Source organism: Pseudomonas chlororaphis (assembly GCF_001921865.1).
GTDB classification, from domain to species: domain Bacteria; phylum Pseudomonadota; class Gammaproteobacteria; order Pseudomonadales; family Pseudomonadaceae; genus Aquipseudomonas; species Aquipseudomonas chlororaphis_D.
In genome coordinates this window covers 1-113,654 of sequence record NZ_MSCT01000016.1, presented here as the reverse complement: position 1 = coordinate 113,654, position 113,654 = coordinate 1, and the positions used below count along the sequence as shown (strand labels likewise).

The 113,654-nt window shown below is 63.5% G+C and carries 100 protein-coding genes and 1 tRNA gene (1 of these 101 running past the window's edge); 59 read left to right on the top strand and 42 right to left on the bottom strand.

The window, feature by feature from the left end:
• From BTN82_RS18475 to BTN82_RS18425, 11 genes are all read right to left on the bottom strand, one after another.
• On the bottom strand, positions 1–62 hold the start of the coding sequence (locus BTN82_RS18475) for a NuoB/complex I 20 kDa subunit family protein (RefSeq protein ID WP_075120551.1). 613 nt of this gene lie to the left of the window's left edge; 62 of the gene's 675 nt are visible here — the first part of the coding sequence; its start codon is at positions 60–62; the stop codon falls past the left edge of the window.
• A gap of 10 nt (positions 63–72) precedes the next feature.
• Positions 73–486, bottom strand: a complete 414-nt coding sequence (locus BTN82_RS18470) for an NADH-quinone oxidoreductase subunit A (protein ID WP_007929187.1) — start codon at positions 484–486, stop codon at positions 73–75.
• 621 nt (positions 487–1,107) lie between these two features.
• Positions 1,108–2,433, bottom strand: coding sequence for an isocitrate lyase (aceA, locus tag BTN82_RS18465; protein WP_075120550.1), 1,326 nt, complete (start codon positions 2,431–2,433; stop codon positions 1,108–1,110).
• Positions 2,434–2,946: 513 nt separating this feature from the next.
• Positions 2,947–3,702 (bottom strand): secretin N-terminal domain-containing protein, encoded by a 756-nt coding sequence (locus BTN82_RS18460; protein ID WP_075120549.1) that lies wholly within the window; start codon positions 3,700–3,702, stop codon positions 2,947–2,949.
• Positions 3,703–3,946: 244 nt separating this feature from the next.
• Positions 3,947–4,375 carry a GNAT family N-acetyltransferase gene (locus BTN82_RS18455; protein WP_075120548.1) on the bottom strand — a complete coding sequence of 143 codons (429 nt, stop codon included), beginning with the start codon at positions 4,373–4,375 and terminating at the stop codon, positions 3,947–3,949.
• Entirely contained in the window at positions 4,368–5,534 is a 1,167-nt protein-coding gene (locus tag BTN82_RS18450) for a cupin domain-containing protein (protein WP_075120547.1), read from the bottom strand. Before BTN82_RS18450 ends, BTN82_RS18455 begins: the two co-directional genes overlap by 8 nt.
• A gap of 82 nt (positions 5,535–5,616) precedes the next feature.
• A complete protein-coding gene (gene purB / locus BTN82_RS18445) occupies positions 5,617–6,987 on the bottom strand; it encodes an adenylosuccinate lyase (protein WP_075120546.1) in 1,371 nt (456 codons plus the stop codon).
• Between the two features lie 126 nt (positions 6,988–7,113).
• On the bottom strand, positions 7,114–7,737 hold the full coding sequence (hflD, locus tag BTN82_RS18440; protein ID WP_075120545.1) for a high frequency lysogenization protein HflD: 624 nt from the start codon (positions 7,735–7,737) through the stop codon (positions 7,114–7,116).
• Complete coding sequence (mnmA, locus tag BTN82_RS18435) at positions 7,734–8,858, bottom strand: tRNA 2-thiouridine(34) synthase MnmA (protein ID WP_075120544.1); 1,125 nt, start codon at positions 8,856–8,858, stop codon at positions 7,734–7,736. Before mnmA ends, hflD begins: the two co-directional genes overlap by 4 nt.
• Before the next feature lie 71 nt (positions 8,859–8,929).
• Positions 8,930–9,376, bottom strand: a complete 447-nt coding sequence (locus tag BTN82_RS18430; protein ID WP_075120543.1) for an NUDIX hydrolase — start codon at positions 9,374–9,376, stop codon at positions 8,930–8,932.
• Positions 9,377–9,597: 221 nt separating this feature from the next.
• Positions 9,598–11,823, bottom strand: coding sequence for an NADP-dependent isocitrate dehydrogenase (locus tag BTN82_RS18425; protein WP_075120542.1), 2,226 nt, complete (start codon positions 11,821–11,823; stop codon positions 9,598–9,600).
• 505 nt (positions 11,824–12,328) lie between these two features.
• Between BTN82_RS18425 and icd the strand changes: the two genes are divergently transcribed.
• Positions 12,329–13,585, top strand: coding sequence for an NADP-dependent isocitrate dehydrogenase (icd, locus tag BTN82_RS18415; protein WP_044463918.1), 1,257 nt, complete (start codon positions 12,329–12,331; stop codon positions 13,583–13,585).
• An 87-nt stretch (positions 13,586–13,672) separates the two neighbouring features.
• Here the strand turns inward: icd and cspD are convergent, their stop codons facing one another.
• On the bottom strand, positions 13,673–13,930 hold the full coding sequence (gene cspD / locus BTN82_RS18410; protein ID WP_075120575.1) for a cold shock domain-containing protein CspD: 258 nt from the start codon (positions 13,928–13,930) through the stop codon (positions 13,673–13,675).
• A gap of 226 nt (positions 13,931–14,156) precedes the next feature.
• On the opposite strand from cspD, the gene clpS reads away from it, so the two are divergent.
• Together clpS and clpA are read left to right on the top strand one after the other, a co-directional pair.
• Positions 14,157–14,519: an ATP-dependent Clp protease adapter ClpS gene (gene clpS / locus BTN82_RS18405; protein ID WP_009044582.1), complete on the top strand. Its 363-nt coding sequence runs from the start codon at positions 14,157–14,159 to the stop codon at positions 14,517–14,519.
• 29 nt (positions 14,520–14,548) lie between these two features.
• On the top strand, positions 14,549–16,819 hold the full coding sequence (clpA, locus tag BTN82_RS18400) for an ATP-dependent Clp protease ATP-binding subunit ClpA (RefSeq protein ID WP_075120541.1): 2,271 nt from the start codon (positions 14,549–14,551) through the stop codon (positions 16,817–16,819).
• Between the two features lie 114 nt (positions 16,820–16,933).
• On the opposite strand, the gene infA is transcribed toward clpA, so the two are convergent.
• From infA to trxB, 4 genes are all read right to left on the bottom strand, one after another.
• A complete protein-coding gene (gene infA / locus BTN82_RS18395) occupies positions 16,934–17,152 on the bottom strand; it encodes a translation initiation factor IF-1 (protein WP_002553999.1) in 219 nt (72 codons plus the stop codon).
• A 100-nt stretch (positions 17,153–17,252) separates the two neighbouring features.
• Positions 17,253–17,960 carry an arginyltransferase gene (locus BTN82_RS18390; RefSeq protein WP_075120540.1) on the bottom strand — a complete coding sequence of 236 codons (708 nt, stop codon included), beginning with the start codon at positions 17,958–17,960 and terminating at the stop codon, positions 17,253–17,255.
• Between the two features lie 57 nt (positions 17,961–18,017).
• Positions 18,018–18,698, bottom strand: a complete 681-nt coding sequence (gene aat / locus BTN82_RS18385) for a leucyl/phenylalanyl-tRNA--protein transferase (RefSeq protein ID WP_075120539.1) — start codon at positions 18,696–18,698, stop codon at positions 18,018–18,020.
• A 71-nt stretch (positions 18,699–18,769) separates the two neighbouring features.
• Positions 18,770–19,720, bottom strand: a complete 951-nt coding sequence (trxB, locus tag BTN82_RS18380; RefSeq protein ID WP_075120538.1) for a thioredoxin-disulfide reductase — start codon at positions 19,718–19,720, stop codon at positions 18,770–18,772.
• Between the two features lie 328 nt (positions 19,721–20,048).
• Here trxB and ftsK point away from each other — a divergent pair, with 328 nt between their 5' ends.
• From ftsK to cysG, 6 genes are all read left to right on the top strand, one after another.
• A complete protein-coding gene (gene ftsK / locus BTN82_RS18375; protein ID WP_075120537.1) occupies positions 20,049–22,457 on the top strand; it encodes a DNA translocase FtsK in 2,409 nt (802 codons plus the stop codon).
• 70 nt (positions 22,458–22,527) lie between these two features.
• Complete coding sequence (gene lolA, locus BTN82_RS18370; protein ID WP_075120536.1) at positions 22,528–23,151, top strand: outer membrane lipoprotein chaperone LolA; 624 nt, start codon at positions 22,528–22,530, stop codon at positions 23,149–23,151.
• Positions 23,152–23,184: 33 nt separating this feature from the next.
• On the top strand, positions 23,185–24,510 hold the full coding sequence (locus BTN82_RS18365) for a replication-associated recombination protein A (RefSeq protein ID WP_075120535.1): 1,326 nt from the start codon (positions 23,185–23,187) through the stop codon (positions 24,508–24,510).
• Positions 24,507–24,881 (top strand): fluoride efflux transporter CrcB, encoded by a 375-nt coding sequence (crcB, locus tag BTN82_RS18360; RefSeq protein ID WP_075120534.1) that lies wholly within the window; start codon positions 24,507–24,509, stop codon positions 24,879–24,881. Before BTN82_RS18365 ends, crcB begins: the two co-directional genes overlap by 4 nt.
• 16 nt (positions 24,882–24,897) lie before the next feature.
• Positions 24,898–26,178, top strand: a complete 1,281-nt coding sequence (gene serS, locus BTN82_RS18355) for a serine--tRNA ligase (protein WP_075120533.1) — start codon at positions 24,898–24,900, stop codon at positions 26,176–26,178.
• Entirely contained in the window at positions 26,179–27,573 is a 1,395-nt protein-coding gene (gene cysG, locus BTN82_RS18350) for a siroheme synthase CysG (protein WP_075120532.1), read from the top strand.
• Positions 27,574–27,661: 88 nt separating this feature from the next.
• Here cysG and BTN82_RS18345 read toward each other — a convergent pair whose 3' ends face one another.
• From BTN82_RS18345 to BTN82_RS18310, 8 genes are all read right to left on the bottom strand, one after another.
• Entirely contained in the window at positions 27,662–28,663 is a 1,002-nt protein-coding gene (locus tag BTN82_RS18345) for a glutathione S-transferase family protein (protein WP_075120531.1), read from the bottom strand.
• A gap of 90 nt (positions 28,664–28,753) precedes the next feature.
• Positions 28,754–29,755: a glycosyl transferase family protein gene (locus tag BTN82_RS18340; RefSeq protein ID WP_075120530.1), complete on the bottom strand. Its 1,002-nt coding sequence runs from the start codon at positions 29,753–29,755 to the stop codon at positions 28,754–28,756.
• Complete coding sequence (locus BTN82_RS18335; RefSeq protein WP_075120529.1) at positions 29,752–30,087, bottom strand: TusE/DsrC/DsvC family sulfur relay protein; 336 nt, start codon at positions 30,085–30,087, stop codon at positions 29,752–29,754. The genes BTN82_RS18340 and BTN82_RS18335 overlap by 4 nt, the downstream gene beginning before the upstream one ends.
• Positions 30,084–30,380 (bottom strand): sulfurtransferase complex subunit TusB, encoded by a 297-nt coding sequence (gene tusB / locus BTN82_RS18330; protein WP_075120528.1) that lies wholly within the window; start codon positions 30,378–30,380, stop codon positions 30,084–30,086. The genes BTN82_RS18335 and tusB overlap by 4 nt, the downstream gene beginning before the upstream one ends.
• Positions 30,380–30,742 carry a sulfurtransferase complex subunit TusC gene (tusC, locus tag BTN82_RS18325; RefSeq protein ID WP_075120527.1) on the bottom strand — a complete coding sequence of 121 codons (363 nt, stop codon included), beginning with the start codon at positions 30,740–30,742 and terminating at the stop codon, positions 30,380–30,382. Before tusC ends, tusB begins: the two co-directional genes overlap by 1 nt.
• 1 nt (position 30,743) lies before the next feature.
• Positions 30,744–31,136 carry a sulfurtransferase complex subunit TusD gene (gene tusD / locus BTN82_RS18320; RefSeq protein ID WP_075120526.1) on the bottom strand — a complete coding sequence of 131 codons (393 nt, stop codon included), beginning with the start codon at positions 31,134–31,136 and terminating at the stop codon, positions 30,744–30,746.
• Positions 31,137–31,200: 64 nt separating this feature from the next.
• Positions 31,201–31,905, bottom strand: coding sequence for a YoaK family protein (locus tag BTN82_RS18315; protein ID WP_075120525.1), 705 nt, complete (start codon positions 31,903–31,905; stop codon positions 31,201–31,203).
• A gap of 52 nt (positions 31,906–31,957) precedes the next feature.
• A complete protein-coding gene (locus tag BTN82_RS18310; RefSeq protein WP_075120524.1) occupies positions 31,958–32,290 on the bottom strand; it encodes a DUF6388 family protein in 333 nt (110 codons plus the stop codon).
• Between the two features lie 281 nt (positions 32,291–32,571).
• Between BTN82_RS18310 and BTN82_RS18305 the strand changes: the two genes are divergently transcribed.
• Positions 32,572–32,820, top strand: coding sequence for a DUF1652 domain-containing protein (locus BTN82_RS18305; protein WP_075120523.1), 249 nt, complete (start codon positions 32,572–32,574; stop codon positions 32,818–32,820).
• A 31-nt stretch (positions 32,821–32,851) separates the two neighbouring features.
• Here BTN82_RS18305 and BTN82_RS18300 read toward each other — a convergent pair whose 3' ends face one another.
• Positions 32,852–33,088, bottom strand: coding sequence for a DUF6555 family protein (locus tag BTN82_RS18300; protein ID WP_075120522.1), 237 nt, complete (start codon positions 33,086–33,088; stop codon positions 32,852–32,854).
• A 305-nt stretch (positions 33,089–33,393) separates the two neighbouring features.
• On the opposite strand from BTN82_RS18300, the gene BTN82_RS18295 reads away from it, so the two are divergent.
• The 3 genes from BTN82_RS18295 (at position 33,394) to BTN82_RS18285 (ending at position 37,468) form a co-directional block, all read left to right on the top strand.
• On the top strand, positions 33,394–33,729 hold the full coding sequence (locus BTN82_RS18295) for a hypothetical protein (protein WP_075120521.1): 336 nt from the start codon (positions 33,394–33,396) through the stop codon (positions 33,727–33,729).
• A gap of 619 nt (positions 33,730–34,348) precedes the next feature.
• Positions 34,349–35,995 carry a malate dehydrogenase (quinone) gene (gene mqo, locus BTN82_RS18290; RefSeq protein ID WP_075120520.1) on the top strand — a complete coding sequence of 549 codons (1,647 nt, stop codon included), beginning with the start codon at positions 34,349–34,351 and terminating at the stop codon, positions 35,993–35,995.
• Between the two features lie 351 nt (positions 35,996–36,346).
• Positions 36,347–37,468 carry a CaiB/BaiF CoA transferase family protein gene (locus tag BTN82_RS18285; protein ID WP_075120574.1) on the top strand — a complete coding sequence of 374 codons (1,122 nt, stop codon included), beginning with the start codon at positions 36,347–36,349 and terminating at the stop codon, positions 37,466–37,468.
• An 82-nt stretch (positions 37,469–37,550) separates the two neighbouring features.
• Here BTN82_RS18285 and BTN82_RS18280 read toward each other — a convergent pair whose 3' ends face one another.
• A complete protein-coding gene (locus BTN82_RS18280) occupies positions 37,551–38,564 on the bottom strand; it encodes an AraC family transcriptional regulator (RefSeq protein WP_075120519.1) in 1,014 nt (337 codons plus the stop codon).
• Positions 38,565–38,677: 113 nt separating this feature from the next.
• Here BTN82_RS18280 and BTN82_RS18275 point away from each other — a divergent pair, with 113 nt between their 5' ends.
• The 15 genes from BTN82_RS18275 (at position 38,678) to BTN82_RS18205 (ending at position 60,775) form a co-directional block, all read left to right on the top strand.
• A complete protein-coding gene (locus tag BTN82_RS18275; protein WP_075120518.1) occupies positions 38,678–39,862 on the top strand; it encodes a lipid-transfer protein in 1,185 nt (394 codons plus the stop codon).
• A 10-nt stretch (positions 39,863–39,872) separates the two neighbouring features.
• On the top strand, positions 39,873–40,313 hold the full coding sequence (locus BTN82_RS18270; protein WP_075120517.1) for a MaoC family dehydratase N-terminal domain-containing protein: 441 nt from the start codon (positions 39,873–39,875) through the stop codon (positions 40,311–40,313).
• Positions 40,314–40,325: 12 nt separating this feature from the next.
• Positions 40,326–40,748 (top strand): MaoC family dehydratase, encoded by a 423-nt coding sequence (locus BTN82_RS18265; protein ID WP_075120516.1) that lies wholly within the window; start codon positions 40,326–40,328, stop codon positions 40,746–40,748.
• A 33-nt stretch (positions 40,749–40,781) separates the two neighbouring features.
• Positions 40,782–41,615, top strand: coding sequence for an SDR family NAD(P)-dependent oxidoreductase (locus tag BTN82_RS18260; RefSeq protein WP_075120515.1), 834 nt, complete (start codon positions 40,782–40,784; stop codon positions 41,613–41,615).
• Positions 41,616–41,944: 329 nt separating this feature from the next.
• On the top strand, positions 41,945–43,378 hold the full coding sequence (locus BTN82_RS18255; RefSeq protein ID WP_075120514.1) for a coniferyl aldehyde dehydrogenase: 1,434 nt from the start codon (positions 41,945–41,947) through the stop codon (positions 43,376–43,378).
• Positions 43,379–43,389: 11 nt separating this feature from the next.
• Positions 43,390–45,006, top strand: a complete 1,617-nt coding sequence (locus tag BTN82_RS18250) for a GMC family oxidoreductase (protein WP_075120513.1) — start codon at positions 43,390–43,392, stop codon at positions 45,004–45,006.
• A gap of 269 nt (positions 45,007–45,275) precedes the next feature.
• Positions 45,276–46,952: a class II poly(R)-hydroxyalkanoic acid synthase gene (gene phaC / locus BTN82_RS18245; protein ID WP_075120512.1), complete on the top strand. Its 1,677-nt coding sequence runs from the start codon at positions 45,276–45,278 to the stop codon at positions 46,950–46,952.
• A 144-nt stretch (positions 46,953–47,096) separates the two neighbouring features.
• Complete coding sequence (locus BTN82_RS18240) at positions 47,097–49,817, top strand: LuxR C-terminal-related transcriptional regulator (protein ID WP_075120511.1); 2,721 nt, start codon at positions 47,097–47,099, stop codon at positions 49,815–49,817.
• A gap of 158 nt (positions 49,818–49,975) precedes the next feature.
• Positions 49,976–51,118 (top strand): acyl-CoA dehydrogenase family protein, encoded by a 1,143-nt coding sequence (locus BTN82_RS18235; protein WP_075120510.1) that lies wholly within the window; start codon positions 49,976–49,978, stop codon positions 51,116–51,118.
• Positions 51,119–51,212: 94 nt separating this feature from the next.
• Positions 51,213–52,772, top strand: coding sequence for a long-chain-fatty-acid--CoA ligase (locus BTN82_RS18230; RefSeq protein WP_075120509.1), 1,560 nt, complete (start codon positions 51,213–51,215; stop codon positions 52,770–52,772).
• A 2-nt stretch (positions 52,773–52,774) separates the two neighbouring features.
• Entirely contained in the window at positions 52,775–53,725 is a 951-nt protein-coding gene (locus BTN82_RS18225; protein ID WP_081375495.1) for an MBL fold metallo-hydrolase, read from the top strand.
• A gap of 365 nt (positions 53,726–54,090) precedes the next feature.
• Positions 54,091–55,965 carry a DUF1302 domain-containing protein gene (locus BTN82_RS18220; RefSeq protein ID WP_075120508.1) on the top strand — a complete coding sequence of 625 codons (1,875 nt, stop codon included), beginning with the start codon at positions 54,091–54,093 and terminating at the stop codon, positions 55,963–55,965.
• A gap of 13 nt (positions 55,966–55,978) precedes the next feature.
• Positions 55,979–57,337, top strand: coding sequence for a DUF1329 domain-containing protein (locus tag BTN82_RS18215; protein WP_075120507.1), 1,359 nt, complete (start codon positions 55,979–55,981; stop codon positions 57,335–57,337).
• Between the two features lie 68 nt (positions 57,338–57,405).
• Complete coding sequence (locus tag BTN82_RS18210; protein WP_075120506.1) at positions 57,406–58,362, top strand: WD40/YVTN/BNR-like repeat-containing protein; 957 nt, start codon at positions 57,406–57,408, stop codon at positions 58,360–58,362.
• A gap of 7 nt (positions 58,363–58,369) precedes the next feature.
• Positions 58,370–60,775, top strand: a complete 2,406-nt coding sequence (locus BTN82_RS18205; protein ID WP_081375494.1) for an efflux RND transporter permease subunit — start codon at positions 58,370–58,372, stop codon at positions 60,773–60,775.
• 100 nt (positions 60,776–60,875) lie between these two features.
• Here the strand turns inward: BTN82_RS18205 and BTN82_RS18200 are convergent, their stop codons facing one another.
• Genes BTN82_RS18200 through BTN82_RS18180 form a run of 5 tightly spaced genes read right to left on the bottom strand, consistent with a single transcriptional unit; the run spans position 60,876 to position 69,217 of the window.
• Entirely contained in the window at positions 60,876–62,282 is a 1,407-nt protein-coding gene (locus BTN82_RS18200; RefSeq protein WP_075120505.1) for an ATP-binding protein, read from the bottom strand.
• Positions 62,279–64,090: a DAHL domain-containing protein gene (locus tag BTN82_RS18195; protein WP_075120504.1), complete on the bottom strand. Its 1,812-nt coding sequence runs from the start codon at positions 64,088–64,090 to the stop codon at positions 62,279–62,281. The genes BTN82_RS18200 and BTN82_RS18195 overlap by 4 nt, the downstream gene beginning before the upstream one ends.
• The gene (locus BTN82_RS18190) at positions 64,087–65,040 is read right to left on the bottom strand and encodes a cytochrome-c peroxidase (RefSeq protein ID WP_075120503.1); all 954 of its coding nucleotides are present in this window, start codon (positions 65,038–65,040) and stop codon (positions 64,087–64,089) included. Before BTN82_RS18190 ends, BTN82_RS18195 begins: the two co-directional genes overlap by 4 nt.
• Before the next feature lie 26 nt (positions 65,041–65,066).
• The gene (locus tag BTN82_RS18185; protein ID WP_075120502.1) at positions 65,067–66,944 is read right to left on the bottom strand and encodes a putative bifunctional diguanylate cyclase/phosphodiesterase; all 1,878 of its coding nucleotides are present in this window, start codon (positions 66,942–66,944) and stop codon (positions 65,067–65,069) included.
• The gene (locus BTN82_RS18180; protein WP_075120501.1) at positions 66,941–69,217 is read right to left on the bottom strand and encodes an EAL domain-containing protein; all 2,277 of its coding nucleotides are present in this window, start codon (positions 69,215–69,217) and stop codon (positions 66,941–66,943) included. The genes BTN82_RS18185 and BTN82_RS18180 overlap by 4 nt, the downstream gene beginning before the upstream one ends.
• Positions 69,218–69,427: 210 nt before the next feature.
• Between BTN82_RS18180 and BTN82_RS18175 the strand changes: the two genes are divergently transcribed.
• Positions 69,428–70,783 carry an HD domain-containing phosphohydrolase gene (locus tag BTN82_RS18175; RefSeq protein WP_075120500.1) on the top strand — a complete coding sequence of 452 codons (1,356 nt, stop codon included), beginning with the start codon at positions 69,428–69,430 and terminating at the stop codon, positions 70,781–70,783.
• Positions 70,784–70,797: 14 nt separating this feature from the next.
• On the opposite strand, the gene BTN82_RS18170 is transcribed toward BTN82_RS18175, so the two are convergent.
• Entirely contained in the window at positions 70,798–71,511 is a 714-nt protein-coding gene (locus BTN82_RS18170; RefSeq protein ID WP_075120499.1) for a murein L,D-transpeptidase catalytic domain family protein, read from the bottom strand.
• Positions 71,512–71,651: 140 nt separating this feature from the next.
• Here BTN82_RS18170 and BTN82_RS18165 point away from each other — a divergent pair, with 140 nt between their 5' ends.
• The 4 genes from BTN82_RS18165 to BTN82_RS18150 all read left to right on the top strand — a co-directional run bounded on the left by BTN82_RS18165 (position 71,652) and on the right by BTN82_RS18150 (position 74,643).
• The gene (locus BTN82_RS18165; RefSeq protein ID WP_075120571.1) at positions 71,652–73,223 is read left to right on the top strand and encodes a murein L,D-transpeptidase; all 1,572 of its coding nucleotides are present in this window, start codon (positions 71,652–71,654) and stop codon (positions 73,221–73,223) included.
• A 165-nt stretch (positions 73,224–73,388) separates the two neighbouring features.
• Positions 73,389–73,742, top strand: a complete 354-nt coding sequence (locus tag BTN82_RS18160; protein WP_075120498.1) for a hypothetical protein — start codon at positions 73,389–73,391, stop codon at positions 73,740–73,742.
• Positions 73,743–73,902: 160 nt separating this feature from the next.
• Entirely contained in the window at positions 73,903–74,139 is a 237-nt protein-coding gene (locus tag BTN82_RS18155; protein WP_075120497.1) for a hypothetical protein, read from the top strand.
• An 87-nt stretch (positions 74,140–74,226) separates the two neighbouring features.
• Positions 74,227–74,643 carry a bleomycin resistance protein gene (locus BTN82_RS18150; RefSeq protein WP_075120496.1) on the top strand — a complete coding sequence of 139 codons (417 nt, stop codon included), beginning with the start codon at positions 74,227–74,229 and terminating at the stop codon, positions 74,641–74,643.
• Positions 74,644–74,878: 235 nt separating this feature from the next.
• Here the strand turns inward: BTN82_RS18150 and BTN82_RS18145 are convergent, their stop codons facing one another.
• Both BTN82_RS18145 and BTN82_RS18140 read right to left on the bottom strand, forming a co-directional pair.
• Complete coding sequence (locus tag BTN82_RS18145) at positions 74,879–75,148, bottom strand: hypothetical protein (protein ID WP_075120495.1); 270 nt, start codon at positions 75,146–75,148, stop codon at positions 74,879–74,881.
• 603 nt (positions 75,149–75,751) lie between these two features.
• Positions 75,752–75,839 (bottom strand) — tRNA-Ser (locus tag BTN82_RS18140).
• A 123-nt stretch (positions 75,840–75,962) separates the two neighbouring features.
• Here BTN82_RS18140 and BTN82_RS18135 point away from each other — a divergent pair.
• Positions 75,963–76,634: a Bax inhibitor-1/YccA family protein gene (locus BTN82_RS18135; protein ID WP_044463823.1), complete on the top strand. Its 672-nt coding sequence runs from the start codon at positions 75,963–75,965 to the stop codon at positions 76,632–76,634.
• An 88-nt stretch (positions 76,635–76,722) separates the two neighbouring features.
• Here BTN82_RS18135 and BTN82_RS18130 read toward each other — a convergent pair whose 3' ends face one another.
• Positions 76,723–77,052: a YceK/YidQ family lipoprotein gene (locus BTN82_RS18130; protein WP_075120494.1), complete on the bottom strand. Its 330-nt coding sequence runs from the start codon at positions 77,050–77,052 to the stop codon at positions 76,723–76,725.
• Between the two features lie 72 nt (positions 77,053–77,124).
• On the bottom strand, positions 77,125–77,562 hold the full coding sequence (locus BTN82_RS18125) for an Lrp/AsnC family transcriptional regulator (protein ID WP_075120493.1): 438 nt from the start codon (positions 77,560–77,562) through the stop codon (positions 77,125–77,127).
• A 132-nt stretch (positions 77,563–77,694) separates the two neighbouring features.
• Between BTN82_RS18125 and BTN82_RS18120 the strand changes: the two genes are divergently transcribed.
• The 3 genes from BTN82_RS18120 (at position 77,695) to BTN82_RS18110 (ending at position 82,339) form a co-directional block, all read left to right on the top strand.
• A complete protein-coding gene (locus tag BTN82_RS18120) occupies positions 77,695–78,591 on the top strand; it encodes a DMT family transporter (protein WP_075120570.1) in 897 nt (298 codons plus the stop codon).
• Between the two features lie 364 nt (positions 78,592–78,955).
• Complete coding sequence (locus tag BTN82_RS18115; RefSeq protein ID WP_075120492.1) at positions 78,956–81,229, top strand: FdhF/YdeP family oxidoreductase; 2,274 nt, start codon at positions 78,956–78,958, stop codon at positions 81,227–81,229.
• 156 nt (positions 81,230–81,385) lie between these two features.
• Complete coding sequence (locus tag BTN82_RS18110) at positions 81,386–82,339, top strand: Dyp-type peroxidase (RefSeq protein WP_075120491.1); 954 nt, start codon at positions 81,386–81,388, stop codon at positions 82,337–82,339.
• Between the two features lie 13 nt (positions 82,340–82,352).
• Here BTN82_RS18110 and BTN82_RS18105 read toward each other — a convergent pair whose 3' ends face one another.
• From BTN82_RS18105 to BTN82_RS18090, 4 genes are all read right to left on the bottom strand, one after another.
• A complete protein-coding gene (locus BTN82_RS18105) occupies positions 82,353–83,393 on the bottom strand; it encodes an FUSC family protein (protein WP_075120490.1) in 1,041 nt (346 codons plus the stop codon).
• A 62-nt stretch (positions 83,394–83,455) separates the two neighbouring features.
• Positions 83,456–85,081, bottom strand: coding sequence for an NADP-dependent glyceraldehyde-3-phosphate dehydrogenase (locus BTN82_RS18100; RefSeq protein WP_075120489.1), 1,626 nt, complete (start codon positions 85,079–85,081; stop codon positions 83,456–83,458).
• Between the two features lie 374 nt (positions 85,082–85,455).
• Positions 85,456–86,493, bottom strand: coding sequence for an AraC family transcriptional regulator (locus BTN82_RS18095; protein ID WP_075120488.1), 1,038 nt, complete (start codon positions 86,491–86,493; stop codon positions 85,456–85,458).
• A 9-nt stretch (positions 86,494–86,502) separates the two neighbouring features.
• Positions 86,503–87,417, bottom strand: a complete 915-nt coding sequence (locus tag BTN82_RS18090; RefSeq protein WP_075120487.1) for a GGDEF domain-containing protein — start codon at positions 87,415–87,417, stop codon at positions 86,503–86,505.
• A 420-nt stretch (positions 87,418–87,837) separates the two neighbouring features.
• On the opposite strand from BTN82_RS18090, the gene BTN82_RS18085 reads away from it, so the two are divergent.
• The 5 genes from BTN82_RS18085 (at position 87,838) to BTN82_RS18065 (ending at position 94,503) form a co-directional block, all read left to right on the top strand.
• Complete coding sequence (locus tag BTN82_RS18085; RefSeq protein WP_075120486.1) at positions 87,838–90,363, top strand: TonB-dependent receptor; 2,526 nt, start codon at positions 87,838–87,840, stop codon at positions 90,361–90,363.
• 149 nt (positions 90,364–90,512) lie between these two features.
• Complete coding sequence (locus BTN82_RS18080; protein ID WP_075120485.1) at positions 90,513–92,414, top strand: phytase; 1,902 nt, start codon at positions 90,513–90,515, stop codon at positions 92,412–92,414.
• Between the two features lie 94 nt (positions 92,415–92,508).
• Complete coding sequence (gene tolQ / locus BTN82_RS18075) at positions 92,509–93,219, top strand: protein TolQ (RefSeq protein WP_075120484.1); 711 nt, start codon at positions 92,509–92,511, stop codon at positions 93,217–93,219.
• Between the two features lie 13 nt (positions 93,220–93,232).
• Positions 93,233–93,679 carry a protein TolR gene (tolR, locus tag BTN82_RS18070; protein WP_075120483.1) on the top strand — a complete coding sequence of 149 codons (447 nt, stop codon included), beginning with the start codon at positions 93,233–93,235 and terminating at the stop codon, positions 93,677–93,679.
• On the top strand, positions 93,676–94,503 hold the full coding sequence (locus tag BTN82_RS18065; protein WP_075120482.1) for an energy transducer TonB: 828 nt from the start codon (positions 93,676–93,678) through the stop codon (positions 94,501–94,503). Before tolR ends, BTN82_RS18065 begins: the two co-directional genes overlap by 4 nt.
• Before the next feature lie 596 nt (positions 94,504–95,099).
• Here BTN82_RS18065 and BTN82_RS18060 read toward each other — a convergent pair.
• The gene (locus BTN82_RS18060; RefSeq protein WP_075120481.1) at positions 95,100–95,465 is read right to left on the bottom strand and encodes a hypothetical protein; all 366 of its coding nucleotides are present in this window, start codon (positions 95,463–95,465) and stop codon (positions 95,100–95,102) included.
• Between the two features lie 442 nt (positions 95,466–95,907).
• On the opposite strand from BTN82_RS18060, the gene BTN82_RS18055 reads away from it, so the two are divergent.
• The 3 genes from BTN82_RS18055 to BTN82_RS18045 all read left to right on the top strand — a co-directional run bounded on the left by BTN82_RS18055 (position 95,908) and on the right by BTN82_RS18045 (position 99,006).
• Entirely contained in the window at positions 95,908–96,297 is a 390-nt protein-coding gene (locus BTN82_RS18055; RefSeq protein ID WP_075120480.1) for a c-type cytochrome, read from the top strand.
• Between the two features lie 86 nt (positions 96,298–96,383).
• Positions 96,384–97,712, top strand: coding sequence for a D-arabinono-1,4-lactone oxidase (locus tag BTN82_RS18050; protein WP_186828418.1), 1,329 nt, complete (start codon positions 96,384–96,386; stop codon positions 97,710–97,712).
• Between the two features lie 85 nt (positions 97,713–97,797).
• On the top strand, positions 97,798–99,006 hold the full coding sequence (locus tag BTN82_RS18045; RefSeq protein WP_186828417.1) for a DSD1 family PLP-dependent enzyme: 1,209 nt from the start codon (positions 97,798–97,800) through the stop codon (positions 99,004–99,006).
• Between the two features lie 104 nt (positions 99,007–99,110).
• On the opposite strand, the gene BTN82_RS18040 is transcribed toward BTN82_RS18045, so the two are convergent.
• Positions 99,111–100,061, bottom strand: coding sequence for a transporter (locus BTN82_RS18040; protein WP_075120477.1), 951 nt, complete (start codon positions 100,059–100,061; stop codon positions 99,111–99,113).
• Between the two features lie 276 nt (positions 100,062–100,337).
• Between BTN82_RS18040 and BTN82_RS18035 the strand changes: the two genes are divergently transcribed.
• The 14 genes from BTN82_RS18035 to BTN82_RS17965 all read left to right on the top strand — a co-directional run.
• Positions 100,338–101,375: an AraC family transcriptional regulator gene (locus tag BTN82_RS18035; RefSeq protein ID WP_075120476.1), complete on the top strand. Its 1,038-nt coding sequence runs from the start codon at positions 100,338–100,340 to the stop codon at positions 101,373–101,375.
• A gap of 97 nt (positions 101,376–101,472) precedes the next feature.
• Complete coding sequence (locus BTN82_RS18030; protein ID WP_075120475.1) at positions 101,473–102,360, top strand: Dyp-type peroxidase; 888 nt, start codon at positions 101,473–101,475, stop codon at positions 102,358–102,360.
• 312 nt (positions 102,361–102,672) lie between these two features.
• A complete protein-coding gene (locus BTN82_RS18025) occupies positions 102,673–103,434 on the top strand; it encodes a GntR family transcriptional regulator (protein ID WP_075120474.1) in 762 nt (253 codons plus the stop codon).
• Positions 103,431–105,164, top strand: coding sequence for a fumarate reductase/succinate dehydrogenase flavoprotein subunit (locus tag BTN82_RS18020; protein ID WP_075120473.1), 1,734 nt, complete (start codon positions 103,431–103,433; stop codon positions 105,162–105,164). Before BTN82_RS18025 ends, BTN82_RS18020 begins: the two co-directional genes overlap by 4 nt.
• Positions 105,165–105,212: 48 nt before the next feature.
• Positions 105,213–105,458, top strand: coding sequence for a ferredoxin family protein (locus tag BTN82_RS18015; protein ID WP_003180418.1), 246 nt, complete (start codon positions 105,213–105,215; stop codon positions 105,456–105,458).
• Positions 105,459–105,581: 123 nt separating this feature from the next.
• Complete coding sequence (locus BTN82_RS18010) at positions 105,582–106,988, top strand: ABC transporter substrate-binding protein (RefSeq protein ID WP_186828416.1); 1,407 nt, start codon at positions 105,582–105,584, stop codon at positions 106,986–106,988.
• 225 nt (positions 106,989–107,213) lie between these two features.
• Positions 107,214–107,996: an ABC transporter permease gene (locus BTN82_RS18005; RefSeq protein ID WP_075120472.1), complete on the top strand. Its 783-nt coding sequence runs from the start codon at positions 107,214–107,216 to the stop codon at positions 107,994–107,996.
• Complete coding sequence (locus BTN82_RS18000; protein ID WP_075120471.1) at positions 107,996–108,844, top strand: ABC transporter ATP-binding protein; 849 nt, start codon at positions 107,996–107,998, stop codon at positions 108,842–108,844. The genes BTN82_RS18005 and BTN82_RS18000 overlap by 1 nt, the downstream gene beginning before the upstream one ends.
• Positions 108,841–109,803, top strand: a complete 963-nt coding sequence (locus tag BTN82_RS17995; protein ID WP_075120470.1) for a HEAT repeat domain-containing protein — start codon at positions 108,841–108,843, stop codon at positions 109,801–109,803. Before BTN82_RS18000 ends, BTN82_RS17995 begins: the two co-directional genes overlap by 4 nt.
• Positions 109,800–110,081 (top strand): DUF971 domain-containing protein, encoded by a 282-nt coding sequence (locus BTN82_RS17990; protein WP_075120469.1) that lies wholly within the window; start codon positions 109,800–109,802, stop codon positions 110,079–110,081. Before BTN82_RS17995 ends, BTN82_RS17990 begins: the two co-directional genes overlap by 4 nt.
• Before the next feature lie 329 nt (positions 110,082–110,410).
• A complete protein-coding gene (gene lexA, locus BTN82_RS17980) occupies positions 110,411–111,028 on the top strand; it encodes a transcriptional repressor LexA (protein WP_075120467.1) in 618 nt (205 codons plus the stop codon).
• On the top strand, positions 111,028–111,645 hold the full coding sequence (gene imuA / locus BTN82_RS17975; protein ID WP_075120466.1) for a translesion DNA synthesis-associated protein ImuA: 618 nt from the start codon (positions 111,028–111,030) through the stop codon (positions 111,643–111,645). Before lexA ends, imuA begins: the two co-directional genes overlap by 1 nt.
• A gap of 7 nt (positions 111,646–111,652) precedes the next feature.
• A complete protein-coding gene (locus BTN82_RS17970; protein WP_075120465.1) occupies positions 111,653–113,068 on the top strand; it encodes a Y-family DNA polymerase in 1,416 nt (471 codons plus the stop codon).
• Positions 113,065–113,654 (top strand): PHP domain-containing protein (locus BTN82_RS17965; protein ID WP_148169591.1); only part of this gene is annotated, 590 nt, incomplete at its 3' end. The genes BTN82_RS17970 and BTN82_RS17965, both read left to right, overlap by 4 nt.

Below are 113,654 nucleotides of genomic sequence, written 5' to 3'. Positions count from 1 at the left end.
TCGCCGATAGGGTACTGCTCGTTAGGAGCATCGGGGTCGATCCTGGTGAGATTGTATTGCATCGCCAAAGCCTCATTGTTTTAGCTTCGCCTGCCGCTTACGACGACCTTCCGGAGCCCAATCAAGAGCCCCCACCCGCCAAAGGTAGACAAGACCTGCCAACAGAATTGCTATGAAAACGAGAGCTTCGACGAATCCGGTCCAGCCGCTTTCGCGGACGGACACAGACCAGGCAAAGAGAAAGAGGGCTTCGATATCGAAGATCACGAAGAGCATCGCGACCAGATAGAATTTGGCTGAGAGCCGCAAGCGGGCGCCACCGGTAGGTAGCATGCCGGACTCGAACGGTTCGTTTTTGCTGCGGCCCCAGGCTTTTGACCCGAGGAGGCTGGAGACGCCGAGCATGAAGGCGCAGAGGCCGCCTACACCCAGAAGGAAAATGGCAAAGCCCCAGTTGTGGGCCATGAGTCCTGTCGCTTCGGGCATGCTGGTAATCCTTAACAGAGAGCAAAGGTCTCTGAGCTTGATAAAGAAATAAAGCAGTGACGATATGTCGCAGCGCAATCAATCGGCGTGATTTTATGGCTAAACACCGGGCAAGTAAATTTTCTATAGCGAAATTATTTAATGGAATAAGGGCATGGCCCCCCTTGCAAGCCCCGTAAGCCACGCCCTGTGGGCATTAGCGGGGGTTTTGTTAATTATGTTTTGTGTGCGCTGTAACGAACATTGCATTGTCTAAATGATAATCAATATTATTTGGCGTTGCTTTTAAAGAGTGGTTCTCATGGGAGGCCACTAAGTTGCGTTTTATATGCCCGTTACAGCAAGTTGCGAGCGAGCTCCTTTTACCCGCTTTTTTCTTTGCGAATACCGCTCTGGATCAATGTTTTGTCAGAGGGTTGGCGGTGGCTGGAGCGGCTGCATCGTGTGCAGGCTTGTTCTTGGGGGGAGGAGAGCTGCTCTTGCAGGTGCGAGCTGGTTCGCGATGGCCCTGCTGAAGCGCAGGCAAAAAAACGCCCCGAACCAGTCGGGGCGTCAGATGTTCGGCATTCCAGTTAGCTTTCTACACGGTCTGGAATGGCCGTTGTCTTGCGTGAAGCCGAATCAGTGGAACTGTTCTTCTTCGGTGGAGCCGGTCAGTGCGGTCACCGACGACGAGCCGCCCTGGATCACGGTGGTCATGTCGTCGAAGTAGCCGGTGCCCACTTCCTGCTGGTGAGCCACGAAGGTGTAGCCCTTGGCGGCGTCGGCGAATTCCTGCTCCTGCAGTTTCACGTAGGCGGTCATGTCGTTGCGGGCGTAGTCGTGCGCCAGGTTGAACATGCTGTGCCACATGTTGTGAATGCCGGCCAGGGTAATGAATTGGTGCTTGTAGCCCATGGCGGACAGTTCGCGCTGGAACTTGGCGATGGTCGCGTCGTCCAGGTTTTTCTTCCAGTTGAAGGAAGGCGAGCAGTTGTACGACAGGATCTGGTCCGGGTATTCCTTCTTGATCGCCTCGGCGAAGCGACGGGCCTCGTCCAGGTCCGGCTTGGCGGTTTCGCACCAGATCAGGTCGGCGTATGGCGCGTAAGCCAGGCCGCGGGCGATAGCCTGGTCGAGGCCAGCGCGCACTTTATAGAAACCTTCCTGGGTGCGGGTGCCGGTGACGAACGGCTGGTCGTACGGGTCGCAGTCGGAGGTCAGCAGGTCGGCGGCGTTAGCGTCGGTACGGGCCAGGATGATGGTCGGTACGCCGGCAACGTCGGCTGCCAGACGGGCAGCGGTCAGCTTCTGTACGGCTTCCTGGGTCGGCACCAGTACCTTGCCGCCCATGTGGCCGCATTTTTTCACAGAAGCCAGCTGGTCTTCGAAGTGAACGCCGGCAGCGCCTGCCTCGATCATGCTTTTCATCAGCTCGTAGGCGTTCAGTACGCCGCCGAAACCGGCTTCGGCGTCAGCCACGATCGGTGCGAAGTAGTCGATGTAGCCGTCGTCGCCCGGGTTCTTGCCAGCTTTCCACTGGATCTGGTCGGCGCGACGGAACGAGTTGTTGATGCGCTTGACCACGGTTGGAACCGAGTCCACCGGGTACAGCGACTGGTCGGGGTACATGGATTCGGCGGAGTTGTTGTCCGCGGCCACTTGCCAGCCCGACAGGTAGATCGCCTGGATGCCGGCTTTGACTTGTTGTACCGCTTGGCCGCCGGTCAAGGCGCCCATGCAGTTGACGAAATCTTTTTCAGGACGGAAGGACGGTTTGGCACCCTGGGTCACCAGGTTCCAGAGCTTCTCGGCGCCCATGCGTGCCAGGGTGTGCTCAGGTTGAACCGAGCCACGCAGACGGACAACGTCGGCAGCGGAGTAAGTGCGAGTCACGCCTTTCCAGCGCGGGTTTTCAGCCCAGTCTTTTTCAAGGGCTGCAATTTGCTGTTCGCGTGTCAGTGCCATGGAGATAAACCTCGTCGCATCTTGTGTGAAAAGTCGTTCTGGGGTGGAAAATCTCGCTCCACCAGATGCGCAGGGTAAAAATGCGTCACTGGCTGCTCGCTGACCAGAAGCTTAGGCGGTCAAGCCGGGTTCGGCGCAGATGGCGACGGGTGAACGATGGGCTCAAGGGGGGAAAGTGAGCAGGTAAGGGCTGGCTGTCGAACACATTCGGGCGTCGTGGGCCCTTGTATGGTCAAGCAGGGTGTTGCCGATCTACCTAATTAGCTTCCGTCCCTCGGGACAACCTCGTTCCAGTCGCAATCTCGTCAAACGCACCTTGTGGGCGGTACAGACACGAATCGGCTCAGGTGGGTAGGTTAGAGCGGCGATCCGAAGGCCCTTGCCAGGGCCCCTGATTAGCGGGAGCGAGGCCATCATGCCTTCGGTTTTTTGGCTCGTCAAACGTTTTGTAGTGCTTTTTTTATAACACTACATCTTTGGTCTAATACGACTAATCAGTCAGTTTTAGGTGCTTCAGTCCAAGGCGTCGACTTTCACTCGCAAGGTCATGTCATCCCGGCCTTGAGTCGAGTAGCTGCGGGTTAGCGCCTGTTTTTCGGCCTGGTTCTGGCGATTGACGCCGGCCAGGGTGATCCACTCGCCAAGTCGACCGCTGACTGTTGTGTCGGTGCTTTGCACGTTCACTACATCGGGACGTTCCTGGCTCATGCGGTCACGATTGGTGCTGATGCTCAGGTGAACGGTTTCGCCGGTAACGCTGGCCGTGACGTAGAAACCCTGGGTGACGTTGCGATACTGGGTCTGGTTTTGCAGGCGACCGTAAGGATCGGTCTGGGTGGTGGTCAGCGGCACGCTCTGGCCGACCTGGATCAGCGCCGGTACGCCTTCGCTGGCCTGGACCTGCTGGATGCCGCCATCGCGGCTTTCGGTGCTGCGGTTGATGATTCGCGCCTGCGGCACACCGTTGACCGAGTAGCCCTGGCTGTCCTGGCTATTGTTTTCGCTGGTGTCGACGGTGATCAGCAGGCGCTTGGCGGCGGTATCCAGTTGCGCGATGAAGGCGCGCAGTTCCTCGATCTTTTGTGGTTCGGCATTGACGATCAATTGGTTGCCGTAGGCGCTGACTTTGCCGTCCTTGCCGAGGAAGTTCTGCGCAACGGGTAGCAGGTCGGCGCTGGTGCGGTTGTTCAGGGGCACGATCTCGGTAGCTGCAGCGGCTGAAAAGCTGGTAGCCAGCAGTAGCGTCGTGAGCAGGGTGCGTAGGGACATGTCCGTTATCTCCGCTAGGGGTGGAAGCCTTGAGTTTGACAGTTTGTCGGCTCGCGGTGGGGCAAGTTGAATCGCACGCAGCAAAACGCCCCGGCATCCTTGGGTCCAGTTTAGCTTGCCGGACCTGCGGATGGCGGGGCGTTTCAAGGTGCCTGTCTGTAGGAGCGGCCGGTCGACGCTCGATTGCTCGCGATGAATCGTGAGGCGGATAGCCGCATCGACCTCATCGCGAGCAAGTTCGCTCCTACAAGGCGCTGTCGCGCACCATATCAACGTGAGGGATCCCGACTTCCAGGAACTCCTCGCTGACCACACGAAAGCCCAGGCGTTCGTAGAACGCAGTCGCCTGGACCTGGGCGCTGAGCATCAGTTGCTTGAGGCCACGTTTCTCGGCTTCGCCGATCACCGCCTGCATCAGCGCATCGCCCACCTTCAGGCCGCGCCAGTCCTTGAGGACCGAGACGCGGCCAACTTCCCCGACGGGCAACAGGCGCGCGGTGCCGATCGGAAAGTCGCCTTCGAGCGCGAGGAAATGCAGCGCGCCGTCGTCGTCGGCGTCCCACTCCAGCTCAGGGGGGACGGATTGCTCGATGATGAACACCGCTTCACGAATGCGCCGGATCTCGGCGTTGTCCTTTTGCCAGTCTGCGACACGTACGCGAATCTTATTCATCGGCAAATCCCAGGCTCCCTTGCTTGACCAGTTCGCACAGCAGGCCGCGTCCGTCCTCGTCCGCCAGCCATGGACCGAGGTTGTCGATGTGCAGCGCGTCGGCGGCGCAAATCATCTTCAGCAGGTCGCGCAGCTTGCCCGGCAGGTAACGACTCTGGCCGCTGGCGAACAGCAGCAGGTCGTCGTCGACTTCGGACCAGGCCAGGCGTGCGCTCGGGTTGCGGATCAGTACCGCGCCCTCTTCGAGGCTGCCGAGCAGGTCTTCTTCTTCCAGCTCGGGGCCGACCACCAGTTCCGGGTAGCGCGGCTCGGTCATGAACTGGCCGAACCAGGTCAGCAGCAGGCGCTCATCGCTCATGTGCTCGGCCAGCAGGCCCTTGAGGCGATCGAGGGCGTCGTGCTGGATCTGATGCGGGTCGCTGACCGGCTGGGCGTCGGCGTCGGTGTAGCGTTCTTCGTCAGGCAGGAACTGGCTGAGGAAGTCGGTGAAGTGGGTCAGCACTTCAGCGGCGCTCGGCGCGCGGAAGCCCACCGAGTAGGTCATGCAATCGTTCACGGCAATGCCGTAGTGCGCCAGGCGCGGCGGCAGGTAGAGCATGTCGCCGGGTTCCAGGACCCAACTTTCGGTTTCTTCGAAGTCGGCGAGGATGCGCAGGTCCGAGTGCGGCTGCAGCGGGCTCTCGGTGTCGCACATCTGGCCGATCTTCCAGTTGCGCTTGCCGTGGCCCTGCAGCAGGAACACATCGTAGTTGTCGAAATGCGGGCCGACGTTACCGCCAGGCGCGGCGAAACTGATCATCACGTCGTCGATGCGCCAGCTCGGCAGAAAGCGGAAGTGTTCCAGCAACTCGGCGACTTCCGGGACGAACTGGTCGACGGCCTGGACCAGCAGGGTCCAGTCACGTTCCGGCAGCTTGCTGAACTCGTCTTCGGCGAAGGGGCCACGGCGCATTTCCCAAGGGCGTTCGCCGTGCTCGAGGATCAGGCGCGATTCGACTTCCTCTTCCAGGGCCAGGCCAGCCAGTTCGTTGGCGTCGATCGGGCTCTCGAAGTCGGGCAGGGCCTGACGGATCAGCAGGGGCTTTTTCTGCCAGTAGTCACGCAGGAATTCCCGTGCGCTGATGCCGCCCAAAAGTTGAAGAGGAATGTCAGGATTCATGTGTAACCTATTGAAAAAATGCACTTTTCATACGGGAATAAAAACGCCCGGCGCTGCCGGGCGTCAAAGGTCTTGCCATCGATCAGATGCGTTTGGCTTGTGCCACGGCATTGCCGATGTAGCTGGCCGGGGTGAGCTTTTTCAGCTCGGCCTTGGCCGCTTCAGGCATTTCCAGCGCGTCGATGAAGGTCAGCAGCGCTTCAGGGCTGATGCCCTTGCCGCGCGTCAGTTCCTTGAGTTTTTCGTACGGGTTTTCGATGTTGTAGCGACGCATCACGGTCTGGATCGGCTCGGCCAGGACTTCCCAGCAGGCGTCCAGGTCGTCGGCGATCTTCTGGGCGTTGAGCTCCAGCTTGCTGATGCCTTTGAGGCTGGCTTCGTAGGCGATCACGCTGTGGGCGAAACCGACGCCCAGGTTGCGCAGTACGGTGGAGTCGGTCAGGTCGCGCTGCCAGCGGGAGATCGGCAGTTTGCTCGCCAGGTGCTGGAACAGGGCGTTGGCGATGCCCAGGTTGCCTTCGGAGTTTTCGAAGTCGATCGGGTTGACCTTGTGCGGCATGGTCGAGGAGCCGATTTCGCCGGCAATGGTGCGCTGCTTGAAGTAGCCCAGGGAGATATAGCCCCAGATATCGCGATCGAAGTCGATCAGGATGGTGTTGAAGCGTGCGATGGCGTCGAACAGCTCGGCGATGTAGTCGTGCGGCTCGATCTGCGTGGTGTACGGGTTGAAGCTCAGGCCCAGCTCGTCTTCGATGAAGGCGCGGGCGTTGGCTTCCCAGTCGATTTCCGGGTAGGCCGACAGGTGGGCGTTGTAGTTGCCCACGGCGCCGTTGATCTTGCCCAGCAGCGGTACGGCGGCCACTTGAGCGATCTGGCGCTCCAGGCGGTACACCACGTTGGCCAGCTCTTTGCCCAGGGTGGTCGGCGAAGCCGGCTGGCCGTGGGTGCGCGACAGCATCGGTACGTCGGCGAAACGCAGTGCCAGTTCGCGGATGGCGTTGGCGGTCTGGCGCATCAGCGGCAGCATCACTTCGTCGCGGCCTTCGCGCAGCATCAGGGCGTGGGACAGGTTGTTGATGTCCTCGCTGGTGCAGGCGAAGTGGATGAACTCGCTGACGTTGGCCAGCTCAGGCAGCTTGGCGGCTTGTTCCTTGAGCAGGTACTCGATGGCCTTGACGTCGTGGTTGGTGGTGCGCTCGATCTCTTTGACGCGCTCGGCGTGCTCCAGAGAGAAATTTTCCGCCAGTGCGTTGAGCACCGCGTTGGCCTCGGCGGAGAACGCCGGCACTTCGCTGATAGCGGAATGGGCGGCCAGGCGCTGGAGCCAGCGAACTTCGACCAGGACGCGAGCACGGATCAGGCCGTATTCGCTGAAAATAGGGCGCAGGGCCTGGGTTTTGCCGGCGTAGCGGCCGTCAACAGGGGAAACCGCAGTGAGCGAAGAGAGCTGCATGGGGTGTTCTCGGACAGTCGGGCAACGAAATGGGGCGCGTATCATACATGAAAATATCCGCCGGTCCGTTGCCAACTGACCGGCGTATTACGCGTTACTGACTTGAAACGGTATTGCGGGCGCGCTTCAGCTGTTGCGCATCAGAGGATAAAGCTCTTTGAGCAACTTGCGGCGGCTGACCACCAACTGCCAGCGGTGGCCGCCCAGCTGGCGCCACAGGCGCGCCGAGCGAATGCCGGCCAGCAGCAGGGCGCGGATCTTCGAGGCATTGCTCGGTTGCTGCAGGTTGCGCATGTCGCCATGCACCTGGATGCGTTGGCGCAGGGTGCTCAGGGTGTCCTGGTACAGCGAGCCGCAGGCGGCAATCACGTTTTCGTGGGCCGGGCCGAAATGTTCGACCTGGGACTGGATTTGCGGCAGGCGCTTGCCGATCGTTTCCAGCAGGTCATCGCGCTTGGCCAGCTGGCGCTCGAGGCCGAGCATCGACAGGGCGTAGCGCAGCGGCTCGCGCTGCAGGGTGCTGGGGTCGCGCTCCAGGGCACCGATCAGGGCGCGATAACCTTCGCGCAGGTTGATATCGTCGCCGCCGTAGACTTCCAGGGTGTCTTTCGGGTCGCGGATCAGCAGGCTGCCGAGCATGCAGCTCAAGGAGGCCTCGCTGACCTGGCCGGTCTTGGCGATCTTGTCCACTAGGACGGCGGCGAGAAATACGCCGCCCAATGCTGTCAGTTGCTCCTGGATCGGGCTCATGCCTTGCTGCTCCAGGGTTCGGCGACTTCGATCACGCCGCCGCCCAGGCAGATCTCGCCGTCATAGAACACCACGGACTGGCCGGGCGTCACCGCGCGTTGCGGGTCGTCGAAGGTGGCGCGGTAGCCGCTGGCGGTCTTTTCCAGGGTGCAGGGCTGGTCGCTCTGGCGGTAGCGCACTTTCGCGGTGAGGCGGCGCGGCTGGCTCAGGTCGATCGGGTTGACCCAATAGATGTCGGAGGCGAGCAGGGCGCGGGAGAACAGCCACGGGTGATCGTTGCCCTGGCCGACGATCAGCTCGTTGTGCTCCAGGTCCTTGATCAGCACGTACCAGGGTTCTTCTCCGGCGTCCTTGAGACCGCCGATACCCAGGCCCTGGCGCTGGCCGATGGTGTGGTACATCAGGCCGTGGTGGCGGCCGATCACTTCGCCTTCAGTGGTCTTGATCTCGCCGGGCTGGGCCGGCAGGTACTGCTTGAGGAAGTCGCTGAAGCGCCGTTCACCGATAAAGCAGATGCCGGTGGAGTCCTTCTTCTTCGCGGTGGCCAAGTCGTGTTTCTCGGCGATCGCGCGGACTTCGGGTTTTTCCAGTTCGCCCACCGGGAACAGGGTCTTGGCGATCTGTTCGCCGCCGACGGCATGGAGGAAGTAGCTCTGGTCCTTGTTCGGGTCCAGGCCCTTGAGCAGTTCGGTGCGCCCGTCGATATCGCGGCGGCGTACGTAGTGGCCGGTGGCGATCAGGTCGGCGCCGAGCATCATGGCGTAGTCGAGGAACGCCTTGAACTTGATTTCGCGGTTACACAGGATGTCCGGGTTCGGCGTGCGGCCGGCCTTGTATTCGGCCAGGAAGTGCTCGAATACGTTGTCCCAGTATTCAGCGGCGAAGTTGGCGGTGTGCAGCTTGATGCCAATCTTGTCGCACACGGCCTGGGCGTCCGCGAGGTCGTCCATGGCGGTGCAGTATTCGGTTCCGTCGTCTTCCTCCCAGTTTTTCATGAACAGGCCTTCCACCTGGTAACCCTGCTCCATCAGCAGGAGGGCGGAAACGGAAGAGTCCACGCCGCCGGACATGCCGACGATGACGCGCTTCTTTTGGGTGTCAGAAGGGGCTGGATCACGCATAGGAATTCAACGGGTGTCTTGAAAAAGGACGCGATTCTAACAGGCTGAGGCCTGCAAGGCTAAAACTGCGGTTAAAGCGACGGACGGATCAGCCCCAGGCTGTGCAGCGGGCCGGCCAGATAGTCGTCGAGGCACTGGATGATCAGTTCGCTGCGCCATTGTGGGCGCAATGCCAGCAGCTCGTCGCGGTTCAGCCAGCGTGGGCCGATGATGCCGTCGTCCAGTTGATAGTCGGGGTGATGCTTGAGCGGTTTGCCGGCGAAACATACGCGCTGATAGGTCACGCCATTGCTCGGAGCGGTATACAGATAAATGCCGACCACGCCGGTCAACTCGATGTCCCAGCCGGTTTCTTCCAGGGTTTCGCGGATAGCGGCCTGGAGCAGGCTCTCATTCGGGTCCAGGTGCCCGGCGGGCTGGTTGAGCACGGCCTGTTCGCCCTGGAACTCCTCGACGAACAGGAAGCGTCCCTGGTTCTCGACGACAGTGGCGACGGTGATGTGGGGTTGCCATTCCATATATAAAGCTCTGTCTTGAGTGGGCAATCATCATAAAGCGAACGCTGCCCCTGTAGGAGCGAGCTTGCTCGCGATAAGGCGTCAACGATAATGCGACCTGCCTGTAGCACCACGATTTCACGGCGTTTCTTTCGCGAGCAAGCTCGCTCCTGCAGTGAAAGCGTTTTGCGAAAAGCACAAACCCCGGCACTGGGCCGGGGTTTGTGTTGGGGCGGTGTCGCTTAAGCCAGCGCAGCGATAGCTGCGTTGAGGGTGGCGCTTGGGCGCATGGCCTTGCTCACCAGCTCAGGGTTGGCGCTGTAGTAGCCGCCGATGTCCACAGGCTTGCCCTGGACGGCGTTGAGTTCGGCAACGATGGTCGCTTCGTTCTCGGTCAGGGTCTTGGCCAGGGGGCTGAACTGCGCTTGCAGGGCAGCATCTTCGGTCTGGGCGGCCAGGGCCTGGGCCCAGTACAGCGCCAGGTAGAAGTGGCTGCCGCGGTTGTCGATGTTGCCGACTTTGCGCGATGGCGACTTGTTGTTGTCCAGGAACTGACCGGTTGCCTGGTCGAGTGTCTTGGCCAATACCAGCGCTTTCGGGTTGTTGTAGGTGTTGCCCAGGTGCTCCAGGGAGGCGGCCAGGGCCAGGAACTCACCCAGGGAGTCCCAGCGCAGGAAGTTCTCTTCCAGCAACTGTTGTACGTGCTTGGGTGCCGAACCGCCGGCGCCGGTTTCGAACAGGCCACCGCCGTTCATCAGCGGCACGATCGACAGCATCTTGGCGCTGGTGCCCAGTTCCATGATCGGGAACAGGTCGGTCAGGTAGTCGCGCAGTACGTTGCCGGTGACGGAGATGGTGTCCTTGCCTTCACGGGTGCGGGCCAGGGTGAATTTCATGGCGTCGACGGGCGACATCACGCGGATGTCCAGGCCGGCGGTGTCGTGGTCCTTCAGGTAAGCCTGGACCTTCTCGATCATCACGCCGTCGTGGGCGCGCATCGGGTCCAGCCAGAAGATGGCTGGGGTGCTGCTTGCGCGGGCGCGGTTGACGGCCAGCTTGACCCAGTCCTGGATCGGCGCGTCCTTGGTCTGGCACATGCGGAAGATATCGCCGGCTTCGACGGCCTGTTCCAGCAGCAGGTTGCCCTTGCTGTCGGTGACGCGTACGACGCCGTCAGCCTTGATCTGGAAGGTCTTGTCGTGGGAGCCGTACTCTTCGGCTTTCTTGGCCATCAGGCCAACGTTCGGCACGCTGCCCATGGTGGTCGGGTCGAAGGCGCCGTTGGCCTTGCAGTCTTCGATCACCGCCTGGTAGATGGTGGCGTAGCAGCGGTCCGGGATCAGTGCCTTGGTGTCGTGCAGTTGACCGTCGGTGCCCCACATCTTGCCGGAGTCGCGGATCATGGCTGGCATCGAGGCGTCGACGATCACGTCGCTCGGCACGTGCAGGTTGGTGATGCCTTTGTCGGAGTTGACCATGGCCAGGGCAGGGCGCACGGCGTAGACCGCCTGAATGTCGGCTTCGATCGCGGCTTGCTGGTCGGCCGGCAGGGCCTGGATGCGGGCGTACAGGTCGCCGATGCCGTTGTTCAGGTTGAAGCCGATTTCCTTCAGTACGGCGGCGTGCTTGCTCAGGGCGTCCTGATAGAACTCGGCAACGATCTGGCCGAACATGATCGGGTCGGAAACCTTCATCATGGTGGCTTTCAGGTGAACCGACAGCAGTACGCCTTGCTGCTTGGCGTCTTCTATTTCGGCGGCGACGAAGGCGCGCAGGGCTTTTTTGCTCATGACTGCGCAATCGAGGATCTCGCCGGCTTGTACGGCGGTTTTTTCCTTCAAGACGGTAGCGCTACCGTCTTGAGCGATCAGCTCGATCTTGACGTTGTCCTGGGCGTCGATCAGGGCGGCTTTTTCGCTGCCGTAGAAATCGCCGTTGCTCATATGAGCAACGTGGGACTTGGAGTCTTTGGCCCAGGCGCCCATCTTGTGCGGGTGCTTGCGCGCGTAGTTCTTCACCGACAGTGGGGCGCGGCGATCAGAGTTGCCTTCGCGCAGGACCGGGTTCACGGCGCTGCCCTTGACCTTGTCGTAGCGCGCCTTGGCGTCTTTGTCGGCGTCGCTGGTGATGCTTTCCGGGTAGTCCGGTAGCGCGTAGCCCTTGGCTTGCAGCTCTTTGATGGCGGCCTGAAGTTGCGGTACCGAAGCACTGATGTTCGGCAGCTTGATGATGTTGGCTTCAGGCGTTACGGCCAGTTCGCCCAGCTCGGCCAGATGGTCCGGTATGGCTTTGTCGCCCAGCAGCTCCGGGAAGCTGGCAAGAATACGCCCTGCGAGAGAGATGTCGCGGGTCTCCACGGCGATATCGGAAGAAGCGGTGAAGGCTTCGATGATAGGCAGCAGCGAGTAGGTGGCGAGGGCGGGGGCTTCGTCGGTGAAGGTATAGATGATCTTCGAGCGGGTGGGCATATTCGGATTAACTCTCTTCTTTGCTAAAGCGTGCGCAGAAACTCGAGGGGCGCCGGGTAAGCGCGTTCGTTCAAAGTCATCCGTGAGCCGAATGTCGAGGTTTCTTCGCGGTGATGTTGGGTGCATCAGTCGAGCGTCAAGCGGGTGGGTTGCGGTAACAACCCGGCTTTTGGCGGAAAGTCTCGGCTACGTTTTTTCCGGTAACAGAGGGCTCGGCCGTCGTGACTCTGTGGTCAGCGGCCGCATTATACATAGGTCGCTGGCAAAACGCTGATGGTTCATAGGCGCGCCGTCTCGTCCATTGGTCTAAAGGTCGCAGGCGGGACGGCGGCGTAGAGTCGCTCGAAGTGCTCGAGTTTGGCGTTTTTCCCTTTGCTTTCAGGCTTGTAGGCCCCGAACTACGCAGCTTTCGCGGCAGATGAGTGGAACATGAGGTTCCCGTCCAGATTCAACTGGGGTACGCTCGAACGCAGCCAGATGTTCAATCCACACAACGGAGTTCAGCATGGGATACAAGAAGATTCAGGTTCCAGCAGTCGGCGACAAAATCACCGTCAATGCAGACCATTCTCTCAATGTTCCTAACAACCCGATCATCCCTTTCATCGAAGGCGATGGTATTGGCGTTGATATCAGCCCGGTCATGATCAAGGTTGTCGATGCTGCTGTTAAGAAGGCCTACGGCGGCGAGCGCAAAATCTCCTGGATGGAAGTCTATGCCGGCGAGAAAGCCACTCAAGTGTACGACCAGGACACCTGGCTCCCTCAGGAAACGCTGGATGCAGTCAAGGATTATGTGGTGTCCATCAAGGGCCCGCTGACCACTCCGGTAGGGGGCGGTATCCGTTCCTTGAACGTGGCTCTGCGCCAGCAACTGGACCTGTATGTCTGCCTGCGCCCGGTGCGCTGGTTCGAAGGCGTACCGAGCCCGGTGAAAAAGCCTGGTGATGTCGACATGACCATCTTCCGTGAGAACTCGGAAGACATTTACGCCGGTATCGAATGGAAGGCCGGCTCCGCGGAAGCGACCAAGGTCATCAAGTTCCTCAAGGAAGAAATGGGTGTCACCAAGATCCGTTTCGACGAAAACTGCGGCATCGGCGTCAAGCCGGTTTCCCTGCAAGGCACCAAGCGTCTGGCACGCAAGGCGTTGCAATATGTGGTCGATAACGACCGCGATTCGCTGACCATCGTGCATAAAGGCAACATCATGAAGTTCACCGAAGGTGCCTTCAAGGAATGGGCCTATGAAGTGGCGGCCGAAGAGTTCGGTGCGACGCTGCTCGACGGCGGTCCATGGATGCAGTTCAAGAACCCGAAGACCGGCAAGAACGTGATCGTCAAGGACGCCATCGCCGATGCTATGCTGCAGCAGATCCTGCTGCGTCCGGCTGAGTACGACGTTATCGCTACCCTGAACCTGAACGGCGACTATCTGTCCGACGCGCTGGCGGCTGAAGTAGGCGGTATTGGTATCGCTCCGGGCGCCAACCTGTCCGACACCGTCGCGATGTTTGAAGCTACCCACGGTACCGCGCCGAAGTATGCGGGCAAGGACCAGGTGAACCCGGGGTCGCTGATTCTTTCCGCGGAAATGATGTTGCGTCATATGGGCTGGACCGAAGCGGCCGACCTGATCATCAAGGGCACCAACGGCGCCATCGGCGCCAAGACCGTGACTTATGACTTCGAGCGCCTGATGGATGGCGCTACGCTGTTGTCGTCGTCGGCATTCGGCGATGCGCTGATCTCGCACATGTAAGTCAACGCGCAGTCAACAAAACGGCCGGCTCAAGTGATTGAGCCGGCCGTTTTGTTATGACTGTTTCAATGGCTGAAGATGAAGGGCTCAGCTCAGGGCCGTTTCCTGGAGGGATGGGGTTGCAGCGGGGGCGTTCTGGGGTTTGATGGAGTTGATCTTCACGGCGTGCAGGCCCTTGGGGCCCTGCGTGATCTCGAAGCTTACAGCCTGACCGGCTTTCAAGGTTTTGTAGCCTTCCATCTCGATGGCCGAGTAGTGGGCGAAAAGGTCGTCGCTTTTGCCCTCCTCATTGATAAAGCCATAACCCTTGGCGTTGTTGAACCACTTGACCTTGCCGCTTGCCATGCTCATATCCCTCTGCAACAGACTCCATCACTGGAGTATCATCCAGTTCATCCGCAGCGCAATTCTGAAATATAGGATTGACGGTGCGGACCTTTATTACCCAATGTGGGCTCTATTGGTTGTAACACCGTTTTGCCGATAGTCAAGGTGACCCGGCAGTCGGAGTTGAAATCCTCCCGGAGCGCCCCCACCACTGTATTTGCTCAACTAACGAACCTTTCTTTCCATGCATGCAATCAGCCAGATTCGACTAACATTCAATCAGGATCGCCCGGACTTCCAAGACGACGATTCCGCTGGCTTGGCTGTACAGGAAGCTAAGCCAACGTTGCAGGCACCGCCGATGTACAAGGTGGTTTTGTTCAATGATGACTACACACCGATGGATTTCGTCGTCGAAGTGCTCGAGGTGTTTTTTAACCTGAATCGCGAGCTGGCGACCAAGGTAATGCTGGCCGTTCATACGGAAGGACGGGCAGTATGTGGATTGTTTACCCGCGACATCGCCGAGACCAAGGCCATGCAGGTCAACCAGTACGCCAGGGAAAGCCAGCATCCGCTACTCTGTGAAATCGAGAAGGACGGTTAACGCCGACCACTTGGGTATGAGGTGAAGCTATGTTAAACCGCGAGCTCGAAGTCACCCTCAATCTCGCCTTCAAAGAGGCGCGTTCGAAGCGTCATGAGTTCATGACCGTCGAACACCTCTTGTTGGCTCTTTTGGATAATGAGGCCGCCGCCACTGTTTTACGTGCCTGCGGAGCAAACCTCGACAAACTCAAGCACGACCTGCAGGAGTTCATCGACTCCACCACGCCGCTGATTCCCGTGCATGACGAGGATCGCGAAACTCAGCCAACCCTGGGCTTCCAGCGTGTACTGCAACGTGCTGTCTTTCATGTACAGAGCTCGGGCAAGCGCGAAGTGACCGGCGCCAATGTGCTGGTGGCAATCTTCAGTGAGCAAGAGAGTCAGGCGGTGTTCCTGCTGAAACAGCAGAGCGTTGCCCGTATCGATGTCGTCAACTACATCGCCCACGGTATTTCCAAGGTGCCAGGGCATGGCGATCATTCTGAAGGCGAGCAGGATATGCAGGACGAAGAAGGCGGCGAGCCTTCTTCTTCGAGCAATCCGCTGGATGCCTATGCCAGCAACCTTAATGATCTGGCGCGCCAGGGGCGTATCGACCCGTTGGTGGGGCGTGAGCAGGAGGTTGAGCGCGTAGCGCAGATCCTCGCTCGCCGGCGCAAGAACAACCCGCTGTTGGTGGGTGAGGCTGGCGTGGGTAAAACCGCGATCGCCGAAGGCCTGGCCAAGCGTATTGTCGATAGCCAGGTGCCCGATCTGCTGGCCAGCAGCGTGGTGTATTCCCTGGATCTTGGCGCTTTGCTGGCGGGTACCAAATACCGCGGCGATTTCGAGAAGCGCTTCAAGGCATTGCTGGGCGAGCTGAAGAAGCGTCCGCAGGCGATTCTGTTTATCGATGAAATCCATACCATCATTGGTGCCGGTGCGGCGTCCGGTGGGGTGATGGATGCCTCGAACCTGCTCAAGCCACTGCTGTCTTCGGGCGATATCCGCTGCATTGGTTCGACCACCTTCCAGGAGTTCCGCGGAATTTTCGAGAAGGATCGGGCCTTGGCGCGGCGCTTCCAGAAAGTCGATGTGTCCGAGCCTTCGGTAGAAGACACCATCGGCATCCTGCGTGGGCTCAAAGGGCGCTTCGAGCAGCATCACAGCATCGAGTACAGCGACGAAGCATTGCGCGCCGCTGCCGAGTTGGCTTCGCGTTATATCAATGACCGGCATATGCCTGATAAAGCCATCGATGTGATTGATGAGGCGGGTGCCTATCAGCGTTTGCAGCCATCGGAGAAACGCGTCAAGCGTATCGAGGTGGCCCAGGTCGAGGATATCGTGGCGAAAATCGCGCGGATTCCGCCGAAGCACGTCACCAGTTCCGATAAGGAGCTGTTGCGTAATCTCGAGCGCGACCTGAAGCTGACGGTGTTTGGCCAGGATGCGGCGATCGACTCGCTGTCTACTGCGATCAAGCTGTCCCGCGCGGGCCTGAAGTCGCCAGACAAGCCTGTCGGTTCGTTCCTGTTCGCCGGGCCTACTGGTGTCGGCAAGACCGAAGCGGCACGGCAATTGGCTAAGGCGCTGGGTATCGAGCTGGTGCGTTTCGACATGTCCGAGTACATGGAGCGTCACACGGTCTCGCGTCTGATCGGTGCACCTCCGGGTTATGTCGGTTTCGACCAGGGCGGTTTGCTGACCGAGGCGATTACCAAGCAACCTCATTGTGTATTGCTGCTCGATGAAATCGAAAAGGCCCACCCGGAAGTCTTCAACCTGCTGCTGCAGGTAATGGACCATGGCACCTTGACCGACAACAACGGGCGCAAGGCGGATTTCCGCAACGTGATCGTGATCATGACCACCAACGCCGGAGCCGAAACGGCTGCGCGGGCTTCCATCGGGTTCACTCATCAAGATCACTCTTCCGATGCCATGGAAGTGATCAAGAAGAGCTTTACGCCGGAGTTCCGTAACCGTCTGGACACCATTATCCAATTTGGTCGCCTCAGTCATGAGGTCATCAAGAGCGTGGTGGACAAGTTCCTCACCGAACTGCAGGCGCAATTGGAAGACAAGCGCGTCCAGCTGGAGGTTACCGATGCAGCCCGCAGTTGGCTGGCGGCGGGGGGGTACGATGTGACCATGGGGGCTCGCCCCATGGCGCGCCTGATCCAGGACAAGATCAAGCGTCCGCTGGCGGAGGAGATACTCTTTGGCGAGCTGGCCGAGCATGGCGGTGTGGTACACATCGACATCAAGGATGGCGAGCTGACCTTCGAGTTCGAGACCACTGCAGAAATGGCCTGACAGGCTGTAACAGGAAAGGCGCCGCAAGGCGCCTTTTTTGTCTTGCCTGCGCGAAGGGAAAATCGCAGGCAAACAAAAACGCCCGGCATGGCCGGGCGTCTTGTATTGACTTGCTTAGCGAGCGCGGTAAGTGATGCGCCCTTTGCTCAAGTCATAGGGCGTCAGTTCGACGCGCACTTTGTCACCGGTAAGAATACGAATGTAGTTCTTGCGCATCTTGCCGGAGATATGCGCGGTTACGACGTGCCCATTTTCCAACTCCACACGAAACATGGTGTTGGGCAGGGTGTCGACGACAGTGCCTTCCATTTCGAAGCTGTCTTCTTTCGACATGCAGTAAAGCCCTCGGTGTCCAATGAATGGCCCGGTGCAACTGCGCCAGGCAAAAGCGGCGTGCATTGTGCCCGAAAAGTGGGGTTCAAGCCAAGGGCTTCTAGTTCAGGATGACCCATCTCTGGTTAATCAGCAGCTCGATAGGTCGATATTGGGTCTTGTAGTTCATCTTTTTGCAGTTTTTGATCCAGTATCCGAGATAGACCGCATCCAGGCCCAGGCGCAAGGCTTCGCCGATCTGCCACAGAATGGCAAAGCGGCCAAGGCTGCGGCGTTCTTCCTCGGGTTCGTAGAAGGTATAGACCGCGGAAAGACCGTTGGGCAGCAGATCGGTGACGGCCACGGCGAGCAGGCGTCCATCGAGGCGGAATTCGTAGAATCTGGAGAAAGGCAGGTCGCGAACCAGAAAGGTCGAGAACTGATCGCGGCTGGGGGGGTACATGTCGCCATCGGCATGGCGCTGCTCGATATAGCGCTGGTAAAGGTCGAAGTATTCTTCGCTGAAGCCTGGTTTGACGGGCTGGACGTGCAGGTCGGCATTGCGTTTGAGAATGCGTTTCTGCTGGCGATTGGGCAAGAACTGCGCGGCAGGAATGCGCGCCGGAACGCAGGCATTGCAATTTTGGCAATGCGGCCGGTACAGGTGGTCGCCACTACGGCGAAAGCCCATTTCCGACAGGTCTGCGTAGACATGCACATCCATGGGCTGACTAGGGTCGAGGAACAGTGTGGTCGCCTGTTCGTCGGGCAGGTAGCTGCAAGAGTGGGGCTGAGTGGCATAAAACTTCAAACGCGCCAACTCGGTCATGAATCAACCCTCGGAATAAGCTTTGAATTAAGTGTAAGCCACGCCGGCAAAACCCGCCTAGGAAACCCATATGGCGCGGCTGGGCTGCTCCAGATGGCGCTGCAGATAGCCGGCGAACTCGTGGCGCGGGATGGCCCGGGCGCCCAGGCTGTGCAGGTGGTCGGTGGGCATCTGGCAATCGATCAGGGCGAAACCCCAGGCTCGCAGGCGTTCGACCAGCGTAACGAAGCCGAATTTCGAGGCATTATCGGCGCGACTGAACATCGATTCGCCGAAGAACAGCTGGCCTATTGCTAGTCCATACAGCCCGCCCACCAGCACGCCTTGGTCCCAGACTTCAACCGAATGGGCGTACCCGCGTTGGTGCAGTTCAAGGTAGGCATTTTGCATCGATTCGGTGATCCAGGTGCCATCGGCGTAGGTGCGTGGTGCCGCGCAGGCGCGAATGACCGCTGCAAAGTCCTGGTCGAAGGTGACCTGATAGCGTTGCTGGCGCAGCAGTTTGTTCAGGCTGCGCGATACGTGCAGCTCATCTGGAAATAACACGGTGCGCGGGTCGGGGGACCACCAGAGGATCGGCTGGCCCTCGGAAAACCAGGGGAAGCAGCCGTGGCGATAGGCCTGGATCAGCCGGTCGGCGGACAAGTCGCCGCCCGCGGCCAGCAGGCCATTGGGGTCGCGCAGGGCCTTTTCCAATGGCGGGAAGTCGAGGGTGTTGCGTTGTAACCAGGTCAGCATGGCATTCAGACTTGCGGAAGGGGAGGGCGGTGGCGGGCCGGAAAGGTCCGCCGCAAGCGTAGGTCGGGAGGTCAGTTGTCGTCGAGGAATTTCTCCGCATCCAGCGCGGCCATGCAGCCTGCTCCCGCAGAAGTGATGGCCTGGCGATACACGTGGTCCGCCACATCGCCCGCAGCGAACACGCCCTGGATGCCGGTTGCCGTGGCGTCGCCTTCGCTGCCGCCCTTGACCCGAAGGTAGCCGTCGCGCATTTCCAGTTGGTCCTTGAACAAATCCGTATTGGGCTTGTGACCGATGGCGATGAATACCCCGGCCAGCGCCAGCTCCCGGGTTCCTTCGGTCAGGCTGTCGCGCAGGCGAGCGCCAGTCACGCCGCTGGCATCGCCCAGCACTTCGTCGAGATTCTGGTTCCAATGCAGGCGGATATTGCCCTTGGCGGCTTTCTCGAACAGTTTGTCTTGGAGAATCTTCTCGGCGCGCAGCTTGTCGCGCCGGTGGATCAGGTGAACTTCTTTGGCGATGTTGGAGAGGTACAACGCTTCCTCCACGGCGGTGTTGCCGCCACCGACCACGGCAACCACCTGATTGCGATAGAAAAATCCATCGCAGGTGGCGCAGGCCGATACGCCTTTGCCGGCAAAGGCTTCCTCGGAGGGCAAGCCCAGGTATTGGGCCGAGGCGCCAGTGGCGATGATCAGCGCGTCGCAGCTATAGGTGCCGCTGTCGCCCTCGAGGATAAAGGGCCGCTGCTGCAACTTGGCGGTATGGATGTGGTCGTAGACGATCTCGGTGTCGAAGCGTTCGGCATGCCTTTGCATGCGTTCCATCAGCACCGGGCCGGTCAGGCCTTCCACGTCGCCGGGCCAGTTGTCGACCTCGACGGTAGTGGTCAGTTGACCGCCGGCTTGTAGGCCGGTGATGACAGTCGGTTTGAGGTTGGCGCGGGCGGCATAAACGGCGGCGCTGTAACCGGCAGGGCCGGAGCCTAGAATGATCAGGCGTGAATGCTTCGCTTGGTTCATAAAAACACCTCATAAGCCTTTGTCACAAAAGAGAATGCATGCTCAAATTGAATAATGCATAAAGTGTTTCTGGTTAGGCTGCAGTGAGTATTCGGGCAGCGTGGCATGGCGCTTATAAATCCGTACAATGCGGGTTTGTATCCATATGTTGAATACCATCGGCTTTGCAGGATCGCAGCCGCGACAGCGCTTACAGTTTCGCAATGCAGGGGCAGAATGTTAAAAGTAGCCCCAGTTACGCTTGTCAACTTTTTACCTGCTCGGATTGGGCAGTATTTTTTAGTCGATCAACAGTTGGACGCGCCCATGGCGCAGGAAAAGACGCGTTTTGAAGAAATCCACCGCTGCACCTAAAACAGTAGTCCCACTCTGGCGCCAACAATTGCACTACCGGCTCAAGGAAGGTGCGTTGATCGCGATTGGGGCCTTGTGCCTGTTCCTGATGATGGCATTGCTGACATACGGCAAAGACGATCCGGGCTGGAGTCACAACAGCAAGATCGACGACGTGCAGAACTTCGGCGGCCCTGCCGGTTCCTACAGCGCCGATATCCTGTTTATGGTGTTGGGTTATTTCGCCTATATCTTCCCGTTGTTATTGGCGATCAAGACTTATCAGATCTTCCGTCAACGCCACGAGCCGTGGCAGTGGAGCGGCTGGCTGTTTTCCTGGCGCCTGATCGGCCTGGTCTTCCTGGTCCTTTCCGGCGCCGCATTGGCGCACATCCATTTCCATGCGGCCACCGGCTTGCCAGCCGGCGCGGGTGGGGCGCTGGGCGAAAGCCTGGGCGACCTGGCGAAGAACGCGCTGAACATCCAGGGCAGCACCCTGATGTTCATCGCCCTGTTCCTGTTCGGCCTGACTGTGTTCACCGACCTGTCCTGGTTCAAGGTCATGGATGTGACCGGCAAGATCACCCTCGACCTGTTCGAACTGTTCCAGGGCGCCGCCAATCGCTGGTGGGCGGCGCGTACCGAACGCAAGCAACTGGTCGCCCAACTGCGCGAAGTGGATGCCCGGGTCGATGAAGTGGTCGCGCCGATCGTGCCCGACAAGCGTGAACAGGCCAAGGTCAAGGAGCGCCTGATCGAGCGCGAGCAGGCCTTGAGCAAGCACATGTCCGACCGTGAGAAACAGGTCCCGCCGGTGATTGCCCCGGCCCCGGTAAAAGCGCCGGAGCCGAGCAAGCGCGTGCAGAAAGAAAAACAGGTTCCGCTGTTCGTCGACAGCGCGATCGAAGGCACCTTGCCACCTATCTCGATTCTCGATCCGGCGGAAAAGAAACAACTCAATTACTCCCCCGAGTCACTGGCGGCGGTCGGCCACCTGCTGGAAATCAAACTCAAGGAGTTCGGGGTCGAGGTAACGGTGGATTCGATCCACCCGGGCCCGGTGATTACCCGTTACGAGATCCAGCCCGCGGCCGGCGTCAAGGTCAGCCGTATCGCCAACCTGGCCAAGGACCTGGCGCGTTCGCTGGCGGTGACCAGCGTGCGTGTGGTGGAGGTGATTCCCGGCAAGACCACCGTGGGTATCGAGATCCCCAACGAAGACCGGCAGATCGTGCGCTTCTCCGAAGTGCTGTCGACCCCGGAATACGACAACTTCAAATCCCCGGTCACCCTGGCCCTGGGCCACGATATCGGCGGCAAGCCGATCATCACCGACCTGGCCAAGATGCCTCACCTGCTGGTGGCCGGTACCACCGGTTCCGGTAAGTCGGTGGGGGTGAACGCGATGATCCTGTCGATCCTGTTCAAGTCCGGCCCGGAAGACGCCAAGCTGATCATGATCGACCCGAAAATGCTCGAGTTGTCGATCTACGAAGGCATCCCGCACCTGTTGTGCCCGGTGGTGACCGACATGAAGGACGCGGCCAACGCCCTGCGCTGGAGCGTGGCCGAGATGGAGCGGCGCTACAAGTTGATGGCGAAGATGGGTGTGCGGAACCTGTCCGGCTTCAACCAGAAGGTCAAGGAGGCCATCGAGGCCGGTACGCCGCTGACGGATCCGCTGTACAACCGCGAAAGCATCCACGACGAAGCACCGCTGCTGAGCAAGCTGCCGACCATCGTGGTGGTGGTGGACGAATTCGCCGACATGATGATGATCGTCGGCAAGAAGGTCGAAGAGCTGATCGCGCGGATCGCCCAGAAAGCCCGTGCGGCGGGCATCCATTTGATCCTCGCGACCCAGCGGCCGTCGGTGGACGTGATCACCGGTCTGATCAAGGCCAACATTCCGACCCGCATGGCGTTCCAGGTCTCGAGCAAGATCGACTCGCGGACCATCATCGATCAGGGTGGCGCCGAGCAGCTGCTGGGCCATGGTGACATGCTCTACATGCCGCCAGGCACCAGCCTGCCGATTCGCGTGCACGGTGCCTTCGTTTCCGATGATGAAGTGCACCGGGTCGTGGAAGCCTGGAAACTGCGCGGCGCGCCGGAATACAACGACGACATCCTCAACGGCGTCGAAGAGGCCGGCAGCGGCTTCGAGGGCGGTGGAGGCGGTGGCGACGGCGACGACGCCGAGACCGATGCGCTGTACGACGAAGCGGTGCAGTTCGTCCTCGAGAGCCGTCGGGCGTCCATCTCCGCGGTGCAGCGTAAACTCAAGATCGGCTACAACCGCGCGGCCCGCATGATCGAGGCCATGGAAATGGCCGGCGTGGTGACCGCCATGAACACCAACGGCTCCCGCGAAGTGATTGCGCCGGGTCCGATGCGCGATTGAGCAGCGACCCGATACCGGCGACGCGTCCCCCGCGCCGCCGGCTTTTTCCACGAATCTAATGAGGACTCCCATGCGTCTTATCCGCATGCTGCTGGTACCGGTACTGGCTTTAACTACGCTGTCGGCCCATGCCGATCAGCAAGACGTGGCGCGTCTGACCCAGTTGCTGGAAAAGTCCCAGACCCTGACCGCGCGCTTTTCGCAATTGACCCTCGACGGCAGCGGTACTCAGTTGCAGGAAACTGCCGGCGACATGGCGTTGCAGCGTCCGGGCCTGTTCTACTGGCACACCGACGCGCCACAGGAACAACTGATGGTCTCCGACGGTAAAAAGGTTTCCCTGTGGGACCCGGACCTGGAACAGGTCACCATCAAGACCCTGGATCAACGCCTGACCCAGACCCCGGCGCTGCTGCTGTCGGGCGATGTGTCGAAAATCAGCGAAAGCTTCGATATCAGCGCCAAGGAAGCCGGCGGGGTGATCGACTTCATCCTCAAGCCGAAAACCAAGGACACCCTGTTCGACAGCCTGCGCCTGTCGTTCCGCAACGGCCTGGTCAACGACATGCAACTGATCGACAGCGTCGGCCAGCGCACCAACATCCTGTTCACCGGGGTCAAGGCTAACGCCCCGATTGCCGCCTCCAAGTTCAAGTTCGACATCCCCAAGGGTGCCGACGTGATTCAAGAATAACGAGCCGCGACCCAGAGGTTTCAAACGTCATCCATGGACCTGTTTCGAAGTGCCCCGATCGCTCAACCCCTGGCTGCCCGCTTGCGTGCGACCAACCTGGATGAGTACGTCGGCCAGCAACACCTGCTCGCCCGGGGCAAGCCTTTGCGCGAAGCCTTGGAGCAGGGTGCGCTGCACTCGATGATCTTCTGGGGGCCGCCTGGAGTGGGCAAGACCACTCTGGCGCGGCTGCTGGCCGAGGTCTCGGATGCCCACTTCGAAACGGTGTCGGCGGTGCTGGCGGGGGTCAAGGAAATCCGCCAGGCGGTGGACGTCGCCAAGCAGCAGGCTGGGCAATACGGCCGCCGGACGATTCTGTTCGTCGACGAAGTGCACCGCTTCAACAAGTCGCAGCAGGATGCCTTCCTGCCTTATGTGGAAGACGGCACGCTGATTTTCATCGGCGCGACGACCGAAAACCCCTCGTTCGAGCTGAATAACGCCCTGTTGTCTCGGGCTCGGGTCTATGTGCTCAAGAGCCTGGACGAAGCGGCCCTGGGGATGCTGGTGCAGCGCGCCCTGAGCGAGGAGCGCGGCCTTGGCAAACGCCAGCTGAGCCTGAGCGACGAGGGCTTCCAGATGCTCTTGTCAGCGGCTGACGGCGACGGCCGGCGCATGCTCAACCTGCTGGAAAACGCCTCCGACCTGGCTGAAGACGGCGGCGAAATCGGCGTCGACCTGCTGCAAAGCCTGCTGGGCGATACCCGGCGGCGTTTCGACAAGGGCGGCGAGGCCTTTTACGACCAGATATCGGCGCTGCACAAATCGGTCCGCGGTTCCAACCCGGACGGCGCGCTGTATTGGTTCGCGCGAATGCTCGACGGCGGTTGCGACCCGCTGTACCTGGCACGGCGCGTGGTACGCATGGCCAGTGAAGATATCGGCAATGCCGATCCGCGGGCGCTGAGCCTGTGCCTGGCCGCGTGGGACGTGCAGGAGCGCCTGGGCAGCCCCGAGGGCGAGCTGGCAGTGGCCCAGGCGATCACCTACCTGGCCTGCGCGCCGAAAAGCAATGCCGTGTACATGGGGTTCAAGGCCGCCATGCGCAGTGCCGCCGAGCATGGTTCGCTGGAAGTGCCGCTGCACCTGCGCAATGCCCCGACCAAATTGATGAAGCAGTTGGGCTATGGCGATGAATACCGTTACGCCCACGACGAACCGGACGCCTATGCGGCCGGCGAAGATTACTTTCCCGAGGCGCTGGAGCCGCAACCTTTCTATCAACCCGTGCCCCGGGGCCTGGAGTTGAAGATCGGCGAGAAGCTCAAGCACCTGGCGGAGCTCGACCGGACCAGTCCCAAGCAGCGGAGAAAACCGTGATTCCATTGATCGTTGCCGTCTCGGTGGGCGGTATCGCCGGAACCCTGTTGCGTTTTGCCACCGGCAACTGGATCAACGCCAATTGGCCGCGGCACTTCTATACCGCGACGCTGGCCGTTAATATCGTGGGCTGCCTGTTGATCGGCGTGCTGTACGGCCTGTTCATGATTCGCCCGGAGGTGCCCATCGAGGTGCGTGCCGGGTTGATGGTCGGCTTCCTTGGCGGCCTGACGACTTTTTCATCCTTTTCACTGGATACGGTGCGTCTGCTGGAAAGCGGACAGGTACCGCTGGCCCTGGGCTATGCGGCTATCAGCGTATTCGGCGGGCTGCTCGCGACCTGGGCCGGCCTGTCCCTGACCAAACTTTGATAAACGAGAGACCGACATGCTCGATTCCAAACTGTTACGTAGCAACCTTCAGGACGTAGCGGATCGCCTGGCATCCCGTGGCTTCGCCCTGGATGTAGCACGCATCGAAGCGCTGGAAGAACAGCGCAAGACCGTCCAGACCCGCACCGAAGCACTGCAGGCCGAACGTAACGCGCGCTCCAAGTCCATCGGTCAGGCCAAGCAGCGCGGCGAAGACATCGCGCCGCTTATGGCCGACGTCGAGCGCATGGGGAACGAGCTGACGGACGGCAAGGCCGAGCTGGAGAACATCCAGACCGAGCTGGACTCGATCCTGTCCGGTATCCCGAACCTGCCGCACGCATCGGTGCCGGTCGGCGCCGACGAAGAGGGCAATGTCGAAGTGCGCCGCTGGGGCACGCCGACGGCATTCGATTTCCCTATCCTGGACCATGTCGCCCTGGGCGAAAAACATGGTTGGCTGGACTTCGAGACCGCGGCCAAGCTGTCGGGCGCGCGTTTTGCCCTGCTGCGCGGGCCGATCGCCCGCCTGCATCGTGCCCTGGCGCAGTTCATGATCAACCTGCACACCAGCGAGCACGGCTACGAAGAGGCCTACACCCCGTACCTGGTGCAAGCGCCGGCGTTGATGGGGACCGGTCAGTTGCCGAAGTTCGAGGAAGATCTGTTCAAGATCAGCCGTGAAAACGAGGCGGACCTGTACCTGATCCCGACCGCCGAAGTGTCGCTGACCAATATCGTTGCCGGCGAGATCCTCGATCCGAAACAACTGCCGATCAAGTTCGTCGCCCACACCCCGTGCTTCCGCAGCGAAGCCGGTTCGTCGGGCCGCGACACCCGCGGCATGATCCGCCAGCACCAGTTCGACAAGGTCGAGATGGTCCAGATCGTCGAGCCGTCGACTTCCATGGAAGCCCTGGAAGGCCTGACTGCCAACGCCGAGAAGGTCCTGCAGCTGCTGCAACTACCTTACCGCACCCTGGCGCTGTGCACCGGCGACATGGGTTTCAGCGCGGTGAAGACCTACGACCTGGAGGTCTGGGTGCCGAGCCAGGACAAGTACCGGGAAATCTCGTCGTGCTCCAACTGCGGCGACTTCCAGGCCCGTCGCATGCAGGCGCGCTTCCGCAATCCGGAAACCGGCAAGCCGGAGTTGGTCCACACCCTGAACGGCTCCGGCCTGGCGGTGGGCCGCACCCTGGTGGCAGTGCTGGAAAACTACCAGCAGGCCGACGGTTCGATCCGTGTGCCCGATGTGCTCAAGCCTTACATGGGCGGCGTCGAGGTCATCGGCTAAATGGAATTTCTGCCGCTGTTTCACAATCTGCGCGGCAGTCGTGTGTTGGTGGTCGGCGGCGGGGAGATTGCCTTGCGCAAATCCCGCCTGCTGGCCGACGCCGGTGCGCTGCTGCGGGTAGTTGCACCTGAAATCGAAGCCCAATTGCAGCAGTTGGTGACAGTGGGCGGCGGCGAATGCCTGTTGCGCGGTTACCTCGAGACGGACCTGGACGGCTGCGTGCTGATCATTGCCGCCACCGACGACGAGCCGCTCAATGCCCAGGTTTCCAGCGACGCTCACCGGCGCTGTGTACCGGTCAACGTGGTGGATGCGCCGGCCCTGTGCAGCGTGATCTTCCCGGCGATCGTCGATCGCTCGCCGCTGGTGATCGCTGTTTCCAGCGGTGGCGACGCACCGGTGTTGGCGCGGCTGATCCGGGCCAAGCTGGAAACCTGGATTCCCTCGACCTACGGTCAGTTGGCCGGTCTGGCCGCGCGTTTTCGCAACCAGGTCAAAGGTCTTTTTCCGGACGTGCAGCAGCGTCGCGCGTTCTGGGAGGATGTGTTCCAGGGGCCGATCGCCGACCGGCAACTGGCCGGGCAGGGCGCTGAGGCCGAACGGCTGCTGCAGGCCAAGATCGCCGGGCAGGCGCCGCAAGCGCCGGGCGAGGTGTATCTGGTGGGCGCCGGGCCGGGCGATCCGGACCTGCTGACCTTTCGTGCCTTGCGCCTGATGCAGCAAGCCGACGTGGTGCTCTACGACCGTTTGGTGGCACCGGCGATTCTCGAGCTGTGCCGTCGCGACGCCGAACGGGTGTATGTCGGCAAGCGCCGCGCCGATCATGCCTTGCCGCAGGAGCAGATCAACCAGCAACTGGTGGACCTGGCCAAGCAAGGCAAGCGCGTGTTGCGGCTCAAGGGCGGCGACCCGTTCATCTTCGGCCGGGGCGGCGAAGAGATCGAGGAACTGGCGGCCCACGGCATTCCGTTCCAGGTGGTGCCGGGGATCACCGCGGCCAGCGGTTGCGCTGCCTATGCCGGGATTCCGTTGACCCACCGCGACTATGCGCAGTCCGTGCGTTTTGTCACCGGGCATCTGAAGGACGGCAGCACCGATTTGCCCTGGGCCGATCTGGTGGCGCCAGCGCAGACCCTGGTGTTCTACATGGGCCTGGTGGGCTTGCCGGTGATCTGCGAGCAGTTGATCGCTCATGGCCGTTCGGCGGACACGCCGGCAGCCTTGATCCAGCAGGGAACGACTGCCAACCAGCGGGTGTTCACCGGCACCCTGGCGGACTTGCCGAAACTGGTGGCGGAGCATGAAGTGCATGCGCCGACCCTGGTGATCGTCGGCGAAGTGGTGCAGCTACGTGAGAAGCTGGCCTGGTTCGAAGGCGCTCAGTCGCAAGTCTGAACAGCATCGCGAGCACGCTCGCTCCTACAGGGGATGGCCTGTACCTGTAGGAGTGAGCGTGCTCGCGATAGCGATTGCATTGACTGCATCAACCCTTGCGCCAAACCCCGCGCCCGCTCAAGCGCTCACGATCATGGGCGGCATTGAAGTCCTGCACCGGCCCTTTCGGCACGATGCCGGTGGGGTTGATGGTGCGATGGCTGGCGTAGTAGTGCCCCTTGATATGGGTAAAATCCACCGTTTCGGCGATCCCCGGCCACTGATACAGCTCTCGCAGCCAGTTCGACAGGTTCGGGTAGTCGGCAATCCGTCGCAGGTTGCACTTGAAGTGGCCGTAATACACCGCGTCGAAGCGAATCAGCGTGGTGAACAGGCGGATGTCCGCCTCGGTCAGGTAGGCGCCAGCCAGGTAGCGTTGGCCGCTCAGATGCTGTTCCAGCCAGTCGAGCTCGCCGAACACATCGTCGAAGGCGGCGTCGTAGGCGTGTTGCGAGGTGGCGAAACCGGCGCGGTACACACCGTTGTTCACCGCCGGGTAGATGCGCGCATTCAGTTCGTCGATTTCCTGGTGTAGCGCTGGCGGGTAGAAGTCCAGGCGGTTGCCGCTCAGGTCGTCGAAGGCGCTGTTGAACATGCGGATGATTTCCGCCGACTCGTTGCTGACAATGCGTTGCTGCTGCTTGTCCCAGAGCACCGGCACGGTGACACGGCCAGTGTAGTCGCGGGTATCGGCGGTATAGCGCTGGTGCAGGAAGTCCAGATGATCCAGCTGGTCGCCGCTGGAGCCCAGGGCCGGGTCGAACGTCCAGCCGTTTTCCAGCATCAGCCAACTGACCACCGAGACGTCGATCAGCCTTTCCAGGCCTTTGAGCTGGCGCAGGATCAGGGTGCGGTGCGCCCAGGGGCAGGCGAGGGAAACGTACAGGTGATAGCGGCCGGCCTCTGCGCGAAAGCCGCCTTCGCCACTGGGACCCGGTTTGCCGTCGGCGGTCACCCAGTTGCGACGTTGCGCCTGTTCGCGCTGGAAGGCGCCGTCTTTGCTGCTTTCGTACCACTGGTCGTGCCAGCGCCCTTCAATCAGCAAGCCCATGGGAAAACTCCTCGTTCAGATGTGCGTTGGCGTGCAGTCTAATCCGAGGGGTTCGAACGAATTACGCAAAAGTCGGGCGGTTATGATCGGTTAAATCGATTTGTCTCGAGCATCCCAATAGGCCCGCGCCTGCTCGAACGCCTGTTCCCGAGGTGTGCCGAGCCCGCGCAGGGCCAGGGCCATGGTGGCGATCAGCGCCAGTTGCGGGTAGCTGTCCTGCACCTCGCCGCGCCACACGGCGATCAAGTGCGCAGGGTCGAGAGAGGCCGGTTTCACGTGGCGTTGAGCCGACAGCGCCGGCCATTCCTCGTCCCAGCTTGCGCCGCCTTGGGTGCCGTACAGATGGCTGGCGCTGTCCGGGTTGATCTCGATTTCGCCGCCGTCGCCCTTGATCACGATGACGTTATCCCCCAGCAGGCCGCTGGCATCGCGGTGCACGCCCTGGTAGCCGGGGTGGAAGATGCTTTGCAGGCCGCAGCGGGCCCCCAGGGGGTTGAGAATGCGCGCCAGCGAGTGAATCGGCGAGCGCAGGCCCAGGGTGTTGCGCAGGTCGATCATGCGTTGCAGCTGTGGCGCCCAATCGGCCAGGGGGATGAAGGCCAGGCCGCCGTGGTCCAGCGCGTCGCCGACCGCCTGCCAGTCGCGACACAGCGGAATCCGCAATGGCTCCAGCAACTGCTCGGTGTACAGCCGGCCGGCGGTGTGGGTGCCGCCGCCGTGCAGCAGGATCCGCACGCCGTTCTGGGCCAGGCATTTGGCTGCCAGCAGGAACCACGGCAGGTGGCGCTTTTTGCCGGCGTAGCTGGGCCAGTCCAGGTCGACCGCGATGGGCGGTGCCTTGAGGCGTTCGCGCAGCGCTTCGGTAAAGCCGGCCAGTTCCTCCGGGCTTTCTTCCTTGTGTCGCAGCAGCATCAGGAAGGCGCCGAGCTGGGTGTCCTCGACCTGCTCGTCGAGCAGCATGCCCATGGCTTCACGGGCCTCTTCGCGGGTGAGGTTGCGGGCGCCGCGTTTGCCCTTGCCGAGAATGCGCACGAACTGGGCGAAAGGATGCTCGGCGGGTGTTTCGGTGATCAGCGGGGCGAAATCGGTCATAGGCAATTGGTCGGCTTGGGCAGGCCCGCCAGCTTGGCGGCCAGTTTGGCGGGAGTGCCTTTGAACAGGCGGTTCAGGTGCAGGCTGTTGCCCTTGTCCGGGCCCAGCTTCAAGGCGGTGTATTTGATCAGCGGACGGGTCGCGGGCGACAGCTGGAACTCCTGGTAGAAGCCGCGCAGCAGCTCGAGGATTTCCCAGTGCTCGGGCGTCAGCTCAAGCTGCTCCGCGGCGGCCAGGGCGTTGGCGACTTCGCTGGACCAGTCGTCCAGCTCCAGCAGGTAGCCGTCCTTGTCCAGGGCGATGGCACGAGCGCCGACAGTCAGGGCATTCATAACCAGCTGTTGACCTTGTCGTAGTGGATCGACAGCGCGACGAACGCCGGATAATCGACGCTGGTGGCCCAGGCCGGAACATCCAGGCCGCGGGCCTGCTGGTCTTCCGCCAGGACGTAGAGCGCCAACGCCTCGCGTGCTTGCAGGGCCGCCAGCGGCGCGCTGCCGGGCTGCAAGGCGTAGACCGCGTCGCCACACAGGAGGAGGGCGTCCTGCGGGCCGAGCAGGCGCAGGCAACTGGTCAGCCGCGAATCGGTGAAGGGCGAGTGGGACAACACGTGCAAGGTCGACATCAGAGGGTGATCACCTGGTCAAAACGGTCAATGAGCGCGCCGAGTTCGGCGCCAGCCAGGACTTGCACCTCGTCGAGGTTCAGCGTGGCCGGGTCCAGGCCGCGTTCGGCGACGCTGGCGCCGCAGGCGAACACCTGCTCCACGCCGAACAGCGACAGGGCCTGCAAGTTGGCGCTGAGGTCCTTTTGCTGCACGGCGGCGGCTGTTTGCCCGGGGGCCAGTTGGAACACGCCGTCGTCGAGAAACAGCAGGCCGATCGGCAAGTCGAAGGCGCCGCCGGCCAGGGCGATATCCAGCGCCTCGCGGGCAGCGGGGCCGGACCAGGGCGCCTGGCGGCTGATAATCAGCAGGGATTGCGCCATGTCATGGCCCTCCGAAACAGATCAGGCGGTCGGCGGCCTGTACCGCGTCGTGCAATTGGCCGAGCCCGGACAGCTCCCAAGGGGCGCTCAGGTTGACGGCCGGGCGCTGATAGCGCGCGGCTTCCTCCTGATTCAACACCCCCCGGCGCAATGCTGCGGCAATGCAGACCACGCCGTCGAGGCGATGCTCGCTGACGAAGGCGCGCCATTGCGCGGGCAGGTCCAGTTCGTCCTGCGGGGTGACGATGTTGTCCGACGCGCTATGCACGCCATCTTGATAGAAAAACAAGCGCACGATCTCATGGCCGCCCGCCAGCGCCGCCTGGGCGAATGCCAGGGCGCGGCGCGAGGAGGGCGCGTGAGCGGCGGAAAAAAGCGCAATGGCGAACTTCATGAAGAACTCTGTCTGCAAACCTGGGGCCATGATAAAGCTTTATGCCAGGCCCGGCGAAGGGGCTTTAGCGCGGCATATAGCCCAGTTGCCAGCGATGGGGGATCTTCAGCGACAGCAGCCCCAGCAGCGCCGATAGCAGGCCGCTGGCGAACAGCGCCTTGAGGCCGAAGTGGTGTTCCAGGATGGCGCCGAGCACGGCACCGGCGAACATGCCGCTCCAGGGCACCAATTGCACGCGCCAGCCATTGCGGCGCTCGCCCAGCAGCCAGCGCCCCAGGCCGCGCCCGAAGCGCGACAGGGCGCCGGTGACATAAGTCAGGCCCACGGGCAGGCCGTTCACTTCTTCGACGGCCGCGTTGAGCATGCCCATGGCGATAATCGCAGCCAGCAGGGCCGGCAACCGTTCTTCAAAGGGCCAGGTGGCGGCCGCGCACAGCAACATGGCGATGCATAGCAGCAACGGCAGGGCCCGGCGCCCGCCAAAGCGGCTGACGACTATGCCCAGGGCGTTGCCGGCGATAAAGGTCGCGACCAGCAGCACCAGGTGCAGGGTCAGGGCCAGGTCGGCATCGCTGATGGCCACGGCCAGGCGCGTGGTGTTGCCGCTCATGAACGAAACGAAATCGCCGGTGGCCATGAAACCGATGGCGTCCGTCATGCCGGCCAGTACAGACAGGCTGGCGACCAGGCACAGGCCTATGCGGCCGCGCCATTTCTGGCGGTGCAACAGGTTCGGATTGCCGCGAGGGCTGGCGGAAGAGGGCAGCATCAGCGTTGGCTCATCGGAACAGGGGGTCCTTTATCGAAGGCCTGCAGTGGGCTCAGGCACACGGCAGGTTGTGCAGTTCGCAATACTCGGCCCAGGACATGCCGGCCATTTCCGCCACTTCGCGGTGGACCTCGAGCCGCCGCGCGGCGAGTTCCCGGGCATCCGCCGTGGTCAGTTGCAGGCTCAGTTCCCAGGCAAACAGGCCCTGGCGCTCCGCCTCGGCCTCAAAGGCTTCGTGCAGCCGCTCGGCGCGGTATTGCTGCAGGGTCTCGCCCCTGGCCTGGGCGGCCAGGGGGTTGAGGTGATCGAGTTCTTCGCGAAGCTGCGGATGAGCGGCAAGAAACCGTTGCAGTGCCTCTTCATGCGGGTGTTCGGGTACGGCCATCGGCAATCCTGCGGGGCGTTGAAGGGAAGCGCTGGGCAGAAGAGGGCCGCGCAAGCCCAGCGACCATAGCGCCTGGCCGGTCCGACGTCAAAATGCCCCTGGCCGGTGCTCTGGCGACGGACGGTTACAGTTGTGTCCGCCTGTGCCGCTGGGCGGATTGACCGGTAAAAATGAGCGCTGGATAACACTTTCCATTGAATGCCTTGGTATGAGTCCCATCGTTGTGACCTATTCTCAATAGGTGCACTTCCCCAAGCGGCGTCGCCAAGGAGGAATTTCTCATGCTCTCGATGGGCGAGCTTCGCCAGATCCTGGAATCCGGTTTCCTGCCGCTTTCCTGTCATTGCACCGTCAACGCCGACGGCTCCCTGGCGATCAAGGTATTCGAGCCGCACAGCGGCCGGATCGAGCTGTTGCTGACGGGGGTATCGACCGAACAGCTCACCAGCGTTCGCGCGGTGGCCAACTTCGTTGGCGAGTTGCGCACTGAAATTCGGGCAGGACGGCGGGCATTCGCCGGTGGTTTCTAGTGGTTGCCCGTATGCCAAGGCTGCTGCGGGGTCAGACCTTTTTAGACAATTCTCTCCAGTTCGCCAGCGTGATCCCACTGCGTTCGGCGAACGTCTGCATGGTGCGGTAAGTGCCGCCGCAGGGTGTGTCGTGAGCGATCTGGCACCCTGAATGCAGGAAGGCCAGGTACCAGGTGTCGCTGTCGTTCAATCGGGGACCCTGATAAATGAACGTCCTCTGCGTACCTTCGAAACAGTAGCGAATTTCGAAAGTCTTGATGCTGTTCATCGCCGCGTCCTTTGGCTCGCTAGGGGGCGAACCAAGATATTCCCAAAAGAATGCGCTGGCTCGCACCACTCATCCGAACTGTGTGACCGGTCGCAATTTCCTCGGCGCGCGCTATATCTATTTTCACCCGCGGACCTTGGTCTGTTCAGGGACGTGATGGGGTTAACGTTTTTTTGACAGCTATCGGGCGATGATCGGCGGCTGAAGAGTAATGCCTGGCGCAGCGGCGTGAGGGGCGCGGGTTTTCTCACGTCCGGCGTGGGTAAATGATACATTTCTCGATTGTCTAGGGATGAGGAAAACATATGCGAGTGTGGCTAGGGGCGTCGTTGCTGGGACTGTTGGCCGGGTGTTCGTTGCCCACGGCGCTGGCGCCAGGCAAGCCGAATGTCAGCGAACTCACCGACAAGACGCCGAAAGACTATGCCCAGTGCGTTTTTCCGGCCTGGCAGCGGGAGACGTCGCGGACCGTCCAGACCGATATTTCCAATGGCTACCGGATCACCGCTCCCGGCAGCCTGGCATCGGACGAGGTCGTGGAAGTGGTGAAGTCGAAGAATGGCAGTCGGGTCTCGCTCTACCAGGGCACGCCCTGGGCCAAGTCCGGCACGTTGAAGAAGGCCGTGCACGATTGCCTGTAGGCCGCTTCAGGCCGGCTGCATGAAGGGGCCCCACCGTGCGCGACAAGAACAGCCCTGAACCTTCAGGGCTTTTTTGTGCCTGGCGTTCGGACCCGGGCAAGGGCTTGACGTGCTGGTATTCAGGTAAGTTCTTGAATCATCAAGGTACTTTTCTGCATAAAAACAGGACAAATCTGACAGTTTTTTTGACGGCCCCAGCCGTCCAGTAGACAATGGCGCGTTAGCCACCACTCATGCTGGCCATTGTCTCCGTTTGCCGCATGAGGGCCGCCAGGGTCGAGGGCGGCGGCAGGTCGATCGTAATACCGGGTGTCGTTTATTCACTCCTTTGATGACACCCGGCTAGTCTCTCTAGGGACATGTGGTTTTAGTGGGCGCGCCGGACCGTCGAGGGATGTTGTCTGGCGGCGCCTTAAAAAAATAGTGTCACTCAAGTAGCTGAAGCCAACACGAATAAGAAGTCAGCGCAGGAGCGACATATAAACTGAGGTCGATGGTGTCATGTCGGCCTTGTGTGCCCACCCTTCAGTCTGCTGAGTGCGGGAACCCATGGCGGTGCCGGGGCGACTCATGATCGAGAATGGGAGGGCGGATGGCGTTCTATCGTAGGAACTACTGTATGTTGAAAAAAGTGAACACGGCCCTGCTGGGCTTGGCGATGACGATGGGGCTCAGCTCCGCGTACGCCGCCGAGACCAAAAAAGTGGATGTGCTGCTCATCGGTGGCGGCATCATGAGTTCGACCCTGGGCGTCTGGCTCAACGAGCTGGAACCGGGCTGGTCGATGGAGATGGTCGAGCGTCTCGACGGCGTTGCCGAAGAAAGCTCGAACGGCTGGAACAATGCCGGTACCGGTCACTCCGCCCTGGCGGAACTGAACTACACCCCGGAAAACAAGGACGGCAAGGTCGAGATCGCCAAGGCGATCGAGATCAACGAAGCGTTCCAGATTTCCCGCCAGTTCTGGTCGTGGCAAGTCAAGAACGACGTCCTGAAGAACCCGCGTTCGTTCATCAACTCCACGCCGCACATGAGCTTCGTGTGGGGCGACGACAACATCAAGTTCCTGAAGAAACGCTACGAGGCGCTGCAGGCGAGCCCGCTGTTCGCCGGCATGCAGTACTCGGAAGACCCGGCGCAGATCAAGCAGTGGGTTCCGCTGATGATGGAAGGCCGCGATCCGAAGCAGAAGATCGCCGCGACCTGGTCGCCGATCGGTACCGACGTGAACTTTGGCGAGATCACCCGCCAGTTCGTCGGCCACCTGAAGGCCCAGCCGAACTTCTCGCTCAAGCTGTCGAGCGAAGTGCAAGACATCAAGCGTAACGACGACGGTTCGTGGCGCGTGGTGTACAAGAACCTGAAAGACGGTAGCGAAACCCAGACCGACGCCAAGTTCGTGTTCATCGGCGCGGGCGGCGGTGCCCTGCACCTGCTGCAGAAGTCGGGCATTCCTGAAGCCCAGGAATATGCCGGTTTCCCGGTGGGCGGCTCGTTCCTGGTGACCGAGAACCCAACCATTGCCGAGCAGCATCTGGCCAAGGCCTACGGCAAGGCTTCGGTCGGCGCGCCGCCGATGTCGGTTCCGCACCTGGACACCCGCGTGCTGGACGGCAAGCGCGTGATCCTGTTTGGCCCGTTCGCAACCTTCTCCACCAAGTTCCTCAAGGAAGGTTCGTACTTCGACCTGCTGACCAGCACCACCACGCACAACATCTGGCCCATGACCAAGGTTGGCATCAAGGAGTACCCGCTGGTCGAGTACCTCGCCGGCCAGCTGATGCTGTCGGATGAAGACCGCATGAATGCCCTGAAAGAGTACTTCCCGAACGCCAAGGCTGAAGACTGGCGCCTGTGGCAGGCCGGTCAGCGCGTGCAGATCATCAAGCGCGACGAAGAGCTGGGCGGCGTCCTGAAACTGGGCACCGAGATCGTGGCCGCCAAAGACGGCAGCATCGCCGGCCTGCTGGGCGCTTCGCCTGGCGCTTCGACCGCCGCGCCGATCATGCTGAGCGTGCTGGAGAAGGTCTTCAAGGACAAGGTTGCGAGCCCGGCCTGGCAGGAAAAACTGCACCAGATCGTGCCGAGCTACGGTACCCAGCTCAATGGCAGCCCCGAGCGTGTCGCGAAGGAGTGGGCCTACACCGCCGAAGTCCTGCAACTGACACCTCCACCCGCCATCGGCACCCTTGCCGCACCTGCGCAACCTGCGGCTGAAAAGCCAAAGGCGCCAGCCAGCAACGCGTCGACCGACATGGCTCTGTAACACCCGGCCACCAGACCGGTACCGCCAATGCCTGGCGCCCGGTATGGGCACCAGGTTGAAAAAACGCCGCTCTCAGGAGCGGCGTTTTTTTTGCGCAGAGTGCGGCCCGATGCGTTTCGGGCGCGTCGTCATTACGGCCGCAAGACGTCAAGCCCGGTGATAGGAGCCTGGTTGCATAGGCTGCGAGGCTTAATGCAATAGGGTCGGGGTGTTCGGCTATTTGCTGTTCTTCAGCGGACCCATAGGCTTTCCTTTCGCAACGATACTTGCTTCGCCCACGAGCCAAAGGCGGGAGGGCGGCGCGGGCAAGATCATCAAGAAGCTGTCGTGACGCCTGATAGGGGAAAAATGATGGGACCACTGGCTGGACTTAAAATCGTCGAGTTTGAAGGGATAGGCCCGGGGCCGTTGGCGGGGATGCTGCTCGCCGACATGGGCGCCGAAGTCACGGTGATTGCCCGCAAGGGGGGCGTCGCCCTGGCCAAACAGCTGGGGGGCGATGTGGGCCTGGATATCCTCCAGCGCGGTAAGCACCGGGTGGTCATCGACCTCAAGCAGCCGGAAGGCGTCGCACTGGCCCTGGACCTGCTGGTACAGGCCGACGCCCTGATCGAGGGCAACCGCCCTGGCGTGATGGAGCGCCTTGGGCTGGGGCCCGAGCAATGCCTGGAGAAGAACCCGCGGCTGATCTACGGTCGCTTGACCGGTTGGGGGCAGGACGGCCCGCTGGCTCAGGCTGCCGGCCATGATCTGAACTATCTCGCGCTGACCGGCCTGCTCGGGCTGACGGGTGGCCGCAGTGTGCCGCCACGTCCTCCGGCGACCTTGGCGGGTGATGCCATCGGAGCGCTTGGCATGGCTTTCGGTATCGTTTCGGCGGTATTCGAGGCGCGTCATTCCGGGAAGGGGCAGGTGGTCGATACCGCGATCGTCGATATGGTTGCCGTGCTCGGTTCGATTGCCCATTTCATCCATGCCGCAGGGCAGATCGGTGGCCCACGCCCCAGCGCATTCTACGACTCGCCGTTTTACGATCTGTTCCAGTGCGCCGACGGCGAATGGATCTCCCTGGCACCGTTGGAACCGCAGTTCTACGCACAACTGGTGGCGCGGCTGGAGCTGGCCGATGTCTTGCCCGAAGCGCAGTACGATCTCACCCAATGGCCGACACTCAAGGAGCGCTTGACCCTGCTGTTTGGCAGCCAGCCGCGCGCGCACTGGTGCGCGCTGCTCGAAGGCAGCGATGCGTGCTTCGCTCCCGTGCTGTCGCCCAGTGAAGCGGCTGCTCATCCGCACAATGTCGCGCGTGGGACTTTTCAGGCCGAGCCGGTCATCCAGGCCAATCCGGCGCCGCGTTTCTCGCGAACGCCCGGCACCGTTCGTCATGTCGACAGTCAGGAGCCGGCGCCGCTGCTGGCCGCTGTGGCCGCGCAACGGCTGGAGCGATTGCGTCAGGCGGGCGTGCTGGCCTGAGAGGCCTTGCGCTGTCTCTCCCGGGGAACGGGCGCGGTGAAAAGAACAAGCCCGCTCGATGAGCGGGCTTTTTATCCGGTCGTCAGCCGCCTTTGCGAACCTGCCCCGGGGTCTGTCCGGTCCAGCGCTTGAACGCGCGCTGGAAGCTGGCGCTGTCGGCGAAGCCGAGCTCCTCGGCCAGCGTCGGGGTGGAGAGGGTACTGGTTTTCAGGCGGTAGATCGCCCAGTCGCGACGCAGGCTCTCGCGAATGTTCTGGAACGAGGCCCCTTCCTGGGCCAGGTGGCGCTGTAGCGAACTTGCCGAGCAGTGCAGGGCGACGCTGGTCTGATCCAGGTCGGGCCACGCCGAGTGGCGGGCACGCTCTTCCCGCAAATAGGCGCGCACCCGGTCGCTGACGCGGGTCGGTATGGCCGGTACCAGCAGGTCGAGCAGCGCCTTGTCCAGGTAATCGTCCAGATGGGAGCTGTCCCGGCGTACCGGCGCTTGCAGGGCTGCTGAGTCGAACCAGATGGTCGAGCAGGGCATGCTGAAACGCAGCGCGGTGGGGAAGAGCTTCTGATAAGGCTCGATGGGGTCGGGCTGCGCGAACTCCAGGTCAATCCCCACGGGCCGCAGATTGCCGCCTTCCAGCCAGGCCATGACGCGCCAGAGCAGGCGCAGCAGCAACACATGGGCGAATTGCCGTGACCGTACCTGCCCGCTGATGAAGTGCAATTCGACCCGCAGCTGACGCCCGTCGTCCACCAGCAGCGGGTTGAGGTCGTCTTGCAGCAGCCGCAACGTATGGGTGAATTCGTGCAAGGCCGCGCCCAGGGTGTTGCCCGTCAGGGCCGAACGCATCATCAGCAGGAAGCTGCCGTGGCGCAGCTTGCGCGAGAACAACGCGACGCCTTCGTCATCCAGCCCTTTGATGGTCTTGCGCAGCAAGGCGACGTATTGGTCGACGGTGACATGGTGCTCAAGGTCCTGGGGCTGCTCTGGGTCGATGCCCGCATCGCGCAGGAAACCCTCGATCTCGTAACCCCGCTCACGAGCAGCGGCGAGCAGGGACGAGACGAAGATGGACGCGAAGACGACAGGAGTTGGATTCGACATTGGTGGATTCTGCAAGACATTTGCGGCGCCACGACATTGGCGGTTTTGGAGATGGCCATAACATTAAGCCTACAAAGCCACACCTTGTCGCCACTTAAATCAGGAATGACGTCATGAGCCGCAATGTCTATGTGATCGGGGTCGGCATGATCCCTTTCGTCAAGCCGGGCGCCAACGCTCCCTATCCGGAAATGGCCGCCACCGCCCTGCGCGCTGCGTTGGCCGATGCCGGCGTGGGTTACCAGCAGGTTGAACAGGCCTATGTCGGCTACGTCTATGGCGACTCCACTTCGGGCCAGCGCGCCCTGTACGAAGTGGGCATGAGCGGGATCCCGGTGATCAACGTCAACAACAACTGCTCCACGGGCTCCAGCGCACTGTTCCTGGCCAACCAGGCCGTTCGCAGCGGGGCGGCGGAGTGCGCCCTGGCGCTGGGTTTCGAGCAGATGAGCCCGGGGGCGCTGGGCACCCTGTTCGATGACCGGCCCAGCCCTTTCGAGCACTTCGATCGGACCACCGGTGAGCTGGTTGGACAGGCGAATGTCCCGATGGCGCTGCGTTACTTCGGCGGCGCCGGGCAGGCGCACATGCAGGCATTCGGCACCCGGCTGGAAACCTTTGCCAAGATCCGCGCCAAGGCCAGCCGTCATGCCGCCAACAACCCGATGGCGCTGTTTCGCAATGTGCTCAGCGTCGAGGACGTCATGAACTCGCCGGTGGTCTGGCCGGGCGTGATGACCCGATTGATGGCGTGCCCCCCGACCTGCGGCGCCGGCGCGGCGATCCTCTGCTCGGAGGACTTCCTCAAGCGTCATGGCCTCGAGGGAGCCGTGCGTATTCGCGCGCAGTCCATGACCACCGACACGCCGAAGACCTTCGCTGCGCATGACATGCGCGAAGTCGTCGGCTTCAGTATGGCCAGGACTGCCGCGCAGCAGGTCTACGAGGCGGCCGGAGTCGGTCCGCAAGACATTCAGGTGGTCGAACTGCACGACTGCTTCGCCCACAACGAGCTGCTCAGCTACGAGGCCCTGGGCCTTTGCCCGATCGGCGGGGCAGAGCGTTTCGTCGAGGACGGCGACAACACCTATGGCGGCAAGTTTGTCACCAACCCTTCCGGCGGGCTGCTCTCCAAGGGGCATCCGCTGGGTGCCACCGGCCTGGCCCAGTGCACCGAGCTGGTCCAGCAACTGCGTGGCCAGTCAGGCCCGCGCCAGGTGGAGGGCGCGCGCCTGGCCCTGCAGCACAACCTGGGGCTGGGTGGCGCCTGCGTCGTCACGCTCTACGAAAAAGTCTGAGGAGCCACCGATGATCGACAAGAAGTGGATCGGCCATGAACTGGCCGCCACCACGATGCTGCTCGAGCGTGGGCGCCTGCGCGCTTTCGCCCGGGCCATCGGGGAGACCGACCCGCTGTACACCGATGTGGCTGCCGCCCGGGCCGCCGGCCATGCCGATTTGCTGGTGCCGCCGACCTTCCTGTTCGGTGCCGAGCTGGATGCCGGCACCCTGGACGTCATGCTGGCGGACCTGGACATCCCGATTGCGAAGATTCTCCATGGCGAACAGCACTTCGATTACCACAAGTCGGTGTGCGCCGGCGAAACGGTCACGGTGAAATCGCGAATCGCCGATATTTTCGACAAGAAGAACGGTGCCCTGGAGTTCCTGGTCAAGACCTCGCAAATCCACAACGACAAAGCCGAGCTGGTCGCCGAGTCGCGCACCGTGCTTGTGGTTCGCCACTGAGGAATTCCAGCCATGAATAACCTATTGCAAAACGTGCAGGTCGACGATCGGCTGCCAACGCTGACGCTGGCAGCGGTCGACCGCGTCACGCTGATGCTGTTCGGTTGTGCCTCGGGCGATCTCAACCCGATCCATCTCGATGTGGACTTCGCCCGCAAAGCCGGCATGCCGGACGTGTTCGCCCACGGCATGCTGAGCATGGCCTGGCTCGGCCGCCTGTTGACCCGCTGGGCTCCACAAAGCCGGTTGCGCAGTTTCGGCGTGCGCTTCCAGGGCATCACCCACCTGGGCAACGTCATCACCTGCCAGGGCCGGGTAAGCGAGATCGTCGAAGTCAACGGCGAACGGTGTGCCAGGGTCGAAGTGTCCACGAGCAACCAGTATGGCCAGATCAAGATCGTGGGCGACGCGTTGATCGCCATCGCCATTGGTTAAGCCCATTTTCCAAACTTTTCGCGGGATAGACAGATGAGCAAGAAACTCGAAGGTAAAGTCGCCTTGATCACCGGCTCCGGTCGTGGCATTGGTCGCGCCATCGCCCTGAAGTTGGCTGCCGATGGGGCCCGGGTCGTGGTCAATGACCTGGACGCCGGTCCGGCGCAGGAGGTGGTGGAGGCAATCCAGGCCATCGGCGGCGAGGCTGTCGCCTGTGTCGGCAGCGTGTGCGCACCGGACTTCGCCGAGCGTTTCGTCGGCACGGCGGTCGAGCACTACAAGGGGCTGGACATCATCGTCAACAACGCGGGCTACACCTGGGACAGCGTCATCCAGAAAATGACCGACGAGCAGTGGTACGCCATGCTCGACGTGCACCTCACCGCTCCCTTTCGCATTCTGCGTGCGGCGCAGCCGGTGATCCGCAATCTGGTCAAGGCCGAACAGGAGGCCGGGGTTCGCGCCATGCGCAAGGTGGTCAACATTTCTTCCGTCGCCGGTCTGTTCGGTAACGCTGGCCAGGCCAACTACGCCACTGCCAAGGCCGGGATCACCGGGATGACCATGACCCTGGCCAAAGAGTGGGGGCGCCTGAACACCACGGTCAACTGCGTGGCCTATGGTTTTATCAAGACCCGCCTGACCGAGGCCAGCGCCGACGGCAACGCCACCGCCGAAATCGAAGGCCGCGAGATCAAGGTCGGCATCAACCCGGACCTGATGAGCATGCTCGAGCGCAGCATTCCGCTGGGGCGCGCCGGTACTCCGGAGGAGGCCGCCGGTTCGGTGTACATGTTCTGTATCCCTGAGTCCGACTACGTCAGCGGCCAGACGCTGATCTGCAGTGGCGGCCTGACCGGCATGTAGGCGCAGCGGCCGGCTGCGCAACGAGAAACCCGCCAACCGGGAAGTTGCGCGCCGGGTGCGGGTGCGCAAGCCGGTGGATAGGCCGATTGATGCGAAGCGGCGACAACAGCAAGCCCAGTGACGAATCGAATGCCGCCTTCCTGGGCGGCATTTGGCTTTTCCAGGCGCGCGGCCGACGGCGGTGAGGTTCAATGCAATAGCTTTGGTGCCTACGGCTATTTGCAGCCCGCGGCCTCGGCCATACGCTCTTCTCTCGCAGCGATATCCGGGGTCCGGGTGTCGGTGCGCCCTATTGGTGTTGGCAGTCTTCAAATAAGGGGACCCGAGGCATGATCCAGGAGACGGCCGCCCAGCGTGTGGCCCGTGTATTCGATACTCAGCGTGAGACTTTCCGCGCTCGGACACAGCCCTCGCTGGTCGAGCGAAAGGCCAAGTTGCGTGCGCTGCGAACCCAGTTACAGCGTTATCAGGACGCGATAGCCGCCGCGATGAGCGCCGATTTCGGCCACCGTTCCGCGGTCGACACCAAGTTCCTGGACCTGATGGGCTGCATTCTGCATATCAACCATACCCTCAGGCATCTGCGTGGCTGGATGAAGCCGAGCCCGCGCCGGACGGAGCTGCTGTTCAAAGGCAATCGGTTGTCGGTGGAGTACCAGGCCAAGGGGGTGGTGGGCGTCATTTCGGCCTGGAATTTCCCGATTTATATTGCCGTCGCCGGGTTGGTCACGGCACTCGCTGCCGGCAATCGGGTGATGCTCAAGATGTCCGAGTTCAACCCACGCACCAACGAGGTACTCAAGCGCCTGCTGGCGGAGGTATTCGACGAGCAGGAAGTGGCCCTGGTGGGCGGCGAGCTCGAAGACCCCGGTTTCTTTTCCTCGCTGCCGTTCGACCACATCATCTTCACTGGTTCTCCCGGGGTCGGGCGGCTGGTCATGCGTGCCGCCGCGGCCAACCTGACGCCGGTGACCCTGGAGTTGGGCGGCAAATCCCCCGCGGTGGTGCTGGCCGACTACAGCCTGGCCGATGCCGCACGGCGTATCGTGCATGGCAAGGGCACCAACTGCGGGCAGATATGCATTGCGCCGGACTACGTGCTGCTGCCAAGGCATGACGTGGATGAGTTCGTTGCCGAATTGCATGGCCAATTCCAGGCGCTTTACGGCGCGCGGCCGGCGGATAACGATGACTACAGTTCGATCATCGACGAACGTCAGTTCCAGCGTTTGCAGGGGCTGCTTGACGATGCGCGGTCCAAGGGCGCCCAGGTCAGGGTGTGTGGCGAAGTCGCCCCAGGCCGCAAGATGCCGCTGCACGTGCTGACCCGGGTGACGCCCGAGATGCGGGTGATGCAGGAGGAAATTTTCGGCCCATTGCTGCCGGTGCTGGGCTATGACGAACTGGACGAGGCCATTGCCCACATCAATGGCGGACAACGTCCCTTGGCGCTGTACGTCTTCTCCAGCGACAGGACGAACATCGACCGGCTGCTGAGGCACACCCATTCCGGCGGGGTCACCATCAACGACTGGGGATGGCATGCCCTCAATCATGGCGCGCCGTTCGGCGGCGTAGGCAATTCCGGCATGGGCAACTATCACGCCGAGGAAGGATTTCGCGAGCTCAGCCATGGGCGCACGGTGTTCAAGCGGCGTACCTGGTTTCCTACCCATCTGTTCCATCCGCCCTATGGAGGTCGGCTTCAGAGCCTGGCGCTGAGGCTGTACCTGGGCAGGGCGGATTCGAATGTGAAGTCTTGAGGACGATAGACATGACCCAGAATGTGTTCGATTACGTAGTGGTTGGCGGGGGCTCGGGCGGCTGTCCGGTCGCGGCGCGGCTGAGCGAGGATCCGCACGTCAGCGTTTGCCTGCTCGAGGCCGGCGGCAGTGACAAGAAGCTTCTGGTCCAGGCGCCACCTGGCGTGGTGGTGATGTTGCGCGAAGGTTTCCATAACTGGTCGTTCGAGACCGTGCCGCAGCCGGGGCTCAACGGGCGCAAGGGCTATCAGCCGCGCGGCAAGACCCTGGGCGGGTCCAGTTCGATCAACGGCATGGTCTATGTCCGCGGCCATCGCTGGGACTACGACCACTGGGACAGCCTCGGCAACCCCGGCTGGAGCTACGAGGAAGTCTTGCCGTACTTCAAGAGGTCGGAGAACAACGAGCGCTTCGGCGAGAACGAGTTCCATGGCGCCGGGGGGCCGCTGAATGTCGCCGAGCTGCAGTCGCCGAGCCCGCTGTGCGACGTGTTCATGAGCGCCGCCCAGGCGCAGGGTATTGCGCGTACCGACGATTACAACGGACGCGAGCAGGATGGCTGTTTCCGTTATCAGGTGACCCAGAAGGATGGCGAGCGTTGCAGCGCGGCCAAGGGCTATCTGTGGCCTGTCCTGGGTCGCGACAATCTGCGGCTCTACCTCAACGCTCCCTTCCACAGCCTGATCTTCGAGGGCAAGCGCTGCGTGGGGGTTCGTTACCACAACGGCAAGCAGATCGAGGAAGTACGCGCGCGCCGCGAGGTGATCCTCGCCGCCGGTGCCTTTGGCTCGCCGCAGGCATTGATGCTGTCCGGTATCGGCCCGGCCCAAGAGTTGACCCGGCTGGGTATCCCGGTGCTGCTGGACCTGCCTGGCGTGGGGCAGAACCTGCAGGATCACATCGACTACACGGTGCCCTACAAGGTCAGCCATCCGGAAGGCTGCCTGGGCCTGACCCTCGGCTCCAGCGTCAAGCTGGCCGCCGCCGCGGTGGAGTGGGCGGGCAGGCGCACTGGCATGCTGACCACCAACTTTGCCGAGGCCGGGGCCTTCCTGCGTTCCGATCCGGCGTTGAGCAAGCCCGACCTGCAAATGGTCTTCGTCACCGCGGTGGTCGACGACCATGGCCGCCACCTGCACTGGGGGTATGGCTACAGCTGCCATATCGAGGTGTTGCGTCCGAAAAGCATCGGCTCCGTTACCCTGCGCAGTCGCGATCCGCTGGATGCGCCCGTCATCGACCCGCGCTTCTTCGATCGGCGCGAGGACATCGAATTATTGATCCGGGCTGCGAAGATCCAGGCCCGCATCCTCGAGTCCGAACATTTCGCGCGCTTCGGGGCGCAGCTCATCTACCCCGTTGACTGGAACGACGATCGACAGATCGAGCAGGACATCCGCAGTCGCGCCGATACCCAGTACCACCCGGTCGGCACATGCAAGATGGGGCCGGCCAGCGACCCGATGGCCGTGGTCGACGAGCGTTTGCGCGTGCGTGGCATTGAAGGCCTGCGCATTGCCGATGCGTCGATCATGCCGAGCATCACCGGCGGCAACACCAACGCGCCGACCGTCATGATCGGTGAGAAGGCGGCCGACATGCTCAAGGAAGATGCGCGCCGCCAGTGAAAGACCCTGCGGTTGGAGGGGAGGCCGGCGAGTCGCCGCATGTGCGGCGCCCGGCCTGGCTCCCTGCCAGCGGGCTTGCATCCGTCATTCATTTTCGAGGGCCGAGCCGCCCTGGCCGTGCCCCGCGCCTACGGAGGAGGAAAGCGCCAGTGCAATGAGGCTTGAGCCCGCAGAGGGCTGGCCTGCCGTCTATGCGACGGAGTGTTTCCGGTAACCCGATCGATGCCCCTGGCCACCAGCGGGCGTTGCGCTCAGCATGGAGTGCCACAATGGACAAGAACGATAAAGAACTCTCCCTGCAGGCTGCGAAGTACACCTTGAGCCTGAATCCAGCGTTCGGCCCCCGCGGTCGCGATGTGCTCGGCAGCGCCCGCATGGTCCTGCAACACGTGTTGAGGCAGCCTGCGCACAGTGCCCGGCATATGGCCGCCTTTGGCGTGGAGTTGACGAATATCCTGCTCGACCGCTCGGCACTGAAGCCGGCGGCGGGCGACAAGCGCTTCGATGACCCGACCTGGCAGCACAATCCGTTCTACCGCCGTTACATGAAGGCCTACCTGGCCTGGAGTCGGGAACTGAACGACTGGATCAGCAGCAGCAATCTCTGCGAACAGGATGCCGCCCGTGGCCAGTTCGTCATCGACCTGTTGGCCGGGGCGCTGGCACCGACCAACACCCCGGCCAACCCGGCAGCGCTCAAGCGCTTCTTCGAAACCGGCGGCAGGAGTGCCCTGAAAGGGGCTTCGCACCTGGTCAAGGACCTGATCGAAAACGGCGGCATGCCCAGCCAGGTGGACAAGAGCGCTTTTGAAGTAGGACGCAACCTGGGAACCACCGAAGGCGCGGTGGTGTTTCGCAATGAGTGGCTGGAGTTGATCCAGTACACGCCCCGCACCGAACAGGTACTGGAGCGTCCCTTGCTGGTGGTTCCGCCGCAGATCAACAAGTTCTACCTGTTCGACCTGGCGCCGCAGAAGAGCCTGATCCGCTACCTCCTCGACAGTGGCGTCCAGGTGTTCGCCGTCAGTTGGCGCAACCCGGGCAAGGCACAGCGCGAGTGGGGGTTGTCCAGCTATGTCGAAGCGCTGAAAGAAGCCGTCGATGCGGTGCTGGCGATTACCGGTAGCGCCGACCTGAACACCTTCGGCGCCTGTTCCGGAGGCAGCACCATGTCGTCGCTGCTGGGCCACTACGCGGCCCTGGGCGAGACCAAGGTGAATGCCTTCACCCTGGGGGTCAGCATGCTGGATATACGCCCCGACACCCAGGTCTCGCTGTTCGCCGACGAGAAGACCCTGGAGGAGGTCAAGCGCCGCTCCTACCAGGCCGGCGTGCTGGAGGGCCGCGAGCTGGCAAAAGTCTTCGCCTGGATGCGGCCCAACGACCTGATCTGGAACTACTGGGTCAACAACTACCTGCTCGGTAACGAGCCGCCGGCGTTCGATGTCCTGTACTGGAACAACGACACCACCAACCTGCCGGCGGCGCTGCACGGCGAATTCATCGAGATGTACCAGACCAATCCGTTGGCCCGCGCCGGCGCCCTGGAGGTCTGCGGCACACCGATAGACCTCGGGCAGGTCACCAGTGACTTCTACTGTATGGCAGGGCTCACCGATCACATCACGCCCTGGGACACCTGCTACCGCTCGATGCACCTGTTCGGCGGCCAGGGCGAGTTCGTGCTGTCCAACAGCGGGCATATCCAGAGCATTCTCAACCCGCCGGATAATCCCAAGGCCCGCTTCATGACGGGCAGCAGCCTGCCTGAAGAGGCCCAGGCGTGGCTGGAGAGTTCCAGCGAGCACAGCGGGTCCTGGTGGGGCCACTGGCAAAGCTGGCTGCAGGCACGCTCAGGCAAGGGCAAGAAGGCCCCCGGTAAACTGGGCAACAAGGCTTACCCAGCCGCCGAAGCCTCCCCCGGCACTTATGTGCATAGGCGCTGACGCGAGCGCAATCGGGCAACTTGGCCGGCGTTGTATCCCGCCGGCCTACGGCGCTTCCAGCATGTTCTCTTTTCTGGCGCAGGAGCGCTGTCGCGCTAAAATGCATCGAGCGTGACATGTGTCATTCATGGGTTTGTCAGTCTTATGAAGTGCCCTAACACCATTCTCATCCGCACCAAATGGTCGCCGCCCCGTGTCGATCCGCGGGCGTTGCAGCGGGAGCGCCTGCTGGAGCTGCTCGAGGCTGGGCGTGAGCGCAAACTGACCCTGATCCTGGGGCCGGCGGGCAGCGGCAAAAGCACGTTGACCGCGCAATGGCGGCAGCGCTTGATCCGTGCCGGGCATGATGTCGCCTGGTTCAACCTGGGCCCCGACGACGATGCGTTATGGGCGGCGTACCTGGTCGCGAGCCTTGGGGCCGCGGGCCTGGCGGTCGGCGACGAAATGATCGGCCTGAGCGAGCGTACGGACCCGCGTTCGCTGGAGATTCTGCTATCGCTGCTGATCAATGCACTCTACGAGCATCCGCGCTCCATCTGCCTGTTCCTCGAGGACCTGCATTTCCTCACTGCGCAGCCGGCATTGACGATGATCCAGCGCCTGCTCGAGTTGGCGCCGGACAATTTTCATCTGCTGATCACCACACGCCAGCGCCCGGCGCTTGGCCTGGTGGCGATGGGGATCAAGGGGCAGTTGACCCAGATCGATTTCTCCGACTTGCGGCTGACGGCCGAGGAGCAATTCAGCCTGCTCGCACTCAACGGTCTTGAGGGCTTGCCCCCGGAGCAGCAGCAACGCCTGTATGAACTGACTGACGGCTGGGCCGCGGGCCTGCAGATCGGGGTCCTGTCTCTGCGCCACAGCGGTGACTTCGAGCACAGTTTTCGCGCCAGCCGCGATGCCAACATCGCGGTCGACGGAGCCGGTATCGATGCCTATCTCGATGACTGCATCAGTCGGGTGCTGTGCGCCGAGCAAATTGCCGCCATGGTGCAGGTTTCGACCTGCCGGCGGTTCAATCGCGAGTTGTGCGTGGCATTGACGGGCAACCCCGAGAGCGTTGCGGTGATCGATATCTTGCTCGAACAAAACCTCTTCCTGCTGCCGATCGACCTCGAGGGGCGTACTCAGTGGTTGCGTTTCCACCAGATGTTTTCCGGGTATCTGGAGCGGCGTCGCGATGCGCTGCCGCCGCAGGAGGTGATCCGGATCAACCGTGCCGCCAGCCAATGGTTCGCGGATCAGGGCCTGTATGTCGAAGCGATTCGCCACGCCCAGGCGGCCAATGATCTGGCCGGCAGCGTGCAACTGCTGGTGCGGGCGGCGCGGGGGTTGATCAGCGATGCGCATTTCGCGCAGTTGCTACAACTGGCCGACGAGTTGCCGCGCGAGGCCTGGGGCAGCCAGGTCGATCTGCTCCTGGTCGTCGGCTGGGCCGAGTTGACGTGCAATCGCATGGAGCGTTTCGAGATGACGCTGGGTGCGATCGAGGCGCACCCCGACGCCGGCAGGCTGGAAATAGAGGTCGAATTACGCCTGTTGCGCGGCATGTACCTGCTGCGGCGCGATGACACGGCGCAGGCCCTGGCGTTGCTCGAACCCTTGATCGCGCAGCCGCCGAGCCAGCGCAGCTTTCATTTGCTGATGCTCTACACCCTTACCGGCATGGTCTTGCTCAAGGCCGGTCGCCCGGTGAGCGTGCGGGATCTGGTGTACAGCAAGCGAGGGCTGCTCAAGCAGGCGAAAGGCCCTCGGGCACGGCCGTTCTTTGATGCGCTGTGTGGCCTGAGCTTTTTTGTCCAGGGCGACATGAACCAGGCCCGGCGCGACCTCGAAGCCGCCATCGTGCAGATCACGCGCAACGTTTCGCTGGCACAGGATGCCGCCATACTCATCAAGTCCACCCTGGCCTTGACCTGTTATCACCTGGACAGCCTTGAAGCCGCCGAGGGTTATGTCGAGCAATGCTTCGAAGTCGCTGAAGTCCTGGGAACGGCGGACTGTGTGCTCTTCGCTCACCTTGCCCAGGCGCATTTGCAGTGTGCCGCGGGGAGGGTGGAGGCGGCCCATGGGACGCTCGAGCGACTCGGAGAAATCGCTGAGACCATTGGGCTGGACCGCCTTCAGGCATGGCGTCTGGCGGAGCAGATACGCATTGCCTGCCACCAGCAGGACCTGGCGCGGGCCCGGGAGGCGTTCCGGCGCCTGAGCGTCCTGGCCATGCCCTATCTGGACAAGCGCGGTTGTGCCTGGGCCGAAATTCCCCTGGCCCTGGCCCTGGCGCAAACCGCGTTGGCCCTGGCCGAAGGTGATTACCGGGGGGCGGCAGAGGTCGGGGAAAACTGGGCGCTTATCTGTCAGGAGTGCGGACAGCTACAGCCGGCGACCGTATTGCGGATCCGTGCGGCTATCGCGAGGACGGCCCTGAACGAGCCGGACGAGGCGCAGCGCCATGTCTCGGTGGCGCTGCGCAGCGCCTGTGAATATGGCATGTTTCGGGTTTTCCTGGATGAAGGGGCGCCAGGGCTGAGCCTGTTGCAATCGCTCCCTGCCAAGGTGCTGACGCCGTTGGAGCGGGATTACATAAGGCATTGCCTGATGCGTGCCGCCGACTCGCAGAGCGTCTCCAGCGGGCTGGACGAGGGCGGCCGGGCACGGCCGGGGGCAAGCGATATTCTCTCGCCGCGAGAGCTTGAGGTTGTCGGGTATCTGGCCCGTGGGCTGTCGACCAAGAGCATCGCCAGGACCCTGGACCTGTCGCCCGGGACCATCAAGTGGCACCTCAAGAATATCTTCGGCAAGCTCGGCGCCTTTTCGCGCGAGGACGCGGTAAGCAAGGCTCGGCAAGCCGGATTGGTCGATTAGCGCGAGCGCCCGTCGCCCCTGGAGACGTCCCCGGGCCCTTGGGCGGCAGGTGCCCCCCTCCCGAAATGGGAGGGTTGCCGGGGGTGGCCTTGCGATAGGGTGCCAAGGAACGGCGTAGGCGAAACCGTGCCCGCCTGGACCTTTTCGGGAGCCACCTTTTGAGTATTCCACGTACCCTGTTCAGCGAAGAGCACCTGCAGTTCAAAGAATCCGTACAGCGTTTCATCGAGCAGGAAGTATTACCTCACTACGAGCGTTACGAAGAACAAGGCTTCATCGACCGGGAGATCTGGGAGAAGGCCGGCGCGGCGGGTTTCCTCTGCTCGAGCATTCCCGGGGAATATGGCGGCGTGGGCGCCGACAAACTCTACAGCGTGGTCCTGTTCGAGGAGTGCATGCGCCTCGGGGTGGCTAACCTCATGGGGCTCAATCTGCACTCGGAGATCGTTGCCCCCTACATCCTGCACAACGGCAGCGAATACCTGAAGCAGGCCTACCTGCCCAAGATGGCGTGCGGCGAGATGATCGGCGCCATTGCAATGACCGAGGCGGGCGCCGGCTCCGATCTGCAAGGCGTGCGTACCACCGCCGTGCGCGATGGCGACCACTATGTGATCAACGGCTCCAAGACCTTCATTACCAACGCCATGCATTGCGATCTGGTGATCGTCGTCGCCAAGACCGATCCCTCGGCCGGGGCAAAGGGGATCAGCCTGTTCATCGTCGACAGCGCGATGCCCGGCTTCAGCAAGGGCAAGCGCCTGAAGAAGGTAGGCTTGAAGGCGCAGGACACCGGCGAGCTGTTTTTCGACAATGTCCGCGTGCCGGCGCATAACCTGCTCGGCGTGGAAGGTGGCGGTTTTGCCGCGTTGATGCAGGAGCTGCCCTGGGAGCGTTTGCAAATAGCCATCAGCGCCGCGGCCATGGCGGAGACCGCGCTCGAGTGGACCACGGGTTACTGCCGCGAGCGCAAGGCATTCGGCAAGGACATTCTCGATTTCCAGGTCACCCGCCACACGCTTGCCGAGATCAAGACCGAGGTACAGATTGGCCGGGTCTTCATCGACCGTTGTATCGAGCTTTCGCTCAAGGGGCAGCTCGATGCGGCTACCGCTTCGATGGCCAAGTATTGGCTCAGCGAACTGCAATGCCGGGTGATCGACGATTGCGTCCAACTGCACGGCGGCTACGGTTACATGTGGGAATACCCGATCACCCGGGCCTGGGCCGATTCGCGGGTGACCCGGATCTACGGCGGCACGACCGAGATCATGAAAGAGCTGATCGCTCGCACCCTGTAAGAAACCTCATGCCTCAAGACGGCCAGCGCCCGGCGCTGCCGTTTCCTGCCCAAAAGGCAAGGACAACAATAATAGCTGTAAGCCAGGAGAGACCATGTACTTCACTCAGCCCCTGCACCGTAACCTCCAACGTGCGCCCACGCGCCTGATGACGATCTGCGGCGATCGCAGGCGCACTCTGCAGCAGTTTGTCGAGCGCGTTGCGAGGCTGGCCGGGGCGCTGCGTGAGCTGGGCGTCAAGCGCGACGATTGCGTTGCCATGCTGGGGTTGAACTCCGACCGCTACCTCGAATACTGCTTCGCCGTACCCTGGGCCGACGCCGTCCTCAATCTCTGCAACACCCGCTGGAGCGCGGAGGAAAACGCCTATGCGTTGAATGACTCGAAAACCTCGATCTTGCTGGTCGACGAGACGTTCAAGGATGTGGCCCTGGGGATGTGCGAGCAGGTCGCTTCTCTTCGTCACGTCATCTACGTCGGCGAGGGGGCCACGCCAGACGGGATGTACGGCTACGAAGCGCTGCTGGCCCAGGCATCGCCCGTCGAGGATGCGCGCCGTGGGGGCGATTCGTTGCTCGGTGTGTTTTATACCGGCGGCACCACGGGGTTCCCCAAGGGCGTGATGATCAGCCATGGGGCTTTCTGGAGCAGCCAGATTGCCCTGGATGCCGAAGGGCTGGTGCCGCCGGAGGCGACCATGTTGCGCGCCGCGCCCATGTTTCATCTCGCCGACATGTCGACCGGTTATGTCGGCGTGCTCGAAGGCGCGACCCATGTGGTGCTGCCCGCGTTCCTGCCGGACAAGGCGATGCTGGCGATCCAGCGCCATGGTGTGCAGGTGGCCATGCTGGTGCCGACAATGATCCAGTTGCTGGTCAATCACCCCGAGGTGGCTAGCTACGACCTGTCATCGCTCCAGCACCTGGTGTACGGCGCCTCGCCGATTCAAGAGCAGACCCTGTGGGAGCTGCAGTCCTTATTGCCGCAACTGCAACTGTTCCAGGCGTATGGCCAGACCGAGATGGCTCCGATCGTTTCGGTGCTCGGCCCGGCCCAGCATACGGCGGCAGCCGCTGCCGCGGGCATGCTGCGCTCCTGCGGCCGAGCCACCCGGGCGGTGGAAGTGCGGATTGTCGATGGCGATGGTTGTGAAGTGCCGCGCGGCAGCGTCGGCGAGGTGGTGGTACGGGGCCCGAACATGATGAGTGGTTACCTGAACAACCCCGGCCAGACCCAGGCAGCCCTGCCGGGCGACGGCTGGCTACGTACCGGCGACGGGGCCAGGATGGACGAAGAGGGCTATATCTTTATTGTCGATCGCTTGAAGGACATGATCGTCACCGGGGGCGAGAACGTCTTCTCGGCGGAAGTCGAGAACGCCCTGAGCAGCCATGCGGATGTCGCCATGTGTGCGGTGGTCGGGATCCCCAGCACGCAGTGGGGCGAGTCGGTGCATGCGGTGGTCGTGGTCAAGCCGGGGAGCACGCCAACCGCCGAGGCGCTGATCGCGCATTGCAAGCAGCGGATCGCCGGCTACAAGGCGCCCAAAAGCGTGGAATTCCGTACAGCGCTACCGCTTTCCGGGGCGGGCAAGGTGCTCAAGAACGAACTGCGTGAACCGTTCTGGCGGGACAGCTCCCGGCATGTCGGTTGAGCATGGGCAGGATCGTCGATAGGCGGCCTTCGCCAGCGTTCGAGTCCTTGGGTGGCGAGAGTCGCCTGGGGGCGGGCACGGACAGCCCGAGACTCACCCTGACTGCATTGGAAGGCCCTGCCTGTCTGCATGACGGCGGCGTGGTGTTCGGCGGCACGCCGCGGGCGCACTGGGCGCAATGGTTCAAGCCCGACAGCGACAACCTGATCGAGCTGGCCGGTCGGGCCCTGCTCGTTCAGGGGCGCGGGAAGAACACGCTGGTGGTCGCCGGCAGCGAGGCCCTGTTGGCCCCGCAGCCTTTGATGGGGCATGGCCAGGAGCGTGTTCCTCGGGGACTGCTCGGCAGTCTGGCGCAGGTGGGGCTTGGCGAAGAGGATATCCATGCGGTCGTGCTGGCCCATTTACGCGTCGGGCCTTCGGCGCAACGGCTGGCGACGGCCCGGCAGGGGAGTGTGCCGCGGATCCTTTTCCCCCGGGCCCGTTACATCGTTTGCAAGCGGCAATGGCGTCGGGCGTGCCATCCGCATCCCGGGGACAGGGCCTCATTTGTTCCGCAGGTCTTGGCGCAGCTTGAATCCAGCAAGCGCCTGGATCTGCTCGACGACGCTACCAGCGACTTCCTCGGCAGCGATTGGTGCTTCCACTTCAGCGATGGCCACACGCCAGGGCAACTGCATCCGGAAATCGCCATGCCGGGCGGCCCGGTCCTGTTCGCCGGGGACCTGGTCCCTGCGCGTCACTGGCTGCAACTGCCGCTCACCACGGGGTATGACCGTAACCCGGAACTGCTGATCGAAGAGAAGGAACGGTTGCTGGATTACGCGGTGGCCAAAGGTTGCCGGTTGTTTTTTGCCCATGACCCGCAGATTGCCTGCGCCAGCGTAATGCGGGACAGGCAATCGCAGTATGTTCTCCATGGTTGCTTGCCGTCCTTGAGCGGGATCGCCAGGTGATCTCCAGGGGCGCTAGCGTCCCGTCTGCCCGGTTGCCGACAGTACAGGCCGGCCGCTGGGTGCCGGTTTGTGTATAGCCCGGCTTTTCTCGGACCCTGAGCGGCCTGCGGCCTTGGCCGTCGGCTGGCGTCCTGCCAGGCGCTTGTGCGCCGACGCCGCTGGGGCCCGTTCCTGATTTCGCCATCCCTTCACACCTAGCCCCCCCTCCCATTTCGGGAGGGGTAACGGCTATGCGCTCGCTGTTTACTGGGCAGGCCAATTTCTGGCGGTCGAGCGGTTGAAGAGGGAGGTTTTTCTAGGGATTCCAAGACGCCAGGAGTTGGTGGGTTTACCCATAGAGTCGGGATTATTCAGGAATGTGAGCAATGATAAGAATAAATACGCCACAAACAGACTTTATCCGGCACACGCTTGGTCAGGCGGTCGTGCTGGGGATGCTTGGCACGGGTGCAGGCCAGGCGCAGGCCTTCAATTTCGATACCGATAGCGGTTGGTCGGGGAGTCTCGATACCACGCTTTCCATCGGCAGCAGCTGGCGGGCCGAAGGGCGCGACAACGGGTTGTACAGCCAGCTCGACGGTCAGGTGATCGGCAAGACCGACGGTCTTGGCGGCTCCAATACGGACGGCGGCAACCTCAATTACGATCGGGGCGATCGCTTCTCCACCATCGGCAAGTTCCTCACTGAACTGAGCATGCACAACGGCGACCTGGGCGGCATGGTTCGCGTCAAGGGTTGGTATGACCAGGCCCTGGAAGACGAAGACGTGCATTTCGGCAACCAGGCCAACGGGTACCAGAAGAAGCCATTGTCCGACGACGGTTTCGAAGACCTGCAGAAGAACAAGGGCATCTACTTGCTCGACGCCTATGTCTACGACACCTATTACGTGGACGAGCGGCCGTTGCAACTGCGCCTGGGACGTCAGGTGCTGAACTGGGGCGAGAGCGTTTTCGTCCAGGGCCTGAACCAGATCAACCCGATCGACGTGCCGTCGCTGCGCCGCCCAGGCACCGAGGTCAAGGAAGCGTTATTGCCGGTGGGGATGATCTCCGGCAGCTTCGGCATCAGCGACGGGCTGTCGCTGGAGGCCTTCTATCAGTTCAAGTGGGAGCCCACGGTCGTCGAGGGTTGCGGCAATTACTGGTCGACCACCGAAACCATCATTTCGACCCATCCGGGCGGTTGCACCATGGCGACCTCGCTGCCCAGCGTCAACAACCCGAGCGGTTTCACCAATGGCCTGAATGTTCCACTGAGCAGCGGCAAGGATGCCCGGGATTCGGGGCAATGGGGCGTAGCGCTGCACTATCTGGTCGAGTCGATCGATACCGAGATCGGCGCCTATGCGATGACGATCCACTCGCGCACACCGATCATTTCCGCCCAGAGCGGCGACTGGGGGCGGATCCCCGCCGGGGCGCGGCCACCCTTCCTGAACCCGGTGCAAGTCCATGAAAACCTGCCGCTCGGCGCGACCTCGACCACGGCCTTCTGGGAGTACCCGGAGGACATCCACCTGTACGGCCTCAGCGCGGCCACCACCCTGGCCAGTTGGTCGGTCGGGGCGGAGCTGAGCTACTCGCCCAATACACCGGTGCAGCGCAACGGCAACGACTTGCTCAGCGCTGCCGTCCAGGGGGTGGGGCCGCAAGGCGAGCAGGCGCGTGCGGCGGGCCCGGATGCCTATATCCGCGGTTATGACCGTTTCGAGAAAACCCAGCTGCAGATCAACGGCATCAACCTGTTCCCCAACGTGCTGGGAGCCTCGAACCTGCAGGTGGTGGCCGAGGTCGCCTTCCAGTGGAACGACATCCCTCAGGGTGACGACGACATCCGCTATGGCCGCGGCTTCATCTTCGGACCGGGCTCGTCGGCCAGCTATGGCGGCAACCTCTGCGGGACGCCGGTCAACCGGCAACCCGACGGCTGCAAGGACGACGGCTACATCACCGATTTCGCCTGGGGCTACCGCGTGCGCGGGCAATTGGAATACCCGGACCTGCTGGGCGTCGGGGTCAGTACCTACCCGAGCCTGTTCCTGGGGCAGGACGTGGAAGGGGTTTCGATGGACGGCCAGTTCAACGAAGGCCGCTTTACCGTTGGCGCCGGGGTGCGTTTCGACTACCTGAAGGCCCACAGCCTGGAGTTCAACTATGTGACGTTCAACAACGACGCCAAGTACGACCCATTGCGCGATCGGGACTACTACTCGATGAATTACAGCTACAAGTTCTGATGAGGAACAAGGCATGAAAACAATAAAGACTTGCCGCATTCCGCGGACCCTGGCGATTGCCGTCGCGCTGCTGGTCGGGGGCAACGATGCCTTCGCCAAATTGACCGAAGCCGAGGCGGCCCGCCTTGGCAACGACCTGACCCCGGTGGGCGCCGAGAAGGCCGGCAATGCCGATGGCAGCATTCCGGCCTGGCAGGGCGGCTTGACGTCGCCGCCCGCGGGCTGGAAGCCGGAACAGGGGTATATCGATCCGTTTGTGCAGGACAAGCCGCAGTTTACGATCACCGCGGCCAATGCCGACCAGTACAAGGACAAGCTGACGCCCGGCACCCTGGCATTGCTGAAGAAGTACGACAACTTCAAGATGCCGATCTACCAGACCCGACGTACCGCGGCACTGCCTGCCGAAGTCACGGCCAAGGCCAAGGCGCAGTCCACCCAGGTCGAGTTGCAGGGCTTCGGCCTGAGCAACCTCAATGGCTCGAACATTCCCTTCCCGATTCCGAAGAATGGCCAGGAGGCGATCTGGAACCATCTGGTGCGCTACCTGGGCGGCGGCTTCGATCGTACCTATCACTGGTTCCCGGTGCGCAGCGGCGGTGAGTTCTACAAGGTGGGTTTCCGCGAGAACCGGGTGTTCGACCAGAACATGGACCGCAGCGTGGACAACCATCTGTTCTCCTTCCTGGGCTACTTCCTGGAACCGGCCACGTTGCAAGGTACGGTGTACCTGGTGCGCGAGCCGGTAGACCAGGTCAAGGAGGCGCGTTCGGCATGGATCTACAACGCCGGCGCACGCCGTGTGCGCCGCGCCCCGGACCTGGCCTACGACAACATCAGCGACGGCACCGAGAGCATGCGGGTGACCGATCAGTACGACGGCTATAACGGCGCCCCCGACCGCTATGACTGGAAGCTGGTCGGCAAGCGGGAAATGTATGTTCCGTACAACGATTACAAATTGTCCGACAAGTCGCTGAAGTACGAAAACATCCTGCACAAAGGCACGGTCAACGCCGACCTGATGCGCTACGAACTGCACCGCACCTGGGTCGTGGAAGGCACCCTCAAGGCCGGGCAGAAACATATCTACGGCAAGCGCGTGATGTACCTCGACGAGGACAGCTGGACCCTGTTGATCGAAGACGCCTATGACACCCGCGGCCAGCTGTGGCGTATCGGCGTGCACCCGCTGATCCAGTTCTACGACGTCGGCGTGCCTTGGTACCGGGCCAATATCTGGCACGACCTGAGCAACGGCAACTACATGGCGTCGGGGCTGGACAACGAGGTCAAGCAGCCCTGGAAGTTCGGCATCAAGGGACGCCAGGCCGAGTTCCAGCCCGATGCCCTGCGTCGCGCTGGCCACTGAGCCCTCATGCAGCCTCAAGGCGACCCGGTAGCGGGTCGTCTATTCCAAATAATAAGAGAGGAGCGCCAATGGCTATTTTTGCAAAGCCTGTTCGCGGGTTGCTGTGGGCAGTCTGTATCGCGGCATCCGCCGTACGTGCCGAGACGCCTGGCTTGCCCCAGGCAACGATCGATCCGGCGCGGATCATCCTGCTCGATATCCAGCGCGTCGGCAGCCAGTTGTTCAGCGCGGGCGAGCGCGGATGGATCCTGCGCTCGACGGACGACGGCGGGCATTGGCAGGCCATTCGTACCCCGGCCGATCGTACGCTGACAGGGCTGGCTTTCGCCGACGAGCGCCTGGGCATTGCGGTCGGGCATGGCGCGACGCTGCTGCGTACCACCGACGGCGGCCAGCAATGGACGGCGATCCCGGTGGAGGATATCGGTCATGATTCGCTGCTCGGCGTGACCCACCTGGGCGGCCAGCATTTCGTCGCCTATGGCGCATTCGGTCATTACCTGGAGTCCTTGGACGGCGGCTCGAGCTGGAGCAGGAAAACGGTACTGAACGAGGACTTCGATCGGCACATCGCCAAGGTACTCAAGGCGGGGCCCGACCTGTTCCTGTTTGGCGAGTCCGGCACCCTGTTGCGCTCGCGTGACCTGGGGCAGAACTGGGAAGCCTTGCAATCGCCCTACGAGGGCTCTTTTTTCGGCGGGCTGCAGACTCCCAGCGGGGCGCTGCTGGCCTTCGGCATGCGCGGCAACCTGTATCGCTCGAGCGATCAGGGGCAAAGCTGGCAGTTGATCCCCCTGTCGGTCAAGGTCGCCGTCCAAGGCGGCCAGGTCTTGTCCGACGGGCGTATCGCCCTGGTCGGCAATGCCGGGTTGCTGGCGCTCAGCCAGGACGATGGCCGCAGTTTTTCCCTGAGCAAAGCCGCCCATGGCGGGCTCTCCCAGATCGTTGCGGTGGCCGACGGCGCTCTGGCCGTGGGCGAGACCGGCGTCCAGTACCTGAGCTTGACGAAAACGACAGCCAATTGAGGTTTCTATGAGCAAATACCACGACAGCCGGGGGCTCGAACCTGTGGCCAACGATCAGGTGCTCGACCGCCACAACTTTTCCCAGGGTCTGGTCGGTCGGGTGTCCTACTGGATTTTTCACGTGCGTCGGCCGCTGCTGATTTTTTTCATCCTGCTGACGCTGTTGTTTGGCCTCACCGCCACACAGCTGCGGGTGGAGTCGGGCTTCTCCAAGATGATCCCGCTGCAGCACGAATACATGCAGTCCTTCTTCAAGTACCAGACGGATTTCGGCGGCGCCAACAAAGTGCTGCTGGCGTTGAAGAACGAAAAGGGCGAGATCTTCGACCCGAGGTTCATGGACAGCCTGCGCCAGGTCACCGAAGAGGTGTTCTACATCAAGGGCGTCGAGCGCAGCTCGGTCACTTCGCTGTTTACCGCCAACGTACGTTACAACGAGGTGGTGGAGGACGGCTTTCGCGGCGGCAATATTGTCGCCGCCGACTTCACCGGCACCCCCGAGCAGCTCCAGGCCGTGCGTGACAACGTCCTTAAGTCGGATTGGGTCGGGCGTATCGTCGCCAATGACTTGAGCGCGGCGATGGTGGTGGCGAACCTGCAAGAGGTGGACCCGGACACCGGCGCACGCCTCGACCTGCAGGGGGTGAGCAGGGCGCTCGAAGCGATCCGCGCCAAGCACGAGAAAGAGGGCATCAGCGTGCATATCATCGGTTTCGCCAAGTCGACCGGGGATATCGCCGACGGTGCCGCGGGGGTGCTGCTGTTCTTCGCTGTGGCCTTCGTGATCACCGCGCTGCTGCTCTACTGGTATTGCGGGTCGCGCATGCTGACGTGCTGGGCGTTGATATGCGCCATGGTGCCGGTGGTCTGGCTGCTGGGGTTGCTGCCGCTGCTGGGCCTGGCGCTTGACCCCATGTCGATTCTGGTGCCGTTCCTGATTTTCTCCATCGGCGTCTCCCACGCGGTGCAGATGACCAATGCCTGGAAACTGGAAACCCTGCGTGGCCACGACAGCATTACCGCCTCGCGCAACTGTTTCCAGAAACTCTTCATCCCGGGGGCCATGGCGCTGCTGGCCAATGCCCTGGGTTTCCTGGTGATTGCGTTCGTGCAGATCGAGATGGTCCGCGAGCTGGCGATCACCGCCACCCTGGGGGTCAGCCTGATGATCCTCACCAACAAACTGCTGCTGCCGATCCTGCTGTCTTACATGGGGTTTTCGGCCAAGGAAGCCGAGCGTTTGCGGGGTAAGGAAACCGCCGGCAACCGGCTGTGGGAGCGAATTGGCGTGCTGGCCACCCGCAAGGGCAGCGTACCGGTCATCCTGATCGCGCTGGCGCTGCTCGGCGTCGGTCTCTGGCAGGCCGGCAAGTTGAAGGTTGGCGATACCGGGCAGGGCGTTCCGGAGCTGCGCGCCGATTCGCGTTACAACCAGGACGTGGCCATGATCACCCGCAGTTTCGCCATTGGTGTCGATCTGTTGCAGGTGGTGGTAGAGGCCAGCGGCAACGAGTCGCCCTGTGTCGACCGGCATATCCTGGGCAAGGTCGAAGCGTTCGAGTTCGACATGAAGCAGACCCCGGGTATCGGTACGGTGCGCGGGCTGGCCGGTTATGTCGGGCAGATCACCCAGGGTTATGCCGAAACCTTCATCAAGTGGCGGACCATTCCCGAGGAGCGCGCGCAAATCGCCCAGGGCGTGGGGTTTGCCACGCGTCTTGGCAACGAATTGATGAACTCCACCTGCACCGCCATGCCGATCTCGCTGTACACCGAGGATCACCAGGCTTCGACCATCGACCGCATCATCGAGCGGATCAAGGCGTTCAAGGCCACCCACGACGGCAGTGAACTGCGCTTTCAACTGGCCAGCGGCAATGTCGGGGTCATGGCCGCGACTAACGAGGCGGTCGCGGCGGCGGACAAATGGGTCAACCTGGCGCTGTTCGGTTCGGTGACCTTGCTCTGCCTGCTGAGTTTTCGTTCGCTGCGCATCACCCTGTGCATCATCCTGCCGCTGGCGCTGGTCACGGTGCTGTGCAACGGCCTGATGGCGTTGCTGGGCATCGGCCTCAAAGTCAACACCTTGCCTGTGGTGGCGCTGGGGGTGGGGGTCGGCGTGGATTACGGCATTTACTTGTTCGAGCGGATCAAGCACGAGATGCACTCACGTCATCTGGACCTGCGCTCAGCGTTTGTCGAAGCGCTCAAGCAGCGAGGGACGGCCTCGCTGTTCACCGCGGTGACCATGACGGTGTCCGTGTCCACCTGGGTGTTTTCCATCCTCAAGTTCCAGGCAGACATGGGGGTGCTGCTGGCGTTCATGTTCCTGGTCAATGTCTGGGGCGCCATCCTCCTGTTACCGGCCCTGGCGGCCTGGCTGGTGCGACCGGTGTCCACCGTCAGGCAATAACGGCAAGCATCGCTCCGTGAACCTTTGGCGGCCTTCGGGCCGCCCTTTTTTTGTGTTCGGGTTCGCGTCGCTCGACAGGGCCTGAGTGGTACGGCGGCGCTCAGCCGGCCTTGCGGCTCTGGTGCACGGGAAGCTCGACGCGGAAGGTGGTGCCGACCCCGACCTCGCTGCGCACCGAGATGTCGCCGCGGTGTTTCTTGACGATGCCGTAGGACAGCGACAACCCGAGCCCGGTGCCTTCGCCCACGGGTTTGGTGGTGTAGAACGGGTCGAAGATTTTCTGCAGGCTGTCCTCCGGAATGCCCGAGCCCGTATCGGCGACTTCGATCCAGACGTTCTCGCCGTCGACGCCGTTGCGCAGGGTGATGGTGCCGCGTTCGGTGCCCATGGCCTGGGCGGCGTTGACGATGAGGTTCATCACCACCTGGTTGATCTGCGACGGCAGGCACTCGACTTCCGGCAGCTCGACGTATTCCTTGACCACGTCGGCCTTGTACTTGATCTGTGCGGCCACGATGTTCAGGGTCGAGTCGATGCCCTGTTGCAGGTCCGCCCACTGCCATTGCTGGCTTGAGTCGACCCGGGAAAAGTCCTTGAGGTCCTTGACGATCTGGCTGACCCGGCCGATGCCGTCCTTGGACTCCTTGATCAGCAGGGGAATGTCTTCGAGGAGGAAATCCAGCTCGATGTCCGCGCGCAGTTTGCGCAGCGGTTCGCGCAGCTCGTCGGCGCCGATCCCGGCCTCGGCGCCGACATAGGCATCGAGCATCTCCTGCAGGCGCTTGAAGTAGTTGTCCAGGGCGCCGAGGTTGGAGGAAATGAAACCGATCGGGTTGTTGATTTCATGGGCGATACCGGCAGCCAGTTGGCCCAGGGAGGCCAGTTTTTCCGATTGCACCAGTTGGCTTTCCAGCAGCTTGCGCTCGTCGATTTCCCGTTGCAGCGCCGCGCTGGCCTGCTTGAACGCCAGGGTGCGCTGTTCCACCCGTTCTTCCAGCTGGCTCATCTGCAACTGCGCCTGCAAGGTCATTTCCCACTTGGTGGTGAGGGTGTTGGCCATTTGCTGGACTTCGATATTGTCGAAGGGCTTTTTCAGGATCAGCAGGCGATCGTGGCCGTTCAGGCGTTCGAGCAACTCGTCCCAGGAGTAGTCGGAATAGGCGGTGCACACCACCACTTGCAGCAACGGGTCGTGTTGCCACAGCGCCTCGATGGTCTGCGCGCCGTCCCAGCCATCGGGCATGCGCATGTCGACGAAGGCCAGGGCGTAGGGGCGCCCGTTGCCCGCGGCCTCCAGCAGCTTGCCCAGGCCTTCTTCGCCGCCGTAGGCCGAATCCAGCTCGAACAACGTGGCGGCGGTTTTCGGCGCGCTGCCGAACAGCGCGCTTTCCATGGCGTCGAGGTCGGCGCTGTCGCCGGTCTTGGGGGTGAGGATCTTGCGGAAGTCGTCGTGGATCGCCGGGGTGTCGTCGATCAGCAGGACGCGCCGGTTTATCGGGTTGTTCATGGCTCACCTTCGGCGGGTATCAGGGGGATCTGCAGGACGAACAGCGCGCCGGTGCCCGGGCCGTCGCTGTGGGCGGTCAGGTGGCCATTCATCTCGATGGCCGCCAGCGCGCAGCTGTGCAGGCCGAAGCCATGGCCCTCCTTGCGGGTGGTGAAACCGTGGGCAAAGATGCGCGTCATGTTTTCCGCGGCGATGCCTTCGCCTTCGTCGCGCACGCTGATCTGCAGGGTCTGGCCGTCGACCACCGCCGCCCCCAGGGTCATGTAGCGCGCCTGGTTGGACAGGTCGGACATGGCGTACTTGGCGTTGCTGATCAGGTTGATCAGGATCAGCAGCAGGCGGTGCTTGTCGCCCATGATCCGCGGTACGTCGGCGTATTCCTTGCGCACGGTGACATGGTGCCGGGTGAGGGCGCCGGAGTTCATGCGCAGGGCGTCTTCGAGCAGTTCGCTGACCGTCAGCGGTTCCAGCAGGCTGCTGGCGCCGGCGTAGGATTGCTGGGTGGCGACGATGTCCTTGATGTGGTCGACGCTTTTGCTCAACTGGGTCAGTTCTTCGGCCATGCCTTGCTGTTCCTGGTCGATGGCGTCGACCAGCTGGTTCAGGTAGCCCGGCAGCAATTTGCCCTTCGCGTCCTCGGTGAGAAAATGGCCCAGGTCCTGCGGGTGCTCGTTGATCAGCTGCATGGCCTTGCCCAGCCCCTGGGCCTTGCTGTTGCGCAGCTTGCGGCTGACCAGGTCGGCGGAGATGTTCACGCTGTTGAGCACGTTGCCGACGTTGTGCAGGACGTTGGTGGCGATTTCCGCCATGCCGGCCTGGCGGGCGGTGTCGAGCAGTTCGCTCTGGGTGTCCTTGAGCTGGCGCGTGCGCTCTTCGACCCGTTGCTCGAGTTTGTCGTTGGCGGTCACCAGGGCCCGGTTCATCTGGTTGATCTGGGCAAAGCTGCGGATCAGGCGCACGCCCAGCCAGATCAGCAGCAGCACCAGCAGGGTGGAGAACAGCAGCAGGTAGAAATGGTAGCGCTGGCCGATCGCTTCGGCCTCCTGCTGGTCGCGGTTGAGCAGGACGGTGATGTCGTCCAGGCGCTCGGCGACCGGTACCACTTCGATCTCTTCGAGCAGGCGGTTGACCTTGGGTTGTTCGCGCAGGATCAGCCCGACATGATTGCTGAGGGTGTCGATCAGGCCGTGGAACTCTTCGGGCATGCGCTCCTCGTTGACGCTCAGCTTGTTCAGGCCCACCAGGATGTCCGCGGCCTTGTCGTCGGAGGTGACCTGGGCGAACTCCAGGCTGCTGAGCAACAGGTCGTAGGTGTCGGTGGCGATGTTCTGCAACTGCAGTTTGTCCGCGTCGCTCAGTTGTGCCAGTTGCTGCTGGATATCGTCCTCGGCGGTCGGCAGGAAGGCCAGCGAGTTGCGCAAGATGGCGTTGCGCGATTTGAACTGCTCCACCAGGCGGGTCTTTTCCTTCATCGCGTTCAGGTAGCCGTCATGGGCGTTGCGCCACATCGGCGAGGCATCGCGCTGTTGCTGCGCCTCCATCGAGTCGAACGCCTGCCACAGCCGCATCATCTCGTTCAGCGGCGACACCAGCGGGTCGTAGTTGTGGGTGATGGCCACTCGGGCCTTGAGCACTTCGTTCTCCCACTGCGAGTCCTGCTGCTTGATCTGACGGATCAGGTCGCGGGACTCGGTGTAGTTCAGGGTCTGGTCGGACCTGGACTTGAGGTACAGAAACAGCAGGACCGACGCCAGCACCACGGCGAGGGCGGCCAGCAACAGAATGCTAATGCGACGGGATACTTTCATAAGGGTTTGCCTTCCCACTCGCCGGTCAGGGTCTTGAGGAATTTGACGATCAGGCGCTTGTCTTCCTCGGACGGCGTACGTCCCAGCTGGTACTTGAACATTACCGCCACGGCGCCTTCGAGGGTGGCTTGCGAGCCATCGTGGAAATACGGCGCGGTGACCGCGACGTTACGCAGGCTCGGCACTTTGAACACATGGCGGTCGTCTTCTTCGCCGGTGATATTGAACCGCCCCAGGTCGGCCTCGGTCGGGTTGCCCCGGGCCGCGAAGTAGTCGCCGAGCACGCCGAACTTCTGGAACATGTTGCCGCCGATATTCACGCCCTGGTGGCACGCGATGCAGCCGTAATCCTGGAAGCGCTGGTAGCCGTACTTTTCCTCGATGTCGAGGATCTCGGTGTTGCCCGCCAGGTACTGGTCAAAGCGCGAGTTGGCGCTGAGCAGGGTGCGTTCGTAGTCGGCCAGGGCGCCCTGGATATTGGCCTGGGTCACGGCGTCGGGGTAGGCGTCGGCGAACGCCTGGCGATAGTCCGGGTCGGCGGCGATGCGCTGGACCACGGTCTGCCAGTCATTGCCCATTTCAGCGGGGCTCTGTACCACGCTGTGTACCTGGTCCTCCAGGGTATCGACCCGGCCGTCCCAGAACTGGCGGAAGTTCAGGCTGGCGTTGAATACGCTCGGGGTGTTGAGCGCCACGGGTTTGCCGTCGACGCCCAGGGAGTGCGGGAGGTTGTCGGCGCCGCCCTGATCGAGATGATGGCAACTGGCGCACGACAGGCTGTTGTTCGCCGACAGGCGCGGATCGTTGAACAACCGGCGCCCCAGGTCGACCCGTTTGCCGTCCAGTACCGGCGCCGCGGGCAGCGGCGTGAGCGGCCCTTCCAGCGGCGCGGCTTCGGCGCCCGGAATGAGCAGCAGGCCGGAGCAAAGGAGCAGGGCGAGGGCGTTCATGGTCGGTATCCTTGCCGGGCGCGTGTTTATGTCGGGGGCAGGCGACATTGCCGGGAGTCGTTCAGGTAACGGACGAACGCCTCGGGTTCCACGGCTTTGCTGAAGTAGAAACCCTGGCCTTCCTCGCACTGGTGGCGCTTGAGGAAGTCCAGTTGTTCGACCGTCTCCACCCCCTCGGCGATGATGCTCAGGTTGAGGTTCTTGCCCAGGCTGATAATGCTGCTGACCAGCTTCGCATCGTTATTATCGGTGTCCAGGTCGCGGACGAAGGACTGGTCGATCTTCAGCACGTCGACGGGAAATTTCTGCAGGTAGCTCAGGCTCGAATAGCCGGTGCCGAAGTCGTCGATGGCCAGCCGCACCCCCAACTGCTTGATCGCCTTGAGCGTGGCGATGGTCGCGTCGACATTCTGCATCAGCACGCTTTCGGTGATTTCCAGCTCCAGCAGCGTCGGCTCGAAGCCGGTCTCGGCCAGGGTACGGGCGATACCGTCGACAAAGCCGCGTTGACGAAAATCGATGGCCGAGACGTTCACCGACATGCAGATCGGCGGCAGCCCCTGGTCTTGCCAGAGACGCGCTTGGGTGCAGGCCTGGCGCAGCACCCACTGGCTCAACGCAACGATCAGGCCGCTGTCCTCCGCCACCGGAATGAAATCCGACGGGTACATCCAGCCATGCCCGGGCCGCAGCCAGCGCACCAGGGCCTCGGCCCCGACCACCATGCCGCTGAGCAGGTCCAGCCGGGGCTGGTAGTGCAACACGAACTCCCCGCGTTGCAGGGCCAGGCGCAACCCGGTCTCCAGGGTCTGCTGCTGGCGGGCGCGCAGGTTCATGTCTTCGATGAAAAAGCGGAACTCGTTGGCGCCGTTTTCCTTGATATTGCGCATGGCCGTCTCGGCCTTCTTGATCAGGGTGATGGCGTCGAAGCCGTCCTCGGGGTAGCTGCTGATGCCCAGGCTGGCGGTGATCGTCAGGTCGTGGCCGGCGACGGTATGGGGGACATGGATGGCCGCCAGCAGTTTCTCGGCGATGCCGCGGGTCTGCTGGGGGTGGATGATGTCGCCGAGAATCGCCACGAACTCATCCGAGCCGTAACGAAACACCGAGTCGGATTCGCGCAAGGTCGTCGCCAGCATCTGGGCGACGTGCTTGAGCATTTCATCGCCCACCGGATGCCCGAGGGCATTGTTGATGCGCTTGAAACGGTCCAGGCCGATGAACATCACCGCCACCTGCAGGCCATGGCGCCGCGCCTGGGTCAGGTACTGGCTCAGGCGATCGCCCAGCAACGTGCTGTTGGGCAGGTCGGTGAGGGCGTCGTATTGCAGCAGCTTCGACACGCGCAGCAGTTCCTGGACCCGTTCCTCGATGGTCTGTTCCAGGTTGCGCATCTTGCTCATGGCATCCCGGGCCAACTGCCATTTCCAGGTCAGGGCATTGGCCATCTGGCGGATTTCCAGGCTGTCGAAGGGTTTTTTCAGGATCAGCAACTGGTCGTCGAACCTGATGCGTTCGGCCATCGCTTCCCAGGAGTAATCGGAGAACGCCGTGCACAGGGCGATCTGCAGGTCGGGGTCGGCCTTCCACAACTGCTCGATGGTCTGCAGGCCGTCCCAGCCCGGCGGCATGCGCATGTCGGTGAAGGCCATGGCATACGGCCGGCCTTCGGACTGGGCACGTTTCACCAGCTCCACGGCTTCTTCGCCCTGGTAGGCCGAGTCCAGTTGAAACGGCTGGTGGCGCTGTTGGGGCGGGGTCTCGAACAAGCGGGCTTCGGTGTCGCTCAGGGGATCCTCGGCGAAGGCCTCGGGGGTGAGGATCTTGCGAAAGTCGCGATGGATCGCCGGCGTGTCGTCGATGATCAGGATTCGCCGGTTGGGCGCCACCGAGAGCGGGTTCACCGAAGCTGCTCCGAGGTCGGGCCTGCCGACCAGCTGCTGTCTCCCGGGGCGGAGGCCCGGGCCTTGAGCAGTTCGCCGGCCCGGTCGCTGTCGACGGCCGTGCCGGGACAATGCCCCAGCGGCGTGCCGCTGGCAATCAGGGTGGTGCGCTGCTCCTGGGTTTCTACCCCCTCGGCGGTGACGCCGATCCCCACTTCGCGGGCGAAGTTGAGGATGGCCCGCAGGGTCATGGCGTGGTCCGGGTCGCGGCTGGCGCTGTCGAGAAAACGCTGGGCGAGCTTGAGGTGGTTGACCCGGTAGGTCTTGAGGTAGTCGAACGAGGAATACTCGGTGCCGAAGTCGTCGATGGCGATCTTCACGCCCAGCTCGCAGAGCCTGGGCAGGATGTCGTTGTGGGTCCACTTGGTCTGGGCCAGGGTGCCCTCGGTGACGTCGAACCGCAGGTCCCACGGGCACAGGTTCCAGCGCGCGGTGGTACGTAGCACGTCGTAGATCAGTTCCGGGCCGGTCTTGAGCTGGACCAGCGACAGGTGGATGGCGATCAGCGGCGGCGCCATGTTCTGCTCGCGCCAGGCGCTCATCTGCCGGCAGGCCTGCTCCAGCAGCCAATGGCCGAGGGCGATGACGATGCCGGTCTTTTCCGCGGCGGGCATGAAGTCCTCGGCCTCGAGCCAGCCGCGCTGGGGGTGGAGCCAGCGGACCTGGGTCGCCATACCGAGGATCTTGCCGGTCCCCAGGTCGACTTCCGGCAGGTAGTGCAGGTGCAGTTCGTCGCGTTCCAGGGCCAGTTTCAGGTCGTTGGCCAGGGTCACGCGCTCGGTGACTTCCTGGTTGATCTCCTCGCTGTGAAAATGGAACTGGTTGCGGCCGTTGTCCTTGGAGCGATACAGCGCCATGTCCGACTGCGCCATCAGGCTGTCGGCGCTGAGGGTCTGCGGGCTGTAGAGACTGATGCCGATGCTGACCGAGATGCGCACTTCGTTGCCGTCCAGGGAGTAAGGGGGCATCAGGGCGTCGCGGATTTTTGCCGCCAGCGCGGCGCAGTGGGTTGCCTCGTTGACGTCCAGTTGCAGGATCGCGAACTCGTCGCCGCCCAGGCGCGCCACCACGTCGTTTTCCCGGGTGCAGGCCCTGATGCGCCGGGCGACTTCCTGCAACAGCAAGTCGCCGACGGGGTGGCCGAGGGTGTCGTTGATGGGCTTGAAGTGGTCCAGGTCCAGGTAAAACATCGCGAAGGGCGCGGCGCCGCGTCGGGCCGCAGCGAACGCCTGGTGCAGGCGCTCGATCAGGGTCGCCCGGTTGGCCAGCCCGGTCAGCGCGTCGGTGCGGGCCATCAGGGCGAGCTTTTCTTCGGCCAGCTTGCGTTCGGTGATATCGAGGATGATCCCTTCCACCTCCACCAGTTGGCCCTGCTCGTTGCGCACCGGGATATAGCGGTTCTCCACCCAGCGAAAGGCGCCGTCGCCGGTACGCATGCGAAATTCGATGGAGGCTCCCGCGACATCGCGGTCCAGCACCCGGAGCATCGCGCCCTCGACCTTGCCCCGGTCGTCGGGATGGATCAGCGTCTGGGCCCAATCGGCGGAGGCCACCAGTTGCGCCGCCACATGGCCGAACTTGGTGATGTTGTGGGAAATGTACATCAGCGTGAACGCAGGCTCGCCCCGCAGGCGGTAGAGGATGGTCGGGCTGTTCTGCACGATGATGTTGGCGTCGGCCAGCTCGCGGGTACGCTCTTGGACTGCCTGTTCGAGTTGGTCCATTTTCAGCGCCGCGTCTTCGGTCATCTGCCATTTGACGGTCAGGGTGCTGGCCATCTGGCGGATTTCGATGGCGTCGAAGGGCTTTTTCAGAATCAGCAGGCGGTCGCCCAGTTGCAGGCGCTCGGCAATGTCTTCCCAGGAGTAATCGGAATAGGCGGTGCACAGGGAAATCTGCAGTTTGGGGTCGACCTGCCACAGCCGCTCGATGGTTTCCAGGCCGTCCCAGCCGGGCGGCATGCGCATATCGATGAACGCCATGGCATAGGGCGCGTTGCCGTCGAGCGCCGCTTGCACCTTGTCCAGCGCTTCGCTGCCCTGGAATGCCGAGTCCAGCAGGAAATGCTCCAGCGCGGTACTCACGGGGCCGCCGAACAGCGCGGCCTCGGCGTCGCTGAGGCTGTCCTCGGGGGCATCCGCGGTCGCGAGGATCTTGCGAAAGTCCTCATGGATCGATGCGGTGTCGTCGACGATCAGGATTCGCCGGTTGGCCCGGCCCGCAGACGGCATCATTGTCGTACTCCGACCCGGCGCGGGGACCTTCTATATAAGCTCATCGGGCTTCCTTTGCTGCCTGGACGGCAATCCATTTTCGGCTTGAGCATAGTCAGGCTCTGTTGTATGCGCTAATCGAACGGCGGCAAATTCAGCTCCGAAACGCTGCGAGTCATCTAGCCTGTTCCAGACGGTGGGTCCGATCGATGCGAGAAGGAAGGGGCAGGCATGGAAGAGGGTGCAAACGAGGCGGTACAAGGCAGACCGACGGTACTGCTGGTGGACGATGAGGAATCGATTCTCAATAGCTTGCGCCGCCTGTTGCGCAGCCAGCCCTACGACATCCTGCTGGCCGACAGTGGCGCCAAGGCCCTGGAAATCCTCGGGCAGCGGGCGGTCGACGTGGTCATGAGCGACGCGCGCATGCCAGGCATGGATGGTGCGACCCTGCTGGCCCAGATCCACCAGCGGCATCCGTCGACGCTGCGTATCCTGCTCACCGGCTATGCCGACATGACCCTGATCGCCAAGGCCATCAACGAAGGGCAGATCCACCGGTACATCAGCAAGCCCTGGAACGACGAAGACATGCTGGTGACCCTGCGCCAGGCCCTGGCCCATCATCATTCCGAGAGCGAGCGCCAGCGTCTGGAAACGCTTACCCGGGAGCAGAACGAACAACTGAAGACCCTCAATACGACCCTGGAGAAACACGTCGCGGCGCGCACCGCCGAGCTGCAACAGACCGCCGACATGCTCGACCTGGCGTATGAAGAGCTCAAGCGCAGCTACGTGACCGGCACCGAAGTGTTCTCCCTGCTGGCGAACCTGCGCCTGCCCAAGGCCAAGCAGACCAACCGCCAGATCATCGAGCTGATTCGCGTCTACTGCACCCGCCACGGCCTGGACGAAAGCGCAAGCCGCGACATGACCATGGCCGCCGCGCTGTACAACATCGGCAAGTTGAGCTGGACCGACAGCATGATGAGCGCGCCCGCGGATCTGCTGCACCACACCGAACGCGATCTATACCGCGCCTACCCGAAACAGAGCGAATCGCTGCTGATGACCCTGGAGCCGATGAAGGACGCGGCGCGGATCATCCTGCACCACCAGGAGCGCTGGGACGGCAGCGGTTTTCCCGAGCATCTCAAGGGCGAGGCGATTCCGCTGGGTTCGCGTTGGCTCAAACTGGCGGTGGATTTCATCGAGCTGCAACGCGGGTTGATACTCGAACGGCAGATGAACAGCGACGAGGCGCTGCTGTTCATTCGCAAATACGCCGGAAAACTCTACGACCCCGACCTGGTGGAAGACTTTGTCGGGGTCTGTGCGGCGTACCTGAGCGACGTCACCCTGGCCGATCCGACGGTCAAGGTCCTGACCACCCGGGACCTGGTCGCCGGCATGATCCTGGCGCGCAACCTGAATGCCGACAACGGCATGCTGCTGCTCAATGCCGGCAAGGTGCTGAACGGCCCGCTGGTGGACAAGCTCATCGCCTTCGAAGCGATGGAAGGAGCGAAATACAGCATTTTCGTCAAAGAGCCCGAAGAGCCGCAGGCGGCTTCGGACACGGCTTGAGCCTGGAATGCCGGCTAGCCGCCGTTGGCGGTGAGGATGCTGGCCACCTGGCGTGGCTGGCAATTGAGGTAGGGCGACGATTTGAGCCACTGCTGGTCGGGGTACCAGGAGAACATGAACTGGCCGTCCTTGAGGCGGTCAATGACCTGGCGAGCCACCTGTGGGCGTACGGCCGGGCAGCCGAGGCTGCGACCTATCCGACCCTCGCGCCGGCTCCACAGCGGGCTCACATAGTCGGCGGCATGGATCACGATATCGCGGTCGCGGGCCAGGTCGTTGATGCCCGGCTCCAGGCCGTCCATGCGCAGCGAATAACCGTGGGCGCCTTCGTAGCTTTCCTGGGTGCGGAACAGGCCGAGGCTGGACTGGTAGCTGCCCATGCGATTGGAGAATTGAGTGGCGAAGTTTTCCCCGGATTTCTGCCCGTGGGCGACCAGGTCGCGCAGCACCAGGGTTCGTTTATTCAGGTCGAAGATCCACAGGCGGCGGGCCGTGGACGGTTGCGAGTAATCGATGACCGCCAGGTGCCGGGCTTGTCTGGCGCCGCTGTTGACCGCGCATTGCATGGCGCTCAGGGCACTTTTTAATACGTGGGGATTGAGTTCCGGGGCGGCGTGGGAGAGGCTGTTGTACAGCAGCGAAGGGGTAGTGCTGGCGGCGAGCGCGGGGCTGCAGATCGCGCCCAGGGTGGTCATCGCCAGGCACAGCCGGCGCAAGAAAGTCAGCATTCTAGAGTGTCCCCACTGTCACTTTGGCTCCTGACGTCCTGTCGCTCTCCTGGCAGTTCTGGTTATCGGTGGCTTGATATTGTTCGCAGCCACTGCCGAGGTTGGCCATCAAGGTGATGGCCATGATTGGAGTAAAGCAGTTGTTCAAAAAACACGCATGTTACTTGAGCCTTTTCTTGCTCGCTGCGCCGTTGGTCGCGACTGCCCAGGACGTACCGGCCGATCATGAAAGCCCCGTGCAATTGGCGCTCGCTCGCCTGCCCACGGCCTGTCCGGGGCTGGCCGCGCACCTGGATGCCCCTGCACAGAGTCTGTTGCAGGCGTTCTACCAGCAGCAGGGCGAGCAACTGCTGTGGTCGTCCAGCGAGCGTTCGGCGGCGTTGCAAGCGCAATTGCAGCAATTGGCCGACGACGGCCTGGACCCGATCCACTACCGCTCGCCTGACGACGTTGCCGCGGGCGATGCGCTGTGCAGCGACCTGAGCCTCAGCCAGCATTACCTGCAAGCCCTGCATGACCTGCATTATGGTCGTCTGCCGCAAGAGCGCTTCGAGCCGATGTGGCACGCCCAGCCGCTGCAACCGGATCGCCAGGCGCAACTGCTCGCCATCGCCGGCCCGGGTCTGCAGGACATCGCGGCGGCCTTTGCCTTGGCCCGGCCGAGCCTGGCGCACTACCAGAACCTGCGCCAGCTCTATGCCCAGCAGCGCCTGCTGGCGTTGCCCCATTGGCAGCCGCTTGCCAGCGGACCGCTGCTGCGCCCGCAGATGCAGGACGCACGCGTACCGGAACTGGCGCAACGGCTGTTCAAGGAAGGTTATCTGAGCGCGCAGCCCAAGGCGCTCGACACCCTCTATAGCAGCGACCTGGTGAGCGCGGTAAAAAGCTTCCAGCTGAGCCATTCGCTGCAAGCCGACGGGGTGCTCGGTGCGGGAACCCTGAACGAATTGAACATCAGCCCGCACATGCGCCGCGAACAGTTGCGCATCAACCTCGAACGTTTCCGCTGGCTGGCCCAGGACCTGGAACCCGACAGCCTGCTGGTCAACCTGGCGGCGGCGCAGTTGACCGTCTATCAAGGCGGCGTCGCGGTCTGGCAGACCCGGACCCAGGTCGGGCGCGCCGAACGGCAGACGCCCTTGTTGAAATCCCGGGTCACGCGCCTGACCCTGAACCCCACCTGGACGGTGCCGCCGACCATTTTCCGCGAAGACAAGCTGCCGGAGATCCGCCGTGACCAGTCCTTCCTCAATCGGCAGAACCTGCAGGTGCTCGATAGCCAGGGGCATCCTTTGGCTGTGGAAGATATCGACTGGGATAACCCCGGCAATATCCTCCTGCGCCAGGACGCCGGGCCGAGAAACCCGCTGGGGCAGATGGCAATCCGTTTCCCCAATCCGTTCTCGGTGTACCTGCACGACACGCCCAGCCAGGCGCTGTTCAACAAGGGGCCGCGGGCCTTCAGTTCGGGCTGCGTGCGGGTCGAGCATGCGTTGCAACTGCGCGACCTGCTGGTGAGCCCGGCGGAGCGGGTGCGTACCGACGAACTGCTGAGCACCGGGCTCACCCACGAGTTCCGGCTGACCACGCCGGTGCCGATCCTGCTCACCTACTGGACGGCACAGGCCGACAGCCATGGCCAGCTGTCCTATGCCCCGGACATCTACGGCCGGGACGCGGCCTTGCTGGTGGCCCTGGGTGGCAAGCCCTGAAGGCCGCGAATGGCCGCAGCCGGTTAACGACGCCAGGCCTTGGCCGGGCATTGGGTAGGGGGCTGCGAGGAGCGCCGCACTCATCACGACCCGGCCATCGCGCCGGGTTTTTAATGTCGGCGCGACTCGCTATCATCGACCGTCGATTTTTCTGCGTACCTTGTCATGGCCTTTTTCGAGTTATTCGACCAATTCATGAGAAGCATGCTGGCGGCCTGGATTTTTGTCGGTATCTGCCAAATTGCCCGTTTCGTCTTCTCGCACAACCACCCGGGGCTTACCGGGTGGGTCACCCTCGTCGGCCTGGCCTTTTTGATGGTCTACCCCTGTGGCTGGGACTGGGCTTCCGGCTTCATGGAAAACGCCTGGGTGGCGATGTGCAGGGTCTATCAGCATTCGGCGTCGCAACTGGCGCTGTTTCTGGCCGATGCGGCCGGCGCGGCCTTGGGCGGCCTGGTCGCTTACTTGATGTCGCGTTATGTCATGGCGGGTCCGGCGCCGTTGAAGCCGGCCGGCTGAGTATCGACAGCGATGAATCCCGGCCCCGTCATTGCGCGGGGCTTTTTATTGCCTGCGCAAAATCTCGCATGCCGTCTCCACCCTTGCCGGGGTTGCCGTCGACTGGCGTGAATCAAAGGGCTGTGCCTTACTCGAACTTCATTTACCGAGGGATGCGGCTATGACCGAGCGTCATTTGCATCACAGCGAAACGCTTTCAAATGGATGCACGATCAAGGTGAGGTCAGAGATCCTCAGGGATGGCTCGCTCAAGATGTTCATTGGCATCTACCAGCCCGATGGTCGCATTGTCATCGAAGACAATGATCTGGCCCCGGATGGCCTGGATATGGAGGATGCGTTCGAGTGGGGAATCGACAGGGCGAAAAGGATTGGCACCGGGCAGAAGGTTCAATGACCGGTAATGCCTGGGTGCTGGCTGGGTCGGTAATGACAGAAAATCAGGGTAAATTGGCCGGCCAAAGAACTGAATGGATGCCAAAGCATGTTCAAGTTGAACGCCCTGGTGCCGGAGCTGATCGTTTCGGACCTGAAGCAGAGTCTTTATTTCTATTGTGATGTGTTGGGTTTCAGGGTCGAGTACGACCGCCCCGAGGACAAGTTTGCGTTTCTCTCCTTTGGTGGTAGCCAGATCATGCTGGAGCAGGACTGGCCTGAGGATTCGCCCTGGCGCGTGGGGCCCCTGGAGCCTCCCTATGGCCGAGGCATGAACCTCTCCATTGAGTGTCCGGACGCGTTTGTACTGGTTTCGGCGCTTGAAGCCGCAGGCCATGCACTCAGGAGGCCCATCGAGGAACATTGGTATCGCAGCAACGATCGGCAGTTTGGCCAGAGGAATTTCCTGGTCCTGGACCCCGATGGCTACCTGCTTCGTTTCGCGCAAGATATAGGAATGAAATAGCTCCCAAACGGCACGAGAGGCTTGAACGGTGCTGCTGGCACCACGCCCTTTACCGATTTCATTACGGTGGAGGGGCGATCGCGATTCAGGCGTCAATGCCGTGGCCAGGCTTTCCATCCTGCAGAAGCGCTAAAGCCCCGAATGATCGGGGCTTTAGCGTGACCAATAGGCCGTAGTGTCGTGAGCAACCATCGGGCCTCGCAATCCTCACATGACCCGATGGTTGGCGACGCGCTTAGATCCGGTGGATCTGGGTAATGTGCGGCTTGCCTTTGAGCGGCGCGTAGATTTCCACGACCGCTTGCCAGCTGTTTGGCGAGCCGGGCAACGTCGCTTTCGTCTGATACCGATAGTTGGTGCCATTGACGATCTGGGACGAAACCAGTTCAGGCGTGTAGTTCACCCCCACGAACCCGGCCAGCGCTTCGGCGAATACTTTCTGATCCTCTGGAGTCAGTTTGTGATAAGGAGTCCATCCGCCAACGAAGTTTTCTTGAGCCGACATACGATATATCTCCATATATAAGTTCCTACTCGTCTGGCTTTTCGGAGTTCGCCCCGTTTATTGAATGGTTTCCGGAATCCATTGTGCGAAGTGGGTGTTCCGCACGGCTTTGTTGGTCATCGACCCGGGCCGTTGGGAAAACACCAATACGCGCGCGGGTTGCGCGAGGCGAGCCGTCAAGTGGCGGGCTGGCGCGAACCTGGAGTCCTGGAGGATAGGGGGGTGGTTGCCATCTTCAGATCCTTGTCCCTGGATAGAAAACGCCATCGCTGGGGGATGGCTGCCAGACTTCCGTGTCTTGTCAGCGGTGCTGCTGAGGCATGCCGGGAGCTGGCCTTAAGCTATCAAACAGCAGTGGAAAGTATGTCCGCATTCAGCCATGCGCGATGTATGTCGTTGGCTATTCATAAAACTGTCATCAAGAGCCGGCGTCGGCGACATGTCGGGCGCCTGGGTGAAGTGATGGGGTTTGGTCGGCAGAGGGCCAAAGACAGTTGTGCAACGTCGTAAAAAATACGGGGCGCCGGTGTGTCGGGGCGATCGGAAATCTATCCGCCAGAAACGAAAAAGCCCCGAATAATCGGGGCCTTAGCGTGACGAATATGGCGGAGGCGATGGGATTCGAACTCATGGACCTGTTACAGTCGACGGTTTTCAAGACCGTTGCCTTAAACCACTCGGCCACACCTCCGTTTTTGTTGCGGGCGCCATAATACCTGAATGAAACACACTGTCAAACTCTCTCCATGGTGTGTTGCAGAGCGTCTGTTATTATCTTTGCCACTGAACGTTTCAAACCAACAGGAGTGTCGCTATGCGCGAACAGGATTACGCAGTTAACAACGGCGTGCAGGCCGAGCAGCTAGAGGTTAGCCGCGTCCTGCGCAATACATACGGCTTGCTCGCACTCACTCTCGCCTTCAGCGGTGTGATGGCTTATGTGGCCCAGCAAATGCGGGTCGGCTATCCGAACATCTTCGTGGTGCTGATCGGTTTCTACGGTCTGTTCTTCCTCACCAACAAGCTGCGCGATTCTGCTTGGGGCCTGGTGTCGGCATTTGCCCTGACCGGCTTCATGGGCTTCTTGCTCGGCCCGATCCTCAACCGTTACCTGGGCATGCAGGGCGGCGCGGAAGTGGTCAGCTCGGCCTTTGCCATGACGGCCCTGGTATTTGGCGGCCTGTCGGCCTACGTGCTGATCAGCCGCAAGGACATGAGCTTCCTTAGCGGTTTCATCACCGCCGGTTTCTTCGTCCTGCTGGGTGCGGTGCTGGCGAGCATGTTCTTCCAGATCAGCGGCTTGCAGTTGGCGATCAGCGCGGGCTTCGTGCTGTTTTCCTCGGTGAGCATCCTGTACCAGACCAGCGCCATCATTCATGGCGGCGAGCGTAACTACATCATGGCGACCATCAGCCTGTATGTCTCGATCTACAACCTGTTCGTCAGCTTGTTGCAGCTGTTCGGCATCATGGGGCGCGACGACTGATTCCTCGTAGCCCTGAAACCGGAAAGCCCGCTTCGGCGGGCTTTTTGTTGTCTGCGATCTGGTGCCAAGCCAGGCGCCGGCCTCGGGGCTAGTCGGCGATGATCAGGCTGCCGTCGGCTTGTTGCTGGTAAATCGTATAGGGCAGCAGCAGGGTGTCGAGCACGCTGGAAAAGGCTATGTCGATCAGCATGCTTTGGGTCGAGGCCGGGCCGATGGTCGTTCTGCCATTTTCCGGGACGGGGGCGTGCAGGCTGCAGAAGTCGTAGGTCACGCCGCTGTAGATGCGCGGGACGCCGCCGCAGTAGGATTTGCGCTCCTTGAGCTTCTCGCTGGCCACCGAGTCTGCCCTGAATACCGTGTCGATGGTTCCGCAGCCGGCGAGCAGCAATACCGGCAGCAACACATAAGCGATTTTCATGGCGAGCATCCTTCCGTCGATGATGGCGGAGTCTAGAACCTTTTTTCCGATCCGGCGCCTGTCAATCCGCGTCTAGGCCATTGGCGGCAACCGCCGTTTCACCGGGCTTTTCTTGACGATGGCGGTATTGGTTTCCGCATAGTGGTTGAGGCGGTCGAGCAGGGTGTCCAACTGCTCCATGTCGCGCACATGCAGGCGTGCGATAAAACAGTCGTCGCCCGTGACCTTGTCGCATTCGGTGAATTCGGCAATGGCCAGGATCTGCCGTTCGACTTCTTGCAATTTCCCCGGCAATGGACGGATACGCACGATGGCCTGCAATTGATAGCCGAAGAACCGGGGATCGACTTCCACGGTATAGGCCTTGAGCACCCCGCGTTCCTCCAGGCGCCGCAGGCGTTCGGCGACGCTGGGCGACGACAGCCCGCTGATCTGCGCCAGGGCCTTGAGCGAACGGCGCGAGTCTTCCATCAGGGCGCTGATCAGCGCCTGGTCAATTTCGTCGATCATGCCAACCTCGTTAGGTGAAAACTCAAAGTCGCCTTGATAAAAAAGGTACAAGTCGATTTTAGCCTGCTGTTGCGTATTGAGCAGTGCAGGAGCCGATTGTCATACTTTTGGCTCTTGTTGAGGAGAATGATCATGGACCAATCGTTACGCCGCGGCTCGCTGGAAATGACCGCCGCCATGCTGATTTCCGGGACCATCGGCTGGTTCGTGCTGGTCTCCGGGCAGCCGGTGCAGGACGTGGTGTTCTGGCGCTGCGTGTTTGGCGCCGCGACCCTGTTGCTGATCTGCGCCGGCTTCGGCTTTTTGCGCCGCGGCCTGCTGACCCGCACTACCTTCCTGCTTGCGGTGCTCAGCGGGGTCGCCATCGTCGGCAACTGGGTGCTGCTGTTCGCCTCGTATTCCCGGGCCTCGATCGCCATCGGCACCGCAGTCTACAACGTCCAGCCGTTCATGCTGGTGGGGCTGGCGGCGCTGTTTCTCGGCGAGAAGATCACCGCGCAGAAGCTGTTCTGGCTGAGCATTTCCTTTGCCGGAATGCTGGCGATCGTCAGCGCCCACGGCGGGCAGGGCGCAGGCGGCAACGACTATCTGCTGGGGATCGCCCTGGCCTTGGGCGCAGCCCTGCTGTACGCCTTCGCCGCGCTGCTGATCAAGCGCCTGACCGGCACGCCGCCGCACCTGATCGCGTTGATCCAGGTCTGCACCGGCGTGCTGTTGCTGGCGCCCTGGGCCAACTTCTCCGCGCTGCCCGACGCGCCCGGCGCCTGGGCCAGCCTGCTGACCCTGGGCATTGTGCACACCGGGGTGATGTACGTGCTGCTGTACGGGGCGATTCAGAAACTGCCGACCGCGCTGACCGGCGCGCTGTCGTTCATCTACCCGATCGCGGCGATCTTCGTCGACTGGTTCGCCTTCGGCCATCGCCTGGAGTTGCTGCAATGGGTCGGCGTGGTCGCCATCCTGCTGGCGGCGGCCGGGATGCAGCAAGGTTGGAGCCTGGGCGGGCGCCGGCGGGCGGCGGCGCAGTAGCGCGTCGCGTAACCCGGAAGCAGGCAAGCGACCGCCGAAAGGCAGCAATAGCACCTGCTTATGGTAGGTGCAAATGAGAAGTAACTAGCCGATTTTCCAGCAGTTTGTTGCCTTGACAGGTGGGTATGCGCCACTAAGGTTTTAGATCACGGTGAAAGATTCAAGCGTAGCCCCTCGTTATTGATTCAACGGTTGCAAACCCTCAAGCCCGATTCGGGGTCGCCTGTCTTTTTTGCTGTGCAGGTGTGACATCTGCTGTCCTCGATTCGGCCAGGCAGATCGTTACCGAATGCCGCCGCGGCGGCGCATTCCAGGCAAGCGACGGCTCTCGCCTTCTACGGCGCGGGCGTAGGGGGGAACGGTCATGACGACTCGACGCAAAGTACCCGGTATTCGTGACTACGACGGCCCGGCGGGCGGCTGGGGGGCTCTCAAGGCCACCGCGACGGCGGTTCGAGAGCAGATGGATACGCTGATGGCGCCCATCACCCTGATGCGCACCAACCAGCCGGACGGCTTCGATTGTCCGGGCTGCGCCTGGCCCGACAAGGAGCACAAATCCACCTTCCAGTTCTGTGAAAACGGCGCCAAGGCGGTGACCTGGGAGGCGACCAACAAGCGAGTCACCCCGGAATTCTTCGCCAGCCATCCGGTCGCCGCGTTATTGCGGCGCAGCGATTACGAACTGGAGGACCTGGGGCGCATCACCCATCCCTTGGTCTATGACCGTGCCAGCGATACCTACCAACCCGTCGAATGGGAGACGGCGTTCGCGCGAATAGGCGAGATACTCCGTGGGCTGCAGCCAGAGCAGGCCGAGTTCTACACCTCCGGCAGGGCCTCCAATGAAGCGGCGTATCTGTATCAGCTGTTCATCCGGGAATACGGCAGCAACAACTTTCCCGATTGTTCCAACATGTGCCACGAGCCGACCAGCGTCGGGCTGCCGCGATCCATTGGTATCGGCAAGGGTACGGTGTCGCTGGACGACTTCGATGTGTGCGAACTGATCATCTCCATTGGCCACAACCCCGGCACCAACCACCCGCGGATGATGGGCACGCTGCACGAAGCCTCGCGGCGCAAGGTACCGATCATGGTCTTCAATCCGCTGCGCGAACGGGCGCTCGAGCGGTTTGCCGATCCGCAGAACATGATTGAAATGGCGACTTACGGTTCTACCCGGATCGCTTCGTCCTACTTTCAGGTCAAGGCCGGAGGCGACGCGGCGGCCATCAAGGGGATCATGAAGGCGCTGCTGGAGCTGGAACGAACGGTGGGCGAAGTCCTCGACCACGATTTCATCGCCCGGCACACCCGGGGTTTCGATGCGTTGGTGGCCGATCTGCATGCCACGGCCTGGCCCGATATAGAACAAGCCAGCGGCCTACGCCAGGCCGAGCTGGAAAAGGTCGCCGCCGCCTACGCAAAATCCAACGCCACCATCGTCACCTACGGCATGGGCATCACCCAGCACAACGAAGGCACGGCCAATGTCCGGCTGATCTGTGACCTGCTGATGTTGCGCGGCAACCTTGGCAAGCCTGGGGCGGGCATTTGCCCGTTGCGCGGCCATTCCAATGTCCAGGGCAACAGGACAGTGGGCATTACCGAGAAGCCGTCGCAGGCGTTTCTCGACAGGCTCGAGAACGTGTTCGGCTTCAAGCCGCCAGCGACCCACGGTCACGATGCGGTACAGGCGATGCAGGCCATGATCGCGGGCACGGCCAAGGCGCTGATTTGCCTGGGAGGCAACTTCGCCGTCGCCTTGCCCGATCCGGGCCAGTGTTTTCCGGCCATGGGCAAGCTCGACTTGAGCGTGCATATCGGCACCAAGCTCAATCGCTCCCACCTGCTGGTCGCCAGGGAGTCCTATCTGTTCCCTTGCCTGGGGCGCACCGAACTGGATGTGCAGGACGGGATGCGGCAGTCGATCACCGTCGAGGACTCGATGTCGATGGTTCACGCCTCGGCTGGCAAGCTGACCCCGGCCTCCGAGTTCCTGCGCTCGGAGCCGGCGATAGTGGCCGGCATCGCCCAGGCCACGCTGCCGGACACCAAGGTGCCCTGGCAGGCACTGGTGGCCGACTACGACAAGATCCGCGACCTGATCGAGAAAACGGTGCCCGGCTTCGAAGCGTTCAACCAGCGCATTCGCGTGCCGGGCGGGTTCCGCATGCCGTTGCCGCCCACCGAGCGCATCTGGCTGACCCCGTCAGGCAAGGCCGAGTTCTTTGTCTTTCCCGGGCTGCACGAAGACAAGGTGGTCGATGGCGCGGACGTGCTGCGCCTGATCACCCTCCGCAGCCATGACCAGTACAACACCACCATTTATGCCATGGACGATCGTTACCGCGGGGTGTTCGGCCGGCGCGACGTGCTGTTCATGAACCCGGCGGACCTGGATGCCCGTGGCCTGGCCCACGGCGACCTGGTGGATATCGAGACGGTCACCCGGGGCCGCAAGCTGCGCTACGAGAAAATCACCGCGATCGAATACAAGATTTCCCCCGGCACGGTCGCGGCCTATTACCCGGAAGCCAACCAGTTGGTCCCATTGGACTACATCGATGTGGACAGCGGGACGCCGTCCTACAAATCGATCCCGGTGCGGATTGTGCGCTCGGTGCCGAACTGACCAGGGCGATCCAGGGAAGGCGGGCGCGTAAGGCGCCCTTTTTCCCTGGACAGATTTCCGTGGCGCAAGGCGTGTTGCCCTGCGCCAGGGCGACGGCAGGGCAGCGATTGTTTGCTACTCTGCGATTCTCCCATCCCGCTCCGTCGAGTACAGAACATGCCTCTAGCCGACGCCAGTCCCGAGCCGCAATCGGTCTGCAACCCGATTACCCGTAGCGCGATCTTTCTCGTCGCCACCCTGGCCCCCGGCGACGATGCTGCCGCCAAGGTCCGTGGCTGGTGCGAAGACGTCGCGGGCCTCACGCGATCGGTCGGCAAGCGGGTTCCCGCGGGAAATCTGTCGTGCGTCTGCGGCTTCGGTTCGACGGCCTGGGACCGGCTTTTCGGCGGTCCGCGCCCGGCCTCGCTGCATGGCTTTCGCGAGTTCGGCCCGCCAGAACGTCGCGCACCGGCGACGCCTGGCGATATCCTGCTGCACATTCGCGCGGACCAGATGGACCTGTGTTTCGAATTGGCCACGCAGTTGATCTCGGCCCTGGGCGAGGCGATCGCGGTGGTCGACGAGGTGCAGGGGTTCCGCTACTTCGATATGCGCAGCATCATCGGTTTCGTCGACGGCACGGAGAATCCGGTGGGGCGCAAGGCCGTTGAGTTCACCCTGGTCGGCGATGAAGATCCGTCCTTCAGGGGCGGCAGTTACGTGCTGGTGCAGAAGTACCTGCACAACATGAACGCCTGGAACGATCTGTCGGTCGAGGCCCAGGAACGGGTGATCGGCCGCACCAAGCTGGCCGATATCGAGCTCGACGATTCGGTCAAGCCGAGCTCTTCCCACAGTGCCTTGACCACCATCACCAAGGACGGTGAGGAGGTGAAGATCTTGCGCGACAACATGCCGTTCGGCCGGCCGGGGGCAGGGGAGTTCGGCACCTATTTCATCGGCTACGCGCGTTCGCCGGAACCTCTGGAACTGATGCTGGAAAACATGTTTGTCGGCCGGCCGGCGGGCAACTATGACCGCCTGCTGGATTTCAGCACCGCGGTCACCGGCGGCCTGTTCTTCGTGCCTTCGGCCGACCTGCTGGAAGCGCTGGCCGAACGGCAGCCCTGATCCGGCCGCGCGCTCAGATCTTCCAGTGTTCGGCGGTTTTTGCCAGGCGCTGGCGCATCTCGTTGAGGTTGGCCACCAGTTGCCGGGTCAGCAGGCGGTAGCCGTCGAGCGCGCTGTAGACCCGGGTGTCGGACGTTGAGGCCGGCGGCCCATCCAGGGGCCGCCCCAGGCGTTTGGTGGCGCCGGATTGCAGGGCGCGGGCCATGCCGACCAGCTGTACCCGCACCTGGCGGTGCTCGTGTTTCAAGACCGCTTGCAACTGCTCGCGGGCCTGCGGCTCGCTGAGGTCCGGGCGGGTGTTGCCGAGGATTTCCAGGGTGCTGAAACACATGCGCAGGTTGCGCTGGATGGCGTCCAGTTCGGTCATGGAGATCCGCACTTCCTTGGACACCGAAGGCATCAGCGAGCGCAGTTGCAGCAGCTTGCCGTTGAGGCGTCCGAGGAGTTTCAGGTGTTCGTCGTCAGTCATCGACTGGCCGCCGATGATGCGTCCGTAGAGGGTGGCGCAGTCGCGCAAGGCGCTGGCCAGGTTGTAGCGCCAGGAATACACCGCGTACAGCGGGATGGCGAAGGAAAACGCCAGGGCCAGGGCGATGCCGATCAGGATATCGACCGCGCGCCACAGGCCGTCGCTGACGTGGTTGTCGCCGTGGCCGGCGACGATGAAGACGGTGATCGCCGCCAGCAGTGCGGTGTAGCCGCCCTTGCCGATGGCGTGATAGGAGAAGTAGCCGCACACCGCCGACATGCCCAGGTAGGTCAACCACGGCAGGCCCAGGTAGTCCTGCTGCACCACCAGCACCAGGCCGACGCCCGCGCCGACCAGGGTGCCGATGGCCCGTTCCGCGGCCTTCTTGCCGATATTGCCGTGGTGCTGCAAACCGCCGATCACCACCAGCATGGTCACCGACGCCCATTCGCCGTGAGGCAGATTGAGGCCGGTGGTCAGGCCGATGGTGGCCAGCAGTCCCAGGGCCACGCGTACCGCGTGGATCAGCTTGGCGTACCGGTAGCGCCGGTACGGGTCCAGCACCGGCAGCAGGAGTCGGCGCAACAGCGGCGGCAGGCGCCAGGAGCGCCAACGGTTCAGCAGGTCCAGAGGGAGCTCTCCTTGTTCTAGAAAATGTAATCGGTGGTCAGGAAGCTCGACTCCCGGTTACGGATGATGTCGCTGATCAGCGCCTTGTTGCTCTCCTGGAACTTGGTGGCCACCAGGGTGCGGATCGAGAAGGTGCGCAACGCGTCATGCACAGACAGCGTGCCCTCGGCGGAGTTCTTGCGCCCGTTGAACGGGTAGGTGTCCGGGCCGCGCTGGCACTGGGCGTTGAGATTGATCCGCCCGACCTGGTTGGCGAAGGCGTCCACCAGCGGCCCGACCTCCGCAGGCTCGGTGCCGAAGATGCTCAGCTGCTGGCCGAAGTCCGATTCCAGGACGTAGTCGATCACCGTTTCCAGGTCGCGGTAGGGCACGATCGGCACCACCGGCCCGAACTGCTCCTCCTGGTACACGCGCATCTGGCTGTTCACCGGGTACAGCACCGCCGGGTAGAAGAACGAGGCCCGCGCTTCGCCGCCGCCGGGGTTGACCACCTTGGCGCCCTTGGCGACGGCATCGGCCACCAGCGCGTGCAGGTAGTCGACCTTGCCCGACTCCGGCAGCGGCGTCAGCGCCACGCCCGGCTCCCAGGGCATGCCGGGCTTGAGGCTGAGCAGCTTGGCGTTGAATTTCTCGATGAAGGCCTCGACCACGCTTTCATGGACGAAGAGGATTTTCAGCGCGGTGCAGCGTTGCCCGTTGAACGACAGCGAGCCGGTGACCGCTTCGTTGACCGCGTTATCCAGGTCGACTTGCGGCAGGACGATGCCGGGGTTTTTCGCGTCCAGGCCCAGGGCGGCGCGCAGGCGATGCGGCTTGGGGTGGAGTTTTTTCAGGTCGCTGGCGGCCTTGTTGGTGCCGATGAAGGCGAAGATGTCGATCTTGCCGCTGGCCATCAGCGCGCTGACGGTTTCCCGGCCGCTGCCGTAGATCACGTTGATCACCCCGGCCGGGAAGCTGTCACGGAAGGCTTCCAGCAGCGGACGGATCAGCAGCACGCCGAACTTGGCTGGCTTGAACACCACGGTGTTGCCCATGATCAGCGCGGGGATCAAGGTGGTGAAGGTTTCGTTCAGCGGGTAGTTGTACGGGCCCATGCACAGCGCCACGCCCAGCGGCACGCGACGGATCTGGCCGAGGGTGTCCTGCTCCAGCTCGAAGCGGCTGGAGCGGCGGTCGAGTTCCTTGAGGGCGTTGATGGTGTCGACGATGTAGTCGCAGGTGCGGTCGAACTCTTTTTCCGAGTCCTTGAGGTTCTTGCCGATTTCCCACATCAGCAGCTTGACCACTGCCGAGCGCTGTTCGCGCATGCGCCCGAGAAAGGCTTCGACGTGCTGGATGCGTTCGGCCACGCGCATCGTCGGCCAGGCGCCCTGGCCACGGTCGTAGGCACGCACGGCGGCGTCGAGGGCAGTCAGGGCGGTGTCGGCGTCGAGCAGCGGGGTGCTGCCGAGGATCACCTGTTCGTCGCCGGCGGCGGTGCTCAGGTACACCGGGCTGCGGACCAGGGCCAGGGGCCCGTTCCAGGTGTGCAACTGGCCGTCGACCAGGTACTCGCGTTGCTCGACCTGGCCGTCCAGGCGGTATTGCTCGGGAATATCGGCGGCAACGGGAAACAGCGTGTTCAACAAAGAGGCTGTGGTCATGACTCTATTCCGTAATGGCGATGGGCAAGGCACCGGCGGGCCGGGGAGCGGGCCGGTGCTGACGGTCGAGACGGGTCTCCAGGGATGTTTCTACGGGTATACGCCCTGGCGTCTCGGGTCTTGGGCTCTGTACAAAAAGTGGCTGTGCTCGGCCATGCTGCGTTAAAAACAGGCTCAGAATGCTCATTTAGGAGCCTAAACTCCGCTTCTTCGCCTGTTTTTGCCTTGCCTGGCCTTCGCTCGCCGACTTTTTGTCCAGGCCCTTAGCAAAAAAGCTGGGCCAAAATGGCGGAAAGTCGTGCGGTAGAGCGGTGATGGTGTGGTTCTTTGGGCCAAGAGTAGCCGCTTTTTCCCCAGGAAAAACAGCCTTTGTTTCAACCGGCGCCGAACAGCTGGCGGATCAGGTTCGGCGTGCTGCCGGTCCAGCGCTTGAATGAACGACGAAAGTTCGCCGCGTCGTTGAAGCTCAGGTACTCGGCGACTTCCTCGTTGCTCAGGCCCTTGATCCGGTACAGGTACAGCGCCACATGCTTGCGCACCAGGTCCGCCTGTTGCTGGAAACCGCTGTGGTGCTTGTGCAGCTTGCGCTTGAGGGTCGCCGGGCTCATGGCGAAGGCCTGGGCCGTCAGTTCCAGGCTCGGTGCCTGGCGCACATGGCGTTGCAGGTAGCGGTAGACGTCGTCGAGAAAGCTGCTGGCGAAGCCCAGTTGTTCGACCTGGGCCCGGGCTTCCTGGCGCGCCACCTGGCCGGCGGTGGCCGAGGCGTTGGGCCAGGGCCGGGTCAGGTATTCGCGGGGGATACGCATCAGGTCCATGGGCTGCTGGAACAGCGTGTGCTCGCCCAGGTGCACCCAGTACTGCTCGACATACCGCGGCTCGGCATGGCTGAAACTGCATTCCCAGGGCAGGCGCTGGCCGCTCAGCCACTGACTCATGGCCACCACCGAGGTCATGCTGGCCTCCAGCAGGAAGCGCCATTGTTCGCCGGCGCCGCAGCTGTCCAGCCAATAGAAGTAGGCGTACTTGTCGTCCAGCAGCAAGCGCGGGCCGGCCAGCGGGCTGAGCAGCGCCTGCTGTTGCGCCAGGGTGTCCAGGGCCTGGTGCAGGTTCTGCGCATGGCGCAAGGCATGGCTGGCGGCGCCGTAGTGCCCGGGCAGCAGGCGCTGGCCGAACAGGAAGCTGCTGTCGTCGGCGTCCAGCAGGCGCCGGCTGTTGTCGATCAGGCCGAGAAACTGCTGCGGGCTGAGGCGGGTCTGGCCGGCCAGGATGTCCTCGTGGAACAGCCCGGTGCCGCGCAGCAGGCGATGGCTGTCGATGTCTCGCGACAGCGCCAGGTCGATCAGGCTCGCCGGCTGGTAATGCCCGGGGATGAAGCGGCTGTCGATTTCGTACCCGCTGGTCTTCAAGGTCATGGCCGGGCCTCAGGCGCTTTTCGCCAGCGGCGGCTTGGCCCGGGCGAGGGCCAGGTTGAGGCGCTTGAGCAAGGCTTGCGGCGTCTCGTCCAGCGCCATCACCACCGCGGTGCAGGCCGACAGCTGCAAGCGTTCGCCGTGCTGGCGGGTCTTGTGCGCCAGGCTCTGCACCGCCTGTTGCAGCTCCAGGGCCAGCAGCCGTGCCTGGCGCTCGCCGGTGTTCGGCAGCAGCACCACGAAACGGTCGCCGGCCAGCCGGCAGAGCAGGTCCTGGCGGCGCAGGTTGAGCAGCAGCAGATGACTCAGCGCTTGCAGCACCGCGTCGCCCTCGGCGTGGCCGAAGTCCTGGTTGATCGCGGCGAAATGGTTCAGGTCCAGGGCCAGCAGCGACAGCGGCTGCTGCTGACGCTGGCTGTCTTGCAGGCTGTCGGCCAGCTGACGCTTGAGGTAGTCGGCGCCGCCCAGCGGGGTGAGTTTGTCGAACAGCCGGTGCTCGCGGAACAGCCGTTCGCGTTTTTCCATCTGGGCGCTGATCGCCAGCTGTTCGCGGTGCCAGTGGTAGATGCCGATGGTCAGCAGGACCATGCCCAACGGCATCGGCCCGGACTCCAGCCAGTGATCCCAGGTGATGCTGTCGGGCAGGCGGATGAACTCGTCGAGGCTGTCGATCCACCAGGAGAAAAAGATGCACGACAGGCCCAGCGCCAGGTAATTGGTGACCCGTCCCGCCGGCCGGCTTTTCAGCACCAGCCCGAGCCAGGTCAGGACCAGCAGCGCGGTGCCGCCTTCGCCGACGATGTCCAGCCAGACCCACTCATCGACGGTTTTCAGCTTGCCGAAGGCCAGGTGCAGGAGCAGGCCGAAGTTGGCCGCCAGCAGCAGGGCGGCGAGTTTCCAACGGTGGGGTTTGAGCACTGAGAACATGGCCGCGATCCTTTGGCGAGCAAGCAATGCGCGCCAGCACAGCAGATGGATGTGACAGCCGGGTGACGGCGGCGAAGCGGGTGGGGGAGGTCGAATCAGCTCACCGCCGTGGCGCGTTTTTTTGCGATTCGGCGAGGTAGCAGCGGCGTGGCCGCCGACGTCATCGCGAGCAAGCTCGCTCCTACAGAGGGACCGCGATACCTGTAGGAGCGAGCTTGCTCGCGAGACGCGGCCCGATCACCGCAAACCAAGGCACAGGGTCAATTCAGCTCACTTTGCCCCGCAACCTCCACGCAAAACCCGGTTTGCACGGTGCCTCGCCGACCCCTGTCACAGAACCGTCATTCGCCGCCCCTAGCGTGCCCTCCCAGTTGCCGGGCCCTTTGCCTGGCCCGACCGGACTCTTGGGGGAGGACCATCATGTACAAGCGCAGCAGCACCGCCGGCCTGCTCGGTTTCACGCTCACCGCCCTGGCCATGGCGATTGCCAGCGAACGCCTGAGCGCCGCCGAAGCCGCGGCCGCCGAACACGTGGAAGTGGTCGGCCAGGCCGCGAGCATCGACTCGGCGCTCAAGGAGCAGCGCAGTGCCGACAGCATCAAGAGCGTGGTGCATGCCGACGGCGTGGCCCAGTTGCCCGATGAGAACGTCGCCGAAGCGGCACAGCGCCTGCCGGGCATCAGCGTTGAGCGCGACCAGGGCGAAGGGCGTTTTGTCAGCGTGCGCGGCCTGGGCCCGGACCTTAACAGCGTGACCATCAACGGCACCCTGGTGCCGTCCCCGGAGAGTGAGCGCCGCGCCGTGGCCCTGGACGTGCTGCCGTCGGAGCTGGTGCAATCGCTGTCGGTGATCAAGACCCTGACCCCGGACATGGACGCCAGCTCCCTGGGCGGCACGGTGGATGTGCAAAGCCTCTCGGCCTTCGATCACCAGGGCCTGTTCTACACCGGCAGCAGCGAAGCCAGCTACGACCGCAACACCCGCCAGACCAGCCCGAAATTCTCCGGGGCGATCAGCGACCGCTTCAGCCTCGGCGACGGTATCGACAACTTCGGCGTGGCCGCGGCGCTGAGCTGGCAGAAGCGCGACTTCGGTTCGGACAACGTCGAGACCGGCGGCGCCTGGGACTTCCAGCAAGGCGCAAGGCTCGAGGAGTTCGAGCAGCGCGACTACGACATCAGCCGCGAGCGCGCCGGCGGTGGCCTGAACTTCGACTACAAGCCCGACGACTTCAGCCGCTACTACCTGCGCACCCTGTACAGCCGCTACAAGGACAGCGAGACGCGTAACGCTACCAGTATCGAGTTCGCCGAGCCGCAGGCGGCGGGCGAGTTGGGCGACGCCGAAGGCCAGCGCCGGCTCAAGCAGCGCGAAGAGACCCAGGAAATCCAGTCCTACGTGTTCGGCGGCGAGCGCCTGTTCGGCCTCTGGACCCTGAGCGGCCAGGCCGGCTACAGCCGCTCCAGCGAAGACAGCCCGGGGCATATCGCCAACGCGGTGTTCAAGGGCAACGACGATTTCGCCGACAGCGGTTTCTACGACAACGACAAGCCGCGGCCGATCATCGGCGAGGCGTTCTACAACCCGTCCAACTTCAGCCTGGACAAGGTCGACTGGGAAAAGCAGCGCACCACCGACACCGAGAAAAACCTGCGCCTGGACCTGGCCCGCGACTACGACCTCGGCGGCTATGCCTCCCAGGTCAAGTTCGGCGGCAAGATCAGCCGGCGCGACAAGGACAACGACCTCGACGCCTGGGTCTACGAAGACTTCGACGACCTGGGCTTCAGCGACGAGCAGCTCAACCTCGGGCGTTTCCAGAAGGGCAATGTCGACTATCGCCTCGGTCGTTTCGGCCCGGGCATCAGTGGCAGCGCGGTCAAGCAGTTGATCGGCGGCCTGGGCCGCGACGGGTTTTTCGACGAGACCGAATCCCGGGTCAACGACTTCACCATCCGCGAAGACATCAACGCCGGCTACCTGATGAACACCCTGGATATCGACGACTGGCGTTTCATCGCCGGCCTGCGCTACGAAGGCACCGAGTTCGAGGCCAAGGGCACCGGCGCCACCGACGGCGAGTTCCAGTCCACCCGGACCAAGCGCAGCTACCACCATTGGCTGCCGGGCCTGCACGCGCGCTACCAGCTGGACAAGAACACCCAGGTGCGCGCCGCCTGGACCAAGGCCGTGGTGCGCCCGACCTTCGGCCAGCTGGCGCCGGGTTTTGTCATCGACGATGACGAAGCCACCTTCGGCAACCCCGACCTCAAGCCGCTGGAGTCGAGCAACCTCGACCTGGGCATCGAGCACTTCATGGGTCGTGCCGGCACCGTCTCGGCCTTCGTGTTCTACAAGGACATCAAGAATTTCGTCTACAACACCGACCTGGCCGGCACCGGCGCCTGGACCAACTTCTCCGAAGCGCACACCTTCGCCAACGGTGACAGCGCCAAGCTGTATGGCCTGGAGCTGGCCTACTCGCAGAAATTCGATTGGCTGCCGGCGCCCTGGAACGGCCTGCTGCTGGGGGCCAACGCCACCTTCAGCCGCTCCGACGCCGAGATCAAGGGCTTCGACGCCGCCAGCGGGGTCAACCGCACGCGCAGCATCGACCTGCCGAACCAGTCGGACACTGTCGGCAACCTGATGCTGGGTTGGGAAAACGACAAGCTCAGCCTGCGCCTGTCGGCCAACTACAAGTCGGACTACCTCTACGAGCTGGCGTCGATCGACGACAAGGCCCACGACCTGCACGTCGATGCCCAGACCTTCGTCGACTTCAGCGCGCGCTATTCGCTGACCAAGAACCTGCAGGTCAGCTTCGAGGCGCAGAACCTCACCGACGAGCCGTACTTCGTCTACACCGGCCACCGCTCCTACAACGGCCAGTACGAGGAATACGGCCCGACCTACAAGCTCGGCCTGACCTTCACCCACTTCTAACCCACCCCCACACCCTGTAGGAGCGAGCGTGCTCGCGAAGCTCTTGAACGATGACGCGGGCTGTCTGGAAGCTCGCGGTGTCTTGAGGTTTTTCGCGAGCCAGCTCGCGCCTACTGGGGCGGTTTGCCCAACAAGGATTTTGCCTGCTCATGAAACGTTCCTACCTGTACCTGCTGATGGCGGCAATCACCTGCGGCCAGGCCCTGGCCGCCGACCTGGCGCTGAGCCCCTGGGCACCGGCCCTCGACGCCCAAGCCGTCGCCTTCCTGCCCAACGGCTCCGAACGCCTCGCCGCGAGCAGCCGCGATGGCCTGTTGTTGCTGGATGCCAAGGGCGCCGAACTGGCGCGCTTCAAAGGCCACTTCAGCAGCCTGGACAGCCGCGCCGCCGGCCCCCAGGTGCTGGTCGCGAGCCTGGACGACGACCGCCAGCAAGCGCTGCTGGTCAGCCTCGATCCGCAACGTCGCCAATGGGGCCAGCCGCTGTACCTGCCGGCGCGGGATTTCCCGGTCAACGGCCTGTGCCTGTACCGCGACGAAGCCAGCAACCTGTTCCTGTTCCTGGTCGGCGAGGAGGGCAAGGGCGAGCAATGGTTGGTGGGGGCGGGCGCGCAACTGAACGCGACGGCGCAGCGGGTACGCGGCGTGCCGCTGCCGCCGGCGGCGCAGTTCTGCCAGGTGGACGACGGCGCCAACCGCTTGCTGGTCAACGAAGAGAACGTCGGTTGGTGGGCCTACCCGGCGCATCCCGAGGCGCAGGTCGAGCGCCAGCCGGTGGCCCTGCGCGTGCCCTTTGGCGACATCGACAAAGCCGCCGGGGCCATGGCCCTGGTGCCGGGCGGCGTGCTGGCGCTCGACCCCAAGGCCGCGCGGTTGCACCTGTATCAGCAGGACGAGCATCAGCAGCCGACGCAAGGCTGGTCGGCCAAGGCCACGCTGGCGCTACCGGGCCTGAAGGAGCCGGAGGGCCTTGCCGTGCGAGCCAGCGGCAACGGCCTGCAAGTGCTGCTGCGCGACGATGACGACGGGCGCCTCTACCAGGGCCAGCTGGACTGGCAAGCCGCGCCCGTGCCGCTGGCGCCGGTGCTGCCCAATGTGCCAGCCCTGGCCCAGAGCGAGCCGGTGGGGCGCCAGGGCGATGCGGCAGACGACCCGGCGATCTGGATTCATCCGCGGCAACCGGCCCTGAGCCGGGTGCTGGGCACCAACAAGAAACAGGGGCTGCTGGCCTACGACCTGCAAGGCAAGCTGCTCCAGGAACTGCTGGTAGGGCGCCTGAACAACGTCGATGTGCGGCCGAATTTCAGGCTCGGCACCCAGGTCGTCGACCTGGCGGTGGCGAGCAATCGCGACCGCAACAGCCTCAGCCTGTTCAGCATCGACCGCGCCAGCGGCGAGCTGCGCGAAGCCGGGGAGATCCCCACGCCGCTCAAGGAAATCTACGGCATCTGTCTGTTCCAGCCGGCCAGTGGCGAGCTCTACGCCTTTGCCAACGGCAAGGACGGCAGCTTCCTGCAATACCGTTTGCGCGCCCCCGACGGTCGGGTCCAGGGCGAGTTGGTGCGCCAGTTCAAGGTCGACAGCCAGCCCGAAGGCTGCGTCGCCGACGACCAGCGCCAGCGCCTGTTTCTCGGCGAGGAGGACGTTGGCGTATGGGCGGTGGATGCCCGCGCCGACCAGCCGGCGGCCTTGAGCAGCGTGATCAAGGTCGGCCCGCAGCTGCATGCCGACGTCGAGGGCCTGGCGCTGTACCAGAGTGAGGCCCATGACTACCTGGTGATCTCCAGCCAGGGCAACGACAGCTACGTGGTGCTCGACGCCGAGCCGCCGTTCGCCTCGCGCGGGGCCTTCCGGGTTGGCCTGAATGCCGCGGCGGGTATCGACGGCGCCTCGGAAACCGACGGCCTGGAAGTCACCTCGGCCAACCTGGGCGGGCCCTGGAGCCGCGGTTTGCTGGTGGTCCAGGACGGGCGCAAGCGCATGCCCGAGCAGACCCAGAACTTCAAGTTCGTGCCCTGGAGCGACGTCGCCGGGGCGCTGAAGCTGCCCTGAGCCCGGCTGTCATCAACCCGTCATCCCTCTTCAATCGAATAGCCTCGGGCCGGCGCGCACGCACGGCCCGGCGCACAGGCAAAGGAGTTTCACCATGCAAGCGACACTGGAACACATTACGATCTGGGGGCTGATCAGCGATGCCAGCCTGTTGGTCAAGGCGGTCATGCTCACGCTGTTGCTGGCGTCGCTGCTCAGCTGGTACCTGATCGTCCGGCGCGGCAGCGTGCTTCAGCGTAACGAGCGCCAGTTCGAGGCGTTCGTCCAGCGCTTTCGCACCAGTGCCGAACTCGCCTCGCTGTACCGCGAAAGCCAGCAGCAGGTGGACGGCGAGGGCGGCGTCGAGCCGATTTTCCAGGCCGGTTTCCAGGCCTACAACCAGCTGCGCCAGCCGGGCAACAACCCGGCCGGGGTGGTGCTCGAAGGTGTGGAACGCTCGCTGTACGTGGCCATCAGCGAGCAGGAAGTGCAGCTGGAAAAGGGCTTGCAGTTCCTCGCCACGGTCGGTTCGGTCAGCCCCTATATCGGCCTGTTCGGCACCGTGTGGGGGATCATGAACGCCTTCCTCGGCCTGTCCCAGGTGCAGCAGGCGAGCCTGTCCACCGTGGCCCCGGGTATCGCCGAAGCGCTGATCGCCACCGCCATCGGCCTGTTCGCGGCGATTCCCGCGGTGATCGCCTACAACCGTTTCGCCGCCCGCGGCCAGACCCTGCTGACCCGCTACTACGCCTTCGGCAACGAGTTGCAGGCGCGCCTGCACCGCCAGCTGCACGGCGCGCCGTCGAACCTGGCCGTGGCAGCCTGAGAGGAGAGTGCAGATGCTAGTCAGGCCGCAACGCAAGCACGGGCCCAAGGCCGAAATGAACGTGGTGCCCTATATCGACGTGATGCTGGTGCTGCTGGTGATCTTCATGGTCACCGCGCCCATGCTCACCCAGGGGGTGAAGGTCGAGCTGCCCAAGGTCGCCAGCGAAGCCCTGGCCACGGATACCCGGCAGCAGATCCTGACCCTGTCGGTGCAGGCCGGGGGCGGTTACTACTGGAACCTCGGCGACGAGCTGGATACCGGCCACCGCACCGATAGCGCGGTGGGCCTCGACGAGATGCGCGCCAAGGTGGCGCGGATAGTCGCCACGCACGGCGACACCCAGGTCTATATCCGCGCCGACCAGGACGCCGGCTACGGCCTGGTGGTAGCGGCCATGGCTGCGTTGCAGCAGGGCGGGGTGAGCAACCTGGGGCTGGTGACCGAGGCCCCGCAATGACGGCGATGATCATGCACAGTCCGCAGCAGACCCTTGGCGATTTTTCCCTGCAACCTCGGCGTCGGCGCTGGCAGCCCCATGCGCTGGCCGCGACCCTGGCGGTGGCGCTGCACGCCGGGGTGCTGGCGCTACTGATCGCCGGCTGGTCGGTGGAGCCGCCGGCCGTCGAGCCGCCGACGGCGCTGCGGACCCAACTGGTGATGCTGTCGGCGCCGCAGCCCGAAGCGCCCGAACCGATGCCGCTTTCAGCGCCGGTCGAACCCGCGCCGCCGGAGCCGGCGGTCGCAGCGCCGGTCGAACCGGTCAAGCCCAGCGTCGATCCCCAGGTGCAGGCGCGAAAGCTCGAGCAGGCGGCGCTGGCGCGCAAACGCGTCGAAGAACAGAAACGCGAACAGCTGGCCGAGCAACAGCGCGAACGCCAGGCCAGCGACCAGCGTCGCCGCGACGCCGAACAGCAGCGCCTGGCCCTCGAGCAACAGGCGCAACAGCAGGCCCAGCGCGCCGAACAGGCCCGCCTGGCCGCCGAACGCGCCCGGCAACAGGCCGCGGCCGACAGCCGCCAGTACCTGCCCCTGAGCAAGGAGGCCCCGGACTACCCGCAGCGCGCCCTGGACAAGCACATCGAAGGCGACTGCACCGTGGAATACAGCGTCAACCCGCAAGGCCAGGTGGAAAACCCCAAGGTGCTCGACGGCTGCCACCCGCTGTTCATCCGCCCCTCGCTGACGGCGGCCAACACCTTCCGCTACCAGCCGCGCCTCGTCGACGGCCAGGCGGTCAGCGTGCCGGCGGTGCGCAACACCTTCCACTACCGTATCCAATAACCCGCGCCATCCCGGTTGGCTCCGCGTCATCGTTGACGTTTTTCGCGAGCAAGCCTAGCTCCTACAGAGACATACGCGGCTCGCTGTTGTAGGAGCGCAGCTTGCTCGCAATAGCCGCGCCGCGGCGCTCCCCAGGCACCGCGTCATCGTTGACGTTTTTCGCGGGCAAGCCTCGCTCCTACAGAGACATACGCGGCTCGCTGTTGTAGGAGCGCAGCTTGCTCGCGATAGCCGCGCCGCGGCGTTCCCCAGGCACCGCGTCATCGCTGAGTTTTTCGCGGGCAAGCCTCGCTCCTACAGAGACATACGCGGCTCGCTGTTGTAGGAGCGCAGCTTGCTCGCGATAGCCGCACAGCGGCGCTCCCCCAGACAGCGCGTCATCGCTGAGTTTTTCGCGGGCAAGCCTCGCTCCTACAGAGACATACGCGCTCGCTGTTGTAGGAGCGCAGCTTGCTCGCGATAGCCGCGCAGCGGCGATCCCCCAAGCACCGCGTCATCGCTGAGTCTTTCGCAAGCAAGCTCGCTCCTACAGGACTTGCGGGCCTGCCAAGGCAGCAGGCAATCGAGATTGCAGAGTTGTTAACGCACAGGGTCCGCTACGCGACTAGCTCAACGTAGCTCGACTCCCCACCTCCGGTTGCGCCCGACAACCATCCCCAGACGAAGGTCAGTGTGGTGCGTCCTGCCTGATCGACGCCTACCGTGCCGCGAGACCAGCCGGCAAGCAGTTCGCCATCGTTCGTTAAGCACTGATAAAGCAGTTCAATGGTATCGGGGCCTGTCACGCGCCCGACTTGCTGACCCAGGTGGATTCGGCCGCCTTGGTAAGTGCCCGAAATGGCATTGCCCTCGACCTGGTAATGAAACACGGTGCCCGTTCCGGATAGCCCGTGGGTGTTGGCCGCTACGGCAAATCGGCGATTGTTCAAGCGCTCGTTGATGGTCAAAAAAGGGGCTTCCATAAATGCTGTGTCCTTGAATGAGTCGAGATGTTCTGTTTCAGCCGTTGCCGATCCTAAGCCACCTTGTCACTACGGAAAAAGTCCTGCTTTGACTCCTTTGGAGCGGTGAATCCTCGACGATCAGAAACGGGGCGAGCTCGTACCTGTTGGCGCTGCCTTGTGCAGGAGCTTGTTCGCGATAGCCACGCAGTGGCGCTCCCCCAGCTCCGCGTCATCGTTGACGTTTTTCGCGAGCAAGCTCGCTCCTACAGGACCTGCGCATACCTCGCTTTTTGTAGGAGCGCAGCTTGCTCGCGATAGCCGCGCAGCGGCGTTCTTCCAGGCACCGCGCGGGTCTGGCCGCAGATGCCCCCTTCGATGTCCCGCAATGCCCTCGGGGCGTTGTAGCGCCTGGCTTAGTGTTGCTCTGTGCTGATCCCGTCCATCGCCAGAGAGGAACACCATGCCGGCAACCCAGCTTCTGTCCTTCACCCTGTCGGGGCCTCCCTGGCGCCTGGCGGCCTTGCTGCTGCTCGGCGGGCTGCTCGCGGCCTGCGGCGATAAGCCCGCGCCGCCGCCCGCCGCCGCGGTCCAGCGAATGCCCGACGACCCGGCGCTGGCGCGGCTCTACGACAGCAGCTGCAAGCTCTGCCACGCCAACCCGGCGTCCGGCGCGCCGCTGACCGGCGCGGTCCAGGCCTGGCAGCCGCGTATCGCCCAGGGCGCCGACACCCTGCTGGACCACAGCATCAACGGCTACAACGGCATGCCGCCGATGGGCCTGTGCATGCAGTGCTCCGAGGAGCAGTTCCTCGCCCTGATCCGCTTCATGTCCGCACAAGACCTCCCATAATCCGGCACAGGGCCATTGGCATGACCATGCACCTCACACGACGTCAGTTGTTGCAACGGGCCGCGGTGGCCGGGACCTTCAGCGCGCTGGCCAGCAACCCGCTGCTGGCCGAGCTTACGCGGGCGCCGCGGCTGATTCCCTGGCGCAACTGGTCCGGCGCGCAAAGCTGCCTGCCCCTGGCGCGGGTGGCGCCCAAGGACCTGGACGAACTGGTGCAGGTGGTGCGCCAGGCCCCGGGCAAGATCCGTCCGGTGGGTTCGGGGCATTCCTTCAGCGCCCTGGTGCCCACCGACGGCACGCTGCTGTCGCTGAGTTTCTTCAGCGGCCTGCTCAGCCACGATGCCGCCACCTTGCAGGCCGAGTTCGCCGCCGGTACGCCGATGTCGCGCATGGGCGCGCCGCTCAAGGCGGTTGGCCAGGCCCTGCCGAACATGGCCGACATCGATTACCAGACCCTGGCCGGGGCCATCTCCACCTCGACCCACGGCACCGGCGTCGGCTTCAAATCCTATTCGGCCCAGGTCCGCGGCCTGCAACTGGTGACCGCCAGCGGCGAGGTGCTGGAGTGCGACAGCCAGCGCAACGCCGAGGTCTTCAGTGCCGCGCGGGTGTCCCTCGGCGCCCTGGGCGTGGCCACCCGGGTGCGCTTGCAGAATCGCCCGGCCTACCGCCTGCGGGAAAAACAGTGGATCGCCAAGACCGAGGAACTGCTCGAAGAGGTACCGAAAAACACCCGCGAGAACCAGCACTGGGAAATGCTGGTGGTGACCCACTCCGACTACGCGCTGTCGATTGCCCTGAACGAAACCGAGGACCCGGCGACCCCGCCCGTGGACCCGGCCGAGGAGGGTGGCAACGCGTTCGTCAGCCTGATCGAGAACCTCGACAAATACGTCAGCGACTTCCCCGAGACGCGCCGCCTGTTGCTCAACAACCTGCGCCACTTCGCCAGTTTCGACGAGCGGGTGGGCGACTCCTACGAGGTCTACGCCAATGTGCGCAGCGTGCGCTTCAACGAAATGGAGTACTCGGTGCCGGCCGAGCTCGGCCCGGCGTGCCTGCGGGAAATCCTCAAGCTGATCCGCGACAAGGACCTGCGCACCTGGTTTCCCATCGAGTACCGCTACGTGCAGGCCGACGACATTCCCTTGAGCATGTTCGAGGGCCGCGACAGCTGTTCGATCTCGGTGCACCAGCACTACGCCATGGACCACCACAATTTCTTTGCCGCGGTCGAGCCGATTTTCTGGAAGTACGCCGGCCGCCCGCACTGGGGCAAATTGCACAGCCTCAACGCCCGGCAATTGCAGGCGCTGTACCCGCGCTGGCAGGAATTCGCCCGGGTGCGCGCGGCGCTGGACCCCACCGGCAAGTTCCTCAATGCCCACCTCTCGTCCATCCTGGGCCTGGCTTGAAAAGGGAGAAAACCCCATGAATCGACGCAACTTCCTGCTCGGCAGCGCGGGCGTCGGCGTGTTGCTGGCCGGCATCGGCGCCTGGCTGCGGCCCGCCGACCGCGGCGGCCCCTACAGCGATTATTTCCGCGGGCTGAACCGGGAACTCAAGGCCCATGGGCCGATGCGCCCGGTCATACTGATCGACCTCGACCACCTGGACCACAACATCGATGTGGTCATGCAGTCGGTCAAGCGCGGCGGCAAGCAACTGCGGCTGGTGGAGAAGTCCCTGCCGTCGCCGGAGCTGCTGGCGTACATCGCCCGACGCGCCGGCACCCAGCGGTTGATGTCGTTCCACCAGCCGTTCCTCAATCACGACGCGCAGCGCTTTCCCGAGGCCGACATCCTCTTGGGCAAACCGCTGCCGGTGCGTTCCGCAGAGCTGTTCTACCAGGGCCATAAAGGCCCGTTCGACCCGGCGAGGCAGTTGCAGTGGCTGATCGATACCCCCGAGCGTTTGCAGCATTACCTGGCCCTGGCCCGGGGGCTGGGCACCCGGCTGCGGATCAATATCGAGCTGGACGTGGGCCTGCATCGCGGCGGGGTGAAGGACCGCCTCGAACTGGGGCCGCTGCTGACGTTGATCGCCGCCAACCCCCAGCACCTGGAGTTCGCCGGTTTCATGGGCTACGACCCCTTTGTCGGCATGGGCGTGCCGGGCATTCTCGGTTCGCCCGAGGCGCTGTTCGCCCAGGTCATGCAGCGCTACCAGAGCGCCGTGGATTTCACCCGGCAGCATCACCCGGCGCTCTGGCACCCGGGGCTGACCCTCAACACCGCCGGCAGCCCCAGCTACCGCATGCACGAGCAGGAAACCTTGAGCAGCGAAGTGTCGGTGGGCACAGCGATGCTCAAGCCGACCCATTACGACCTGCCGTCCCTCAGCGAGCATGTGCCGGCGGCGTACATCGCCACGCCGGTGCTGAAAAGCACCGGGCCGGTGCGTATCCCGGCGCTGGACGACAAGTCCCGGCTGTTCTCCTGGTGGGACCCGAACCAACGCGAGACGTTTTTCATCTACGGCGGCAACTGGCTGGCCGAGTTCGAATCGCCCTCGGGGCTGCAAAGCAATGGCCTGTTCGGCCGCAGTTCCAACCAGGAGATGGTCAACGGCTCGCCGGCGGTGGGCCTGGCACTGGATGACCAGGTGTTCCTGCGGCCGATGCAGAGCGAGGCGGTGCTCCTGCAATTCGGCGATTTGCTGGCGGTGCGCGGCGGGCGGATCGTCGAGTACTGGCCGGTCTATGGCTAGGCCTTGAGGGCCCTATCGCGAGCAAGCTCGCTCCTACAGGGGGGATGCGGTTCCTTGTAGGAGCGAGCGTGCTCGCGATGGCGTCGGGCCTGCCTGTCACCCCTTCACAAGCTGAACGGAATCGTCAGCTTGGCCCACAGCATCTCGCCCTCGGGGCGGTTTTCCACGTCGAACTCCTTGGCCCAGCGGATCTCCGCGCTGGCGTACTTGAGGAAGGTCAGGTGCAGCGCCGGGCCGATGGCGAACACCTGGCCGCGCACGCCGTCGTCCACGTCCTGGCCGAGAAACTGCACGGTGCGGCCGTACTGTTTGTCGTCGGTGGTCTGCTTCAGGTAGTAGCCGTTGAGCCCCAGGCTGAGGTTGTCGGTCACCTTGTAGCTGGCGGAGTAGTCGAAGTGGAAAATCTGCCCGGACTTGTAGTCGGTGGCGTGGTTTTCCTCGTTGAAGCTGTAGGTGGTCTTCAGCGACAGCTCGGTCTTCGGGTTGGGCATCCAGGTCACCGACACCAGCGGCTTGTAGGTGTAGAAGTTGTTGCTGGTGTTGGCCAGGCGCGTGGCGTCGTACTTGCCGGTGGGAATGGTGATTTCCACGGCGGCGCCCAGGGTCAGGTTCTGGCCCAGGTCCCAGAGGATGATCGGTGCGACGGTGGTGTCGCCCATGCTTTCGCGCTGGTCCTTGAGGCCGAAGGCGCCCACTTGCTGGCGCAGATAGGGCTGCGCCACGTAGCCGCCCAGGCGGCCGCCGAACACCCGCAGCGGGCTCAGGTAGTCCAGGCGCGGGATGATCGCGTCCGAGACGATCCGCACGTCCGGCACCCGGCCGCCCAGGGAACTGATGTTCAGCTTCCGCGCCTCGTAGTGGTTGTAATACAGGTTGAAGGCGAACATGTGGTCCGGCAGGCCGTTGACGTCCAGCGGCAGGATGTAGAAACCGTCGGTGCCGGGGCCGATATTGTCGACCCCGGATTCGGTGGCCGGGGCCAGGGCGGGCAGGGCGGCGATGCAGGCCAGGCTGGCGGCGAGGCGCCGGGGGGTACGCATGCGGGTCGAGTTCATGTTCGGGCTCATTATTATTGTTGTCGGTGGACGCATAGCCGGCCGGTTTCGGCCGCCCCATAGGAATAAGCGTTCGCCTCCCGGCCAGGCAGGGTATTGGCGGCCACTGAGGGGGACTTTCGCGGCCAGCTTGCAATGCCTTGTTACATCCTCCCATTTCGCAACCCGAAAAACGCTATGCTCAGCCAGTGCTCGCCTGGCCCCGAATCGGTGGCCGCTGGGGGGCGCCTGACCAGAATAAGAATTGCAGCCGAACCGGCTCGGGACCTGATGCCCATGCAGATGAAAGCCGTTGATCCGCAGTACCAGCTGGCCCTGGTTTCACCTTTCCTGTTGCAGACCCTGGGCGAAGTCGCCGGCAGCCACGGCGTCGACCCGCACACCCTGTGCCGCGGCCTGGGCTTCACCCTCGAAGACCTGCAGGACCCGGCGCAGCGCATCTCCTACCGCCAGGCCGTGGCGATGATCCAGCGCGCGCTCAAGGCCTTGCCGCAGCAGGGCCTGGGCCTGTGGGTCGGGCACCAGAACGTGCTCGGCACCCTGGGCCTGCTGGGGCATGTGTTGTCGCTGTGCAAGACCCTGCGCGACGCCTTCGACATCGGCATCCGCCATCAGCACACCTCGGGCGGCATCGTCACCTGCACGGTCAGCCAGCAGGGCGACGAATTTTTCGTCGAGGCCGAATGCCGGCTGCCCTACAGCGACGTGCAGATCTTTGCCGTCGAAGAGTTTTTCGCCAGCCTGCCGGTCTACGGCCGGGCCCTGGTCGGCGCGGATTTCAAGCCGCTGCGGGTCGAGTTCATGCACGCCGCGCCCGCCTACCGGGACGAGTACCACCGTCTGCTGGGCCCTGACGTGCACTTCGGTTGCCTGCACAACCGCATGGCCATCGCCGGCGAATGGCTGGACACGCGCCTGCCCAATCACCACGCCGTGGCCCTGCGCCAGGCGCTCAAGCTGCTGGAGCTGGAAAGCGCCCAGGTGCACCGCAAGATGGACCTGATCGAGACCGTGGAGCGGGCCATTGCCCGCGACCTGACCCAGGGCAGCCACCTCGACCAGGTCGCCCATGACCTGAACATGAGCGGGCGCACCCTGCGCCGGCGCTTGAGCGAACACGACCTGACCTTCGAGACCCTGCTGGAACAGGTGCGTCGGGCGCGGACCCTGAGCCTTCTGGCCAACCCGCAGTTGTCCATCGAGCGCATCACCGAGGCGGTCGGCTACAGCGACGTGCGCAGCTTTCGCCGGGCGTTCAAGCGCTGGACCGGCCTGAGCCCCAGCGCCTACCGGGAAGAGGGCGGCCGGCTTTAGGGCGGGGCGGCGATTTACCGCGCGGCCCCGTGCGTATCTAAACCCCCACAAATTGTGGTGCGCCGGGTAAACTTCGGGCTTTCTTCAAGGAGTCGTCATGAGTTACTACCAGCCGGGCATTCTTGCCACCCCTGTTCCGACCCAGGCTCGCCACCTGTTTTTCGCCCTCGAATCCGTCGAGGCGCTGCCGGCGGCGATCGACCGTTTGCAGGCGCTGGTGGACGGGAAAGCGGCGGTAGTGGGCTTTGGCGCCTCGCTGGTCAAGGCGCTGGGCGCCCGGGTGCAGGGCCTCAAGGCATTTCCGGCCTTGACCGGCGTCGGCGTCGACAACCCATCGACCCAGCACGCGCTATGGGTCTGGCTGCATGGCGAGGATCGCGGCGAGCTGCTGCACCGCAGCGATGCCCTGGAGGCCGCGCTGGCCCCGGCGCTGCGTCGGGTGCAAATGAACGAAACCTTCCGCCACAAGACCGGCCACGACCTCACCGGCTACGAAGACGGCACCGAGAACCCCCACGATGAAGACGCCGTCGCCGCGGCCCTGGCCGAGGGCGACGAGGGCCTGCGCGGCGGCAGCTTCGCCGCGATCCAGCAGTGGCAGCACGACTTCAAGGGCTTTGCCGCGATGCACCAGGAGGAGCGCGACAACATCATCGGCCGGCGCCTGAGCGACAACGAAGAGCTGGACGACGCGCCGGACTCGGCCCACGTCAAGCGCACCGCCCAGGAAAGCTTCACGCCCGAGGCCTTCATGGTGCGCCGCTCGATGCCATGGATCGAAGGCGACAAGGGTGGCCTGATGTTCCTCGCCTTCGGTCACAGCCTGCAGGCCTTCGAAGTCCAGCTGCGGCGCATGAGCGGCCTGGAAGACGGCATCGTCGACGGCCTGTACCGCATGAGCCGGCCGCTGACCGGCGGCTACTATTGGTGCCCGCCGCTGCGCGACGGCCGCCTCGACCTGCGGGCCCTGCACGCCAGCGCCTGACGTTCGGCGGCGTGGCCATCGCAAGCAAGCTCGCTCCTACAGGGTGCGTATGCGGTCTGCTTTGTGTAGGAGCGCAGCTTGCTCGCGATGAACGATGATGCGGTATGCCAGACGTTCTGCGGCGTGGCCATCGCGGGCAAGCCTCGCTCCTACAGGAGGCATACGCGATCTGCCTGTTGTAGGCGCGCAGCTCGCGATGAACGATGACGGGCTCCGGCCTGCGTGCTTCTAACCTTATGCGCAAACAGTATTTCTCAAGGCCGGCAGCCGCTCTCTAAGATCACGTCATAACTCGTTATGACAAGTGATCTCATGACCGATACCGCCAAACCCCTGTTGTCCCTGGCCAGCGTGCCGTTGCACACCCAACTGCGCGATCTGCTGCGCGCGCGGATTCTCGACGGCGAATACCCCCAGGACAGCCAGATGCCTTCGGAGAGCGAGCTGGGCGCGCTGTTCAAGGTCAGCCGCATCACCGTGCGCCAGGCCCTGGGCGACCTGCAGAAGGAAGGGCTGATCTTCAAGATCCACGGCAAAGGCACCTTTGTCGCCAAGCCCAAGACCTTCCAGAACGTCAGCACCCTGCAAGGCCTCGCCGAATCCATGACCGGCCGCGGCTACGAGGTGATCAACCGCCTGCGCAGCTTCAAGTTCATCAAGGCCGACAAACTGGTGGCCGAGCGCCTCGCGGTCGAGGAGGGCGCGACCGTGGCGCAGATCAAGCGCGTGCGCCTGATCAACCGCGAACCGGTGTCCCTGGAAATCACCTACCTGCCCCAGGCCCTGGGCGAGCGCCTGGAGAAGGCCGACCTGGTGACCCGCGACATCTTCCTGATCCTGGAAAACGACTGCGGCCTGGCGCTTGGCCACGCTGACCTGGCCATCGACGCGGTGCTGGCCGACAGCGAGCTGACCCAGGCGCTGAACGTCGAGGCCGGCGCGCCGATCATGCGTATCGAGCGCCTGACCCACACCGCCGACGGCCAGCCAGTGGACTTCGAGCATCTTTACTACCGCGGCGATGCCTTCCAGTACCGCCTGCGGATCGACCGGCAGAAAGGGGCGCGGCCATGACCAGCAGAAACACCCTGGAACAGGAATACGACCTCGTGGTGATCGGCGGCGGCACCGCCGGGCCCATGGCGGCGATCAAGGCCAAGGAACGCAACCGCGAGCTGCGGGTGCTGCTGGTGGACAAGGCCAATGTCAAGCGCAGCGGCGCCATCAGCATGGGCATGGACGGCCTGAACAACGCCATCGTCCCCGGGCATTCCACACCTGAGCAGTACACCAAGGAAATCACCATCGCCAACGACGGCATCGTCAACCAGGCGGCGGTCTATGCCTATGCCCGCCACAGCTTCGAGACGATCGAGCAACTGGACCGCTGGGGGGTGAAGTTCGAGAAGGACGAAACCGGCGACTACGCGGTGAAGAAGGTCCACCACATGGGCGCCTATGTGCTGCCGATGCCCGAGGGCCACGACATCAAGAAGGTGCTGTACCGCCAGTTGAAGCGGGCGCGGGTCAGCATCAGCAACCGCCTGGTGTGCACCCGGCTGCTGACGGACCCGGAGGGCGCGGTCAACGGGGTGATGGGGTTCGATTGCCGCACGGCCGACTTCCACGTGATCAAGGCCAAGGCGGTGATCCTCGCGTGCGGCGCCGCCGGGCGCCTGGGCCTGCCGGCCTCCGGCTACCTGATGGGCACCTACGAAAACCCGACCAATGCCGGCGACGGTTATTCGATGGCCTATCACGCAGGGGCTGAACTGGCGAACCTGGAATGCTTCCAGATCAACCCGCTGATCAAGGATTACAACGGCCCGGCCTGCGCTTACGTCACCGGGCCCCTGGGCGGCTACACCGCCAACAACAAGGGCGAGCGCTTCATCGAGTGCGACTACTGGAGCGGGCAGATGATGTGGGAGTTCCACCAGGAGCTGGAAAGCGGCAACGGCCCGGTGTTCCTCAAGCTCGATCACCTGGCCGAGGAAACCATCCAGAACATCGAAGAGATCCTGCACAGCAACGAGCGCCCCAGCCGCGGCCAGTTCCACGCCAACCGCGGCACCGACTACCGCAGCCAGATGGTCGAGATGCACATCTCGGAAATCGGCTTCTGCAGCGGCCATTCGGCGTCCGGGGTGTGGGTCAACGAACGCGCCGAGACCTCGGTCAAGGGCCTGTACTCGGCCGGCGACATGGCCGCGGTGCCGCACAACTACATGCTCGGCGCCTTCACCTATGGCTGGTTCGCCGGCAGCAACGCCGCCGATTTCGTTGCCGGGCGCGCGTTCTCGGCCCTGGACGCCGGGCAGATCGAGCGCGAGAAACAACGGGTCTACGCGCCGCTGGAGCGCGAACATGGCCTGCCGCCGGCCCAGGTCGAGTACAAGCTGCGGCGTTTCGTCAACGACTACCTGCAACCGCCGAAGGTGACGAAGAAGATGCAGATCGGCCTGCAACGCTTCGACGCCATCCGGCACGACCTGGACCAGATCAAGGCGCACAACGCCCACGAACTGATGCGCGCCATGGAAGTCAGCATGATCCGCGACTGCGCCGAGATGGCCGCCCGCGCCTCGCTGTTCCGCGCCGAAAGCCGCTGGGGCCTGTACCACCACCGGGTCGACCACCCGCTGCGCAACGACCGCGACTGGTTCTGCCATTGCCACCTGAAGAAGGGCGAAGACGGGCGCATGAGCAGCTTCAAGAAGCCGGTGGAGCCATACATCATCCCGCTGGACGCCGAGGAAATGCAGGCCTACGACCGGCTGCGGGTGGGCGCCGACGCGGCCTGAAACACCGTGACTATTTGAGAGAGCCCCAGGCTCCAGGGAACCCGTGAAATGGCCTATCAGCCCCAGGAAATCTTCTTCCGCTCCAACGCGCCGGTCACGGTCGACGAGGACAAGTGCATCGCCCACAAAGGCTGCACCGTGTGCGTCGACGTCTGCCCCATGGACCTCTTGGCGATCAACCCGGCGACCCAGAAGGCCTACATGGCGTTCGACGAATGCTGGTACTGCATGCCTTGCGAAAAGGACTGCCCGACCGGCGCGGTTAAGGTCGAGATTCCTTACCTGTTGCGTTGAGCGCCAGCGCACTAAAACGCTATCCGGCGACACCGGACGCCTGCTTTGCCTACCCCTCGTTTCCCACCGCGCCCTGATCGCGGCGGAGACGAATACCTATTAACGATTCGAGGGGAAAAAACCATGTTGTTGCGTGCAGCCCTGGCCGGTCTGGTACTGGCTTCCTTGACCTTGTCGGCTTCGGCCGAAACCATCCGGGTGGCCATCGGCACCCAGGACACCACCATCAATTGCGCGGCCGGCGGCCTGCTGATCCGCGAGCTGGGATTGCTGGAAAAATACCTGCCCCATGACGGCCGCTACAAGGACGCCACCTATGAGGTGCAGTGGCGAAACTTCACCAGCGGCGCGCCGCTGACCAACGAGATGGTCGCCGGCAAGCTCGACTTCGGCGCCATGGCCGATTTCCCCGGTACCTTCAACGGCGTGGCCTTCGAGGCCGCAGGCAAGCACAGCCTGTTTATCAGCGTGCTGTCGGGCAGCATCAAGGGCAGCGGCAACGGCATCGTGGTGCCGAGCGCCTCCAGCGTGCAGTCGCTGGCCGAGCTCAAGGGCAAGACCATCTCGGTGCCGTTCGCCTCCACCGCCCACGGCATGTTGCTGCGCGCGGTGGCGGCCCAGGGCTGGGACCCGCTCAAGGACGTCAATATCATCGCCCAGCCGCCGGAGGTCGCCGGCTCGGCGTTGCAGGCCGGGAAGATCGACGCCCACGCCGACTTCGTGCCGTTCGCCGAGCTGTTCCCCAGCCGCGGTTTCGCGCGCAAGATTTTCGACGGTTCCCAGGCCGGCGCGCCGACCTTCCACGGCGCGCTGGTGGATGCGGACTACGCGAAAAAATACCCGGAAATCGTCGTCGCCTACCTACGCGCCAGCCTTGAGGCCAACCGCCTGCTGGCCGCCGAGCCGGAGCAATACAGCGAGCTGATCGCCAAGGTCACCGGGGTCGATGCCGAGGTCAATTACCTGTTCCATGGCCCACTGGGCGTGCAGACCCGCGACCTGACCTGGAAGCCCGAATACCGTCAGGCCGTGGGCACCGCCATCGAAACCCTCAAGCTGCTGAAGAAGGCCGACCGCGGCCTGGACCTCAAGACCTTTATCGACGACCAGTACATCCGCGCCGCGTTCAAGGCCTCGAACCTGGACTACGACGCACAGCTGGCCGACTACGCCCAGACCCCGCTCCAGGTCAAGGACGCGGCCAGCGGCCAGCCGATCGACGACTTCAGCCGGGTGGCGCAGATCTGGGTTCGCGGCGAGCCGACGGTGCGCAGCTACGCCTCGGCGCAAGGGGCTTTCGCCGCGCTCGAGCGCCTCAAGCAGGAGGGCAAGAACATCCGTGCCGTCTACGCCCAGGCCAGCGACAGCGGGATCAAGCTGCTGGCCGAGCAGGCCTGGTTCGCCAGCGACGCCAAGGGGCGCCTCAGCGCGTTCCTGCTCAAGGGCCAGGCCCAGCAATACGCCACGGCCCAGGGCGGCCAGGTCTTCGACTTCGCCGCCGCCACAGCCCCGGCCGTCGCCAGCCGCTGATGCATGCCGCGGCATGCCAGATGTTCCGCGGCGCGGCCATCGCGGGCAAGCCTCGCTCCTACAGGAGGCGTGCACGACCTGCTCTTGTGTAGGAGCGCAGCTTGCTCGCGATGAACGATAACGCGTTAGGCCAGACACTCCGCGGTGCGGCCATCGCGAGCAAGCTCGCTCCTACAGGAGGGCGATGAACGATGACGCGGCAACGCTATTTACAGGTGCAAACCCATGTCTGAACCCTTGTTTCGCTGGACGGCGCGCGGCGCCTCCTTGTTGTTCTGCCTGCTGTTCTGGCAACTCGCCGCCAGCCAGCACTGGAACCTCGGCCTGGTGACGTTCGCCAACGTGCCGACACCGCTGTCGGTGCTCGAGGCGGCGCTGGGCCTGGGCGACTCGGGCAAGCTCGCGCGGCACCTGGGCAGCAGCCTGGGCCGGGTGTTCGCCGGTTACCTGGCGGCGGCGCTGGTCGGCGTGGCGCTGGGCATCGCCGTGGGCCGCTCGCGCTGGGCCGAGGACCTGTTGCTGCCGCCCCTGGAAGTGCTGCGGCCGATCCCGGCGGTGGCCTGGATTCCCCTGGCGATCCTGATGTTTCCCTCCTCGGAGCTGTCGATGGTCTTCATCACCTTCACCGGTGCGCTGTTCCCGATCCTGCTCAACACCGTGCACGGCGTCGAAGGCGTCGACCGGCGCCTGCTGGCCTCGGCGAAAAGCCTCGGGGCAGGGCGCCGGGCACTGCTTCTGGAAGTGATCCTGCCGGGCGCCGCGCCCAGCATCATCACCGGCCTGGCCATCGGCATGGGCACCTCGTGGTTCTGCCTGGTGACCGCGGAAATGATCTCCGGCCAGTACGGCATCGGCTACTACACCTGGGAGTCCTACACCCTCCAGAACTACCCGGACATTGTGGTCGGCATGCTGCTGATCGGTGTGCTGGGCATGGGCAGCAGCCTGTTGATCAAACGCCTGGGCGCGGTGTTCACGCCCTGGCATCGAGTACGAGGGCATGCCTGATGAGCGCTGTGCCAGTCGCCGCTGGGCGCATCGATATCCAGCAGGTTTCCATTGCCCTGGGCCAGGGCGCGCAAGCCTTCGAGGCGGTGCAGGGCCTGGACTGCCGCATCGAACCCGGCGAGTTCGTGTGCATTCTCGGGCCTTCCGGCTGCGGCAAGTCGACCTTGCTCGGCGCCCTGGCCGGGCACCTGCAACCGCGCCATGGACGGCTGCTGGTGGACGGCCAGCCGGTACAGGGCCCGTCGCCGCAACGGGGCATGGTGTTCCAGCAGCACACGCTGTTTCCCTGGCGCACGGTGCGCGACAACGTTGCCTTCGGCCTGAAGATGCACGGCCGGCCCAAGGCCGAGCGCCAGGTGGCGGCCGACGAGATGCTGGCCCTGGTCGGCCTTGAAGGGTTCGCCGGGCGCTGGCCGGACCAGCTGTCCGGCGGCATGCAACAGCGGGTGGAGATCGCCCGGGTGCTGATCAACCGCCCGCAACTGCTGCTGATGGACGAGCCTTTCGGCGCCCTCGACGCCCTGACCCGCTTGAAGATGCAAGAGCTGCTGTTGCAGATCTGGACGCGCATCCGCACCACCGTGGTGTTCGTCACCCACGACATCGACGAGGCGCTGTTCCTCGCCGATCGCCTGCTGGTGATGAGCCCGCGCCCCGGACGGATCATCGAGGACCTGCGCCTGGACTTTGCCCGGCCGCGCACCAGCGAACTGGTGACCCGCCACGAATTCACCCGCCTGAAGCGTCACTGCCTCGAACTCCTGCGGCACGAGGAAGGCCGGCAATTGCCGCGCCTGGACCCCCTCGGGCTGCCCCTTGAACATGCCCGAGCGCGATTTGCCATATGAGCGACTTTTTCCGCGATACCGACCATGACGACATCCGCGCCCTGCACGGGCGCCTGACCGATAGCGACCCGGGCGTGCGGCGCATCGCCCTGATCGAGCTGGCCGACCTCGAGGAGCCCGAAGGCCTGGTGTGGCTGGTGGACCGGCTGCGCCAGGACCCGGCCGTGGAGGTGCGCGCCGAAGCCGCGCGCCTGCTCGAAGCCTGGGAGGACGAGCCAGTGGTGGCGGCGCTGTGCGAGGCCCTGACCGATTCGGACGCCAGCGTGCAGGAAGCCGCCGCGCAAAGCCTGAGCCTGCTGAAAAGCAGCGCGGCGGGCCGGGTGATCCTGCCCTGGACCGGGCATGCCGAGCCCCGGGTGCGGGTCGCGGCCTTCCGTGCCTTGCGCGAGCTGCGCCATGCCGAGGCTGCCGAGGCCGCGACCCGGGCCCTGGACGATCCGGAGGCCGGGGTGCGCCGCGAAGCGGTGGCCGTGCTCGGCTGGCTCAAGCAGTTGCAAGCCGTGCCGGCCCTGGCGCGCCTGGCCAGCAGCGATCCCGATACCGACGTGCGCCGCGCCGCCACCGGCGCCCTGGGGTTGGCCAGCGACGCCCAGGTGTTGCCGGCCCTGGCCCAGGCGTTGCTGGATTCGGCCTGGCAGGTGCGCGAAGAGGCGGCGACCACCCTGGGCAAGGTCGGCCAGCCCGAGGCCGGCCCGGCGCTGATCGCTGCCTTGCAAGACGATTACTGGCAGGTGCGCCTGCGCGCCGCCCGCAGCCTCGGGCGTTTGCGCCATGCCCCGGCGCTGGCGGCGCTGATCGACACCCTGGGCCATCGCATCAGCAATCTGCGCAAGGAGGCCGCCCTGGCCCTCGGCGAGCTGGGCGATGCCCGCGCCCGCGAGGCCTTGCTCGCCGCCGAACACGACGGCGATCCGGAAGTGCGCAAGGCGGTACGCATCGCCCTGGGGCAGTTGTCATGAATGGCGTGCCGCAGGCGATCGGCAATTCCAGGCAGCGCGGGCAGTTGCAACTGACCTGGGGCGACGGGCGCGAGCAGCGCCTGGAACATGTGGAACTGCGCCGCCAGTGCCCCTGCGCGCAATGCCGGGCGTTGCGTTTGCAAGGGCTGCGGCCGAGGGTCGACGCGCGCCTGCGGCTGCTGCATATCCACCCCCAGGGTTACGGCCTGCAACTGGTGTTCAGCGACGGCCACGACCGTGGCATCTATCCCTGGGCCTACCTTGCGCAAATGGCCTGAACCGAGGAGCGCAGCGTGCTCGCGATAAACGATGACGCGGTGTGCCAGACGTTCGGCGGCGCGGCCATCGCGAGCAAGCTCGCTCCTACAGGGACGTACGCGGTCTGCTTGTTGTAGGAGCGCAGCTTGCTCGCGATGAACGATGACGCAGTGTGCCGGGCGTTCGGCGGTGCGGCCATCGCGAGCAAGCTCGCTCCTACAGGGGCGTACGCGGTCTGCTTTGTGTAGGAGCGAGCTTGCTCGCGATGAAGGATGACGCGGTTGAAAGCTGTCCGCCGCAGGCTGGGCTGACTGGCGGCTATTGTCAGAAAAATCCGAGAGGAGTACAAATGTACTCCATGACAACCTTATCTCCCCGCCGCAGTGCCATCCTGACCTTTATCCGCGACCGCATCGCCGAACACGGCCAGCCCCCGAGCCTCGCTGAAATCAGCGAGGCCTTCGGTTTCGCCTCGCGCAGCGTGGCGCGCAAGCATGTGGTGGCCCTCACCGAAGCCGGCTTCATCGAGGTCAACCCCCATCAGGCCCGGGGCATCCGCCTGCTCAACCAGCCGCCGCGCCCCGAGTTGCTCGACATCCCGGTGCTCGGCCGGGTCGCCGCCGGCCGGCCGATCGGCGCCGATGCCGAGGTGCACGACCGCTTGCTGCTCGACCCGGCGCTGTTCTCCCGCGCGCCCGATTACCTGTTGCGGGTCCAGGGCGACTCGATGATCGAGGACGGCATCCTCGACGGCGACCTGGTGGCGGTGCGCCGCGACAGCGAGGTGCGCAACGGCCAGATCGTGGTGGCGCGGCTCGACGGCGAAGTCACCATCAAGCGTTTCGAGCGCCTGGCCGACGGCGTGCGCCTGCTGCCGCGCAACCCGGCCTATGGGCCGATCCTGGTCGGCGAAGACCGGGACCTGGCCATCGAAGGGGTGTTCTGCGGCCTGGTGAGGCAAGGCTGATGGGCGCCGTCGTTGCCCTGGAGACGCTGTTCAATGCCGGCCGGGTGTGGAAGGGCCGGCCGACGGCGCCCGCCGCCAGCCCGCAACCCACCGGCCACGCCCTGCTGGACGCGGCCTTGCCCAGCGGCGGCTGGCCGGAGGCGGCGCTGACGGAAATCCTCGCCGCCGCCCCGGGCGTCGGCGAGCTGCAATTGCTGTGGCCGACCCTGGCCCGGCTGTCCGCTGCCGGCGAGCGCATCGTGCTGGTGGCGCCGCCCCATGTGCCGTACCCCCAGGCCTGGCAGAACGCCGGGGTCGACCTGCGCCAGCTGTCGGTGATCCAGGCCGCCGAGCGCGATGCCCTGTGGGCGGCCGAACAGTGCCTGCGCTCGGGCAGTTGCGGCGCCGTGCTGTGTTGGCCGCAGCAGGCCGACGACCGCGCCTTGCGGCGTTTGCAGGTGGCGGCCGAAACCGGCCAGACCCTGGGCTTTGCCTACCGCTCCCTCAAGGAGGCCATCAACCCCTCGCCGGCGGCCCTGCGTCTTGCCGTGGAGACGCGGCCGGCGCGGCTGCGGGTGCTCAAGTGCCGCGGCGGCCTGGCCCATGCGGCGCCGATTGCCTTCGCCCCGGGGCACTGAGGTTGCCATGCGCTGGGTGTGCATCCTGTTCCCGCAATTGGCGTTGGACGCGGCGCTGCGTCAGCGCTCCGAGCCTGAGGCCGCGCTGGCCCTGGTGAGCGGCACGCCGCAGCGCCGGGCGATCCAGGCGGTGAATGCCGCGGCCCGCGAGCTGGGCCTGCGCCCCGGGCAGTCGCTGACCGCGGCCCAGGCCCTGAGCAAGGCCTTTGCCTGCGCCGAATACGACGCCGAGGACATCGCCCGCTGGCAGCAGTTTCTCGCGGCCTGGGCCTACCGTTTCAGTTCCCAGGTCAGCGTGTTTTACCCGCGCACCCTGGTGTTAGAGATCGAATCGAGCCTGGGCCTGTTCGGCCCCTGGCCGCAGTTGGAGGCACGGCTGCGCCAGGAGCTGAATGCGCTGGGCTTTCGCCATCGCATCGTCGCCGCGCCGAACCCGGCGGCGGCCCGGGTGCTGGCCAATGCCTACGACGGGCTGGCGGTGATGGACCAGGAACAGCTGCATCAGGCCCTGGGGCGCCTGCCCGTCGAGCGCCTGGGCCTGGAACCGGGCGCGGCCACCGCCTTGTCGCGCATGGGCTTGCGCACCTTCGCCCAGGTCCGCGCGCTGCCGCGGGAAACCCTGGCCCGGCGTTTCGCCGCGGGCCTGCTCAAACACCTGGATACCTTGCTGGGCGAGCGCTCCCTGGCGCTGGCGTTCTATCAGCCGCCGGACCGTTTCGACCTGCGCATCGAATTGAATTTCGATGTGTTGTCCCATCAGGCCCTGCTGTTTCCCCTGCGCCGCCTGAGCGGCGACCTGGCGGCGTTTCTCTGCGGGCGGGACAGCGGCGTGCAGCGCTTCGACCTGCACCTGGAACACGCCGAACGGCCCGACACCCTGGTCAAGGTCGGCTTGCTCAGCGCCGAGCGCGAGCCGGCCATGCTGTTCGAGCTGGCGCGCGGGCGCCTGGAGCAGGTCCAGGTGCCGGCGCCGGTGCGCAGCGTGCGCCTGGTGGCCGACGATCTGCCGCGCTTTGTACCGCAGCACCGCGAGTTGTTCGACGAGCGCCCGCAGCAGTCCCTGCCTTGGGAGCAGTTGCGCGAACGCCTGCGCGCCCGCCTGGGGGACGAGGCGGTGCACGGCATGCGCTTTCACGCCGACCATCGCCCCGAGTGCAGCTGGCAGCCGCTCGGCGACAGCCAGGCCGCTGCGTGGTTGCCCGGGCCGCGGCGCCCGGGCTGGCTGTTGCGCGAACCGCAGGCGTTGGCGCAGGGCGCGGCGCGCATCCTCAGGGGCCCGGAGCGCATCGAGTCCGGCTGGTGGGACGGCGGCGACGTGCGCCGCGACTACTACCTGGTCGAAACCCGCGGCGGCCAGCAGGGCTGGGCCTATCGAACGGTGGGGGAGGCGGGGCCGCTGCTGTTGCAGGGCTGGTTCGCATGAGCGGCTACGCCGAGCTGCACTGCCTGTCGAATTTCAGTTTCCAGCGCGGGGCCTCCAGTGCCCGCGAGCTGTTCGAGCGCGCGGCGGCCCAGGGCTACGAGGCCCTGGCGATCACCGACGAGTGCAGCCTGGCCGGGATCGTCCGCGCCTGGCAGGCGGCGAAGGAGAGCGGTCTGGCGCTGATCGTCGGCAGCGAAATGCGCCTCGACGACGGTCTCCGATTGGTGCTGCTGGTGGAGAACCTGGAGGGTTACCAGAACCTGTGCCGGCTGATCACCCAGGCCCGGCGCCGGGCGCCGAAGGGCCAGTACCGGGTGCTGCGCGAAGACTTCGCGCAGCCTGTGCCGGGGCTGCTGGCGCTGTGGCGGGCGGACGGGCAGCCAGACGCGGGGGAACAGGACACCGGGCGCTGGCTGCGACAGGTGTTCGCCGACCGGTTGTGGCTGGCCGTGGAGCTGCACTGCGGCCAGGACGACGACCGCCGTCTGGCCGGTTTGCTGGCCCTGGCGCGGGAGGTGGGTATTGCCGCGGTGGCTTGCGGCGATGTGCACATGCATGTGCGTGGGCGCCGGGCCTTGCAGGACCC

What these genes read in the sequence shown, in the direction of transcription:
- icd (WP_044463918.1), top strand. Translation starts at nt 12,329, where the DNA reads ATGGGATACAAGAAGATTCAGGTTCCAGCAGTCGGCGACAAAATCACC.
- BTN82_RS18035 (WP_075120476.1), top strand. Translation starts at nt 100,338, where the DNA reads ATGCAGATGAAAGCCGTTGATCCGCAGTACCAGCTGGCCCTGGTTTCA.
- BTN82_RS18030 (WP_075120475.1), top strand. Translation starts at nt 101,473, where the DNA reads ATGAGTTACTACCAGCCGGGCATTCTTGCCACCCCTGTTCCGACCCAG.
- BTN82_RS18345 (WP_075120531.1), bottom strand. Translation starts at nt 28,663, where the DNA reads ATGGGCTTGCTGATTGAAGGGCGCTGGCACGACCAGTGGTACGAAAGC.
- BTN82_RS18215 (WP_075120507.1), top strand. Translation starts at nt 55,979, where the DNA reads ATGAAAACAATAAAGACTTGCCGCATTCCGCGGACCCTGGCGATTGCC.
- BTN82_RS18020 (WP_075120473.1), top strand. Translation starts at nt 103,431, where the DNA reads ATGACCAGCAGAAACACCCTGGAACAGGAATACGACCTCGTGGTGATC.
- BTN82_RS18220 (WP_075120508.1), top strand. Translation starts at nt 54,091, where the DNA reads ATGATAAGAATAAATACGCCACAAACAGACTTTATCCGGCACACGCTT.
- BTN82_RS18190 (WP_075120503.1), bottom strand. Translation starts at nt 65,040, where the DNA reads ATGAACGCCCTCGCCCTGCTCCTTTGCTCCGGCCTGCTGCTCATTCCG.
- imuA (WP_075120466.1), top strand. Translation starts at nt 111,028, where the DNA reads ATGGGCGCCGTCGTTGCCCTGGAGACGCTGTTCAATGCCGGCCGGGTG.
- aat (WP_075120539.1), bottom strand. Translation starts at nt 18,698, where the DNA reads ATGCTGACCTGGTTACAACGCAACACCCTCGACTTCCCGCCATTGGAA.
- BTN82_RS18460 (WP_075120549.1), bottom strand. Translation starts at nt 3,702, where the DNA reads ATGTCCCTACGCACCCTGCTCACGACGCTACTGCTGGCTACCAGCTTT.
- BTN82_RS18340 (WP_075120530.1), bottom strand. Translation starts at nt 29,755, where the DNA reads ATGACCGATTTCGCCCCGCTGATCACCGAAACACCCGCCGAGCATCCT.
- BTN82_RS18025 (WP_075120474.1), top strand. Translation starts at nt 102,673, where the DNA reads ATGACCGATACCGCCAAACCCCTGTTGTCCCTGGCCAGCGTGCCGTTG.
- BTN82_RS17970 (WP_075120465.1), top strand. Translation starts at nt 111,653, where the DNA reads ATGCGCTGGGTGTGCATCCTGTTCCCGCAATTGGCGTTGGACGCGGCG.
- BTN82_RS18265 (WP_075120516.1), top strand. Translation starts at nt 40,326, where the DNA reads ATGAATAACCTATTGCAAAACGTGCAGGTCGACGATCGGCTGCCAACG.
- BTN82_RS18175 (WP_075120500.1), top strand. Translation starts at nt 69,428, where the DNA reads ATGGAAGAGGGTGCAAACGAGGCGGTACAAGGCAGACCGACGGTACTG.
- serS (WP_075120533.1), top strand. Translation starts at nt 24,898, where the DNA reads ATGCTCGATTCCAAACTGTTACGTAGCAACCTTCAGGACGTAGCGGAT.
- BTN82_RS18250 (WP_075120513.1), top strand. Translation starts at nt 43,390, where the DNA reads ATGACCCAGAATGTGTTCGATTACGTAGTGGTTGGCGGGGGCTCGGGC.
- BTN82_RS18280 (WP_075120519.1), bottom strand. Translation starts at nt 38,564, where the DNA reads ATGTCGAATCCAACTCCTGTCGTCTTCGCGTCCATCTTCGTCTCGTCC.
- trxB (WP_075120538.1), bottom strand. Translation starts at nt 19,720, where the DNA reads ATGAACCAAGCGAAGCATTCACGCCTGATCATTCTAGGCTCCGGCCCT.
- BTN82_RS18205 (WP_081375494.1), top strand. Translation starts at nt 58,370, where the DNA reads ATGAGCAAATACCACGACAGCCGGGGGCTCGAACCTGTGGCCAACGAT.
- BTN82_RS18145 (WP_075120495.1), bottom strand. Translation starts at nt 75,148, where the DNA reads ATGTCGGCTCAAGAAAACTTCGTTGGCGGATGGACTCCTTATCACAAA.
- BTN82_RS18455 (WP_075120548.1), bottom strand. Translation starts at nt 4,375, where the DNA reads ATGAATAAGATTCGCGTACGTGTCGCAGACTGGCAAAAGGACAACGCC.
- BTN82_RS18125 (WP_075120493.1), bottom strand. Translation starts at nt 77,562, where the DNA reads ATGATCGACGAAATTGACCAGGCGCTGATCAGCGCCCTGATGGAAGAC.
- BTN82_RS18135 (WP_044463823.1), top strand. Translation starts at nt 75,963, where the DNA reads ATGCGCGAACAGGATTACGCAGTTAACAACGGCGTGCAGGCCGAGCAG.
- BTN82_RS18040 (WP_075120477.1), bottom strand. Translation starts at nt 100,061, where the DNA reads ATGAACTCGACCCGCATGCGTACCCCCCGGCGCCTCGCCGCCAGCCTG.
- BTN82_RS18015 (WP_003180418.1), top strand. Translation starts at nt 105,213, where the DNA reads ATGGCCTATCAGCCCCAGGAAATCTTCTTCCGCTCCAACGCGCCGGTC.
- BTN82_RS18275 (WP_075120518.1), top strand. Translation starts at nt 38,678, where the DNA reads ATGAGCCGCAATGTCTATGTGATCGGGGTCGGCATGATCCCTTTCGTC.
- BTN82_RS18285 (WP_075120574.1), top strand. Translation starts at nt 36,347, where the DNA reads ATGGGACCACTGGCTGGACTTAAAATCGTCGAGTTTGAAGGGATAGGC.
- infA (WP_002553999.1), bottom strand. Translation starts at nt 17,152, where the DNA reads ATGTCGAAAGAAGACAGCTTCGAAATGGAAGGCACTGTCGTCGACACC.
- lolA (WP_075120536.1), top strand. Translation starts at nt 22,528, where the DNA reads ATGCGTCTTATCCGCATGCTGCTGGTACCGGTACTGGCTTTAACTACG.
- BTN82_RS18120 (WP_075120570.1), top strand. Translation starts at nt 77,695, where the DNA reads ATGGACCAATCGTTACGCCGCGGCTCGCTGGAAATGACCGCCGCCATG.
- BTN82_RS18335 (WP_075120529.1), bottom strand. Translation starts at nt 30,087, where the DNA reads ATGAATGCCCTGACTGTCGGCGCTCGTGCCATCGCCCTGGACAAGGAC.
- clpA (WP_075120541.1), top strand. Translation starts at nt 14,549, where the DNA reads ATGTTAAACCGCGAGCTCGAAGTCACCCTCAATCTCGCCTTCAAAGAG.
- BTN82_RS18150 (WP_075120496.1), top strand. Translation starts at nt 74,227, where the DNA reads ATGTTCAAGTTGAACGCCCTGGTGCCGGAGCTGATCGTTTCGGACCTG.
- mqo (WP_075120520.1), top strand. Translation starts at nt 34,349, where the DNA reads ATGTTGAAAAAAGTGAACACGGCCCTGCTGGGCTTGGCGATGACGATG.
- BTN82_RS18230 (WP_075120509.1), top strand. Translation starts at nt 51,213, where the DNA reads ATGTACTTCACTCAGCCCCTGCACCGTAACCTCCAACGTGCGCCCACG.
- BTN82_RS18365 (WP_075120535.1), top strand. Translation starts at nt 23,185, where the DNA reads ATGGACCTGTTTCGAAGTGCCCCGATCGCTCAACCCCTGGCTGCCCGC.
- BTN82_RS18005 (WP_075120472.1), top strand. Translation starts at nt 107,214, where the DNA reads ATGTCTGAACCCTTGTTTCGCTGGACGGCGCGCGGCGCCTCCTTGTTG.
- BTN82_RS18240 (WP_075120511.1), top strand. Translation starts at nt 47,097, where the DNA reads ATGAAGTGCCCTAACACCATTCTCATCCGCACCAAATGGTCGCCGCCC.
- tolR (WP_075120483.1), top strand. Translation starts at nt 93,233, where the DNA reads ATGCTAGTCAGGCCGCAACGCAAGCACGGGCCCAAGGCCGAAATGAAC.
- BTN82_RS18085 (WP_075120486.1), top strand. Translation starts at nt 87,838, where the DNA reads ATGTACAAGCGCAGCAGCACCGCCGGCCTGCTCGGTTTCACGCTCACC.
- mnmA (WP_075120544.1), bottom strand. Translation starts at nt 8,858, where the DNA reads ATGCGTGATCCAGCCCCTTCTGACACCCAAAAGAAGCGCGTCATCGTC.
- BTN82_RS18000 (WP_075120471.1), top strand. Translation starts at nt 107,996, where the DNA reads ATGAGCGCTGTGCCAGTCGCCGCTGGGCGCATCGATATCCAGCAGGTT.
- BTN82_RS18155 (WP_075120497.1), top strand. Translation starts at nt 73,903, where the DNA reads ATGACCGAGCGTCATTTGCATCACAGCGAAACGCTTTCAAATGGATGC.
- BTN82_RS18310 (WP_075120524.1), bottom strand. Translation starts at nt 32,290, where the DNA reads ATGGCCGTACCCGAACACCCGCATGAAGAGGCACTGCAACGGTTTCTT.
- BTN82_RS18260 (WP_075120515.1), top strand. Translation starts at nt 40,782, where the DNA reads ATGAGCAAGAAACTCGAAGGTAAAGTCGCCTTGATCACCGGCTCCGGT.
- BTN82_RS18200 (WP_075120505.1), bottom strand. Translation starts at nt 62,282, where the DNA reads ATGAACAACCCGATAAACCGGCGCGTCCTGCTGATCGACGACACCCCG.
- cspD (WP_075120575.1), bottom strand. Translation starts at nt 13,930, where the DNA reads ATGGCAAGCGGCAAGGTCAAGTGGTTCAACAACGCCAAGGGTTATGGC.
- BTN82_RS18130 (WP_075120494.1), bottom strand. Translation starts at nt 77,052, where the DNA reads ATGAAAATCGCTTATGTGTTGCTGCCGGTATTGCTGCTCGCCGGCTGC.
- BTN82_RS18390 (WP_075120540.1), bottom strand. Translation starts at nt 17,960, where the DNA reads ATGACCGAGTTGGCGCGTTTGAAGTTTTATGCCACTCAGCCCCACTCT.
- phaC (WP_075120512.1), top strand. Translation starts at nt 45,276, where the DNA reads ATGGACAAGAACGATAAAGAACTCTCCCTGCAGGCTGCGAAGTACACC.
- BTN82_RS18210 (WP_075120506.1), top strand. Translation starts at nt 57,406, where the DNA reads ATGGCTATTTTTGCAAAGCCTGTTCGCGGGTTGCTGTGGGCAGTCTGT.
- tolQ (WP_075120484.1), top strand. Translation starts at nt 92,509, where the DNA reads ATGCAAGCGACACTGGAACACATTACGATCTGGGGGCTGATCAGCGAT.
- BTN82_RS18225 (WP_081375495.1), top strand. Translation starts at nt 52,775, where the DNA reads ATGGGCAGGATCGTCGATAGGCGGCCTTCGCCAGCGTTCGAGTCCTTG.
- BTN82_RS18315 (WP_075120525.1), bottom strand. Translation starts at nt 31,905, where the DNA reads ATGCTGCCCTCTTCCGCCAGCCCTCGCGGCAATCCGAACCTGTTGCAC.
- clpS (WP_009044582.1), top strand. Translation starts at nt 14,157, where the DNA reads ATGCATGCAATCAGCCAGATTCGACTAACATTCAATCAGGATCGCCCG.
- BTN82_RS18055 (WP_075120480.1), top strand. Translation starts at nt 95,908, where the DNA reads ATGCCGGCAACCCAGCTTCTGTCCTTCACCCTGTCGGGGCCTCCCTGG.
- hflD (WP_075120545.1), bottom strand. Translation starts at nt 7,737, where the DNA reads ATGAGCCCGATCCAGGAGCAACTGACAGCATTGGGCGGCGTATTTCTC.
- cysG (WP_075120532.1), top strand. Translation starts at nt 26,179, where the DNA reads ATGGAATTTCTGCCGCTGTTTCACAATCTGCGCGGCAGTCGTGTGTTG.
- aceA (WP_075120550.1), bottom strand. Translation starts at nt 2,433, where the DNA reads ATGGCACTGACACGCGAACAGCAAATTGCAGCCCTTGAAAAAGACTGG.
- BTN82_RS18110 (WP_075120491.1), top strand. Translation starts at nt 81,386, where the DNA reads ATGCCTCTAGCCGACGCCAGTCCCGAGCCGCAATCGGTCTGCAACCCG.
- BTN82_RS18100 (WP_075120489.1), bottom strand. Translation starts at nt 85,081, where the DNA reads ATGACCACAGCCTCTTTGTTGAACACGCTGTTTCCCGTTGCCGCCGAT.
- tusB (WP_075120528.1), bottom strand. Translation starts at nt 30,380, where the DNA reads ATGTCGACCTTGCACGTGTTGTCCCACTCGCCCTTCACCGATTCGCGG.
- BTN82_RS18170 (WP_075120499.1), bottom strand. Translation starts at nt 71,511, where the DNA reads ATGCTGACTTTCTTGCGCCGGCTGTGCCTGGCGATGACCACCCTGGGC.
- BTN82_RS18255 (WP_075120514.1), top strand. Translation starts at nt 41,945, where the DNA reads ATGATCCAGGAGACGGCCGCCCAGCGTGTGGCCCGTGTATTCGATACT.
- BTN82_RS18295 (WP_075120521.1), top strand. Translation starts at nt 33,394, where the DNA reads ATGCGAGTGTGGCTAGGGGCGTCGTTGCTGGGACTGTTGGCCGGGTGT.
- tusC (WP_075120527.1), bottom strand. Translation starts at nt 30,742, where the DNA reads ATGGCGCAATCCCTGCTGATTATCAGCCGCCAGGCGCCCTGGTCCGGC.
- BTN82_RS18080 (WP_075120485.1), top strand. Translation starts at nt 90,513, where the DNA reads ATGAAACGTTCCTACCTGTACCTGCTGATGGCGGCAATCACCTGCGGC.
- BTN82_RS18090 (WP_075120487.1), bottom strand. Translation starts at nt 87,417, where the DNA reads ATGTTCTCAGTGCTCAAACCCCACCGTTGGAAACTCGCCGCCCTGCTG.
- BTN82_RS18095 (WP_075120488.1), bottom strand. Translation starts at nt 86,493, where the DNA reads ATGACCTTGAAGACCAGCGGGTACGAAATCGACAGCCGCTTCATCCCC.
- BTN82_RS18450 (WP_075120547.1), bottom strand. Translation starts at nt 5,534, where the DNA reads ATGAATCCTGACATTCCTCTTCAACTTTTGGGCGGCATCAGCGCACGG.
- BTN82_RS18470 (WP_007929187.1), bottom strand. Translation starts at nt 486, where the DNA reads ATGCCCGAAGCGACAGGACTCATGGCCCACAACTGGGGCTTTGCCATT.
- BTN82_RS18180 (WP_075120501.1), bottom strand. Translation starts at nt 69,217, where the DNA reads ATGATGCCGTCTGCGGGCCGGGCCAACCGGCGAATCCTGATCGTCGAC.
- BTN82_RS17995 (WP_075120470.1), top strand. Translation starts at nt 108,841, where the DNA reads ATGAGCGACTTTTTCCGCGATACCGACCATGACGACATCCGCGCCCTG.
- BTN82_RS18115 (WP_075120492.1), top strand. Translation starts at nt 78,956, where the DNA reads ATGACGACTCGACGCAAAGTACCCGGTATTCGTGACTACGACGGCCCG.
- BTN82_RS18300 (WP_075120522.1), bottom strand. Translation starts at nt 33,088, where the DNA reads ATGAACAGCATCAAGACTTTCGAAATTCGCTACTGTTTCGAAGGTACG.
- BTN82_RS18430 (WP_075120543.1), bottom strand. Translation starts at nt 9,376, where the DNA reads ATGGAATGGCAACCCCACATCACCGTCGCCACTGTCGTCGAGAACCAG.
- BTN82_RS18160 (WP_075120498.1), top strand. Translation starts at nt 73,389, where the DNA reads ATGGCCTTTTTCGAGTTATTCGACCAATTCATGAGAAGCATGCTGGCG.
- BTN82_RS18060 (WP_075120481.1), bottom strand. Translation starts at nt 95,465, where the DNA reads ATGGAAGCCCCTTTTTTGACCATCAACGAGCGCTTGAACAATCGCCGA.
- purB (WP_075120546.1), bottom strand. Translation starts at nt 6,987, where the DNA reads ATGCAGCTCTCTTCGCTCACTGCGGTTTCCCCTGTTGACGGCCGCTAC.
- BTN82_RS18010 (WP_186828416.1), top strand. Translation starts at nt 105,582, where the DNA reads ATGTTGTTGCGTGCAGCCCTGGCCGGTCTGGTACTGGCTTCCTTGACC.
- BTN82_RS17990 (WP_075120469.1), top strand. Translation starts at nt 109,800, where the DNA reads ATGAATGGCGTGCCGCAGGCGATCGGCAATTCCAGGCAGCGCGGGCAG.
- BTN82_RS18305 (WP_075120523.1), top strand. Translation starts at nt 32,572, where the DNA reads ATGCTCTCGATGGGCGAGCTTCGCCAGATCCTGGAATCCGGTTTCCTG.
- BTN82_RS18270 (WP_075120517.1), top strand. Translation starts at nt 39,873, where the DNA reads ATGATCGACAAGAAGTGGATCGGCCATGAACTGGCCGCCACCACGATG.
- BTN82_RS18065 (WP_075120482.1), top strand. Translation starts at nt 93,676, where the DNA reads ATGACGGCGATGATCATGCACAGTCCGCAGCAGACCCTTGGCGATTTT.
- BTN82_RS18195 (WP_075120504.1), bottom strand. Translation starts at nt 64,090, where the DNA reads ATGAAAGTATCCCGTCGCATTAGCATTCTGTTGCTGGCCGCCCTCGCC.
- BTN82_RS18425 (WP_075120542.1), bottom strand. Translation starts at nt 11,823, where the DNA reads ATGCCCACCCGCTCGAAGATCATCTATACCTTCACCGACGAAGCCCCC.
- tusD (WP_075120526.1), bottom strand. Translation starts at nt 31,136, where the DNA reads ATGAAGTTCGCCATTGCGCTTTTTTCCGCCGCTCACGCGCCCTCCTCG.
- lexA (WP_075120467.1), top strand. Translation starts at nt 110,411, where the DNA reads ATGTACTCCATGACAACCTTATCTCCCCGCCGCAGTGCCATCCTGACC.